The following is a 114,122-nucleotide window of genomic DNA, read 5'->3' as shown; positions in this document are numbered from 1 at the left end:
GCTGTCGACGCTGGCCTTGGCCGGATAGCGGATAAATAGTGTAGTCAAAGGATCTCGCTTTCGTTCATCGCTGTTCTAGTATTCCCGTATCCATACCACCGAGGTAATGGGCTGCGTCGGCGCCCGCTTCAGCAGCGCCTGCGTTTCAAGCGTCGCCCGGTCCAGCCTCACCCGGCTGTACGCCAGGAAGTAATTGCTGCGCACGTCCCAACCTGCCGTAATGGTCTTGCCGCTCATCTGGGACTGCCCCGTGAAGCCTGTGGCGCTCAGGTACCAGGCAGTCTTGCGCGAATTGACCAACGCCGCCGCATCCGACAACGACAGGTTTGGCACCAATGCCGACAGCAGTTCCGCCGGCGCGGTGTTCACATTCAGCTTGGTGCCGCTTTCCGGCAGTATGATGACATAGTCGCGCAGCTGTTCAATGGCCTGCGGCGTAAAGCCGCTCACCGCCAGCAAATCCTCCACCCGCACCAGGCCGATGGGCTGATTGGTGGCGGTGGTCGTGGTGGTCGCGACAGGCTGCGTTCCGTCCGGCGGTCGCGACGCAGGCGGCGTGGCGTTCTTCACCAGCTCCGCTACGGCGACCGCCAGGCCGGAATCGAGCCGCAGGTTGGTCAGCAGGCGCTCGAACACCTCCACCTCGGCGGCAACCGGCTGCCCGCTGGCCGCCAGGTTGGCGAGATTGTAGCGGCCCTGCGCATCCGTCATGCGGCCGGACAGGGTGGCGTCGAAGTTCTCGCCCTGCATGCGCTCCCGCTCGACATAATCATCCAGCCGCGTCTCCTCCAGCGGCGTGGCCCACACGCCGTTGAGCTGCGTCACTTGCAAACTGTCGCTCAAGTCCTGGTTAAGAATCAGGCGACTCAGGTCCAGCGCACCGCGCAGAATCCAGCGCGTCTGCAATTGCAAGCGCTGGTTCTCCATCGAGCGCACCTGCACCTGCTGCTGCCAGAACAGGCTGGTGACGATGGTCACCGCCAGTGTCGTCAGCAGCAGCGCCGTCACCACGGCCACGCCTTGTTGCCGCTTGAGCTTCACAGTGCCCCCAGCAGGAAGGACTTCACCATCGGGATTTCCTGGCCCTGCTGCGTGATCGACACTTCCAGGCCCGTAGGCAGAACCGTCACGCCGGGCGCCCCCGCAGTCAGGGCGCCGGCCGCCGGCCGCCAGCCGCCGGCATTGCTGACCACACCGACGCCACTGTTGGCGGCGGGGACCCAGAAGCGCATCACCATATTCTGCACGCCCGCCTGCAGCGCCACGGCGGCGGCGGGATCGGTGTCACTCAGGGCGGCCTGCCATAAGCCGTCGAGCTGCGTCAGCTCGCGCGTGGAGGCCGACTCGCGCCGCGTCAGCACACCGTCCACCACGCGGTAAGACACCACCTGCAGGCGCGTCGGCTGGTTCTCGCCCAGCACCATGCGTACCAGCGTGATGCGGTTGTCTTCCGCCTGCAGGAAGGCGCGGTTGCGCAGCAGCGGGCCGATGGCCATGTTCTCGCAATCGCTCTGCATTTGCGCGAAGGCCAGCTGCAAGCCGCGCGACTGGTCCATGCCGGCCGTCAGCGTCTCGCGCGAGCGCACGATGCTATCGAGCCCGCGCCAGCCCAGCACCGCGATGATGGCCAGGATCGAGATGGCCAGCAGCAGTTCGATCAGCGTAAAGCCGCGCGCGCGCGAGGTCATGAGTTCAGCACCAGTTGGACCAGCTTGATGATGCGGCGCTCTGGATGCGAAGCCTCGTACACACTGACCTCCACCCGGCGGAAGCGCGGATTCGGGCTGGCGATGACCTCTTCCTCGCACACCAGCTGCAAATCGCCCTGCGGGCAGTCGTAGGTCTGCTTGCCGATTGGCGGGAACACCTTGGACAGGCGCATTTGCACCAGCCGGTTCTCGGCCGACCAGGTGGCCATCATATTGGCGCGCAGGCCGTCGCTGTTGGAAGTAAGGCTGCCGACCGCGCGCAACGAGGCGATCAGCGCGGTGGCGACGATCATCAGCGCGACCAGCACCTCCAGCATGGTGAAGCCGCGATTGAATGAAGTGTGTGATTTGAATGATGGCCGCATGCTATTCCACCGTGAAGTGGCCGATGCCGTCGGCGCGGATGGCAACACTGCCGCCGTCGCTGCCGGTCATGGTCAGCACAAAGGGTTTGTCGACCGGCTCGCGGCCGAAGATGATGCGCAGCGTCGGTTCCGGCAGCGCCGGCGTTGGGTCGAGCATCAGGGTCAGGGGCGCGTTCTTGAATTCGCGCTCGCGCAGCAGGTCGTCCTGCGTCACCTGCTCCCATTGCTTGTTATCGTTGCGGATCATGAAGCGGTAGTTTTCCGCGCCGGCCTCGAAGGCGATCTGGCGGTTGCGGACGATGGCTTCGTCGCGCGCCAGCTGCAGCAGCAGCGCGATGCGCTTGGCGTCCTGCTGCATGGACTGCTTCTGGCCCGGCATCGCGTTAAGCGACACCAGCCCCAAGGTGATGCCCAGGATGACCATCACCACCAGCAGTTCGATCAGCGTGAAGCCACGCTCGCGGCGCATGATGAACGATCAGTTATCCCAGGAGCCGATGTCGGCGTCATCGCCGGTGCCGCCTGGTTGACCATCGGCGCCGTAGGAGAACACGTCGATCTCGCCCTTGATGCCCGGCGACAGATACTGGTACTGGTTGCCCCACGGGTCCTTCGGCATCTTCTCGACATAACCGCCGGCCTTCCAGCCGTTGGCGGCCGGGCCGCCGGTCGGCTTCTCGATCAGCGATTGCAGGCCCTGTTCGGTGGTTGGATAGCGCTGGTTATCCAGCTTGTACAGCTTGAGCGCCTGCATGATGGTCGCGATGTCGACCTTGGCGGCGGCGACCTTGGATTCGCCGGTGCGGCTGATCAGCTTGGGCACCACCAGCGCGGCCAGCACGCCCATGATGACCACCACCACCATGATCTCGATCAGCGTAAAGCCGCGTTGCAGGCGATGGGCTGGGCGGCGGAGATTAAGCTTTTTCATAATTTGATAACACAAATAAAAATGAGTGCAGAGTATAAGGCGGAATCACGGCCATTGCGATGCCAGGTCGCGATTTAGCCGTGATTTATCCTCTTTGGCGCTTAAACAGCTCTTAATATGACAGTTTCTTTACAAGACCTTACGCTTTAATGGTGTTTTTTGGCGCTGCCTTCGATGCGTGCGCGGGCGCCCTCGTTGCTGCCGCCGTAGACCTCGACCACTGCCGTCGCGCTCTTGTCCACTTTCGGCGCATCGCCCACGAACGGCGCGATGCCCAGCGCCGCGTCGATCTCCTGCGGATAGATCAGGAAACCGCGCGTGATCACCGCCGACACCTTGCGCACGTCTTCGATGTTCCTGGTCGGGTCGCCGTCCACCAGCACGATATCGGCCAGCTTGCCCGGCGCGATGCTGCCGCGGTCATTCGAGGTGCGGGTGTAGCGCGCGCCGTTGCGGGTGGCAACCTGCAGCGCCTGCGCCGGTGTCAGCCCGGCCTTGACCAGCAGCGCCAGCTCCGAATGCAGCGTGAAGCCGGGAATATCGTCGGTGCCGGCGACGATAGGCACGCCGGCCTTGTACATGATGCCGACGAACTGCACCATCTTGGCGTAGGATTTCTCGTAGCGCTTGAGCTGCGCGTCGCCGTCGATCTTCATGGTGCCGACCTTGAAACCGCGCGCCACGTCCGGCGGCATGTGCGAAGCCACCGATGCGTAAGGCTCGTTGACGTCGCCGTCGCGCTGCTTGAGGAAGGCGAAGGTGGCCAGCGTCGGGTCGATGGAGATCTGCTTCTTCGCCAGGTAGGCCACGAAGTCCTTCACCGGCTTGGAATTGAAGTCCAGGTCCGCCACTTTCTCGGCCGGCAGCACGAAGCGGTTCAGGTTGCGCGTTTCGGTATCCGGCTTGACCAGGAAGTTCAGCAGCACCTGGTTGATGTGCTGGATCTCGTCGTAGCCCGCATCCAGCGCTTCCTGCGCGCGCAGGCCGGCCGGAATGTGGCCGGAAACGCGCATGCCACGGCTGTGCGCATAGGCGATGGTGTCCTTCAGGATGGCTTTCGGGAAGGAGTTATAAATCTTCAGCTGCGGATAGCCGCGTTCCGCGTACCAGTCGATGGCGTCCTTGGCTTCCTTCAGATCCTTGATGACGTAACCGAGATTGGCGCTGAACGGGCTCTCGCCCTCCAGGAAGCCGGCCGGCACCACCTGCGGCGCCAGCAGCTTGCCGGCGGCGGTTTCGTCCATCATCGCCTGCAGCTGCTTGTTGTCGTTGCCCATGTCGCGCACGCTGGTCACGCCGGCCGCCATGTCCAGCGCACTGGCCCAGCGGTCCACGTGGCCGTGCAGGTCGAACAGGCCAGGCAGCACGATGCGGCCGGCGGCATCGATCACGTTGTCGGCCTCGCGCACCGGCGCACCGGCCGGCTGCACGGAGGTGATGCGGCCGCGCAGAACGTAGATATCGGACGGTTGGCCGACGACGGCCTTCTCGCTGTCGAAGATGCGGGCGTTGCGCACCACGGTCAGACCGTTGAGCGGATGCTGCAGCTTGGCGGCGGCATCGGTCAGCATCTGCTGCTCGGCGGCTTTCTGCAGCTTGGCCAATTCCGGCGCCACGGCTTGCCAGCCCTCTTCCAGCATGTTGCCGAAGCCGGGGATGATCACGGCGAACAGGCGCGGCGCATCGCCGCTGGTGGCCCAGTAGAACGACGGCGACAGGCCGACACCGGTTTGCGCCAGCAGGCGCACGGTCTGTTTCTGGCCGGTGGCGCTGGTGACTTCCACGCGGTTCAGTTCACGCTGCGACAGCGTGCCCGATGGCAGCAGGGCCAGTTTGGCGTCCGGAGTTTTCGCCAGCGCCGAAATGGCGATCGACTCCACCTCGAAAGAACTGTTCAGCGGCAGGTAGGCGGCCGCGCCGCTGACGGTTTTCTCGCCCTGCTCGGTGGTCGACTTCCACTGCGCCTGGTCGCCCTTGCGGCTGAACTGCTCGTCCACCACCGCGCCGAAGGTCGAATTGCCCTTGACCGCGTATTCGGTGATGGTGCCGTCCGCGCCCACGCGGAACTGCTCCACCAGGTCCGGGCCACGGCCGTTGTCCTTGTAGCCGAAGGTCACCTTGGTCAGGCCGTCATCCTGACGCTCGACGATTTGCTGGCCGATCTGCTTGTTGGCGATCTCGGAGATGATCAGGTATTTGGTGGTGGTGGCGGCTTGCGCGCCGAAGGCGGCGGCCAGTGCGAGCGGTAAGACGGCGAGGCGTTTCATCAGCAAGTTCATTCTCCCTGTGGTTGTTATGTGTTGGCGCATACCGGGCACGCGTCGCTGCGGCCCACGCCGATGCTGGTCCATTCCATGTGCAGGCCGTCGAGCATCATCAGGCGCCCGGCCAGCGAACCGCCCACGCCCATCAACAGCTTGAGCGCCTCGGCAGCCTGCATGGCGCCGACCACGCCCACCAGCGGCGCGAACACGCCCATGGTGGAGCAGGCCACGTCCTCGAACTTCTGATCCTGCGGGAACAGGCAGGAGTAGCAAGGCTGCTCGCCGCTGCGTGGATCGAACACGCTGATCTGGCCATCGAAGCGGATCACCGCGCCCGACACCAGCGGCTTGCGCGCGGCCACGCAGGCGCGGTTGACGGCGTGGCGGGTGGCGAAGTTGTCGGTGCAGTCGAGCACCACGTCGGCGGCGGCGACCAGTGCCGCCAGGCGCGCGTCGTCCACCCGCTCATTGAGTGCGGTGATTGTGATTTCAGGATTGATCTGCGCCAGCGTCAGGCGCGCCGATTCGGCCTTGGGCTGGCCCACCCGTTCGGTGGTGTGGGCAATCTGGCGCTGCAGGTTGGTCAGGTCGACCGTATCGTTGTCGACCAGCGTGATGTGGCCGACGCCGGCCGAGGCCAGGTACATGGCGGCCGGCGAACCGAGGCCGCCCGCGCCGATCACCAGCGCATGCGCGGCCAGCAGCTTTTGCTGGCCTTCGATGCCGATTTCGTCGAGCAGGATGTGGCGCGAGTAGCGCAGCAATTGTGAGTCGTTCATCGTCTCTATGCGGCGTTGGCGCGCGTGGTGTGATTTATTTCGCTTTCGGCTTGGCCAGCGGCTGCGGTGTCGTGTCAGGCTTGGTTTCGCCGACATCGTTGGCCGGCTTGACTTCCGCCTTCGACAGCTGCACCGGCAAGCCCTTGAAGTGGTTCAGCGCCTGCGCCAGCTGGAAGTCGTCCTTCGAGCCGAATTCCACCGGCTTGGTTTTCTTCGCCAGCACGGCCAGGCTTTGCTCGTTCTCCAGCGGATCGCGCTTGATTTCGCCTTCCGGGTCCTTGTCGTTGCCCAGGTGTTTTTGCAGGTCCGCTTCGCGCACGCGCAGGCGGTTCAGGCCATCGCCTTCGGCCGTTTCATCGACCAGCAGGTCCGGCGTGATGCCGCGCGCTTGAATGGCGCGGTTCTTCGGCGTGTAGTAGCGCGCCGTGGTCAGCTTGACGGCGGTATCGGCGGTCAGCTGGCGCAGCGTCTGCACCGATCCCTTGCCGAAGGTCTGCTGCCCAATGACGGTGGCGCGCTTGTAGTCCTGCAGCGCACCGGCGACGATCTCGGAAGCGGAGGCGGAACCGGCGTTCACCAGCACCACCATCGGCACGTCCTTCAACGCGGCCGGCAGCTTGCCCAGCGGGTCGGACTTGGCGCGCGGCGCGTAGAATTCCTGGCGGCCGTAGAAGGTCTCCTTGGAGGCCAGCAGTTGGCCGTTGGTCGAGACGATCACCGAATCCTTCGGCAGGAAGGCGGCCGACACGCCGATCGCACCCGGCACCACGCCGCCCGGATCGTTGCGCAGGTCCAGCACCAGGCCCTTGATGTGCGGGTCTTGCTGATACAGGGCGGTGATCTTCTTCGCCATGTCGTCCACGGTCGGTTCCTGGAACTGCGAGATTCGCACCCACGCGTAACCAGGCTCGATGATCTTGGCCTTCACGCTCTGCACGCGGATCTCTTCACGCGTGATGTTGAACACCAACGGCTTGTCCTCGTCCTTGCGGCTGATGGTGACGCTGACCTTGGAGTGCACTTCGCCGCGCATCTTCTTCACCGATTCATCGAGCGACATGCCCTTGATCAGGGTGCCGTCGATGCGGGTGATGACGTCGCCAGCCTTGATGCCGGCCTTGAAGGCGGGCGTGTCCTCGATCGGCGACACGACCTTGATGTAGCCCTCTTCCAGGCCCACTTCCACGCCGATGCCGACGAACTTACCGGCCACGGTCTCGCGCATTTCGCGGAAGGCTTTTTTATCGAGGTACACCGAGTGCGGGTCCAGCGAGGACACCATGCCGGAGATGGCTTCGGTCAGCAGCTTCTTGTCGTCGACGTTTTCGACGTAATCGGTCTTGATCAGCCCGAACACGTCGGACAGCTGGCGCAGTTCTTCCAGCGGCAACGGCGCCCCGCTGACTTTTTGCGCGATGGCGGAAAACTGGAACGAGGCGGCAACACCAGCCACCATACCGAGGCCGATGAGGCCGATGTTCTTGACTTTGTTGCCCATTTTTTCCGCAAACCCTAAAACTTGACCCAGCCAGCCGGATCGAATGCCGCGCCCTGATGGCGAAGTTCAAAGTATAGCCCCGATTCCTCATTGCCGCCGCTGTTACCCGCGCTGGCAATCGGGTCGCCGGCCTTGACGATGTCGCCGGCCCGTTTTAGCAGCGACTGGTTATTGCCGTAGATGCTCATGTACTGGCCGCCGTGGTCGACGATGATCAGGTTGCCGAAGCCACGCAGCCAGTCGGCGAACACCACCCGTCCGCCGGCCACCGAGTGCACGTCGGCGCCTTCGGCGGTGCGGATGAAGACGCCCTTCCAGCTCGGGCCGTCGCCGCGCTTGGAGCCGAACTTGGCGGCCACCTTGCCGCTCACCGGCGCGCGCAACTGGCCTTTCAGGCTGGAGAAGGCGCCGGCCGGCGCGGCGGGCGCCAGCGCGATGTCGGCCGCCTTGGCCGGTGGTGCGATCGGTTCCTGCGGCACGGCGGCCACTGGTGCGACCGCGACTGAACCTGTGCCGGATGCCGCGCCCGCGTTCGCTCCCGAATTCGGACCCGGCGCCGGACTCGCCCCCGGCCGGCCGGCAGCCACCTTCGGCTCGTCGGCGTCGATCGCATCGGCGGGATTGGGCACGGCCGGCTTGATGGCGCCGGATTTGACGTTATTGTTGTTGGCCTTGGCCAAACGCTGACGGTCCGCCTCGGCGGCTTTGGCCTTGGCCAGCGCGCGGGCGTCGGCGTCCGCCTTGGCCTTGGCGGCGGCGCGGGCGGCGGCCAGTTGTTCCTGGCGCTTCTTCTCGGCGGCGGCGGCAATGGCCTGCTCGGCGATCAGCTTGTTCAGCTTGTCGACCAGCCCGGCCATGCGCTGCTCGTCGCGCTCGATATTGCCCGCTTCCTTGCGCTGGGCCACCAGTTTCTTCGACAAAGTGGTCAACAGGGCGGTGCGACGCGCCTTCTCCTGCTCCAGCTTGGCTTTCTGTTGCAATTGTTCGCCGGCGATTTCTTCCAGCTCATCCTTGGCGTTCTGCGCCTCTTCCTGATTGACCTCGACCGCCTTCAGGTTGGCGCGCAGCGACTCCAGCAGGCGTGCCTGTGCCTGCGAGACATAGGCCATCATCTGCAGATCGCGGTTGATGCGGTTCGGGTTATCGCCCGACAGCAGCAATTTGATGCGGTCCTCGTTCCCGGCCACGTACTGCTCACGCAGCAACTTGGCCAGCTGCTGCTTCTGCTGGGCGACCGTGGCCGCCAGCTTGTCGTGCACCGACGACAGCTGTTGCAGCTTGATATTGGTATCGCCCTGCTCCTGCTGCAGGTCGCGCAGCGCGCGGTTGGCGTCGGAAATCGCCTGCTCCGACTCGGCCAGGGTATCGGCCGCGTCGTCCTTGGCGCTTTCCGTCTTGCTGATGTCTTTCTTGAGCGTGGACAGCTTTTGCTGCAAGCCGACGCGCTCGGCCTCGGCCACCGCTTTCTGCTTGCTGCGCTCGGTCGCCTTGGCGAACGGCGCAGCTTGGGCGCCGTTCGTCCACATCATCAGCAATAACGCTGTCGCGGCGCTTAACTTCTGGAACGGGGAAGGAGACAAATTACTTGGCCTTGCCCTGGTTCGCTACAGCAGCTTGCGCGGCGGCAATAGCGTCGGCGTCACCGAGGTAGTAGTGACGGATCGGCTTCAGGTCGGCGTCCAGCTCGTACACCAGCGGCGTGCCGTTCGGAATGTTCAGGCCGACGATGTCGCTGTCGCTGATGCCGTCGAGCATCTTGATCACGGCGCGCAGGCTGTTGCCGTGGGCCGAAATCAGGATTTTCTTGCCGGCGCGGATAGCCGGGGCGATTTCCTCATCCCAGGCCGGCATCACGCGGGCCACGGTGTCTTTCAGGCACTCGGTCAGCGGGATCTGCTCTTTCGACAGGCCGGCGTAGCGCGGATCGTTGAACGAGGCGCGGTCGTCGCTCTCTTCCAGGGCCGGCGGTGGCGTGTCGTAGCTGCGGCGCCAAACGAGCACTTGCTCGTCGCCATACTTGGCGGCGGTCTCGCCCTTGTCCAGGCCCTGCAGGGCGCCGTAGTGACGCTCGTTCAGGCGCCAATCGTTCTTGATCGGCAGGTACATCATGTCCATTTCGTCCAGCGCCAGCCACAGCGTGCGCACGGCGCGCTTCAGCACCGAGGTGTAGGCCAGGTCGAAGGTGTAACCGCCTTCCTTCAGCAGCTGGCCGGCCAGCTTGGCCTCTTTGATGCCTTTTTCGGTCAGATCGACGTCGGTCCAGCCGGTGAAACGGTTCGACAGGTTCCAGGTGGATTCGCCGTGGCGCATGAAAACGATTTTGTACATGTGGACTATCTTTTCAGGAAAAGTTGGAAAACCGGTGCTTTGAGAACTATTACAGCTTCTATTTTATAATGCGCAGATTAAGTTCAACCATTGGATTCCTGTGAAATTCTTCATTGATAATATTTTTCTGATCGCCATCGTGCTGGTTTCCGGCGGCGCCCTGCTGTGGCCGACCCTGACCGTACGCGGCAAACGCGGCACGCCGCAAGACATCACACTGTTGATTAATCGCGGTAAAACCACCATTGTGGATGTACGCGATGCCAAGGAATACGCCGAAGGCCACCTGCCGGAAGCCAAAAACATCCCACTGGCGGAACTCGACAATCGCCTGAAGGAACTGGACAAGTTCAAGAGCCGCAGCCTGATCGTGGTGGGCAAGAGCGACGCGCGCGGCTCGGCCGCCGCAGCCAAGCTGGGCAAAGCCGGCTTTGCCGACGTGGTCAACCTGGCGGGAGGCATTGCCGCATGGCAAAAAGCCGGCCTGCCGCTGGCCAAATAACTGGAGGAGAGTGAGATGACTGCCGAAGTAATCATGTACACCACCGCCGTATGCCCATATTGCATCCGCGCCGAACGTCTGCTGGAAGCCAAGGGCGTGACCGGCCTGAAGAAGATTCGCGTGGATCTGGACCCGGAACAGCGCATCACCATGATGCAAAAGACCGGTCGTCGCACCGTGCCGCAAATCTACATCGGCGACACCCACGTGGGTGGCTTCGACGATTTGTATGCGCTGGACCAGGCGGGCGGCCTCGCCCCCTTGTTAAATGCTTAACGGACCCCAAATACAACGTGCGGCAGGCGGAAAGCCCTTTGAAACCATAATGGTTTTGATACAATTGCCTTCGCGTGTGATTTGAGCTGTCTTCTAGCCATACCAAGCAAACATATCCAGAGCGGCCCGTGCCGCTCGTTTTCACTATAACGAAAGCGTTCCATGTCTGAAGAAAACCTGCAACCAGTATTCCAAATCCAACGCGTCTACCTGAAAGACCTGTCGCTGGAACAACCGAACTCGCCGTCGATCTTCCTGGAGCAGGAAGCACCGACCATCGAAGTCGCCCTGGACGTTGGCGCCGAGCCACTGGCCGACGGCATCTTCGAATCGACCGTCACCATCACCGTGACCGCCAAAGTCAAAGACAAAGTCGCGTTCCTGGTAGAAGGCAAGCAAGCCGGCATCTTCGAAGCCCGCAACATTCCAGCCGAACAGCTGGATCCACTGCTGGGCATCGGCTGCCCGAACATCGTTTATCCATACCTGCGCGCCAACATCGCCGACGTGATCACCCGTGCCGGCTTCCCGCCAGTGCACCTGGCCGAGATCAACTTCGAAGTGTTCTACCAGCAGCGTCAGCAAGCCATCGCTGAAGCGGCCGCAGCTGCCCCAGCAGCCGACGCAACGCACTAAGCAGCAATTCAAGCAGCACTACGCCGCCGGGCGCTCGTCCGGCGGCAGTTTCCCCTCTCAAGGTACACCATGACATTTCCCCGTTTAATCGCTGCGCTGACCATGACGCTGGCCGCTGCCGCCAGTCAGGCCTACGATTTCAAAACGGTAGGCGCCGCGCCCGTGATCCTGTACGACGCGCCGTCGACCAAGGGGGGCAAACTGTTTGTCGTACCGCGCGGCGCACCACTGGAAGTGGTGCTGGCCTACGGCGAATGGCTGAAGGTGCGCGACGTCAACGGCGAACTGGCCTGGACCGAGGCCAAGGGCCTGAGCGCCAAGCGCAACGTCATCGTGCGCAGCGCCAATCTGAAAGTGCGCGCCACGCCGGACGACAGCGCCAACCCCGTCTTCACCGCCGACAAAGGCGTGCTGCTGGAACTGAACGAATCGGTGGCCGGTGGCTGGATCAAGGTGCGTCATCGCGATGGCCTGATCGGTTACGTCAAGACTTCCGAAGTCTGGGGCATATAATTGCCGTAGCGGCGCCTCCCACGCGTCGAATGAGATCCCATGCAAGAAAACACTAGCAAACAGACGGGCGCAGCCCGCAAGGTGAGCGTGCTCGGCGCAGGCGCCTGGGGCACGGCCGTGGCCATGGCGCTGGCCCAGCGTCACGACGTGCTGCTGTGGGGCCGCAACGCCGCCGCCCTGCAGGCGATGGCCGTGGCGCGCGAAAACAGCTACCTGCCCGGCTACGCCTTCCCCGACCGGCTGCAAGTAGCGGCCAATTTCGACGCCGCGCTGGCCCACGTGGCCGAGCCCGGCAGCCTGCTGATCGCGGCCTGCCCTGTGGCGGGCCTGCGTCCACTGCTGCAACAGCTCAAGGGCCGCGCGATTCCCAACGTGGTGTGGCTGTGCAAGGGCTTTGAATACGAAACCGGCCTGCTGCCGCACCAGATCGTGCGCGAAGTGCTGGGCGACGCGGTGGCCGGCGGCGCGCTGTCCGGCCCGTCGTTTGCGCAGGAAGTGGCCAAGGGCCTGCCGTGCGCGCTGACCATCGCCTCGGCATCGGCGGCCTTGCGCGCCTGCGTGGTGGAAACCGTCCATGGCGGCAATGTACGCGTGTATTCGAGCGAAGACCTGGTGGGCGTGGAAGTGGGCGGCGCGGTGAAAAACGTGCTGGCCATCGCCACCGGCGCGGCCGATGGTTTGGGCCTGGGCCTGAACGCGCGCGCCGCGCTGATCACGCGCGGGCTGGCGGAAATCACGCGCCTGGGCGTGGCTCTGGGCGGCCAGACCGAAACCTTCATGGGCCTGACCGGCATGGGCGATTTGATATTGACCTGCACCGGCGACCTGTCGCGCAACCGTCGCGTCGGGCTGGGCCTGGCGCAGGGCAAGGCGCTGGATGTGATCGTGCAGGAGCTGGGCCATGTGGCCGAAGGCGTGCCCTGCGCCAAGGCCGTGCGCGAACTGTCGGCACGTCTGGGCGTCGAGATGCCGATCACCAACGCCGTAGCCGGCGTGCTGTTCGACGGCGACCAGCCGCAAGCGATGGTCGCCCGCCTGCTCTCCCGCGACCCGCGCGGGGAGTAAAATCCGGGGTCAGGTCCTCCATTGCTACACGAGCTCTGCCCTAGACACGCCTAGGGCAGAGCTCGTGTAGCAATGGAGGACCTGACCCCGGATTATTCTTCGGCCGGTTCTTCTTTGGCGGCGCGCATCCACGTTACCAGTGGCAAGGCATCCTTGAGGCCGGCCGCCAGGGTCGGCACCAGCAGCTCCGGCTTGTTCAGCTGCAGGTCGATCTCAGTCCAGACGAAGAAGCTCTTCAGCTTGATGTATTCGATGTGCTCGTGCTCCGGGTCGAAGCCTTTCGGCGGACGCATCAGCTTGCCTTCGTCCTGGATGTCGCCGTAGGTCGCCACCAGCTTCTTGTTCTTCAGCACTTTCTTGAAGCCGGCCGCGTCGTCCACCATGTGCTGGCGCAGCGCTTTCAGGCGGTGCGGCGGCGGCATGTATTCGCCGGCGCCGAACAGCAGCTTGCCGCTGCCATCGATCTGCATGTAGTAGGTGGGACCGCCGGCCTTGCTCGGACGGCGCATGTCGTTCGGCGCCACCGCCGCCGAGAAGCGCGTCTTGTACGGGCTTTTGTCATGCGCGAAACGCACGTCGCGGTTGATGCGGAACATGGCCTTCTTCGGATTGCTGAACTTCACCTGCGGATCGAACTTGCCCAGTTCCGCAATCATCTGCGTCACCACCTCCAGGAATTCTTCGCGCAGGATGTCGTAGCGCGGCTTGTTCATGATGAACCACGGACGGTTGTTGTTGTCCGCCAGCTCACGCAGGTATTGGGTCAGGTCGCGCAGATGCATTGATGTCCTTATTTCGGGTTGGCCGGCCGCTTGCCGACCGTGATGTCCAGCGTCGCTTCTTTGTTTTTCCGCAGGACCGTCATTTTAGCTTTTCCGCCAGGAACAAGTTGGGCGATGAGGTTGAGCATGCTGTTGGTGTCGGCCACCGGCTTGCCGTCCACCGACAGCAGGATGTCGCCCGGCTTGATGCCGCCCTTGTCGGCCGGCCCGTTGCGCACCACGCCGGCAATGATGGCGCCGCTCTGCCGCGTCAGCCCGAAGCTGGCCGCCAGTTCCGGCGTGATTTCCTGGCTTTCCACGCCGATCCAGCCGCGCACCACGTGGCCCGATTTGATGATGGCTTCCATCACCGACTTGGCCGTGGTCACCGGGATGGCGAAGCCGATGCCGACCGAACCGCCGGTCTGCGAATAAATCGCCGAATTGATGCCCAGCAGGTTGCCGCTGGCGTCCACCAGCGCCCCGCCCGAGTTGCCGAAGTTGATGGCGGCGTCGGTCTGGATGAAGTTCTCGAAATGGTTGATGTGCAGGTTGTTGCGGCCCAGCGCGGAGATGATGCCCATGGTCACCGTCTGGCCCACGCCGAAGGGGTTACCGATGGCCAGCACCACGTCGCCGACCTGCGCCTGCTCGGCCTGGCCCAGCACGATCACCGGCAGCTTTTCCAGCGAGATCTTGATGACCGCCAGGTCGGTCTCCGGGTCGGTGCCGACCAGCTTGGCGGCGGCCTTGCGGCCGTCGGCCAGCACCACCTCGATTTCGTCGGCCGCCTCCACCACGTGGTTGTTGGTGAGGATGTAGCCCTGCGCCGAAACGATCACGCCCGAACCGAGGCTCGATTCATCTTCGCCGTCGTCGTCGCGGTCGCCGAAGAATTTCTTGAAGAAGGGGTCGCGCATCAGCGGATGCTTGCCGCGCTTGGGTTTCTTGCTGGTGAGGATGTTGACCACGGCCGGCATGGCGCGCGCCGCCGCCGCCCGGTAGGAGCCGCCCGCCGACAGCGGCGGCTTGGACGGCGCCGCCTCCAGCATGGCGGCCGGATGCTCGACGCTGCCCATTTGCTGCACGCGCACCGGCGCCGCCCGCTCCGGGCCCACCGCCGTGTAGACGAAATACAGTGCCAGTACGACGGTCACCGTTTGCGCAAACAATAACCAGAGTCGTCGCATCACAGTCCAGCCAGCCGCCGGGGCGGCCGCATCCTTTTATTTTTTGAGGGAGTCGCGGATCTCGCGCAGCAGCACGATGTCTTCCGGAATCGGCGCCGGCGGCTCGGCCGCAGCGGCGGCAGCGTCGCGTTTCAGACCCAGGTTCCGCGCCTTGTTCATCAAGCGTACCATCTGGAAGATGACAAACGCCAGGATGATGAAGTTCAACAGGATCGTGGCGAAATTACCGTAGGCCAGCACGGCGCCCAGCTTTTTCGCTTCCACCAGGCTCAGGCCGGTGGCTTGGCCGTTGAGCGGAATATAGTAGCTGGCGAAGTCCAGGCCGCCGAACAATTTGCTGACCGGCGGCATGATGACATCGGCCACCAGCGAATCGACAATCTTGCCGAAGGCGCCGCCGATGATCACGCCGACCGCCAGATCGACCACGTTGCCCTTCATCGCGAATTCTTTGAATTCTTGCATCATTGTCATATTATTATCCTCGCTGTGTGGTCAATTGTGAACAAAACTGCGCTTGGATCATACTATTTTTTCAATTGGATTCCAAACACGCTTGCCGTTTACGCATTTACAAGCCGAATTACGCTATAAATTGACCTACATCAATTTCTGCTCACCGCCCTACCTTCTATCATCGCCGCGCGAGCGGTGCGCAGACCGGCTGACAATTGGGCATCGGGCAAGCTTGGTGTTTTAATTTGCATAATGCATACCTTATAATGTAAGGTTGCTGGATTTCGTGCTTTTTCCAGTTGTCAGCTTTCAGGTTTGTACACAGTTCTCAAGATTTTGTTCGCACTTTGACTGATTGGGGTTTGTATGGGTAACGAAAAGCAGGTCGATTCAGGCCGTCGTGGTTTGCTTGTAGCAACAGGCGCTGCCGGCGGTGTCGTAGGTCTTTGCACCGCAGGCGCATTAGTAAGCACCTTCCAGCCCTCCGAGCGCGCGAAAGCGGCCGGTGCGCCGGTCGAAGTAGATATCTCCGCACTCAATCCCGGTGAAATGAAAACCGTGGAATGGCGCGGCAAGCCGGTCTGGATCCTCAAGCGCACGCCGGAAATGGTGGCGTCGCTGAAGAAAACCGACGGCAAAGTGGCCGACGCTGAATCCAAGCGCAATCCCGACGAATTCACCCCGGAATACGCCCGCAACGAATGGCGCTCGCGCAAGCCCGAGCTGCTGGTCGCGGTCGGCATCTGTACCCACCTGGGCTGCTCGCCCTCCTCCAAATTCACCCCCGGCCCGCAGCCGTCGCTGCCGGACGACTGGGAAGGCGGCTTCCTCTGCCCTTGCCACGGTTCCACCTTCGACATGGCCGGCCGCGTGTTCAAGAACAAGCCGGCGCCGGACAATCTGCAGGTGCCCCGCTATATGTTTCTGAGCGACACCAAGCTGGTGATTGGTAAAGACGAGAAAGGCGAGGCATAACCATGGGCTTCAAGGAGACGAAATTCCCGGCCGATGCACCGGCCGCACAAAAAGCACTGGGCTGGGTGGACGACCGCTTCCCGCTCACCAAGCTGTGGAATGATCAATGGGGCAAATACTACGCTCCGAAAAACTTCAATTTCTGGTACATCTTCGGCTCGCTGGCCATGCTGGTGCTGGTGCTGCAGATCGTCACCGGCATCTTCCTGACCATGCACTACAAGCCGGACGCCAACCTGGCCTTCGGTTCGGTCGAATACATCATGCGCGAAGTGCCGTGGGGCTGGCTGGTGCGCTATATGCACTCGACCGGCGCTTCCGCCTTCTTCATCATCGTCTACCTGCACATGACGCGCGGCCTGCTGTACGGTTCGTACCGCAAACCACGCGAGCTGATCTGGCTGTTCGGTTTCGCCATCTTCCTGTGCCTGATGGCCGAAGCGTTCTTCGGCTACCTGCTGCCATGGGGCCAGATGTCGTACTGGGGCGCGCAAGTGATCGTCAACCTGTTCGGCGCCATCCCGCTGATCGGCCCTGACCTGTCGCTGTGGATCCGCGGCGACTACGTGGTGTCCGACGCCACCCTGAACCGCTTCTTCGCCTTCCACGTGATCGCCATTCCGCTGGTGCTGCTGGGCCTGGTGGCCGCGCACTTGATCGCGCTGCACGAAGTCGGCTCGAGCAATCCGGACGGCATCGAAGTCAAGGACAACCTGGGCCCGGACGGCCACCCGGTCGACTCCATCCCGTCGCACCCGTACTACACGGTGCACGACCTGTTCGGCGTGTCGGTGTTCCTGACCATCTTCAGCGCGGTGGTGTTCTTCGCGCCGGAAATGGGCGGTTACTTCCTGGAGTACAACAACTTCCTGCCGGGCGACTCGCTGAAGACCCCGCTGCACATCGCCCCGACCTGGTACTTCACCGCCTTCTACTCGGTGCTGCGCGCCACCACGGCCGACTTCATGTGGGTGCTGATGTTCTTCGTGGCCGCCTACGTGGTGTTCATCTGGCTCAAGTCGCGCCTGTCGACCGCCGTCAAGACCGTTATCGCGGTGGTGGCGCTGGTGGCCATCATCGGCATGCTGCCGCAGATCCTCGACGCCAAGTTCTGGGGCGTGGTGTTCTTCGGTTCCTCGGTGGTGATCCTGGCCTTCCTGCCTTGGCTGGACAAGTCGCCGGTGAAATCGATCCGCTACCGTCCGGACTGGCACAAATATGTGTACGCCGTGTTCTTCCTGTCGTTCCTGACCCTGGGCTACCTCGGTACCCTGGCGCCGACCGACGGCCGCACCCTGGTTTCGCAAGTGTGCACCCTGCTGTACTTTAGCTTCTTCCTGTTCATGCCATGGTGGAGCGCCATGGGCACGTTCAAGAAGGTTCCGGACCGCGTGGTATTCCACGGCCATTGATAAAGTACTCAAAAGGACAACACATGAACTTCCCGAAACGATTGCTTGCTATCTTGGCATTGTTGCCCGGCCTGGCGTTGGCCAACGAGGGCGGAATCGCGCTCGACAAGGCTCCGGACCGCTCGAATAACATGGCGGCCCTGCAGCACGGCGCCAAACTGTTCGTAAATTACTGCCTGAACTGTCATAATGCGTCCTCCATGCGCTACAACCGCCTGAAAGACCTGGGCTTGAGCGAGGACCAGATCAAGGCCAATCTGCTGTTTACCGGTGACAAGGTCGGAGAAATGATGACCACCACCATGAAACCGCAGGATGCGAAAGCCTGGTTTGGCGTGGTGCCACCGGACTTGTCGGTGATCCAGCGCGCGAAAGCGTCTGGCGTCGGCACCGGCAGCGATTATCTGTACACGTATCTGCGCAGCTTCTACAAGGACGACACCCGTCCGACCGGCTGGAACAACCGTCTGGTCGAAAACGTGGCGATGCCGCACGTGCTGTGGGAACTGCAAGGCGTACAGAAAATCACCATGGAAGAGGTGGCCGACCCGCACGAGCATGGCAAAATGACGCACCAATTTGCCGGCTATGCGCAGGTCACGCCGGGCAAGCTGGATAAATTGGCCTACGACACTGCCGTGGCCGATCTGGTGGGCTACATGGAGTGGATGGCGGAGCCTGCAGCGCAGACCCGCAAAAAACTGGGCGTAGTGGTCGTGTTGTTCATGACCTGCTTCGCCTTCCTGGCATGGCGCTTGAATGCGTCATTCTGGAAAGAAGTGAAATAGTCGAGAGCGCCGGCTTGATCGGCGCTTGTTTTGCGATGCCCGCGTTTGGCGGGCGATCGATCCGGGTGAGCCGTTCGCGGTCTCGCCCTCTTTGTTCTTCTAAGGAACTACAAAAATGATGGTTCTCTACTCGGGTACGACCTGCCCATTCTCGCAACGCTGCCGTCTGGTCCTGTTTGAAAAAGGCATGGACTTTGAAGTGCGCGATGTCGACTTGTTCAACAAGCCGGAAGATATCTCGACCATGAATCCGTATGGTCAGGTGCCGATTCTGGTGGAACGCGAATTGATTTTGTACGAATCGAACATCATCAATGAATACATCGACGAACGCTTCCCGCATCCGCAGCTGATGCCGGCCGATCCGCTGATGCGCGCACGTGCGCGCCTGATGCTGTTCAACTTTGAAAAAGAACTGTTCGTGCACGTGCACACGCTGGAAAGCGAACGCGCCAAGGGCAACGACAAGAGCCACGACAAGGCGCGCGCGGAAATCCGCGACCGCCTCACCACGCTGGCGCCGCTGTTCCTGAAGAACAAGTACATGCTGGGCGACGAGTTCTCGATGCTGGACGTGGCGGTGGCCCCGCTGCTGTGGCGTCTGGACCACTACGGCATCGAACTGTCGAAGACCGCCGCGCCGCTGATGAAGTACGCCGAGCGCATCTTCTCGCGTCCGGCCTACATCGAAGCGCTGACGCCGTCGGAAAAGGTCATGCGCCGTTAATCGGACCGTGGCTGTTTAGTTGAAGTACTGCGGCGCGTTTGCCGGCCTTAGCTGGCGGCGCGTCGTGTTTTACCGCAGTCTGGAATCCCATGTCTGAAATCTCAACCAAGCCCTACCTGCTGCGCGCCATCTACGAATGGTGTACGGACAGCGGCTACACCCCCTATCTGGCCGTCAAGGTCGACGCCGGCACCACGGTGCCGATGGAATACGTGAAAAAGGGCGAAATCGTGCTCAACATCAGCTTCGGCGCCACTTCCGGGCTGAAGATGGACAACGACAGCATCCGCTTCCACGCCCGTTTCGGCGGCGTCTCGCGCGAAATCTACATCCCGGTCAACAACGTGATGGCGATCTACGCCAACGAAAACGGCCAGGGCATGGCGTTCGAACCGCAAGCGGCCGGTTCGGCTTCTGCGCCGGAACCGGACGCGGCGGACGAAGCACCGGCGGCGCCCGTACTGTCCGCCGTACCGGCGCCAGCGCCGCTGGGAGAGGTCAAAACCGAAGCGCCAGGCACGCCCGGCGACGACACCGACCCACCCAAAAAGGGCGGCCGCCCCACCCTTACGCGGATCAAATAGCGTATAATCTGCCCCGTAAAAGTCACGCCGACTTAGCTCATTTGGTAGAGCAGTTGATTTGTAATCATCAGGTGGCCAGTTCGAAACCGGCAGTCGGCACCAAGTCGAAAAGCCCAGCCCTCATCGGCTGGGCTTTTTGTTTTATCCGCCATTCGGATAAATTGACATTATCTGAAATTCAGCTAATCTTTGTTTATCTGAATGATGGATACTTTCCATGTCAACGGCCGCCCCCTCCCAGCTTGTCATCACCTCCCCACAGTTAGGTCAGTTGCTCTTGTCTACGCGCAAGCGCCGTAAGCTCACACAGACCGCCGTGGCGCATCGTCTTGGCTTGAGCCAAAACCGTATTTCACACCTGGAGCAGAATCCAGATGAAATCAGCGTCAAGCAGTTGCTCAGCTGGTGCTCGGTAATCGGACTGGACTTGCGGCTCGGGGAGCGAATCGAGGGCGGGCAAAGTAACTCTGCGGAGTGGTAATCATGGGCCGTCGCGCGCATCGTCAAACACTACACCTCTGGGCCAATGGCGACTACGTTGGACGCTGGACGGTCAACGCCTCAGGCGACTCCGAACTGCAATACGACCTTGCTTGGCGCAATTCCACACGTGGGCGCCCAGTCTCGCTATCGCTGCCGTTCACTCTCCATAACGAGCCGCTAAAGGGAGATCGCGTCGCCCACTACTTCGATGGACTGCTGCCGGACAGCGACACTATTCGCAAACGCATCGCACTCCGGTTCAGGACCGGGTCTATCGACGCATTTGAGCTTCTCGAGGCGATTGGTCGAGATTGCGTTGGGGCTTTACAGCTTCTGCCCGAGGGCGTGGAGCCAGAAAGACAGGGGCAGGTCGACGGGATAGTAGTTGACGATGAGGCCATTGAACTGCATCTGCTGGAGGTGGTTAATCCAGGCCGCTACGGCGCCATGCCGGCCCCTGGTGACGATTTCAGGATTTCCCTGGCAGGCGCCCAAGAGAAGGACGCGTTCCTGCGGTGGAATGGCAAATGGCTGAAACCGAGGGGCACGACGCCAACGACCCACATCTTCAAGCTCCCCATGGGTCTGGTTGGCGGTAGAAAGGCGGACTTCTCCACATCGGTCGATAACGAGTGGCTATGCCTGCGACTGTTCAAAGAATACGGCTTGCCCACGGCGAACGCGGAGATTGTGACATTCGGCTCACAACGGGTGCTCGTCGTAGAGCGCTTCGACCGGGCACCGTCGCTCGACGGAAAACAGCTATTCCGGCTGGTTCAGGAGGATTTTTGTCAGGCGACAGGAACCTCGCCGCTGATGAAATACGAAAACGAGGGCGGCCCGGGCCTGCAGCAAATGTTCACCCTGCTGCACCAGTCGCAACAGCCGGTCGCCGACATGCACACACTCATGGCCACGCAGCTTTTGTTCTGGATGCTGCGAGCGCCGGATGGTCACGCCAAGAACTTCAGCATCCAGCTGCTTGCTGGCGAGCAGCGCTTCAAGATGACGCCTATCTATGACGTAATGTCGGCCTACCCTGCCATCGGCCATGGGCCGAATCAGTGGGCGGAGCAGGACATCAAGATGGCGATGGCGCTGTTCGGGAAGAACAGGCACTACCTCGCACACAACATCATGCGACGCCACTTCAACAGCACGGCGAAGAAGGTCGGGTACGGCGAGAACGCCGAGTCTCTCGTTCAGGACTTCATAGAACGCACGCCTGCAATTGTAGACAAGGTCCGCACGGAGTTGCCAGCCGGGTTTTCGGAAAAGGTTGCCGACCGAATTCTCGGTGGCGTTCTCGCCGCAGCACAATCGCTGGAGCAGATGCCTCCCGTCTAATCGAACAACTGCGCGACCGCTGAACGCATGGCATTGCCTATGAATTTCCGCGCACCCATCAACAGGTTAAATGGCCGAAAACTACAAGATTGCTATACTCGTCCATGAAAGTAACATCCGGCGCCCCAACCACGCGCTCTTCTGGATGACCTGAACTCTCACCCAACTCCGTGAGCATTTGATTTCGCCGTGCTGTGCGCAGCGCGGCTCATGGAGTGGGATCATGAAGTCGAGAGCAAATTACCTGTTTGCCGATGCTGTGGAGCAGGCCATCGTTATGGATGCGCTGAGCGGGGTGGCCATCGCTTGGGCCTTCCTGGAGGCCCAGCACGTGCCGAAGGAAGTCATCCTGCGCGTGTTGTCCGGCAAGTCGCGCCGGCACACGGACACGCCGTCGGCAAGGGCGATCAACCAGTGCCGGTCAAACTAAGCGGCAGCTATTCCCGCTTGTCCTTCCGGCGATCCCGGTGCTGACGCCGGAATTCCGGACTGCCGAGCACACGCAAGGTAACTTCTTGCGGTATGCCTTTTTCCTTCATGTAATCCATCGCGGGGCTGGTGCCCTCCTGCTTCGCAAGCCAGAGGGCATTGTCCACGGCGATCGCCGTGCTGGGGAACTGTCGTCGGTCGGAATTGGTCATATGTGCAAATACCTGTCGTTGTCCGCATGATAGGCCAGATGCCGACTGAGCCGACGTCCGTTACGCCTATGCATGATCCTTGGGCTACACTGGACGCTCCACCTTTCGCCACGGAGCCCCGATATGACCCGCAAGACCGCCGCCGATTTCGATCCGGAAGTTCTCAAGCTGTTCGATCAGTACGTGCACGGCCGCATCAGCCGGCGCGATTTTTTGTCGTCGGCCACGCGCTATGCGGTCGGTGGCGTCACCGCCGCCAGCCTGCTCACCGCGCTGAGTCCGAGCTTTGCCGCGCCGCTGGTCCCGCCGGAGGACAAGCGCCTCAACGCCCGCTTTGTCGAGCTCCCCTCGCCGGAAGGCAACGGCACCGTGCGCGGCTATCTGGTGTCGCCCAAAGACGCCAAGGGCAAGCTGCCGCTGGTACTGGTGGTACACGAGAATCGCGGCCTGAATCCGCACATCGAAGACATCGCCCGCCGCCTGGCCCTGGATGGCTTTATCGCCTTCGCGCCCGACGCCCTGCATACGCTGGGCGGCTACCCCGGCGACGAGGAGAAGGCGCGCGCCCTGTTCGGCAAGCTGGACCAAGCCAAGACCCGCGCCGATTTCGTCGCCGCAGCGCGCTGGCTGCAGCAGCAGCCGGACGGCAACGGCAAGCTGGGCGTGGTCGGTTTCTGCTACGGCGGCGGCATCTCCAATTATCTGGCGACGCAGATGCCGGAGCTGCTGGCAGCCGTGCCCTTCTACGGCGCCCAGCCCAAGGCCGAGGACGTCGCACGCATCAAGGCCCATCTGCTGATCCACGACGCTGAAAAAGACGAGCGCATCCGCGCGGGCTGGCCCGCCTACGAAAAAGCGCTGAAGGACGCCGGCGTGCACTACCAGTACCACGTCTATCCCGGCGTCGAGCACGGCTTCAACAACGACACCACGCCGCGCTACGACGCCGCCGCCGCCAAGCTCGCCTGGCAGCGCACCACGGAGTTCCTGCACGCGCGCCTGGGCTAAGGCGCGGCGTTGTACTTGCGAGTCAGCGATTCGATGGCCTGGGCGCCGTGCGCGCCCAGCCAGTTCCAGATGGCTTCGACTTGCTCGCGGTTGCGCTGGTAGTAGGCGCGGTTGGCGCCCAACCAGACATAGGACACGCCCAGCGGCTTGTCGAGCCGGGTCAGGTGCTTGCCGTGCTGCGCGGCCAAGTAGGGATCCAGCGCCGAGGCCGTCATCACGGCCACGGTAAAGCCGTCGACGCGCTTCAGGCGCAGCTTTTCGAAGTTGCTTTCGGAGCTGACGCTGCCGTCATCCACCTGCAGGCCCTTGTCCTTGAGCTGGGACGCCAGCATGGTGCCCTGGTTGGCGGCCAACATATGGGTTTTGAAATACTGCATGGGATCGGTGGCGGGCGGCAGCCTGTCCTCCGTGCGCACGAAAACGACGGACATGCTGCGCAAGGCGCGTCGCGTGTCGAGCTCGCCGCCAGCCATGGCCACCACGTAGTCCGCATGGACGTCGCCCGGCGTGTAGGTCGGCGCGATATCGATCGTCCCGCTGGCCAGCGCCATCCTCACCCGCGCCGCCGGCAGGCGCACGAACACGGCCTGGCAGCCGCCGCTTTGGACGGCATCCCGGAATAGCTCGACCAGCACGCCCGGCCGCGATGGCACCACGGCGCCGTTACCGACGTAATACGGCAGACGCTCCCGATCGGAATACCCCACGCGCACCGGCTTGCAGGGCCCGGCGGCATGCGCTCCCGCGCTAACAAGTAAGAAAAGGCTGACCCAGTATTTCATCGTCTATCTCATGAATAACCCGAGTATAACGCGGCTTATTCATAACGCAACATTATGCGCTGCCATTCCGGGTCGTCGCGAGCCTTGCGCAACACGGGCGCGATCTGATCGTAGACCTTCTCCAGCCCATGCGGCACCAGGAAGCGCCGCTCGGTCTGCCGCGACGGCAACGCGTACACGTTGAAGTTATCGGCCAGGTGGCGCTTCCTGTAATAGCGAAACACGGATTCGGCGATGGCCACGCTGTCCAGCCGGCCCAGGCGCAGTTTCTCCAGATTGTGTTCGTCGCTGAGGGCGTCGGTGCGGACCACGCCTTGCTGCCGTATCCAGTCGAGCAGGTCCGGGTAGCTGTAGCCCAGCACCATGCCTAAGGTGCGGCCGGACAGCGCACCGGTGGCGCCCGGCACATAGGCGCCGCCGGGCGGCAGCACGACTACGTAGCGGTCGACCGCAAACGGGGCGGTCCACAGGAATTTTTTCTGCTCGGAGTCGTCGAACCAATGCGGCATCATGCCGATCACGATGCCGTCCAGCTGTCCGCTTTCCGTCTTCAGCTGCAGCCGCTTGCGCGGCAGGTAGGTCAGCTTGAAGGTCAGGTTGCCGAGCTTTTGCCGGTTCAGGTAGGCCACCATGTCCGGGTAGATGCCGCTGCCGTCGGCCAGCATCAGGGGCGCTACCTGCGCGCTGGTGTAGACCAGGACGACCTCGGCCCGCGCAACTCCGCAGAGCGCGGCGGCGAACAACATTGCCAGCGAGACCAGGCATTTTTTCATAATGAAACGGCGCAGGATGGTCAAACCATTCTGCGCCGTAACTACAGCCCGGTCAACTTGCAGATCAGGACTTGGCGAACGCCAGGAAGTCGGCGTTGAACTTATCCTTGTGCGTATCGGTCAAACCGTGTGGTGCGCCTGGGTAGACGATCAGTTTCGCGCCCTTCACTATCTTGGCCGAGGCGATGCCGGCGGCTTTGATCGGCACGATCTGGTCATCGTCGCCGTGAATGATCAGGGTCGGCTTGTCGAATTTTTTCAGGTCGTCGCGGAAGTCGGTTTCCGAGAACGCCTTGATCGAGTCGTAGGTGTTCTTGAAGCCGCCTTGCATGCCCTGCGCATACCAGGCCTGGATGATGCCTTGCGAAGGCTTGGCGCCGGGACGGTTGTAGTTGTAGAACGGGCCCGAGGCGATATCGAGGTACAGCTGGCCGCGATCGGCGAGCTGGCCCTTGCGGATGCCGTCGAACACTTCCAGCGGCAGGCCGTCCGGATTGGTATCGGTTTTGAGCATCAGCGGTGGCACCGCCGAGATCAGGCCCAGCTTGGCGATGCGCTTGGTGCCGTGACGGCCCACATAGCGCGCCACTTCGCCGCCACCGGTCGAGAAACCGGCCAAGATGATATTTTTCAGGTCCAGCGCCTCGATCAGCTGCGCCAGGTCGTCGGCGTAGTGGTCCATGTCGTTGCCTTCCCATGGCTGGCTGGAGCGGCCGTGGCCACGGCGGTCGTGGGTGATGACGCGGAAGCCGTTGTTGGCCAGGAAGAACGCTGCCGATTCCCAGCTATCCGCATTCAGCGGCCAGCCGTGGCTCAGGATGACCGGCTGGCCACCGCGTGGGCCCCAGTCCTTGTAATAGATCTCGACGCCGTCGCGAGTGGTGATGATGCTGGCGGTTTTGGTGACCGGGCCGGTTTTGGCAACGGCGGCCTGCGCTTCGGCGGAGGTGCCCAGGGCGGCCAGCGGCAGGGCCACGGCGGCAGCGGCGGCGCCGACAGAATTGAACAGTGCGCCACGGCGGGACAGGTTGACGGTGTCGTTGGTATTGTGTGCGTTCATGATCTTCTTCCTTTTAGTCGATGTATGGATAACCAGTGTTGTGCTACAGTCATTTCGTACTGCAGCTGCGATGGAATGAATCTTAGACCTCGCAAAACGTTTGCGGAACAGACAACACTGCAAGACCACTTTGCAAAAACGCAGACCCCCAACTCAACCATGGCAACAGGCAACGACTTCGACTGGAACGACATCCCGCTGATCCTCGCGCTGGCCCGTAGTGGCAGCATGAGCGCCACCGGCCGCCAGTTGGGCGTGGACGCCTCCACCATCAGCCGCCGCATCGCCGCCGCCGAGAAGGCGCTCCAGCTGCGACTGTTTATCCGCGACAACAATGGTTACAAGCTGACCGACGCCGGCCAAGTCTTCGTCGAGCATGGCGACGCCGTCTACGGCAACGTGCAGAGCATGTTGCAGGCCTCCTCGCAGGAAGCCGGCGCCACGGCCGGCCCGGTCAACATCACTTCCATCGATTTCTTGTTCGACTACTGGCTGCTGGAGCACGTGCCGGCCCTGCTGGCCCAGCACCCGCAGCTGCAACTGACGCTGCAGGCGGAAAACCAGAACCTCTCCTTCACCCGGCGCGAGGCCGACTTCGCGCTACGCCTGGGCAAGCCGGGCGAGGATGCGGCGCTGGTGATGCGCAAGCTGGGCGACATGGGCTTTGCCGTCTACGGCCACGCCCGCTTCGCCGACACGCCGCGCGCCTGCTGGGGCACGCAGCCCTGGATCGCCTACGACGATTCGCTGGCCGGCACCGGCGAGATGCAATGGCTGGCGGCGATGTCGCCGCAACCACAGCGCGTGCTCAAGGTGAACAGTCTCAGCACCATGGTGCGCGCCTGCCGCGCCGGCGTCGGCATGGCGCTCCTGCCTTGCATCATGGGCGAGCAGGAAGGCTTGCAGCGTATCGGCGACCGCGTCGAGGTGCAGCGCGACATCTGGCTGCTCAGCCATCGCGACGCCGGCTCAATCGCCCGCTTTAAAACCGTCTCCGCCTGGCTGGCGCAGGTCTACGCCAGCAACGAGCATCTGCTGTGCGGCACGGCTTCGCACCCTTAATTCGCAGTCTATCCCCCGTTTTTTGCAGTTCGTCACATCCCGGTGGATGGACGGATAGCCCTTGTCTATAGTTCACTCAACGCAACGAACTAACCACCCACAAGGAGCTCAAAATGAACATCGCAAAAAACATGGAAGCCATCTTCGTAGCCGCCATCGTCGTCGCCAGCGCTACCACCTTCGCCACCGCAGCCGTGAATGAACCAGCCGCCGCGATCGCCCCGGTGATCGCAGTGAAAGCCGAAGCGACCGTGATGCCGACCGTAACGGTCACCGCGAAACGCCTGACCGCCGCTGAAAAAGCAGCCCTGTAATTCACTCGAACCAAGACGGAGCGCATGATGAAAAAATTGATGAAGGCTGCGATGCTGGCGGCGGTACTGGGCAGCGGCGCACACGCCGCGCTGGCGGCCGACACGATCAGCGAGAACCGCAGCGTCGATGCGCGCGCCGTGAAGATCGAACTCGATGGCGTCATCAGCCTGAAACTCAAGCAAGGCGCAACGGCGTCGCTGACCATCTACGGCGAACCGGACGCGCTCAAGAAAGTGGTGGTCGAACAAAACGGCGAAACGCTGCACATCGGCACCGAGAAAATGAACGGCATCCACTTCGGTAACAAGCGCGAACTGCGCGCCGAACTGACGCTGCCGAACCTGCGCCAGCTGACCTCGGGCGGCGTGGGTTCAACGGAAGTAAGCGGATTTAACGGCGACAATCTGCGCGTGGCCTTGGACGGTGCAGGTTCCGTCAAGGTCGACTCGCAGTATCGCAACATCGACGTGCGTCTCGGCGGCGTGGGCGGCATCACCGTCAACGGCGGCAACAGCGACAACGTCGAACTGAACCTGAATGGTGCTGGCCGCATCGAGATGATAGGCCAGACCAAACAGTTAAACGCCCGCCTTGGTGGCGTCGGCAGTCTGGATGCGCAGCAGCTGCGCGCCGACACGATCGACGTCAACATGAGCGGCTTGGGTAGCGCGGCGGTCTACGCCAAGACCAGCGCCAACCTGAAACTCACGGGCATGGGTTCGGCCAAGGTCTACGGCAACCCGACCAATCGTAACGCCAGTTCACGCGGCATGGGCAGCATCAACTGGCAGTAAGGAATGCGCCGGCCTGCGTGGCCGGGCTACAGTAAACACATGGGTGTGTTTTTACCGTCCCAAAGGAAGATCTCCTTTCGGACGGTTTTTTTATTTGAGGTAGCGCGCATCGTGGCCAAGCACGATGCGCATGTCGGCCGACGCACGCGTGCCGGATAGCGGCTGCAGCGGAAGCTTCAAGCGCCGGCCCAGCAACTGCGCCATCTCCTTCTGCTCGCCCCGGTATTCGATGCGGCTTTGCGGCACCACAAACGGCCGCATATTCGACAGGCGTACCGTCTTCAGGCCGTCCAGGTCCAGCGTGCGCGCCAGCCGCGCAGCGGCGCCGGCGACGCCGTTGCCGTTGCTGATCTCCAGCCGCACCACCGACAGCGGCATCACCGCCGCATTCTCATCATCATGTGCCGACGCTGCGGCAAGCGCTGGAATCCGCAGCACCTCCACCAACGCGGCGCTGATGCGCTTCACCTGCGTGCGCGGCATGTCCTCCGCGAGCGCCTGCTTCAGCGTGGCGTGGTCCTGCCGCACGTCGTGCTTGCGCAGCGACGCCGCCTGCAAATACATGGTTGCGGCACGCTCGCGTTCTCCCGCCACCGCTAGCGCCGCCGCCAGTTGCTCCCAGCGCGCCGGCTCCAGCGGCTCGCTCAGACAGGCCTGCTCCAGCGGCGTGATAAGGTCTTCGGCTGGTTCTTCCATCTTCACGCCGCTGCACGCGGTCAGCAGCAGGCAGGTGGCGAGCAGCGTTTTCTTCATCGTGGTCTCCTAGTGGGTGAGCTGCATCATGCGATAAACCTGGATGCCGGCGGGGCCGATCAGCACCAGCATCAAGGTCGGGAAGATGCAGAAGATCAGCGGGAACAACAGCTTCAACGCGATCTTGGCGGCGGCTTCCTCGGCCAGCACGCTGCGCTTGCCGCGCAAATTGTCGGAATGGATGCGCAGCGAATCGCCCATGCTGGTGCCGAAGCGCTCCGACTGAATCAGCATCGCCACCAGCGTATCGACGTCTTCCACGCCGCTGCGCAAGGCCAGGTTGCGCAAGGCGCGTTCCTTGGTGAAGCCGGCGCGCATTTCCATCAGCGCCAGTTGCAGCTCCTGCGCCAGCGCCATGCTTTTGATGTGAATCTCGCCCGCCACCTTGGTCAGCGCACGCTCAAGGCTCAGGCCCGCCTCCACGCACACCGTCAGCAAATCCAGCGCATCCGGGAAGTTTTCGAAGATGTCGCGGCAACGCGCAGCGGCCTTGTGCGACAAAACCGCGTTGGGAAGGTAGTAGCCGATGCCGGCAACCAGCAGCAGGAAATACATGAAGCTTTTCTGCGGCGCGGCCCCCGTGAAAACGCCGCACAGCGCGACGATGGCAGGCAGGCCAAGCGCCAACAGGGTCTTGGCGGCGAAGTAGATCGAAGGCGCCGAGGCGCTGCGCCAGCCGGCGTTCATGAAGCGCGTGCGCAGCGGCGAACGCTCCCACCCTTCTTCCGGCAGCGACAGGCGCGAGAAAGGCTGCGCCGCCTGCGCCACCTTCTCGACCCAGCCCGTGCTCACCGGATCGGCCACCTCCTCGGCCGGCTCGTCCACCACTTCGGTCAGGCGTTCGCGCAGCGCTACCGGCGAAAACACCAGCAGCGCCGCCACCGCCACGCCGGCGGCCACCAGAAACACCACCGCCAGGAACAGCACCTGCGATCCGTTCATACCGCCCTCCTTTCACACGCGGATGCGTATCAGCTTGCGCATCCACAGCACGCCAAACACTGCAACAGCCAACGCGTACCAGACCAGGCTAATCCCGAGGGGATCGGTCCACAGCACGCGCACATAGCCGGGATTTGCCACCGACATCAGCACCACCACGCCCAGCGGCAGCAAACCCAGTATCCAGGCCGACATCCTGCCCTCGGCCGACATCACCCTCACCTGCGCCAACAGCTTGAGACGCGCGCGTATCAGGCGGCTGATGTTGCCGAACACCTCGGCCAGGTTGCCGCCCGATTCGCGCTGGATCAGCACCGCGATCACCAGATAGCGCAAATCGGTCAGCGGCACCCGCAGCGCCAGGTTGTGCAGGGCTTCGTTCATCGGCACGCCGTAGTTGATCTCCTCGTAGGAGAACTTGAATTCGCCGGCGATGGGCTCCGGCATTTCCTCGCCCACCATCTGCATCACGTTGGCGAAGGAATGGCCGGCGCGCAGCGCACGGCCCAGGAAGTCCGCCGCTTCGGGCAACTGCTCCTCCAGCTTGCGCAGGCGGGCGCCGCGCGCGCGCAGCAGCAGCAACCACGGCGCACCGGTGGCCAGCACCGCTACCGCTGCACCGGCAAGGAAAGGCATATGCAGCATCTGCGGCAACACCAACCCGCACACCAGCATCGCCAGCGAGCCGCCGATAAACTGCGCCACCGACCAGCGCACGCCGGCCTGCAGCAGCAAGCGGTCCAACAGCGCCAGGCGGGCGATGCGGCGCAACTGCTTGCCCAACCACGGCGAGCGGCTGTAGGTACGCCGCTTGAGGATGTCGACACGTTCGCCGGCGCCGTTGCCGCTGGCGGCCATCAGGCGCAATCGCTTGGCGATGCGCCGCGCCGCGCCGCCGTGCGCACCGGACCACCACAGCCAGGCGCCTTCCACCATCAGGATCACGGCGGCGAACAACAGCACGGCAAATGCAGAGAAGATCGCGTCCATGGCGGCTACTCGTAGATCTTGTCAGGATCGAACACCGAATCCGGCACGGCCACGCCGAACATGCGCAAGCGGTCGGCGAAGCGCGGCCGCACGCCGGTGGCGTAGAAGCGTCCCTGCACGGCGCCATGCGCGTCCACGCCTTTTTGCTCGAAGCGGAATATCTCGTGCATGGCGATCACCTCGCCCTCCATGCCGGTGACTTCCTGCAGGCTGACCAGCTTGCGCGTGCCGTCGGTCAGGCGCGACACCTGCATCACCACCGTCACGGCGGAGCAGATCTGCTGGCGCGTGGCGCGCGGCGTCAGGTTCACGCCGGCCATGCCGACCATGTTCTCCAGCCGCGACAGGGCATCGCGCGGCGTGTTGGAGTGGATGGTGGCCAGCGAGCCTTCGTGGCCGGTGTTCATCGCCTGCAGCATGTCCAGCGCCTCCGGCCCGCGCACCTCGCCGAGGATGATGCGGTCGGGCCGCATGCGCAGCGCGTTGCGCACCAGCGAACGCTGATTCACCTCGCCCTTGCCCTCGATATTGGGTGGCCGCGTTTCCAGCCGCACCACGTGCGGCTGGCGCAGCGCCAGCTCGGCGGCATCCTCGATGGTGACGATGCGCTCATGCGCGGGAATGAAGCCGGACAGCACGTTCAGCATGGTGGTCTTGCCGGAGCCGGTGCCGCCGGAAATCAGGATGTTGATCTTGGCCTGTCCCAGCGCCTGCAGCACCTGCACCATGGGCGGCGTCAGGCTGCGGTAGTCCAGCAGGTTCTCGATGCTGAGTGGATTGACCGAGAAACGCCGTATCGACAGGATGGGGCCATCGATCGCCAGCGGCGGAATGATGGCGTTCACACGCGAGCCGTCGGGCAGGCGCGCATCGACCATCGGGCTCGATTCATCCACGCGCCGGCCCACGCGCGAGACGATCTTCTCGATGATCTTCATCAGGTGGGCGTTGTCGTTGAAGGTGATGGCGGTCAGTTCCAGCTTGCCGGCGCGCTCCACGTACACCTTGGCGGCCGTGTTGACCAGGATGTCGGACACGCCGGGATCGGCCAGCAGCGGCTCCAGCGGGCCGAAGCCCAGCATCTCGTGCTGGATGTCGAGCACCAGGTTGTGGCGCTCGTGCTGGTTCAGCACAATGCGCTCCTCCTCGATGATGCGCTGGACCAGCAGCGCCAGCTCGTGCTTGAACTGCTCCGGCGTCAGGCGCTTCAGGCGCTCAAGGTCGATGCGGTCCAGGATGGTCTGGTGCATGCTCTTCTTCAGCTCCTGATAGGCCGCCGCCGCCAGTCCCGGTGGACCATTGGCGCCGTGGCGGCCATCATCGGCAAGTGACAGGCGTTCGCGCAAGCTCATTTTTATCCTCCATCGTTGCGGCCGAAGATGCGGTCGAATAGTCCCTTACTCTCCGGGACGCGCCGGGCAGCCACCAGTTCCACCAACTCCGCCAGGCTGCGCGCCACAGCGCTGCTGCGCGACAGCTGCAGCACTGGGATGCCCTGGTTGACCGAATCGGTGGCCGACAGATAGTCGTTGGGCACCGTGTGCACCACGTCCGCGCCCAACGCCTGCTCCAGGTCCATCAAGCGCAGCTTGCCGCCCTTCTCGTAGCGGTTGACGATCAGGCGCGTGCGCTCGCTGGGATAGCCCAGCGACCGGAAGATGTCGAGCAGGCGGCGGCCGTCACGGATATCGGGCAAGGCCAGTTGCAGCACCGGGTAGATGGTGTCCGCCTGATCCAGCGCGCGCAGCGAGATGGCGTCGATCTGGCGGCCCACGTCCAGCACCACGAAGTCGTAATGCTGGCGCGCGATGCGCAGGATGACGTCCATGTGCTCCGGCTTCATGTCGACGGTGCGGTTGGGATCATCGGCCGCCGCCAGCACGCCGAAGTTGGAGGCCACGTGCACCAGGCAGGAATCGAGGAAGGCGCCGTCCATGCGGCTGATCTGCGCGCAAATGTCGGACAGCGTCATCGCCGGTTTCTGGTCGGAGACGTACAGCGTGGCGTCGCCGAACTGGCCGTGCAGGTCGATCAGCAGCACCTTGCGGTCGGCCAGCGCCGCCAGCGCGTAGCCGAAATTGGTCGACAGGAAGGTGGCGCCGCTGCCGCCCTTGCAGGAGATGAAGGCCAACACCTTGCCTTCGCGGACGGGACTCAGGCCGGCCGCCACCTCGATGCGGTCCATGGCCTCGTGGAAGGCGCGGTGTACCAGCGGCAGCTGCAGCACCTCGCGCATGCCGGCACGCATGGCGCGGATCAGCAGGTCCTGTTGCGGATCGCGCGTCAGCAGCATGAAGGAGGCGCCGGAATACTGTTTGCACAGGCGGTCCACCAGTTCGCCCTCGTCGGCGGCGATGTCGCTGGCGTCCAGTATCACCAGCTCCGGGCTTTCCGGCAGCTGGCGTTCGACCGCGTCGCGCAGGCCGTTGCGCGACGCCACCAGCTGCACCGCCGGCATGCGCGCCGATCCTTGCGCGGCGATTTCGGCGTGCAGCAGGCTGTCCTTGCTGATCATGAGCGCTTTCATTTGGCGCCTCCCATCAGCGAAGACTGCTGCTGTTCGCCGCCGGCTTTTTGATAGCGCTCGTAGGCGGTACGCGCGCTGCGGCCATCCATGCCGGATACCGGATTGGTGTTGCGCGCAGCGTCGGGATGCATGATCTGCTGCGCCAGCACCATGCGCGTGTCGACGCCGAAACGGGCGTCCCACTGGGGCGTGGTCTGGACCAAGGCGGGAGCGCAGGCGGTCAACGTGCCTGCCGCCAGCAGGAGCAAAATATTTCGCATGATATTTTCCAGTCTATTTTCGTTCCGCGCCGTCCGCCGGCTCACCTTCCATGCGGCCGCCGAGGAATAATCTGGCGCGGCTGGGCGTGGTGACGCTGTCGGTCGGCAGTTTGTAGTTGGCCGGTAGCGGTTGCACCAGGTGGGGTGTGACAACAAACAGCAGCTCGGTGCGGTCCTGCTGGAAGTCTGTGCTGCGGAACAGCGCGCCCAGCACCGGCAGTTCGCCGAGAATGGGCAGGCCGTTGATGCTGGTGCTGTGGTTGTTCTTAATCAGGCCGCCGATGGCGAAGCTTTGGCCGTCGTAGAGTTCTACCGTGGTGGAGGCGCGGCGCGTGGTAATCAGCGGCAGCACCGAAGCGCCGGAAAAACCGGCCGCCGAAATCCCGATACCTTCGCGCGAGATTTCCGATACTTCCGGCGCCACGCGCAGGTTGATGCGGCCGCCGGCCAGCACGGTCGGCGTAAAGCGCAGGCCGACGCCGAATTCCTTTTCCTCCAGCGTGACCTTGTTGTTGTCCTGTGCGACCGGCACGAAGATGCGCCCACCCGCGAGGAAGCTGCCTTCCTGGCCGCTGATCGCCATCACGGTCGGCTCGGCCAGCACGCGCACCAGGCCATCCTGTTTGCTGGCCGCGATGCTGGCGCGGTTACCGATGCTGAGCAGGCTTTTCAAGGTGCCGCTGACGAAGTTGGACGACAGCGTGCTGGCCCAGCTGCCGCCTCCGAAGTTGACGGTGACACCCGCCTCCAGCTTGTCCAGCAGGGATTTGGAGACCTCGGCGATTTTCACTTCCAGCATCACCTGCTGCGGCGCGCCGATGTTGAGGAAGTTGACGATGCGCGTGCTGGTCTGCCCTGCCTGGCCGGCCTGCGTGGATTGTGCGGATTGTGTGGCCTGCGCCGCCGATGCAACGCCCGCAGCGGCGGCCGTACCCTTGCCACCGCTGTCGAGCGGTTGCGCGGCGCGGCGCACGAACGCGCCGGCGAGTTCCAGTACGCGCGCGGCGGTGGGTGCGTCATCGACGGTGCCGCTGATGACCAGCGTGTCGCCGGCCGCGCTCACGTGGATGTCCTTCTGTTCGGGCATCAAGGCGGCCAGCGCCTGCTGCAGCGCGCTGGGGTCGACGCCGACTACCACTTCCACCACGTTGCACAAGCCGCTGCGGCCCTGCACGATCATATTGCTGCTGCCGATGTCCACGCCCACCACGTACAGGGTGTCGGGCGCCACCAGCATGGCCTGCAACACGGCCGGATTGCCGACGCTACGCGCCTGCACCGCTTCCGGTATGCGCATCAAGGTGGACTTCCCGAGCTGCAGCTGCAAGCTACCCGGCTGCGCCGCCTGACCGCTGCAGCGCAGGCCTGCGCTGTCGCCCGCCCCCAGCGGCGACGGCCGTGCCGTCGACGAAGCGAGAGCCGGCACGGCCGCCGCAAGCGCGCGTGCCACCGGCGGCGCCGACGCCTGCACGGAATCCCGCGCGGACGCCGACATCGCAGGCGCAGCCGGCCCTGCCAACGCGCGCACTGGCGCAGCGCTTAACGCCAGGGTCGGCGTCAAGGCCAGCGCCGCGAGCAGCGCCCTTTTTTGGTGGCGGGGGTCCATGGCGCGCTCACAGGCATTCTTGCGTGCGATGCACGCCTGCTATCACGCCGATGCAGGACCGCGCAGACGGCGCGGCGACGGCAACCTGCGCGCGCGCGCGCGGCGGCGCAGGCCGCGGCTCGGCCACCGGCACGGCTGCCACGGCCGACGCAGCCGGAACTTCGTGCGCACCAAGCAGCGTTCCTTTGGTGGCGCCTTCCGTGGTGCCAGGCCGTGGGTCGACCTGATTGCGCAGCACCAGCGACAAGGTGCCCACGCTGCGCGCCAGGTCCAGGTTCTCGGCCTGCTCCGGCGTCACCTCCAGCGTCACCGCATTCACCACTCGCGGCTTGGTCTCGTCGCGCCCCACTTCCTGCGCCACGGCCAGCACCAGAATCCGCTCCAGCACAATCTTGGAAATCGCCCGGTCGTTGGATTGCGTATTGACGATGATGTCGACAAAATTCCCCGGCAGCGCAAAGCCGGCCACGCCCACCACATCGTTGACGCGCACGGTGATGGCGCGCTTGCCCTCGGCGATCAACGCCGACAGCCCGCCCAGCGTGCCAGCCGGCGCCAGCTTGGCTTCGCTCAGCGGCTCGTCGCGCAGCACGCTGGTTTTCAGCACGCGGCCCACCAACTTGCTGCCGTCGCGCAGCGCGCCGCGCGGCAGGCTCTCGGCCGGCCAGTCGATCTGCTTGAGCATCTCCGTCGTCAAACGCTGACCGAGGTTGACGTCGGTCGCCGCCACCACGATCTTGTTCGACGAAGCAGGCGTCTGCCTCAGCAGCCAGCGCGAAGCCACCGCCACCGCCGCCAGTCCGAACACGACGGCCAACGCCATCATCAACAGTGCGCGACGGTTCTTCATGCTAGTCGCTGCTCAACGTCAGCGCCGGCGAACATGCTGATCCAGGCCTGATCCAGCGCCGCCACCGACATGCGCGCCGGCTCACCCATGTAGCCGGCGAAATCGGCCACGCGGCCGACGATCTCGCGCGGATAGCAGGCCAGCAGCGGCAGCCCCGCGCCGGCGTGCAGCTCATCGAGCAGGTAGCGCAGCGCCGCCTCGTCAAACGCCACGCCGGTGCTCAGGCACTGCTGGCGCACCAGGCTGCGGTAATTGGCCGCGTTCAGCGCGCCCACTGGAATCTTGTAGCCCACGCGGCGCAGCGCGGCGTCGTCGAGCAGCGACGACGGCGGCAGGCTGGTGACGAACACCAGCCGCATGCGGCACGGCGCCTGGAAGTGATAGCCGCCGGCCAGCGACAAATCGCTGTGCTCCAGTTCCTGCGCCTGCGCAAAGCGGTTCAGCAGCTCGGCGGCCGACATGCGCTGGCGCCCGAGATCATCGACGATCAGCAGGCCGTTGTTGGCTTTCAGCTGCGGCGGCGCGCGATAGCAGCCGTTGGCCGCATCCAGCTGCAGGTCCAGCATGTCCGCATCGAGCGAGGCATCAAGCGCCACCACCGGCCGTTGGCACAGCACCCAGCGCGGATCGTTGCTGCGCCGCTCAGGCACCTGGCGCACCTGGCGCGGCATGGGTGCGCGGTGCAGCGCGGGGTCGTACACCTGCACGATATCCTGCCCCACCACCACCGCATGCGGCACCGCCACCAGCCCTGGCAGCAGCGTGCCAAGCCGGCGCGCCAACACCGACTTGCCGCTGCCCGATGGGCCGTACAGCAGCATGCTGCGGCCGGCGTGCATGGCCGCGCCGAGCATGCGCTGCACCGGCGGCGCCAGGAAGTCGTCGGAGAATTCCACCGCCAGTTCATCGGCGCTCGGCAGCGGCGCCTGCGCCGCCTGGCGTTCCACCATGGCCCACCATGCCTCCAGCCGCACCGGCGCGGGACCGGTGTAGGAGCAGCGCTCCAGCCAGCTGGCGGCGCGCTGCTTGCCGGCGCCGGTCAACTGGTACTGCACGTCGATGTCGGATTCGCCGCGCCACGCCACCTCGGCCACGTGTTCGGCCACCATGAAATCGAGCACCTCGCGCAGCACGTTGATCGACAGGTGCAGCCGGGTGGTCAGCACCGGCAGATGGCTGCGGCCGTTGAGGTACAACGCCTTGGCGATCAGTTCGACGATGAGCTGCTGCGGCAGGCCGGTGTCGCGCACCGATTTCGGTTGCGGCGGCAGCAGCGCTTCCGGCTCGGCGTCAAGCAGCTGCGTGTAGGGGGATGGCGGTTCGAGGGCTAGCATCGTTATCTCCGCAAAGAAACTAGTTTCGGTGTGGAATTAAGTTTAGCCAGACGTCCCAACGGGACATTGACTTGCAGCAAGCACCGTTCAATGATGCTTCCAAACGACAACACCGAGCGTGCCGAGCGCGATCGCCACGCCGTACGGAATGCCGCCCACGCTGGCCGCACGCGGCAGCGGCACGGGCAACAGCGGCATGCCCAGCAGACGCAGCAACAGCGGCTTGCCGATCAGGCACAGATTGCGGGCGCCGTCGCGCCAGCGGCCGCTGAACGACAGCATCAGCAGCGCCATCACGCCGCCCACCAGCGTCGACAGCGCGGCGATCTCCACCGCTTGCCACGGTCCGGCAAAGGCCCCGACCATCGCCATCAGCTTGACGTCGCCTGCGGCCATGCCGCGCAGCAGATACAGCGGCAGGAATAAAAAAAAGCCGGCGAAGCCGCCGGCCAGCCACTGCGACAGCGGCGCTCCCGGCGGTCCGCTCAACAGGTGCAAGATCAGCGCCAGCATCAGGCCGCTCAGGATCAGCACATTGGGAATCTTGCGCAGGGTCAGATCGGTCAGCGCCGCCTGCGCCACCAGGCAAATCAAAATGAGTTCAATCGCGTTCCACATCACCTTTTCTCCCAAAAAAGGGCTTTCCGGCCCCTAGGTCTGCCGGAAAGCCCTGCCGTCGCTTACGGCGTTGGGGCCGCAGGATTGATCTTGCTGGCGATGGATGTGAAAGCGTCCTGCAATGCCGGGCCCAGCAAACCGAAGGCGGCCACCACGGCCGCCACCATGGTGGCGGCGATCAAGCCATACTCAATTGCCGTGATACCGTCTTCGTCGCGCGCAAATTTCTGGGCAGCTGTAATAATCGAGTTCATCTCGTACTCCTTGAAGGGTTGGTAAAGAAAGAGCCTCTGACGCCGCTTGCCGCGCCATTGACTTCACTATACGGACCACAGTTTTTGGAGAGTTGACGCTGCGCAAGTTTTCCATGCGGAATCTTTTTAGCGCCAGATCAAGCAGGTTGTCGGAAAAAGGTCGCATTCTGTCGGTGTGAGAGTTTTTTTTCGCACACAAGAATTGCCTCGATTGCAAAAAGCTATTATCCTGCTTAGCTGTTCTTTGGGAAGGCAAATGGACTCCTTACTGAAACACATGGTGGACATGACCGGTCACCGCGATCACACGATGCTCGACATCTCCGTGATTTCGGCGGTGCAGGAGCTTGCCCGCGCCGATCAGGTCCGTGTGTTGACCCTGGCCACCGTCCGAGGAAAGATTTTCGTTCGGCCACGCGCCGTGATCAACGCCGGCGAAGCTGCGCGCATGGTCGACACCTCTTATCAGCACCATCCCGGCGACCCGATAGCGACCTATCCGGCGCTGGCGCATTGCATCGCCCGTCACGAATCGAGCGCCGACCTCGCCAACGAGGCCGACGAGCACACCCTGTGGCTGCCGATCTGGCTGGGCGACAAGGCCGACACCTGCCTGGAAATCGTCAATCCGACGCCGTACACCAAGGAAACCATCCACGTGATCGGCGCGATTGTCAGCGTCTACCGCAATTTCCAGAATTTGCTCGACTACAGCGAGCGCGACTCGCTGACCGGCCTGCTGAACCGCAAGACCTTCGACGACCAGCTCTCCAAGATGCTGGCCTCCTGTACCGAGCAGGACGCCCTGACGCTGCCGGGCGAACCGGAGCGCCGCCATCATAGCGAAGAAGAAAAGCAATGGCTGGCCGTGGTCGACGTCGACCACTTCAAGCACGTCAACGACCGCTTCGGCCACCTGTACGGCGACGAAGTACTGATCCTGATCGCCAACTTGCTGACCTCCTCGTTCCGCGCGCAGGACCGCGTGTTCCGCTTCGGCGGCGAGGAATTCGTGGTGCTGCTGCGGTCGGCCACCTTGGACAACGCCAAGAAAATCATCGAGCGCTTCCGCATGAACGTGGCCGCGCATGATTTCCCGCAAGTGGGCAAGGTGACGGTGAGTGTGGGCTTTGTCAGCATCAGCGCGCTGGAGGCGCCGGTGATCATACTGGGCCATGCCGACCAGGCGCTGTACTACGCCAAGAGCCATGGCCGCAACCTGGTCTGCCACTACGACGAGCTGCTCAACGGCGGCCTGCTGCAGACCATCGAATCCAACGATACGGCGGAATTCTTCTAGGCCGAAACGGTCAGGAAACGCATCGGGTCGACATTCCACTTGGACGGCGATTCGTGGCCGACGATCTTGTCGCCACCGCCGAAGCCCACCGCGCGCGACAGATCCACCGTTTCCGGCTTGATGTAGACGTTCTTCTTGGTATGGAAGAACACGTTCACCTTGGGCGCCAGCAGATTGGTCTCGTGTGGCTCCACCACCACACCGAGGCGGCCCGACTCCAGCATCACCATGGTGCCGACCGGATAAATTCCCACACAGCGCATGAATTCCTGGGCGTACTGCGGGTTGAAGTGGAACTTGCTCCACTCATAGATCTTGCGCAGCGCCGCCGCCGCCGACATACCCTTGTGATAGCAGCGATCGGCCGTAATGGCGTCGTACACGTCGACAATCGCCGCCATCTGCGCCAATTCGCTGATCTCGTCGTTGGCCTGCTTGCCCGGATAGCCGCTGCCGTCGCGCCGCTCGTGGTGGTGCAAGGTGATATCGAGCGGAATCGGGCCGATCTCCGGCGATTGCAGCAGGATGTTGTAGCCATCTTCGGGATGCTTCTTGATGACGGCGAATTCCTCGTCGGTCAGCGGCCCCGGTTTGTTGAGGATATGGTCCGGCACCAGTGCCTTGCCGGTATCGTGCAGCAATCCGCCGAGGCCGGCCTGATGGGTGATGTCGGCCGGCATATTGCGCGAGCGGCAGAACGCAACCAGCAGCGTACACACGCTAACCGAGTGCAAAAAGGTGTAATCGTCTTTGTTCTTGATACGCAGCAGGCCGACCAGCGCGCCCGGATTGCGCAAGATCGATTCGGTGATGTTCTGCACCACCGGCTGCACGTGGTCGAGTTCGATGGCCTTGCCGAGGCGCGCATCCTGCATCACCGTGCGCACCAGTGTGGAAGCCTGATGGCGGATCTGCACCGCGCGCTGCATTTCCTCGCCCAGCGAAACGCGCGGCTGGACCGGCGCCTTGGCCACCATCTCCACGATTTCGCGCTCGGTGGCCGCTTGCGCTTCCGCCAGCGTGGGCGCATCCTGCACGTCCAGGCCCTTGGCGCTGTCGATGACAACGTCGTGGATGCCGGCGTTGATGATCTTGCGGATTTCGTCGTGGCTGGTCAGCAGGAAGCGATTGCGGACGAAGGGATGCGTCATCCAGTCGCAACTGAGGTCATGAATGTACATGCCTACCTTCAGCTGCGATGAGTCGACTTTCTTTAACATACGGGCACCCATCAAATAAGGAGGCGAGCACTGAACTGCGCTAGCATAAGTATAACAAACAGTTTCCCGCCGGGATTAAATTTACAATCGCAACCTTTGTTTTGATTATGGAATTACGTCAGCTTCGTTATTTTGTTGCAATCGTCGATCATGGATCGCTGTCGCGCGCCGCGCTGATCTTGCATGTTGCACAACCCGCGCTGACCCAGCAACTGCGCCAGTTGGAGGAAGAATTGGGCGTGCAACTGTTGCACCGTAGCGCCCAGGGCGTCCTCAGCACCGACGCCGGCAAGGTGTTCTACGAGCACGCGCAAGCCATCCTCAAGCAGGTGGTCGATGCCCGTTCGGCCGTGGCGCAATCGGCCGCGCGCCCCAGCGGCAGCGTCACCCTGGGGCTGCCGCACAGCATCTCCGGCGCGCTGGCCCTGCCCCTGCTGACGGCCACCCGCGCCCGCTACCCGGAAATCACCCTGCAGCTGACGGAAGAACTCACCGGCAACCTGAGCGACCAGCTCAAGTCCGGCCGCGTCAACCTGGCGGTGCTGTTCGACGACGGCCAGCTCAGTCCGTTCGCCACCACTCCACTGGCGGACGAAGAACTCCACTTTATTTGTCGCGCCGACGCGGCTTACGCCCAAGGTGAGCAATCACTTACGTTGGCCCAGGCGCTGGACACCACGCTGATCCTGCCCGGCCTGCAGCACGGCGTGCGGCCGCGCATCGAAAGCGTGGCGCGCGAGGCCGGCCTCAGCCTCGGCAACGTGATCGAGATCAACTCGATCGCCATCCTCAAATCGGCCCTGCTGGCGGACATGGGCGCCACCATCCTGCCTTCCGCGCCCGTGCTGGACGAACTCCAACGTGGCACGCTGCGCGCCCAGCGCATCCACAACCCGTCGATTTCGCGCACCGTGGTGCTGTGTGCTTCCCGCAACATCCCGCTGACCAATGCGGCAGCGGCGATCAGCCGGCTGGTGCGGCAAGTCAGCGACGAGTTGTGTGCCGACGGCATTTGGCCGGGTGCAACACCGCTATAAGTTTTTCTTATACCCCTATCGGCAAACAGTATTTCCGTATACGTCAACCAGCACCCATACTGGTCATAGAACCGCTAACCATGCGGTGATATGGCTTGACCCTGGCACGCCCACCCGGCGTTCCCCCAGTTCAAGCGCGATCCAAATACAAAAAACGGAGACAGCCATGCCAGACGGCACCAGCCCACTCACGTCCGTGAGTCTCGACGACAAGTACACTTCCACCAAAGGCACCATCTTCCTGTCCGGCATCCAGGCCATCGTGCGCCTGCCGATGATGCAGCGCGTGCGCGATGAGGCCGCCGGCCTGAACACCGCCGGCTTCATTTCCGGCTACCGCGGCTCGCCGCTGGGCGGCCTCGACGAAAACCTGTGGAAGGCCAAGCCGCACCTGGAAAGCCACCACGTGCAATTCGTGCCGGGCGTGAACGAGGATCTGGCGGCCACCGCCGTCTGGGGTTCGCAGCAGGTCGACCTGATCGGCGAGAGCAAGTACGACGGCGTGTTCGCCATGTGGTACGGCAAAGGCCCGGGCGTGGACCGCTGCGGCGACGTCTTCAAGCACATGAACCACGCCGGCACCGCCAAGCACGGCGGCGTGCTGCTGGTGGCCGGCGACGACCACGGCGCCTACTCGTCCACCCTGCCGCACCAGTCGGACCACATCTTCTCGGCCTGCATGGTGCCGGTGCTCTACCCGTGCAACGTGCAGGAATACCTGGACCTGGGCGTCCACGGCTGGGCCATGTCGCGCTTCTCCGGTTGCGCGGTGGCCTTCAAGGCGTTGGCCGACACGGTGGAATCGTCGGCCTCGATCGACGCCGATCCTTTCCGCGTCGAGACCAAGATTCCGAAGGACTTCGTCATGCCAGAAGGCGGCCTGAATGCGCGCCTGTCCAGCATTCCGCTGGGCCAGCAAGCGCGTAATCAGGAAGCGCTGATGCAGGACTATAAAATCTACGCCGCGCTGGCCTATGCGCGCGAGAACAAGCTCAATCACACCACCATCGATTCACCGGACGCCAAGCTGGGCATCATCGCCTCCGGCAAATCCTACCTCGACGTGCTGGAAGCGCTGGAAGAACTGGGCATCGACGAAGCCATGGCGGCCACGGTCGGCCTGCGCCTGTTCAAGGTCGCCATGCCATGGCCGCTGGAACCGGACAGCGTGCGCGAATTCGCCCAGGGCCTGGACGAGATCCTGGTGGTGGAAGAAAAGCGCCAGTTCGTCGAGTATCAGCTGAAGGAACAGCTGTACAACTGGCGCGACGACGTGCGTCCGCGCGTGATCGGCAAATTCGACGACAAGGGCGAGTGGGTGGCGCCGCGCGGCGAATGGCTGCTGCCGCCGAAGGCCGACTTCTCGGTCTCGCAGGTGGCGCGCGTGATCGCCGGCCGCGTGGCCCGCTACATCAGCGACGCCCACATCCAGGACCAGATCAAGGCCCGCCTGACCTTCCTCGACGCCAAGGACGCGGTGCTGAAGAAAGCCATCAGCACGCCGTTCCGTCCGGCCTTCTACTGCTCCGGATGCCCGCACAACACCTCGACCAAAGTCCCTGACGGTTCGTTCGCGCTGGCCGGCATCGGCTGCCACGTGATGGCCACCTCGATCTACCCCGAGTACAACAAGCTCACCACCCACATGGGCGGCGAAGGCGCGCCGTGGATCGGCCAGGCCGCGTTCTCCAAGGTTCCGCACGTATTCCAGAACCTGGGCGACGGCACCTACTTCCACTCCGGTTACCTGGCGATCCGCGCGGCGGTGGCCGCCAAGGTCAACATCACCTACAAGATCCTGTACAACGACGCCGTCGCCATGACCGGCGGCCAGCCGGTGGACGGCCAGACCTCGGTGCCGATGATCGCGCAGCAGATGGCCGCCGAAGGCGTCAAGCGCATCGCGCTGGTGACCGAAGACCTGAGCCGCTACACCGACCGCAGCGCGCTGCCATCGATCGTCTCGCTGCACGACCGCAAGGACATGGACGCCGTCCAGCGCGAGCTGCGTGAACTGCCGGGCGCCTCGGTGCTGATCTACGACCAGACCTGCGCCGCCGAGAAGCGCCGCCGCCGCAAGAAAAACGAATTCCCCGATCCAGCCAAACGCATGGTCATCAACGAAGCCGTGTGCGAAGGCTGCGGCGACTGCGGCATCCAGTCCAACTGCGTCTCCATCCTGCCGAAGGAAACGGAATTCGGTCGCAAGCGCACCATCGACCAATCGTCGTGCAACAAGGACTACTCGTGCACCAAGGGCTTCTGCCCGAGCTTCGTTACGGTGGAAGGCGGCACGCTGAAAAAATCCAAGGCCGGTGCCACCCAAAGCGACGACGGCTGGACCGAACTGCCGGCGCCGATGCTGCCATCGTGCGAACAGCCGTACAACATCCTGATCAACGGCATCGGCGGCACCGGCGTGATTACCGTCGGCGCGCTGATGGGCATGGCGGCGCACCTGGAAGGCAAAGGCGCTTCGGTGCTGGACATGACCGGCATGTCGCAGAAAAACGGCTCGGTCACTTCGCACGTGAAGATCGCCCGCACACCGGCACACCTGCGCGCGCAGCGCATCGCCACCGGCGAAGCGGACGTCATCCTCGGCTGCGACATGCTAACCGCCGGCGCCGCCGACGCGGTATCGAAGATGCGCGCCGGCCGCACGCTGGCCATCGTCAACCTGCACGAGCAGCCACCAGGCACCTTCGCGCAGAACGCCGACTGGGAATACCCAACTGCCGACGTGCGCGCGCTGATCGAGGAATCGGTGGGCGCCGGCGCGGCCGATTTCATCGACGCCACCAAGCTGGCCACCGCGCTGATGGGCGACTCGATCGCCGCCAACCTGTTCATGCTCGGTTACGCATGGCAGCGCGGCCGTATTCCGCTGAAAGAAGAATCGCTGCTGCGCGCGATTGAACTGAACGGCGTGGCGGTTGCGTCCAACAAGAAGAGCTTCCTGTGGGGCCGCCGCGCAGCGGTGGATCTCAAGCGCGTGGAGCGCACCGCCACGCCGGCGCAAGCCATCGTGGTGCAGATGCCGCAAAGCCTGGACACCGTCATCAACAAGCGCGTCGAGTTCCTGACCGCGTACCAGAACGCGGCCTACGCCGGCGTCTACTCGGACCTGGTGTCGCAAGTGCGCGCAAAAGAAAGCGCGCTTGGCCTGGGCAACAAGCTGTCCACCGCCGTCGCCAAGTATTACTTCAAGCTGATGGCCTACAAGGATGAATACGAAGTCGCGCGCCTGTACACCGACGGCCGCTTCGTCGAACAGCTGCAGCAGCAGTTCGAGGGTAACTTCAGCGTCAAGTTCAATCTGGCGCCGCCGATGTTCGCCAAGAAGGACGCCAAGGGCCACCTGGTGAAAGCGGAATTCGGTTCGTGGATGTGGAGCGCGTTCAAGCTGCTGGCCAAGTTCAAAGGCCTGCGTGGCGGCGCCTTCGATGTCTTCGGCTACACCGACGAGCGCAAGATGGAGCGCGCCCTGATCGCCGAGTACCGCGACATGGTCGGCGCCCTGGTGGCGCAGCTGAACGCGGACAACCACGCGACGGCCGTCGAGCTGGCGGCGCTGCCGGAGAAAGTGCGCGGTTTCGGCCACGTGAAGGAGGCCGCAGTCGCCACCTTCCGTACCGAAAAAGCCCGCCTGCTGGCACAGTTTTCGCAACAGCGCGCCGCCTGACCGTCGCTCCCGCGAAGGCGGGAGCCTATAGAACGCACGCTCAGCATGGATCCCCGCTTTCGCGGGGACGACGCGTTAAAGTGAACGTCATATAATCGACAAAAAAAGTATAAGGGACACCTATCAATGAACGATCTCTCAGCTCCGAAAACCGCCGCCGTGCCGGACCAGCCGCGCCTCGCCAACAAAGTGCGCTTCGTCACGGCCGCCTCGCTGTTCGACGGCCACGACGCCTCGATCAACATCATGCGCCGCATCCTGCAATCGAACGGCGTGGAAGTGGTCCACCTGGGCCATAACCGCTCGGTGGACGAAGTGGTCACCGCCGCGCTGGCGGAAGACGTGCAAGGCATCGCCATCTCCAGCTACCAGGGCGGCCACGTTGAATACTTCAAATACATGATCGACCTGCTGCGCCAGCGCGGCGGCGCGCACATCAAGGTATTCGGCGGCGGCGGCGGCGTCATCGTCCCGCACGAAATCGAAGAACTGCACGCCTACGGCGTCACCAAGATCTTCAGCCCGGAAGACGGCCAGCGCATGGGCCTCGTCGGCATGATCCAGTGGATGGTGCAGCAGTGCGACATCGACCTGTCGCAATACTCGCCGACAGCGCTGACTCCGCTGCGCGAAGGCGATATCAATACTCGCCATCGCCCCCTGGCGCAACTGATCACCGCCCTGGAAAACGACAAAGCCGCGCCTGCGCTGCGCGCCGAACTGATGGCCGCCGCCGCCGACCTGCCGGTGCCCACGCTGGGCATCACCGGCACCGGCGGCGCCGGTAAATCCTCGCTGACCGATGAACTGATCCGCCGCATTCGCCTGGACCAGGCCGACACATTGAACATCGCCGTGATCTCGATCGACCCGTCGCGCCGCAAATCCGGCGGCGCGCTGCTGGGTGACCGCATCCGCATGAACGCCATCAATCCGTGGGCCGGCCAGTCGCGTGTCTTCATGCGCTCCCTCGCCACGCGCGAAGCGGGTTCCGAAATCTCGCAGGCGCTGCCCGACGTTATCGCAGCCTGCAAGGTGGCCGGCTTCGACCTGGTGATAGTGGAAACCTCCGGCATCGGCCAGGGCGACGCCGCCATCGTGCCGCACGTGGACGTGTCCATGTACGTGATGACGCCGGAATTCGGCGCCGCCTCGCAACTGGAAAAAATCGACATGCTCGATTTCGCCGACTTCATCGCCATCAATAAATTCGACCGCAAGGGATCGCAGGACGCGCTGCGCGACGTCGCCAAGCAGTATCAGCGCAACCGCGAGCTGTGGACCAAGCGTCCGGAAGAAATGCCGGTCTACGGCACGCAAGCCTCGCGCTTCAACGACGACGGCGTCACCGCGCTGTATCAAGGCCTGCTGCCACGCCTGGTGCAACTGGGCCTGCGCGCCGAACCGGGCAGGCTGATTGCGACGGACGTGCGACACTCCAGCGGCAAGCACGTCATCGTGCCGCCGGCCCGTTCGCGCTACCTCGCGGAGATCGCCGACACCGTGCGCGGCTACCACCGCTTCACGCGCAAGCAGGTGACGCTGGCGCGCGAACGCCAGCAACTGAGCGAATCGAAGCGCATGCTGGCCATCGCCCACAAGTCCGCCGACTTCGACGACCTGATTTCCGAACGCGACGCCGAAATGGATGGCGGCGCCAAGAAACTGCTGGCCCAATGGCCCGACATGCAAGCCGCCTACGCCGGCGACGACTACGTCGTGAAAATCCGCGACAAGGAAATCCGCACGCGCCTGGTGCAGCACACGCTGTCCGGCACGCGCATCCGCAAGGTATCGCTGCCGCGCTACGAAGACCACGGCGAAATCCTGCGCTTCCTGATGCTGGAGAACGTGCCGGGCTCCTTCCCGTTCACGGCCGGCGTGTTCGCCTTCAAGCGCGAAGGCGAAGACCCGACCCGCATGTTCGCCGGCGAAGGCGACGCCTTCCGCACCAACCGCCGTTTCAAGCTGGTCTCCACCGGCATGGACGCCAAGCGCCTGTCGACCGCCTTCGACTCGGTGACGTTGTATGGCGCCGACCCGGCGCTGCGTCCGGACATCTACGGCAAGGTCGGCAACTCGGGCGTCTCCATCGCCACGCTGGACGACATGAAGGTGCTGTACGACGGCTTCAACCTGTGCAGCCCGAGCACCTCGGTGTCGATGACCATCAACGGCCCGGCGCCGACCATCCTGGCGATGTTCATGAACACCGCCATCGACCAGCAGATCGAGAAATTCGCCGAAGAGAACAAGCGCCAGCCTAGCGCCGACGAAGCGGCCAAGATCAAGGACTGGGTGCTGCAGAACGTGCGCGGCACCGTGCAGGCGGACATCCTAAAGGAAGACCAGGGCCAGAACACCTGCATCTTCTCAACCGAGTTCTCGCTCAAGGTGATGGGCGATATCCAGGAATACTTCGTCCACCACCAGGTGCGCAACTTCTACTCGGTGTCGATCTCCGGCTACCACATCGCCGAAGCGGGCGCGAACCCGATCTCGCAGCTGGCGTTCACGCTGTCGAACGGCTTCACCTTCGTCGAAGCCTACCTGGCGCGCGGCATGCACATCGATGATTTCGCGCCCAACCTGTCGTTCTTCTTCTCGAACGGCATGGACCCGGAATACACGGTGCTGGGCCGCGTAGCGCGCCGCATCTGGGCGGTGGCCATGCGCGACAAGTACGGCGCCAACGACCGCTCGCAGAAGCTCAAGTACCACGTGCAAACCTCGGGCCGTTCGCTGCACGCGCAGGAGATCGACTTCAACGACATCCGTACCACTCTGCAGGCGCTGATCGCCATCTACGACAACTGCAACTCGCTGCACACCAACGCCTACGACGAAGCCATCACCACGCCGACCGACGAATCGGTGCGCCGCGCGCTGGCGATCCAGCTGATCATCAACCGCGAGTGGGGCCTGGCCAAGAACGAGAATCCGAACCAGGGCTCGTTCATCATGGACGAGCTGACCGACATGGTGGAAGAAGCGGTGCTGCAGGAGTTCGAACGCATCGCCGAACGTGGCGGCGTACTGGGCGCGATGGAGACCGGCTACCAGCGCGGCAAGATCCAGGAAGAATCGATGCTGTACGAGCACCAAAAGCACGACGGCACACTGCCCATCGTCGGCGTCAACACCTTCCGCAATCCGAAGGGCGTGGAAGCGCCGCAGCAGATCGAACTGGCGCGTTCCACGGACGACGAAAAGCAGTCGCAGCTCAAGCGCCTGGAAGACTTCCACAGCCTCCATGCCGACAGCGCGCCGCAAGCGCTGGCAGCCTTGCAGCAAGCCACCATCGACAACGCCAACGTGTTTGAAAAGTTGATGGACGCCGTGCGCGTCTGCTCCCTCGGCCAGATCACCACCGCGCTGTTTGAGGTGGGGGGGCAGTATCGCCGCAATATGTAAATGCCGGAACCTGATCAAGAAGCGTGACAGGTTTCCGCGCGGTAGAAGTTGAAGTTGCCGAAGTTTAGGAACTCAGTGTTAGCGCTGAAGCGGTAGATGATTTCGCGCCGCTTCTCGTCAAAGCTGAGCAGGCCGCCGTTGTGCTTGGCCGTTTGTTCCTTGAAGACCGCCGTCGGAAACGGCTCCTTGCCACCCAGCGTGATCAACAAGGTGTCGTTGTCTGCGCGGCGCCAGGTGCTCTGGGTGTAAAAACCGAATCCACCACGAAACTCCAGATTGCCATTCGGCTGCAACAGCATGCACATGGTCGGGAATTCGGTTCCCGTATTCTCCAGCACCACGGGTGCCGCCGCGCGCTGCGTGCTGGCACACCCGCCCATCAAAAGCGCCATGGCGACATAGCCGAAGAATGGTTTCATGGAATAGGCTTGAGTAGTGGAAACATTCACGCTACCTTATCAGCGCGCACCAAGCTAGAAAGTGCGGTCCCGCACCCTCCTCAGCCAAATCACCTGACAGGGCCGACCGTCGCGCCCTCAAGCAACACTGGTTGCCACAGTTCCTGCAGCTCGCCGGCGGGGGTGCCGTCCACCAGTGACAGCAGCATGGCGATCATGCGGGCGCCGGCTTTGCGCGGGTCGGGCTGGTCGATGGTGGTGACGTTGGCGCCGGACAGGGTGTCGGCCATATTGCCCCAGACGATGACGGAAATCTCCTTGCCGATCTCTACGCCCGCATCCAGCAAGGCACGCATCGCGCCGACACCGGACAGGTGGTTGTCGATGATGACCGCCGTCGGCCGTGGCGAGCAGGCCAGCAATTGCTGCATCGCCTGGTAGCCGCTGCGACGGTCCAGCGTGTTGTCGATCAGGTAGCGCGTATCCACACCCAGCCCTGCATCCGCCATCGAGCGCAGGAAGCTATTCTTGCGCTGCCGCGCGAAGTTCAACTCCAGCGGCGCGCTAATCAGGGCAACGCGCTGATGGCCCAGGCCCAGCAAACGCTCCATCGCCATGCGGATGCCAGCTTCGTTGTCGTAGTCGAACCACGCATACGGCGCGTTCAGCTCCGTGCGGCCGTGGGCGACAAAGGGAAATTTAGCCTTGCTCAAAAACGCGATGCGCTCGTCGTGCACCAGCGTGCGCCCCACCACCAGGCCATCCACCCGCCGCCCGCGCACGATCTGCTGGTACGAGGGCTGCTCCGCCGCCGGCGACACCGGCGCAATGATCAGGTTCTTGGACACCTCTTCCAGCGCGGCCGACATGCCGGCCATCACCTCCAAGAACATCGAGTCGCCCAGATCCGCCGGCTGCAGCGGATAGATGATGCCGAAGACGTTGGTGCGCCCCAGCGCCAGCGAGCGCGCCATCGGGTTGGGCTGATAGCCGACCTCCTTGGCCGCCTTCAGCACCCGCTCCCGGGTCCGCACATTCACCTCGGGGTAACCGTTTAATGCCCGGCTCACCGTGGTCTTGGACATACCAAGGTGATTTGCGAGATGAGCGAGGTTCATAGCCGAATGTTCAATGTTGACTGCTGATTATAGCGTTTGGGTCGAATTCCCCGCCACCGCCATCGACCGCCCTTTTGAAGAAATACAACATAACCAGCACGATGGTGATCGGCACCAACGTCAGATAGAACGCAAAATGACCGCTGAAGTTGCCGAAAACGTAACCGGTGATCAGCGAGCCGGTGGTGCCACCCAGTGCTGAAAAAATCACCAACAGGCCGGTCATGGCCGAATGCTGGTTCTTCGGCAGGGAACTCAGCATCACCGAATTGATGGCCGGGTAGATCGGCGCCATGAACAGCCCGATCAGCGGGAACAGGAAGGTCGCCAGCGGCGCCGTGGCCCAGGTGATGTGCGGATCGGCCACCACGTCATGCGTCAGCGGCAACGCCAGCAGCACCATCGCCGCCATGCCGATGACGCAGGCGTTCATCACCGGATACCAGTTCAGCTTGCGCATCAGCACACCGGCCGACAGTCGCCCGACTGCCAGACAAGCGGCAAAGATGCTGGTCACTTCCACGCTCATCGCAGCCGGCAGCTTGAGGATTTCGTTGTTAAACGTCGGCAGCCAGGTGCCCACGCTTTGCTCGATCAGCACGTACAGAAAGGCGGTGATGACGAACACGCACACCAGCGGCTTGAAGAACAGCTTGAGCATGGCGGCGAAATCTTGCGCGATGCTGCGTCCTTCCGGCAGCGCGGCCATCGATTCGTTGAAAGGCGTGGACAGGAGCAGCACAAAGGTCAGCGCGCACAGCACGGCCAGCAGCCAGTAGACCTGCAGCCAGCTTTGCGACAGCGGATCGCGCGAGTCGATGAAGTAGCCGAACACCCAGTAAGCGCTCAGCACACCCACCATGAAAAATCCCTCCAGCAGATTCATGATGCTGGCGTGCTGCTTGCGGTCCGATGCAATCAGGCCCAGCGTCGAATACACCGACACCTTGACCAGCGCGAACGACACGCCCACGCAGAAGAACAAGGCCTTGGTGGTGGCGAACGACGGCAGCATCGGCATCGCCACACAAGCGGCGGTGACGATGGCCAGTCCGGTCAGCATCGCCTTCTTGTAGCCCAGGCGCGGCAGGAAGGACGCCACCAGGAACGACACCACCGCAATCGGCAGATCCTTGAAGCCTTCCAGCACGCTGGCGGCGGACTTGCTCACGCCGTAGTTGCTGATCACCTGCAGGATCACCGTGCCTACGCTGTTGAGCAGGATGGCGAATACAAAGTAAATCAAAAATAGCGCAAATAGTATTTTGTTGTTCTTCATGCTGCCGTCTCCGTTTTATTCCGCGCCGTGCGGCGCGGTGGCGTCAATATGCGCCGAGATTGAATTCCTTCAGGCTGGTGATGACCACGTCCGCTTGCGTCAGCACGAAGGGATGCCCTATCCCCAGCGCGAACATGCCGGCGCCCTTGATCGACGCCACGCCGGCCACCGCATCCTCGACGCCGAGACAATCGGCCGGCGCGACGCCAAGCTCACTGGCCGCGCGCAGGAAAATCTCCGGATCGGGTTTGCCGCGCGCGATGGTAGCGGCGTCCACCACGTAATCGAATTTATCGGTGATACCCAGGCGCTCCAGCACCGTAAAGGCGTTCTTGCTCACCGATGCCAAGCCGATGCGCAGGCCGACGCGCCGCACCGCGTCCAGCGCAGCCACCGCGCCGGGTAGCAGATCGCTGGACGACATGGTGGCGATCAGCTCCTGATAGTGTTTATTCTTTTCATCCGCCAGCGCCAGCTTCTCTTCCGGCGTGTAGCTGCGCGGCGACGAAGCGAGGATCAGATCGAGAGAACCCATGCGGTCGATGCCCTTCAGATTCTCATTGAACGCCTGATCGAAATGCACGCCCTGCGACTCCGCCAGCTGCTTCCACGCCAGATAGTGGTAATGCGCGGTATCGGTAATCACGCCATCCAGATCGAAGATGACTGCCTTGAAGCGGCTCATAAAAAACTCCTTGCTTGCTTGGGTTGCGACAGCGTCAGCGCAACCGCTTCGCCGCCATGGGTGAATGCCAGCGCCTCGCCTTGCAGCAGGCGATACTCCACGCTGCCCGGCTCCACGTGCACTTCCAGCAGCGCGCCACGGAAGTGGATCTTGAAGGTGTAGTGCTGCCACTGCTTCGGCAGCGTCGGCGCGAAGTGCAGTTCGCCGCCCACCACGCGCATGCCGGCGAAGCCGAACGCCACGCCCAGCCAGGTGCCGGCCATCGCTGCCGTGTGCACGCCGTAGTGTGTATTGCCGTGTGTGTCATCGAGGTCGAGACGCGCGGTCTCCATGAAGTACTGATAAGCCTTGTCCTGATAGCCCACTTCCGCCGCGATGATGCCGAAGATGCAGGACGACAGCGACGAGTCGTGCGTGGTCACCGCTTCGTAGTAATCGAAGTCGCGGCGCTTGTCTTCCAGCGAGAAGCGATCGCTCAGCAGCAGCAGCGCCAGCACCACGTCCGCCTGCTTGCACACCTGATGGCGGTAGATCACCATCGGGTGATAGTTCAGCAGCAGCGGGTAATTCTCTTTCGGCGTGTTGGCGAAATCCCACACTTTCTTCGACAGGAAGCTGTCGTCCTGCGCGTGGATTTGCAGCGCGTCGTCGTAGGGAAGATTCATCATTGATGCGGCGCGGCGCCATTCGGCCGGCTCACCGGCATCCAACGCCATGGCCGCCGCGATGCGCGCGAACTCGGACGGCGCCTGCGACTGCAGCTGCTCCGCGATCGACGCCGCAAAGCTCAGGTGCATCTGCGCCATCGCGTTGGTGTAGTAGTTGTTGTTGACCAGCGCCGTGTACTCGTCCGGACCCGTCACCTGGTTGATGCAGAAGCGGCCCTCGCGGTCATACGAGCCGATGCCGGTCCAGATGCGCGCCGTCTCCATCACGATTTCGGCGCCGGCTTTCACCAGGTATTCCTGGTCATCGGTCGCTTCCATGTACATCTTGATCGAATAGGCGATATCGGCGTTGATGTGATACTGCGCCGTCCCCGCCGGGAAGTAGGCCGAGCACTCGTCGCCGGCGATGGTGCGCCACGGGTACAGCGCGCCTTTGTCGTGCGACATCTGGCGTGCGCGTTCGCGCGCTTTCGGCAGGCCGGCGTAGCGGTACTCCAGCAGCTTGCGCGCGATCTCCGGCTTGGAGTACAGGAAGAACGGGAAGATGTAGATTTCCGTGTCCCAGAAATAGTGGCCTTCGTAGCCCTCGCCCGTTACGCCCTTGGCGGAGATGTTGGTTTTGCCGTCGCGGCCCACCGATTGCAGCAGGTGGAACTGGTTGAAGTGCATGCCCTGCTGGAGCGCGTCGTCGCCGGCGATCTGCACGTCGGCCTGCTGCCAGAAGTCGGCCAGGTACTGCTCCTGCGCCAGGCGCAAGTCATCGAAGCCCGCCGCCGCCGCGTTGGACAAGGTGTCCTTGCTGCGCCACATCAGCTCTTTGGCGTCGTAATCGCGCGAGGAATAGTAGCTGCCGTACTTGGTCAGCGTCACGGACTGGCCGGTGCTGGCCGCCAGCTCCCAGGTCTGCGTCAAACGCTGGCCGTCCTGCGCGAACGCCGCCGGCAGGTCCGCGCTCAGCACCGATTCGGTTGCACTCACCAGCGTGAAGCCGCTGTTGTGGGTCTTCTGCACCAGCGCCGCAAAGCCGCCGGCCTGCTCGCTGTCGATCATGTGCAGCGTCGGGCCGGAGATGGCCGAACCCACGCGCGGATCATCGCCGGCTTCCAGATTCTTCACCGCGCCATCCAGCGCCGACACCAGGCGCAGCTTGCCGTCGAAGTTCAGCGAAGTCACCTCGAACTCGATGGCGAACAAATGCTTGTTCTCGAAGCTGACCATGCGGCGGCTGCGCACGCGCACACTGCGGCCCTGTGGCGAGGTCCACTCCACCACGCGCGTTAGCAGGCCGGTACGGAAGTCCAGCACCCGCTCATACGACTGAGTGGCGCCGGCCAGCAAATCGAAGCGCTCATCCTCCAGCCACAGCTCGACGCCCTTGGCGTTCGGCACATTCAGCATGAACTGGTTGACCTTGGCCAGGCCGTAGGCCGCTTCCGGGTACTGGATCGGCTCCGACTCGTAGAAGCCGTTCAGGTAGGTGCCGTCGAGCGAAGTGCCGGCCGGGCCGCTGTAGCCCTCCTCGCCGGTGCCGCGCAGGCCGATGTAGCCGTTCCCCAGCGCGAACAGCGTCTCGTCGAGGAAGTGGGATGCGGTGTCGAAGCTGGTCTCGCGGATGCACCAGGCTTCAAGAGGATAGGTGTGTTGTTGCACAGCGAATTCCTTAGAAAAAGCGATTCAAAGCGGTTTGAATTTTAGAAAAAGCCGGTTTTTAGGTATTTTCGGCGGTTTTCAGGGGAAACTAGGTCTGGCGTACCATCAGGGTGGTCGGCAACATTTCAGATGCGACCGGCTGGCCTTCGATCAGGCCCAACATTTTTTTGGCCAATAACACGCCGCCATCGCGCAAGTACTGGTGCACGCTGGTGAGCGGCGGCACGAAACTGGCCGCGCCGGGCGTATCGTCGTAACCGATGACAGAGACATTCTCCGGCACCCTTAAATTCTTCTCGGCCAGCGCGCGGATCGCGCCCATGGCCAGCAAGTCGCTGGCGGCAAACACGCCGTCGAAATTGGCGCCCTTCTTTTTCAGCAGCGCCGAAATACTGTCGAAGCCCGCCTCGAACGTGAACGCTTTCGGACGGATGATGTGCACCGTCGCCGCGCCGCCCATCGCATCGATAAAGCCGGCGCAGCGTTCCTGCACCTCGGCGTGATCGACGTCGCCCAGGAACACCAGCTTCTGCCGGCCCTGCGCGATGAAGCGCTCGGCCGCGCTGATGCCGCCCTTGCGGTTGTCCGAACCGACGACGATGTAGTCGCTGCCCGGTTCCGGCGCGCCCCACACCACCAGCGGCATGCCGGTCTGCTGCAAGGTACGCACCGCCTCGCCGTGCGAGCCCTGGCCCAGCAGGATCAAGCCGTCGGCGCCCATCACCGGCGCCGTGTTCATCAACTGCTTGGAGGTCAGCACCACGCTGTAGCCGGCCGTGGTCAGCTCCTGCGTGATGCCGCCCAATAGCTCCAGCGGATACGGATCGGACATCGGCCGGCCGCGCACCGGTGTCATTTCCACCACAACCGCCACCGAATAACTGCGGCCCATGCGCAGATTGCGCGCGCTCACGTTCAAACGGTAGCCGTGCTGCTCCGCCAACGCGCGGATCTTCTCGCGTGTTTCCACCGTCACCAGCGGGCTGTCGCGCAAGGCGCGGGAGACCGTGATCTTGGAGACGCCGGCCAGCAGGGCCAGGTCTTCCATTGTCATCGCTGGTGTGACGGTCTTTTTCGCAGGCATTGTTGTTCTTAAGGGATGAAAAGCAGGGGTGCGGACGCATTATGACAGAAATTTTTCGTTTGTCGCGAAAAATGACATCGATAACATTTCAATTGACATCGATAACATTTCTTGTTTCAATGACTAGGTCGGCGATGGCGGAAGGCTGTCCCGGAGACGATAGACCCCCAATAAGAAAGAAGAGACACGATGAAAAATCCGTTCCTGCCATCGGCCATCGCGGCCGCCGTCCTCACACTGCTCAACCAGACCGCAGCCCAAGCCCAGACCCAGACCGACGCCCCGGCAGCAGTTGCCACCACCTCCGAAGCGTCCAAGGAAGTATCGAAAGAAATCCAGCAAGTGGTCGTCACCGGCGTGGCCTCGGCGCGCGGCGTGCGCAAGGTCGACTCGGCCTTCTCGATCACCACCGCCAGCGAAGAACAACTGAAGCAAGCCTCGCCCAGCAGCACCGCCGACATCATGAAGCTGGTGCCGGGCGTGTACGCGGAATCGACCGGCGGCCAGTCCGGCGCCAACATCGAAGTGCGCGGCTTCCCGTCGGGCAGCGATTCGCCATTCGTCTCCGTACAGATGATGGGCAACCCGATCTACCCGCCGCCGACCCTGTCGTTCTTCGAAGGCTCGTCGGCCTTCCGCCTCGATGACACGGTGGAGCGCGTGGAAGTGCTGCGCGGCGGCCCGTCGACCATCTGGTCCAACGGCCAGCCCGGCGCCACCATGAACTTCATCCTGAAAGAAGGCACCGACACGCCGGAAGGCTCGGTACGTTTCAGCACCGGCACGGGCAGCCTGCGCCGGGTCGACATGTTCTACGGCGGCAAGATCAGCGATGGCTGGTACGGTTCGGTCGGCGGCTTCTACCGCAAGACCGACGGCGTGCGCGACGCCGGCTTCCCGGCCGACGACGGCCACCAGATCACCGCCACGCTGACGCGCAACCTGGACCAGGGCAAGCTGACCCTGTACGCCCGCAGCACCGACGACAAGAACGCCTTCTACACCGGCGTGCCGCTGATCTCCAGCAACGGCGGCCGCACCATCACCGCCTTCCCCGGCTTCGATCCGCTGACCGGCACCCTGATGAGCGGCGAGATGCGCAACTTCACCATTGAGGCGGCGCCCGGCAAAACCCTCAACAAAGACCTGGGCGATGGCCGCGGCCTGAAAGCCACGGTGTTCGGCGCCAACTTCGACCAGAAAATCGGCGACTGGAGCATCTCCAACAAGTTCAACCGCTTCGACGGCGACCTCAACACCATCGCCATGTTCACCGGGAACAACCCGCTGTCGATGAGCGACTACATCAACAACGCCATCGCCTCGGCCAACGGCAACGCCTCGGTGGTCGCGGCCGCCGGCGGCAAGCTGGCCACGGCCGGCACCGCCACCTACGTCAAAGGCGGCGCGGTCAGCGGCAGCCAGCAAGTGGTGCAAGCGGGCCTGTGGTCGGTGGACAAACAACTCAAGTCCTTCACCGACGAACTGCGCGTCAGCAAGGAAATCGTCAAGGACCACACGGTCACCGTGGGCGGCTACTTTGCCGACTACTCCTCGCATGACGTCTGGTATCTGGGCAACAGCCACCTGATGACGGCCGTGCCACAAGCCAGCCTGATCAACGTCACCCTGAACAACGGCGTGGTGGTCTCGAAAAACGGCACGGACGGCAATGTGTTCTACGCGCCGGTCGCTTCGTATGACGGCCGCAACACCGCAGCCTTCATCTCGGACGAATGGAAAGTCAACGACCAGATCAAGGTCGACTTCGGCATGCGCCATGAGCAGCAAAAAGTCAGCGGCACCATCTCCAACCTGACGTCCGGCGACACCGACAACAACACGCTGACCGTGTACAACAACGGCACCTCCATGCCGGACGGCTCCAACACCTACCTGAGCCGCACCGACAGCGCAAACTCCTTCACCATCGGCGGCAACTACAAGCTGGCGAAAGACACCTCGGTGTTCGTGCGCGCCAACCGTGGCCACACCTTCATTTCCTTCGACGACCTGCGCGGCGCCGGCAATCAAAAGGATGCCAACGACCGCAACCTGCTGCCGACGCCTAAAGTCAGCCAGTACGAAATCGGCTTCAAGACGGCAACGCCGCTGTACACCGCCTACATCAACGCCTTCCACACCTCGTTCGACGGCATCGCCTTCTCGCAGGTACTGTCCAACGGCCAGGAGCTGCGTTCGACCAGCGGTTCCAAAGGCAACGGTGTGGAATTTGAAGTAGCCGTGCGCCCGATCGAAAACCTGCAACTGTCGCTGACCGGCGATTACCAGAAATCGGAATACCGCGACAACCCGCTCACCGACGGCAAAACCGTGCAGCGCCAGCCGAAGCTGCAGTTCCGCTTCACGCCGACCTACCGCATTCCATTCGGCGACGGCAACGCGGCCAAGGTCTACGGCACCTACACCTCGATCGGCGAGCGCTGGGCCGACCAGGCCAACCAGCAGTACCTGCCGTCCTACCGCACCATCGACGCCGGCGTGCTGTTCTCGTTCGGCGACAAGGTCGAAGTACGCCTGGCTGGCACCAACCTGAACAATGAACTTGGCCTGACCGAAGGCAACTCGCGTCTGACCACCGGCGGCACCGGCCCGATCAACGCGCGTCCGCTGTTCGGCCGCACTTGGGAAGCGTCGCTGCTGTATCGCTTCTAAGCCGGTTTAGTTCACTACCGTCCCTCTTCGGGCAAGGCGCAGTTAGCCTTGCCTTTTTTGTTTTTCTGGCCTAATCTGCAATAGATCGTATGACACGATCCTGCATCATCATGTCCGGAATTTTGTACCTAGGGATAATAAAGTGGCAACGCTGCTCTCCATCAACGCGCTGCAGGCATCGGTTGCACAGGCTGAAAGGCAGGTGCAAAAGGATCAGGTGCGCGTGAGCCAGGACGCCGACCGGCTGGACGCCAGCCGCGATCAGCTGGCGACGGACAAGCAGAAGCTGGTCGACAACCAGCGAGAGAGCAATCAGGCCACGCAGGCGGCCGAGAAACCGGCGCCCAGCGTCAACCTCAACCGCGCCATCGAAAACCCGCCGCGCGCCGAGCAAAAACTGCCGGCGGAATTGCAGCCGCCCAAGCCGCAGGTCAACACGCTCGGGCAAACCATCGGCCAGTTCATCAACACCACCGCCTGATCAGGCGGTCCGGGTCACCAGCGCTTCCCACCATTTGGTTTCAGCATGCGGCTGGACGATATCCATCGGCAGGCCGATTTCCGGCGTGGCGATCGGCAGCCGGCGCTCTTCGGCCAGCTGGGTGATGCGGTCGAACGGATCGTGCCAGGCGTGCAGCGACAAATCGAAGGTGCCGTTATGAATCGGCAGCAGCACCTTGCCCTGCAAATCGATGTGAGCCTGCAGCGATTCCTCCGGCTGCATGTGCACATCCGGCCACTGCGGATCGTAGGCGCCGGTCTCCACCATGGTCAGGTCGAATGGGCCGTAGCGGCGACCGATTTCCTTGAAACCGTCGAAATAACCGCTATCTCCACTGAAAAACACGCGAACATCGCGGTCTTCGATCACAAACGAGGCCCACAACGTTTTGTTGCGGTCGCCCAGCCCACGGCCGGAGAAGTGCTGCGCCGGCGTCGCCACCAGCTTCACGCCGGCCACGAAGGCGCTCTGCCACCAGCTCAGCTGCTGCACCTTGGACTTCGGAATGCCCCAGGCGATCAGCCGATCGCCCACGCCCAGCGGCGTGATGAAATGCTCGGTCTTGGCGGCCAGCTTCATCACGGCGGCGTAATCCAGATGGTCGTAATGGTCATGCGACAGGATAATGCCCTTGATCGGCGGCAGATCGTCGATGCTGATCGGCGGCGCGTGAAAACGCTGCGGACCGGCCCACTGCACCGGCGAAGCACGTTCAGAAAACACCGGATCGGTCAGCCAGAAATGGCCGTTGAGCTTGAGCAGCACCGTCGAGTGGCCGAGGCGGAACAGGCTGCGATCCGGAGCATCCATTAACTGCTGCTGCGTGATCGCGTGAACGGGGATCGGCAACGCAGGCACGGTGTCCTTCGGCTTGTCGAAAGCAAAACGCAGCATGATGCCCAGCGTTTTGAACAAGCCCATCTTGTGCATCTTGACCGGATTGCGGAAGCGGCCGTCGCGCGTGCGCGGCGCGCTCGGCACGGACAAGCCATCCAGGCCATCCACGGCAGATGTAAAAGTCATCATAATTCTCCTGCGAGGTTAAGTATCCTCCCCGTAAAGACGAACCAGATGAGCGAATATTGTAGGCGATTAAAAATTTAGGCGAACGCCACCGCATAAATCGGCGGCAAGGTAGTGGAAATGGTCTGCCACTGGCCGCCACCGTCTTCCGACAGCCAGGCGCCGCCCGTGGTCGAGCCCATCAGCAAGACCTGGCCGTCGTCGCTGACCGCCAGGCCGTGCCGATACACCAGGTCGTAACAATGCTGATGTGGCAAGCCGCCGCGCCATGCCGTGAAATGCTGGCCGCCATCGGTGGTGCGGGTAACCGCCAGCGAGGCCTGCGGCGGAATGCGCTTGCTGTCCGCCTCGGCCGGCACAAACCATGCCGTCTCGCCATCCTGCGGATGCACCGCCGTCACGAAACCGAAATTCGACACCGGCGCGGCCGGCACCACCTCGGTCCAGTTGGCGCCGTTGTCCACGCTGCGCCAGATGCCGTTGTGATGCTGGCACCACAACTTGTCCGGCTCGCCGGCGCAGCGCACGATGCGGTGCGGGTCCTGGATGGTTTCCGTCTCCACCAGCTCGGGCGGCATGTAGTTGGCCTTCATGCCCTTGGCGCGCAAACGCCAGCTGGCGCCGCCGTCCTCGGTCAGCCAGGCGCCGCCGCAGGAAATCCCCACCAGCACCGACTTGCTGTCGCGCGGATCGACGCAGATGCTGTGGATGCCCGGCACGTCATAGCCGCCGCCCATCCACTGCGCGCGCTCCGGCACGTTCCACAGTCCCTCCACCAGCTGCCAGCTGTCGCCGCGATCGGCCGAGCGGAACAGGCCGCCGGGCAAGGTGCCGGCCCACAGCACGCCCGGCTCATCCGGCCCGCCCGCCGCCAGCGACCAGATCTGCTTCACGGTCCATTCGACCGGATCGCTGCTGTCGGCCGGCTTGGTCGGGAAGGCGGGCGCCGCCACTTCCACCCAGTCGTTGCTGCCGGCATCGCGCCGGTGCAGCTTGGCGCCGAAGTGGCCGAGGTTGAGCGCCGCGTACAGCGTGCCGTCGCGCCGGTCCGGCAGCACCATCGACACCGGATCGCCCAGGAAATGCTGCTGATCGAGCAGCCAGGCTTCATGCGTTGGAATCACTTCAAACAAACCTTTGCGGGTCGCGATATAGGCGCGATCGGACATATCAGCCTCCTGACAATGCTTGCAGAATATAGACCTGGGAATGGGGAGCGAGCGCATCGTCCAGCCGCCGGGGATCGCGGGCGCGCTGGCCGTCGATAAAAATCACCACGTTTTCGCGCAGATGGCCCTGCTCGTCGAGCACATAACCGCGCAAGCGGGGATGCTGCTCGAAACAGCCGTCGAGCGCGCTGCGCAGATCGGCCGCAGCGGTATCGACCTGCGGCACGGTCATGAAGCGGCCCAGCTGTTGGGTGAATATCAATTTTGCCATCTTCGAATTCTAAGCCGATTGCGGCTAAAATGAAAACGTCTCAACCATTGGAGTCCAGCATGACGATTACGCCGCAACAATTGGAATTGCTGATGCAGGAAGTGGAGAAAGAAGACCCGATCGATTTCGCCGACCTGCCCTTCGACGAGCATGATTTACGCGGGCTGATCTCCAACCATTTGTGCGAAATGGCGGACGCCATGGAAAGCTTCAGCGACGAAGACAAGCACCTGACGCTGATGGCCGTTGCGGCCAAGCTGGTGCTGGAAAACATGGTGCTGAACATCCAGCTGCTGAGACGGCACGGCGTGCCGCTCAGCGATACCACCGAGGCGCTGTTGCAGCGCCTGCGCAAGCGTGATTAATCAGCTTTAGGGAAATCCAGCGGCGTCACATTCACCCGGTTGACAAGGTTGGTGAACGTGATCGCGCTGATCGCCAGCATGGCATCGACGATTTGCGCGTCGCTGTAGCCGGCCTGCTTCACCGCCACTATCACTTCGGCCGGCACATCGCCCTTGGTGCTCACCAGCGTGTGGGCAAACGTCGCCAACGCATCGATGCGTTCGTCACCCGAAGGCTGGCCGTGACGCACGCCTTTGATGGCGTCTGAACTCAAGCCGGCCTTGCCGCCCATCAGCGTATGCGCGGCGAGGCAATAATCACACAGCGCTTCCTGGCTGACGGCCAGTTTCACCACTTCGATTTCCTTCGCGCTCAAGCTGCCTTTGCGCAGCGCGCCATCCAGGTTCAGCGCCGCTTCCAGCGCCACCGGGCTGTTGCTGCCAACGGTGGCATAAGCGTTGGGCACCTTGCCGATCGCGCCCTTGATTGCGGCGAACAGTTGAGCGGCGTGGCCTGTGGCTTCCGAAACGGCTTGGGTGTAGAGACGGGACATGATGTGTTTCCTTTCAAAGCGAGTTGGTATGAAACACAGTCTACGCCGGTCACGTGAGATGATTAATGCTGGAAATACTCTACAATTTGCTCATTCGTCTCATTCGCATGCCATGGATACGCTTAGCCAACTGCTCTCCCTCTACCCCGTCCGCACCGCGCTGGACGTCCGTTGCCGCTTCGGCGCCCCCTGGGTGCTGGACCATCCCCGTGTCGCGCACGGCGCGGCGCCCTACCACCTGATCTTGCGCGGCGAGGCGCTGTACGAGGACACCGCGCTGCAAGCCGGCGACATCATCGTCTTCCCCCATGGCGACGCGCACCGGCTGCACATCGGCGATCCGGCGCAGGCCACGCCCTCGCACAGCACGCCGGGACTGCTGCGCTTTGACGATAACCAGGGCGATGGTCCACAAACCGATATCCTGTGCGGCGAGTTCCAGTTCGATGCCGATGGCGGCGCATCCCTGCTGGCGGCCTTGCCGGCGGTGCTGGTGGTGCGCACCGCCGGCCGCGCCGATGCGCAAGGGCTGCGTCAATTAATGCAAATGCTGCAGGACGAAGCCGAAACACCGCGCGCCGGCTCCGAGGCCATCGTGCGGCAACTGGCGGCAGCCCTGTTCGCGCTCTTGATCCGCAGCTGGCTGGAGCAGGCGATGGCGACGCCTGGCCTGTTCGGCGTGCTGGCCGAGCGGCGCCTGCAGCCGGCCGTCAACGCCATGCTGGCGGCGCCGGAAAAACCATGGACGCTGGAGTCTTTGGCCGAGATCAGCCACATGTCACGCGCCACCTTCGCCCGCCTGTTCACACAAGCTGCCGACGCCACGCCGGCCGACATGCTGACCCGCCTGCGCATGGCGCGCGCCGCCCGCTTGCTGGACGAGGGCCGGGCCGCCGGCGCCGTCGGCGAAATGGTGGGCTACCAATCGGAAGCCGCCTTCAGCCGCGCCTTCAAGCGGCAGTACGGCGTCGGCCCGGGCGCCTACCGCAAGCGCCGAGAGTCCGCCGCCGCGTGACAATTGGTGACTTTTGCATTGGTTTGCGTATGTAAAAATCTCATACTTACAATAAACACACAGCGCCATGGCCAATATCAATATCAATCTGAGTAGCACCCTCGTCCACCAACTCGACGCCGCTGGCGGCGGCACTTCGTTGGGCGAGGACATCGGCCAGCTCTTCCTGGCCGACTACACCTTTTCCGGCTACTACGAGAATTACAGCAGCTACTCGCTGAACGGCAGCAACCTGAGCGTGAATTTCGCCGACGGCGCCTATATCAAATACGGTGGCGTGGTGCTGCCCAACACCGGCGCGCCTAGTGGCGTGGCCAGCATCGGCAGCGTGGAGCAATATGTGCCTGCTGCCTATCGCCTGTCCATCGACGGCACAATGAGCTACGACTACACCACCGCTGGCGGCCTGCAACTGTCCAGCAACGGCGGCAACATCTACTCGGCCACCATCCAGACCCTGCTGCCGGCCAACAGCCCGTACTACGACGCGACGCTGGGCAATGTCAGCATGACCATGCAAGGCAACGTCAGCTTGTCGCCGAGCGGCCAGATCGGCGGCGTCGTGACCTCGATCAGCGGCCATGCCGACCGCTCGCTGCTATCGAGCAGCCTCACCGGCAACTTCTACCTCAGCGGCGACTACTACGCCATCGGCGAAGGGCGCGGCACGCTGGCGGTATCGGGCACGGCCACCGGCTACGAGGAAAAGTATGCCGACGGCAGCAGCGTCGTCATGAGCAACCTGGGCGTGCCGGTCACCGGCAACACCAGCGTCATCAGCGCGCTGCTGGCCGATGGCAACAACTTCGCCGGCAACGACGTCGTCAACATCAACCTGGGCGGTGCGCCCAGCGTCGACCTGGTCATTTCCACCGACGACGGCAACGACAACGTTACCCTCAAAGGCGGCGGCGGCAAGCTGCATGCCAATACCGGCAACGGCAACGACATCATCATCCTGGCCGGCAGCGGCCACCGCGTGGAAGGCGGCGCCGGCAACGACACCGTCATCTTCGCCGGTTCGGCGGCCGACTACACCATCGTCCGCAACGGCGACAGCTACACTGTGTCCCTGAACGGCAGCGGCGCCAATACCCTGAGCGGCATCGAGCGCCTGCAATTCGGCGACACCATGGTGGGCCTGGATATCAACGGCCTCGGCGGCCAGGCTTACCGGCTGTACCAGGCCGCCTTCAACCGCGTGCCGGACAAGGCCGGCCTCGGTTACTGGATCGATGTGATGGACAAGGGCGTCAGCCTGGTCGACGTCGCCGGCAGCTTCATGAGCGGCCAGGAATTCGCCGACCAGTACGGCGTCAACCAGAGCAACGCCCAGTTCCTCAACAGCCTGTATCAGAACGTGCTGCACCGCGCTGGCGACTCGGCCGGCTTCGACTGGTGGCTGGGGCATCTGGACAAGGGCGACGTCTCGCGCGCGCAAGTGCTGGCCGATTTCGGCGAGAGCACGGAGAACCAGGCGGCCCTGATCGGCGTCATCGGCAACGGCTTCGCCTACACCGAGTTCACCGGCTAAACAATGCTGGCGGCCGGCGCCTCGATCACCAGGTCGGAAGTGGCGATCGCCACGCAGGGCAGGATGTAGCCCTCGCGTTTTTCGTCCAGGCTGAGGCCCGGCCAGTCTATCTTGTAGCGCACCGCGCCACCGGTGGACAGGCAGATGCAGGTGCGGCAGGTGCCGTTGCGGCAGGAGCTGGGCAAACGGATGCCGGCCCGGCCGGCCGCCTCCAGCACCGTCTCCGGCGCCTCCGCCTCGAAACTCCATCCCTGCCCCGCCAGTGTAATGTTCATCGACCCATGCCGCTTGTAGAAAGCGACATGATATCAATGCAGCTGCAAGCGCGCCTTATTTTCAGCCTTGACGTGCGCCGGCTGGCGTTTCAATCCCGCGCCGGCCACCTGCTGCAGCTTGAACACCGCCATCGCCTGCGACACGCAACGCGCCTGCTGCGCCAGATTGCCGGCCGCCGCAGCGGCCTGCTCCACCAGCGCCGCGTTCTGCTGCGTGATGTCGTCGATTTTGATCACCGCCTGGTTCACCTGGCCGATGCCGTCGCTCTGCTCGCGCGTGGAGTTGGAAATCTCGCCCATCACCTTCGACACGCGGGAGACCGAATCGATCACCTCCGTCATGGTCAGGCCGGCGCTGTTGGTCAGCGTGGTCCCCGCCTGCACCTTCTGGATCGAGGTATCGATCAAGGCCTTGATCTCCTTGGCCGCCGTGGCCGAGCGCTGCGCCAGGCCGCGCACTTCGGTCGCCACCACCGCAAAGCCGCGCCCCTGCTCGCCGGCGCGCGCCGCCTCCACCGCCGCATTCAGCGCCAGGATATTGGTCTGGAAGGCGATGCCGTCGATCAGGCCGATGATGTCCAGGATCTTGTTGGAGGAGGCGCTGATATCGCCCATGGTGGTCACCACTTGCGACACGATGGTGCCGCCTTGCGCCGCCACTTCGCGCGCACGCTCGGCCAGTTGGTTGGCGCTGGCCACATTGCTTGCGCTCTGCTGCACCGTGGCGGTCAACTGCTCCATGCTGGACGCGGTCTGCTGCAGGCTGGATGCCTGCGATTCGGTGCGGCCCGACAAATCCATATTCCCATCCGCGATTTCATCGGTGGCCACCGAGATCTCGTCGAAGTTCGCGCGCACGTCGCCGATGATGCTATGCAGGTTGATATTGGTCTGCCGCAGCGCCGCCAGCAGCTGACCCACTTCGTCGTCGCGCTGGATGTCGATCGACGAGGTCAGGTCGCCGCCGGCCATCATGCGCGCGCAGCGCGTGGCCTGCCGCAGCGGCAAGGCGACGTTCGCGTACAGGTTGCGGCCAAAGAGCAGCATGCCCGCCATGGCGGCAATCGCCGCACCGGCAAGCCAGTTGTGCGCCTTGGCCACGGTGGCATCATCCATCAGCAGCAGCGACAACGCCAGCACACCCAGCACGCCCACCAGCAACGTGGTGGCGGCGGCGATTTGCGCCGGCAGCGAGGCGCGCGTCATCTCGCGCAGCCGGGCGGAGATACCGGTCGACACAGCACGGCCCTTTTCAATGCGCAGATTGCGTGAGTTGCCGGCTTTGATTTCGCGGTAGACCGCATCGGCCGCGCGCACCTGCTCGCGTGATGGCTTGGTGCGCACCGAGAGGTAACCCACCGGCTTGCCGTTCTCGATGACGGGCGTGACGTTCGCCAGCACCCAATAATAGTCGCCGTTCTTGCAGCGGTTCTTCACCATCCCGGTCCACGGCATGCCGCTCTTGATGGTGGCCCACAAATCGGCGAACGCCTCCACCGGCATGTCGGGATGGCGCACGATGTTCTGCGGCGCGCCGATCAACTCTTCTTCCGTGAATCCGCTCACTTCAAGGAAGTAGGGATTGGCGTAGTTGATATTGCCTTGCAAATCGGTGGTCGAGACGATGGTCTTGCCATCGTCCATGACGTACTCGTTCTGTGTGACGGGGCTATTTACTCGCATGACCGCTCCTTCCGTTGGGATCTCCCAAAGAATAGAAGCATTTACTATGCTGGAAATTCACCAATTGTCGCAACGCCGCATTTTTCAGCGGCGATACAACACAAATTAATCGGGCTTGAAGTTCTGCCCGAGCGACATTGGTTTGTTCAACAAGATTGTCTGCGGATTGCGGCAGATAAGCACTAGCACAACGATAGTGGCGAGGTAGGGCAGCATCGACAGGAACTCCGACGGTATCGCCAGCCCCAGGCCCTGGCCATGGAACTGCAACACCGTCACGCCGCCGAACAGGTAAGCACCCACCAGCACGCCGCGCGGCTTCCAGGTCGCGAACACCACCTGCGCCAGCGCGATCCAGCCACGCCCCGCCGTCATGCCTTCGACCCACATCGGCGTCAACGCCAGCGACAGGTAAGCGCCACCCAGGCCGGCCAGCGCGCCGCCGAACAGCACCGTCCCATACCGCAGCCCGATCACTGGAAAGCCGATGGCATGGGCGCTGTGCGGCGACTCGCCCACCGCACGGATCACCAGGCCGAGGCGCGTGTTCGCCAGCGCCCAGCCGACCACCACCACCAGCGCAATCGAGAAGAACACCATGCCGTCGAAACCGAAAATGATCGGCATGCGTTCCACCGTCTGCCCCACATAACCACGACCGACGAAGGCCGATACGCCGATGCCGAACAAAGTCAGCGCCAGCCCGGTGGCCACCTGGTTGGTCTGCAGCGTCAGCACCAGGAAGCCGAACACCAATGACATCAGCATGCCGGCCGCCATCGCCGCCAGCAGGCCCAGTGTCATGCTGCCGGTGGTGAGCGTGACGCCGAAGCCGGTCACCGCGCCCACCAGCATCATGCCCTCCATGCCCAGATTAAGCACGCCGGAACGCTCGGTCACCAGTTCGCCCATGGACGCCACCACCAGCGGCGTGGCCGCGCCGGCGGTGCTGGCGAGGAAGGCGATCAGCAAGTCAGAACTCATCATGCAAACACTCCTTGCTTGTGCGGCTTGATCCGGTAATGGATGAACAGGTCGGCGGCCAACAGGTAAAACAGCAGCAGTCCCTGGAAGATGCCGGTGATGGCGGACGGTGTCTGCAACTCGATCTGCGCCGTCTCGCCGCCGATGTACAGCAACGACATCAGCAACGCCGACAGCACCACGCCCAATGGATGCAGGCGCCCCACATACGCGACGATGATCGCGGCGAAGCCGTAGCCTGGCGACACAGACGGCTGCAACTGCCCCAGCGGACCGGCCACCTCGCCCACGCCGGCCAGTCCCGCCAGCGCGCCGCTGACCATGAACGCCAGCCACACGTTGCGCGGCTCGCTGAAGCCGGCGTACAACGCGGCCGCCGGCGCCATGCCGCTGACCTGCATGCGGTAGCCGGCAAAGGTATGGCGGCAGAAGAACCACGCCGCCCCCGCCATCAGCAGCGACAGGATGAAGGCCGCGTTCACGCGCAGGTTTTCCACCAGCAGCGGCAAGGTGGCCGACTCGCCGAACATCTTCGACTGCGGGAAGTTGAAACCATCCGGATCGCGCATCGGCCCGTGCACCAGATAACTGAGCAGGTGATACGCCACGTACACCAGCATCAAGCTCACCAGAATCTCGCTGGTGTTGAAGCGCGTGCGCAGCAGTGCCGGTATCGCCGCCCACAGCATGCCGCCGAGCGCTCCGGCCAGCAGCATCAGGGGCAGCACCCACCAGGCGTCCACGCCGTCGAAGTACAGCGCCACCGCGCTGGCGGTGATGGCGCCGACCGTCAACTGGCCGTCGGCGCCGATGTTGTTGACGTTGGCGCGGAAGCCGATCGCCAGCCCCACGCCGCACAGGATCAGCGGCGTCGCCTTCAGCAGCAGCTCGCCCACACCGTAAGCCGTGGTCCACGGTTTGACGAAGTACACATAGAAAGCGTGCAGCGGCTCCTGGCCGATGAAGAAGAACAGCATGGAGCCGGTGATCAGCATGGCCGCCGCCGCGATCAGCGGCGACGCCAGCATCATGCGGCGCGAAGGTTCGGGTCGTCGTTCAAGCCGTGACATGGTCTGCTCCCTGGTGATCGAAATCGCCGCTCATCCACACGCCGATCTGGTTGACGCTGGTGGCTTCCGCCGGCACCGCGCGCGACAGGCGGCCGTCCGCCAGCACGGCGATGCGGTCGCTCATCATGAACAATTCATCCAACTCCTCGGACAACACCAGCACCGCCACGCCCTGGTCGCGCATGTCGATAATGGCCTGGCGTATCAGCACGGCCGCGCCGATGTCCACGCCCCATGTCGGCTGCGCGAATACCATCACCTTCGGCGCCAGCATGATCTCGCGGCCGACGATGAATTTCTGCAGATTGCCGCCGGAGAGGCTGGCCGCCGCCGACTGCGCGCCGCCGCACTTGACCTTGAAACGCTCGATCACCTGCTGCGCAAAGGCGCGCACCGCGCCGCCCTGCACCAGTCCCCGCTTCACCATGCCGGTGTTGGCGGCGGCCACGTAGCCGGTCAGCAGCGCATTGTCGGCCAGCGACAGGTCCGGCACCGCGCCGCGCCCGAGGCGCTCCTCCGGCACGAAGCCCAGGCCAAGCTGGCGCCGCTGCGCGGCATCGAGCCCACCCACGTCCTGCGTGCCGAGGTGTATCGTTCCCTCGCGCCTATGCAGCGCGCGCTCGCCGGAGATCACCTTTAACAGTTCCTGCTGGCCGTTGCCTGAAATACCGGCGATGCCGATGATCTCGCCGCTGCGCAGCGACAGGCTGATGTCCTTCAGGCGCGTGCCGAACGGGTCGTCGCTTTGCACATTCAGCTTTTCCAGCGCCAGCAGCACCTCGCCCGGCTCGCGCGGATTGTGTACACATTCCGGCAGCTCGCGGCCGATCATCAGTTCCGCCAGCGACCTGGCGCTTTCCTGTTTCGGCAAGGCGGTGCCGGACACGCGCCCGCCGCGCAGCACCGTGGCCTTGTCGCACAAGGTCTGGATCTCATCGAGCTTGTGACTGATATAGAGGATGCTCACGCCCTCCGCCGCCAGCCGCCGCAGCGACTCGAACAGCTTGAGCACCGCGTCCGGCGTCAGCACCGAGGTCGGCTCGTCCATGATTAGCAGCTTGGGCGACTGCAGCAGGCAGCGCACGATCTCCACCCGCTGCCGCTCGCCCACCGACATGCTGTGCACCAGCCGCTCCGGGTCGAGCGGCAAACCATATTGTTCGGAGACGGCGCGGATGCGCGGCGCCAGCGCGGCCGGCGTCACCTTGTCGTCCAACGCCAGCGCGATATTCTCGGCCACCGTCAGCGTCTCGAACAGGGCGAAATGCTGGAACACCATGCCGATGCCCAGCTTGCGCGCATCGTGCGGCGAGTGGATGTGGACCTGGCGGCCCTCCCACATCACCTGGCCTTCATCCGGCTTGACCACGCCGTAGATGATCTTCATCAGGGTGCTCTTGCCGGCGCCGTTCTCGCCCAGCACGGCGTGGATCTCGCCGGGCATGACGGTCAGGTTGACGCCGGCGTTGGCCACCACCGAAGGATAGATCTTGGAGACGCCCAGCATCTGCAAGCGCGGTTCAGTCATCGACGTCTTCCCTTCATCGTATACAAAGTCAGATGCGAATACAGACGCAAGTAGCATGCCATATTCATGCACCGTTGAATGCGCCGTTTTGGTGTCAATCTCCCCAAAAACGTGCACAAAAGTTGAAAACAAAGTGTTTTCGTACACAATTAAGGCACCGGTTTTGTACACGCGCTAGCACGCTTCCTGCTTAACCAGGGTAAGCAAGCAACCCAAGGAGAATCCAGCAATGCCCGACCAGCGCAAAGCCGATCAAGCAGTCAAACGCGGTACCACCGCCGTCGATATGCGCATCTACAAAGCCGTCGTCAACGCCGTCATGAGCCACCGCCTGCCGCCCGGCACCCACCTCGGCGAGGCCGATTTCTGCGAGCTGTATCAGGTCAGCCGCACCACCGTGCGCAAGGCGCTGCAACGGCTGGCGCATGACCACATCATCGAACTGCGGCCCAATCGCGGCGCCGTCATCGCCTCGCCCACGCCCAAGGAAGCGCGTGAAATCTTCGCCGCCCGGCGCGCCATCGAGCGCGAAATCGTGCCGCTCGTCATAGAGAACGCCACGCCCGATTCGATCCGCCAGATCCGCGCCGCCCTCAAGGCGGAAGACGCGGCCCGCCGCAGCGGCGACCGCGCCGGCTGGATACGATTGGGCGGCGAGTTCCACCTGCTGCTGGCGCAACTGGCCGGCAACCACGTGCTGCAGCGCTTCATGGCGGAGCTGGTGTCGCGCTGCTCGCTGATCATCGCCCTGTACGAGGCGCCCGGCAGCGCCATGTGCGAGAACGACGAACACCAGGATCTGGCCACCCTCATCGAGCAGGGCAAGGTGAAGGAAGCCAGCCACCTGATCGAACATCACCTGCTGGAAATCGAAGCGCGTCTGCGGCTGGCGGAGCAGGACAAAAAAGTGAATCTGGCCGAAGTGTTGTCCGGATTCTGAATAGTTGGCCCGCTAATTGCTAGAGAGGTAGACGAGATTGAATCCAATTGATAAAACGATTGGATACAAAAAAAGTGTTGTCCTAGCTTGCCTCACCTCTTACTACAACAACTTGAAGGAGCCTTTATGTCGCACGTGTCACACCTTGTCCGCTGCACCGCCGCACTCGCCGTCTTCGCCACCTGCTCCGCGCAGGCAGCCGAATGGAGTGACACTTACCTGGGCTACCGCTACGGCACCGACTTCGCCGAGCCGTTCAACAAGAACGACATCACCAAGAACATCGTCAACGTCAGCCACGTCTCCGGCTACAAGTACGGTAAGAACTTCTTCAACGTCGACCTGCTGATGTCGTCCAACCTCGATCCATCGGCCGCCGGTTCCAACAGCGGCGCGCACGAAGCCTATGCGCTGTACCGCAACACCCTGGACTTCGGCAAGATCAACGGCACCGAATACAAATTCGGTCCGGTGCGCGGCGTCGGCGCCACCGTCGGTTTCGACTACAACAGCAAGACCGACGCCGGCTACAACTCCAAGAAACGCATGCTGGTCGCCGGCCCGACGCTGATGCTGGACGTGCCGGGCTTCCTGGACGTCAGCGTGCTGGCGATGTGGGAGTCGAACGCGCCTTACAGCACCTTCACCAACCAGGCCACGCCGCGCTACCGCTACAAGACCCACGCCATGTTCGGCGCCGCATGGGGCATCCCGTTCACCGCCGGCATCCCGCTGCAGTTCAACGGCTACCTCAATTACATCAGCGCCAAGGGCAAGAACGAATTCGGCGGCGCCACCGCGCCGGAAACCAATATCGATGCCCAGATCATGTACGACATCAGCGAAAACATCGGCACGCCGAAAAACACCTTCAAGATCGGCGTGGGCTACCAATACTGGCGTAACAAGTTCGGCAACCCGACCACCAAGAGCAACCCTGGCGCCACCGCCAAAACGCCGATGGTGCGCGCCGAGTACCACTTCTAATCCGCTTCTCAACGTAAAGGACACCGTATGATGAATCGCCGCACCGTATTGGCCAGCCTGGCCGCAACCGCAGCAACCATCGCCAGCCTGATCGCAGCGCCTTCATTCGCAGCCGATCCGCTGAAGATCGGTTTCGTCTACGTCGGCCCGGTCGGCGACGCCGGCTGGACCTACGCTCACGACCAGGCCCGCCTGGCGCTGGAAAAGGAACTGGGCGCGCAAGTGAAAACCAGCTACGTGGAAAACGTGCCGGAAGGTGCGGACGCCGAGCGCGTCATCCGCAAGCTGGTGGCGGAAGGGAACAAGCTGATTTTCACCACCTCCTTCGGCTACATGAACGCGACCGAGAAAGTGGCCAAGTCCACGCCCGGCGTCACCTTCCTGCACGCCACCGGCTTCAAACACGGCAAGAACTTCGGCACCTACGAGTCGCGCCTGTATGAAGGCGCTTACCTGAACGGCATCCTGGCCGGCAAGATGACCAAGTCGAACACGCTGGGCTTCATCGCCTCCTTCCCGGTGCCTGAGGTGATCCGCAACATCAACGCCTTCACGCTCGGTGCGCAAAGCGTCAACCCGAAGATCAAGACCAAGGTGATCTGGGTGAACTCGTGGTACGACCCGGCGAAAGAGCGCCAGGCGGCGGAAACCCTGGTGGCGCAAGGCGCGGATGTGATGGCGCAGAACACCGACTCGCCGGCCACGCTGCAAGTGGCGCAGGAAAAAGGCGTGTACGCCTTCGGCTGGGATTCGGACATGACCAAGTTCGCCCCCAAGGCGCACCTGACCGCCGCCACCAACGACTGGTCCGGCTACTACATCAATACCGCCAAGGCGGTGCTGGCGGGCAGCTGGAAAACCAGCGAGTATCGCGGCGGTTTGAAGGAAGGCATGGTCAAGATGTCCAAGGTGAATGCCGTGGTGCCGGCCGATGTGGCCAAGCTGTTTGATGAGAAGAAGGCCGCGCTCACCGCCGGTACCTTCGATCCGTTCACCGGTCCGATCAAGGACCAATCGGGCGCCATCAAATACGCGGCCGGCGTCAAGATGCCGGAGAAGGAACTGCTGTCGATGAACTTCTACGTGCAGGGCGTGGACGGCACGATTCCGAAGTAAGCATGGACCCGGTCCTCTACAACGACTGGCATCCGGTCGCGCTCTCCAACCAGGTTGCGGCCGGCACCATGCTGGCCACCGACCTGCTGGACACGCGCCTCGTGCTGTGGCGCGACAGCGGCGGTGTGCTGCACGCCTGGGAGGACCGCTGTCCGCATCGCGGCACGCGACTGTCCATGGGTGCGCTGCAGGACGACACGCTGCGCTGCGCCTATCATGGCTGGGCCTTCGGCAAGGAGGGACGCTGCATCCACATCCCCGCCCTGCCACAGGCGCCGACCAAGGCGCAGGTGGCGGTGTATCACGTGGTTGAGCAGTACGGCATGGCGTGGGTGTGCCTCGGCACGCCGGCGCATGCCGGGCCGCCAGCCTTTCCGGAATTCGCCGACGACCAGCTGCGCAAGGTCTGGTGCGGTCACTACGACGTGCAGGCCAGCGCGCCGCGCATCGTCGAGAACTTCCTCGACATGGCGCACTTCGCCTTCGTCCACGAGGGCATATTGGGCGACAAGGAGCAGCCGGCGGTGCCCGACTACACCGTCGAGACCTTCGACGATCCCGAATACGGTAGCGGCGTCTGGGCCAAGCAATGCTATGCCTTCCAGCCGCAAGCCAGCCGTTCCGCCACCGGCGGCAGCGATATCGAATACACCTATCGCGTGGTGCGTCCGCTGACCACCATCCTGACCAAGCATCCGCCGGGCGCGATCCGCGAAGCGATCGCCCTGTTCTCGCAGCCGCTGACGGAAACCAGCACCCGGGTGTGGATCATCATGGCGCTGAATGATTTCACTTCCAGCTACGAAGCCATGCGCGAGTTCCAGGACACCATCTTCCTGCAGGATAAGCCGATCCTGGAAAGCCAGCATCCGGCGCGCCTGCCGCTGATTCCCGGCGCGGAAGTGTCGGTGGCGTGCGACCGGATGTCGCTGGCCTATCGCAGTTACCTCAAGCAGCAGAATTTGCACTACGGAGTTTTACGATGAGCGCAGCAACAGTGACAGCAACAACGCAGGACCACGCATTCCTCACCCAGGTACTGGCGCTGGCGCAGCGCTCGCGCGACGAAGGCCACCACCCCTTCGCCGCCATGGTGGTGGCGGCCGACGGCACGGTGATCTCGCAAGCGATGAACGCATCCAGCAGCGACCGCACGGCCCATGCGGAGATGAACGCGCTGCGCCTGGCCTCGCAGCAGCACGGCCCCGCCGAACTGGCGACGGCCACCTTGTACGCCAACGCCGAGCCGTGCGCCATGTGCAGCGGCGGCACCTACTGGAGCGGCGTCGGGCGCGTGGTGTACGCCATGTCCGAGGCCAGCCTGCTGGAACTGACCGGCAGCGATCCCGAGAACCCGACGCTGTCGCTGCCCTGCCGCACGGTGTTCGCCGCCGGCCAGCGCCCGACCGAAGTCATCGGCCCGTTGCGCGAAGAAGAAGCGCGCCTGGCGCACCAGGATTTTTGGCACAAATAAGATGTGATCGGGCGTATGATTCACGATACATCTCTGCGGGAGGTATCGTGGCGTTTTGCACAAGATTGCAATGGCGGTTGCCCGGGCTGACCAGCGCTTCGTTGGTGCTCGCCTGCGCGGCGCTGCTGGCTGGCTGCGGAGGAGGTGGTGGTGGCGAAGGCAGCGCAACGCCGCCCACCTCGCCGCCGGTCGTGCCGCCGGTAGTGGTGCCGCCCGTAGCCGGCTCCTTCGCCGACAGCACCGTCTACTCCAGCGCCGCCAACGCCTCGCTGGCGACGCCGAACGAAAACACCGCCGTTATCGCCAGCCGCATCCAGCTCAACGGCCAGCCGTTCAACTACACCGCCACCACCGGCCACCTGACCGCCGTCGACGTCAAGACCGGCAAGCCCACCGTCTCGTTCTTCTACGTCGCCTACACCGTGGCCGGCGCCGACGCCGGCAAGCGCCCGGTCACCTTCTTCTACAACGGCGGCCCCGGCTCGGCATCGACCTATCTGCATCTCGGCTCCTTCGGTCCGCGCCGCCTGGTCAGCAACATCCCCAGCGCCACCATCCCACCGGTGCAGCTGGTGGACAACCAGGAGACGCTGCTGCCGCAGTCCGACCTGGTGTTCGTGGACGCGGTCGGCACCGGCTACACGCAAGCCATCGCCCCCAACACCAACGCCGACTTCTGGGGCGTGGACGCCGATGCCGCCGCCTTCCGCGACTTCGTCCAGCGCTACGTCGCGGTCAACAAGCGCGAGGCTTCGCCCAAGTTCCTGTTCGGCGAATCCTATGGCGCGCCGCGCACGGCGGTGCTGGCCAACCTGCTGGAGACGGCCGGCGTCCAGATCGCAGGCCTGGTCCTGCAATCGGCCATCATGGACTACAACAGCAACTGCGGCGTGCTCGATCCCGGCGCCATCAGTTGCGAAGGCTACATCCCGACCTACCTGCTCACCAGCGCCTATCACCAGCGCGCGGCGGCCATCTCGCCGGACGCCGCGCGCAACTTCGCCACGGGCACCTACCGCAGCGCCATCGCCGCCTACCTCGCCAGCCAGGTCGCGCCGCCGCCCGCCGTCATCAACCAGCTGTCCGAGCTGACCGGCATGGGCACCCTGACCTGGCAGCAGAATTTCGATATGCAACCCAGCTACTACCAGCAGAACGCCGTCAGCGGCCAGCTGCTGGGCCGCTATGACGCCCGCGTGATCGCGCCCAAGGACAGCACGCTGGCGCGCGACGGCGATCCGTCGCTGACGGTGGTGAACGCCTCGTTCTCCAGCAGCATCGTTAGCTACCTGGCCGGCGAACTGCACTACACGGCCGGCTCGGCCTACGCGCCCTTCGTCGACATCATCAACCGCTGGAACTTCAGCCACGACGGCAAGCAGCTGCCGGACACCATCCCCGACCTGGCCGCCGCCATGACGCTGAACCCGGCCATGAAGGTGCTGGCGATAAACGGCTACCACGACCTGGCCACGCCGCACCACCAGACCGAACTCGATCTGGCCAGGCTGGATGACAAGCAGGCAATTGTGCTGAAATACTATGCTAGCGGTCACATGACGTATCTAGACGACAGCGCACGTCGAACGCAGCAAACAGATTTGATTAATTTCATGAACAGCGTCACAGTGTCACACTAAGCCAAGCATCTGCAGATGCGGGGGAGACAATCATGAAGCTTTTGCAATTAGCCATGCTGGGCGCCGCAGCGAGCCTTGCAGTCATGTCGCATGCCGGCGCACAGACGCCGAACACGGACCCGGCCACGCCGGCGCCCGCCGCCGTGCGTTCCGCCCCGGCCCATCCCGAACCGTACCTGCCGCCGGCGCTGCGCAAGCCGCTGCCCGACTACACCTCCGGCCCGGTGCTGCTGCGCTACCAGGCCATGCAGAAATTGAAGAAGCGCTTTGAAGAAGCCGACCAGGACAACAGCGGCATGCTGACCCGCGACGAAGCGCACCAGGCCGGCCTCGGTTTCATCGAGAAGAACTTCGACCACATCGACACCAACCAGCGCGGCAAAGTCACGTTCGACGACCTGAAGAATTACCTGATCCAGCGCCGCGAGGAATCGCGCTCGCGCTGATCAGGATTTATGGCGCCGGCGGCGCATCGCGGCGCGGCAGCGTCAGGCTGAACACCGAACCTTCACCGGGCTTGCTCTCCAGCGTCAGGCTGCCCTCGTGCACCTCGGCCAGCTGGCGCGAGATGTACAGGCCCAGTCCCAGGCCCGCCGGGCCGTCGCTGCCGACACCACGCTCGTAGGGCTCGAAAATCTTGGCGTGATGCTCGGGCGCGATGCCGGAACCGCAATCGCGCACATCGACGCGCGCCCAGTCCTGCTCCACCGTCAGCTTCACACTCACCGGCCGCTCGCAGCCGTAGCGCAGCGCGTTGGTCAGCAGGTTGACGACGATCTGCTCGATGCGGAACTCGTCCCACCAGCCGCTGACCGGCGTGGCCGCGTCCAGCGTGATGGTGGCGCCGGCCGTGATGGCTTGCGGCGTCAAGTCCTGCACCACGCGCCGTAGCAGGCCGGACAACTCGACCCAGCCCGGCCGCAGCGACAGCTTGCCGCTGCGCATGCGCGAAACGTCGAGCATGTCGTCGATCAATCGGATGATGCTCTGGATCTGGCGGTCGTCGCGCGCCACCATGCGCTGCAGCTGTTCCGGGCCGAAAGCCGCCATATTGCCGCGCTCCAGCTGCATCTTGCGCAACTGGGTTTCCAGGTACAGCGTGTTGAGCGGCGTGCGCATCTCGTGCGACACCATGGACATGAATTCATCGCGCATCACCAACGCGTGCTGCAGCTTGGCCTGGGTGGCCTCCTGTTCCTGGCGCGCCGCCTCCAGCGCCTCGACCTGGCGCCGCATCGCTTCGCGCGCCTCGTACAGCGCCACGAACACTTGCACCTTGCCCTTCACCGCGCGCGGGTCGAGCGGCTTGTACAGGATGTCGACCGCGCCGGCCTCGTAACCCTTGAAGGAATAATTGAGCTCCTTGCCCGCCGCCGTCACGAAGATGATCGGAATCTGCCGCGTCTTGTCGGTGCCGCGCATCAGCTCGGCCAGTTCAAAGCCGTCCATGCCCGGCATCTGCACGTCGAGGATCGCCATCGCGAAGTCGTGTTGCAGCAACAGGGCCAGCGCGTCCTCGCCCGAGCCGGCCTGGTAGATTTCGCGCCCGGGCGCCCGGATCAGGGCCTCCAGCGCTTGCAGGTTTTCCGGCAGATCGTCGACGATCAGCAGCTTGGTGGGGGATGCGTCTTGCATTAATTATTCTCCAGCATCATCAGCAATTTTTGTATTTCATCCAACGATAAGATCAGGTCCGGCGCGCGCAGGCGGATCGCCTCCAGCGGCATGGTCGGCACCTCGGCTTCCTGCGGCGACTGCACCACGGTCAGGCCGCCCGCCGCGCCGATGGCAGCCATCCCGGCGGCGCCGTCGTGGTTGGCGCCGGTCAGCAGGATGCCCACCACGGCCGGACCGTAGACGTCGGCCGCCGATTCCATCAAATAATCAATTGCGGGCCGGGCAAAATGCAATGGCGCCTCGCAACTGAGGGAAAAACTGCGGTCCTGCTCTACCGAGAGATGGTAGCCCGAACCGGCGAAATACAGCGTCCCGGATGATACCGCCTCCTTGTCCTGCGCCTCGTGCACCGGCAATTGCATGCGCTGCTGGAACACCTGCGCCAACTGACTTTGCCGCCCCTCGGGGATGTGCAGCACCGCCACCACGGCGCGGCCGTAATCGGTCGGCAATCCCGGTAGCAGGCGCAGCAGCGCGCCGACGCCGCCGGCCGAGGCGCCGATCACCACCGCCTCGAACGCGCGGCCGGCCAGCGCGGCCTGGATGCGGGCAATGTCCATGTGCTTCAGCGCTTGCGGAACAGGCGTTCGCGCTTGAGCACGGGCTCGAATTGCGGCGAATACACCGAAAAATCGAGGCTTTCCTTGCTGCCCAAGCCCAGGAAACCGCGATGGCAAAGCGACTCGTGAAACAGGCCGAAGGCGCGCTCCTGCAGTTTTTTCTTGAAATAAATCATCACGTTACGGCAACTGATCAGGTGAGTCTCCGCAAACACGGCGTCGGTCGCCAGGCTGTGATCGGCAAAGGTGACGTTTTCGCACAGCGAGCTGTCGAACAAGGCGGCATTGTACGCCGCCGTATAGTAGTCGGAGAAGCTGCGCTTGCCGCCTGCGGCCTGGTAGTTCTCAGTGTACTCGCGCATGGCGTCAAGCGGGAACATCCCCTTGCGCGCCTTCTCCAGCGACTGCGGGTTGATGTCGGTGGCGTAAATCATGCTGCGTTCCAGCAAGCCCTCTTCCTTGAGCAGGATGGCCATCGAATACACTTCCTCGCCGGTGCTGCAGCCGGCGATCCAGATCTTCAGCGACGGATAGGTGCTCAACACCGGCATCACGTGCTCACGCAGGCCGGCGAAATAGGTCGGGTCGCGGAACATCGAGGTGACCGGAATGGTCAGGTACTGCAGCAGCTGGCTGAAAGCGGCCGGCTCGTGGATGATGCGCGCCTGCAGCGCCGAGATGCTGTCGCACCCCATTTCCTTGAGCGCGTGCTGCACCCGGCGCTTCTGCGAGGCGCCGGTGTAGTCGCGGAAATCGTAGCTGTACTTCATGTAGATGGCTTCCATCAACATCTTCAGCTCGATATCGGTGTCGCTGTGCTGCATCATCATCTCCGCTCGGCGTTCGGCATCCATACGCGCAGCAGCGAGTACAGGCGCGACAGGTCGATCGGCTTGGCCAGGTAGTCGCTGGCGCCGGCCGCCAGGCATTGCTCCTGGTCGTCCTTCATGGCCTTGGCGGTGATGGCGATCACCGGCAGGCGGGCGAAACGCGGATCGGCGCGCAGGCGGCGCGTCGCTTCCAGGCCGTCCATGCCCGGCATCATCACGTCCATCAGCACCAGGTCGATGTCCGGCACGGCATCGAGTTTTTCCAGCGCTTCAAAGCCGTTGCGGCCGACTTCCACCAGCGCGCCTTTTTGCTCCAGCGCGCTGGTCAGGGCGAAGATATTGCGCACGTCGTCGTCCACCAGCAGGATGCGGCGGCCTTCGAACACGCGGTCCCGCGAGCGCACGGTTTTCAGCATGCGCTGGCGTTCGCTCGACAGGTCGGCTTCCACCTTGTGCAGGAACAGCGTCACTTCATCGAGCAGGCGTTCCGGCGAGCGCGCACCCTTGATGATGATCGAGCGCGAATACTTGTGCAGGTCGGCCTCTTCGGCGCGCGACAGGTTGCGGCCGGTGTACACGATCACCGGCGGGAACGCCGCCAGCGATTCGCCGGCCATGCGCTGCAGCAGCTCGTTGCCCTGCATGTCCGGCAGCTTGAGGTCGATGATCATGCAGTCGTAGATGGTGGTGCGCAGCAGCGCCAGCGCTTCCTCGCCGCTGCCGACGGCGACGATTTCCACGTCCTCGTCGGAGATCAGCTGGACCACGCTGTCGCGCTGGCGGTCGTCGTCTTCCACCAGCAGCACGCGCTTGATCTTCTGCGTCAGCTTGGTCTCGATGCGGCGGAACACTTCCATCAGTTGTTCGCGCGTGGTCGGCTTGAGCGCGAAGCCGATCGCGCCGAGGTGCAGCGCGGCCTCGCCGTTGTCGCTGCCCGAGACCACGTGCACCGGGATGTGGCGGGTCTGTGCGTCGTCCTTCAACAGCTGCAGCACCGACAGGCCGGAGCGGTCCGGCAGGCGGATGTCGAGCATGATGGCGTCCGGACGGTATTCGCGCGCCAGCGCCAGGCCCTCGTCGGCGTCGAAGGCGACCAGGCAGTGGTATTTCTTTTCATGCGCCAGTTCGTACAGGATGCGGGCAAAGGCGGCATCGTCCTCCACCACCAGCACCAGGCGGCCGCGCGATGGCTCACTGGCCGAGACCAGGGCACGGTCGTCGTCGAACGCACGCGGCACGGAAGGCGCCGGCGATGGCGCCGGCACCGGCGCATGCAGATCCGGCAGCGGCGCGGTGCTGGCGGCCACCAGGACCGGCGCGCTGGAGCTGCCGGCGCGAGGTCCGGCGTCCGGCGCGGTCCAGGCGGTCGGCAGGGTCAGCGTGAAGCAGCTGCCCTTGCCCGGTTCGCTCACCAGGGTGATCTCGCCGCCCAGCAGCTGCGCCAGGTCGCGCGAAATCGACAGGCCCAGGCCGGTGCCGCCGTACTTGCGGCTGGTGGTGCCGTCGGCCTGCTGGAAGGCGTTGAAGATGCCCTGCTGGTCCTCGGCGCGGATGCCGATGCCGGTATCCTGCACCGAGAAGGCCAGCGCATCGCCGCCGCGCGCCTGCACCGACAGCGTGATCTGGCCGGTGCTGGTGAACTTGAGCGCGTTCGACAGCAGGTTCTTCAGGATCTGCTCCAGGCGCTGGCGGTCGGTGACGATCTGTTGCGCGGCGCCTTCTTGCAGCTGCAACTGGAAGGCCAGCTTCTTCTGCTGCGCCAGCGGCTCGAACACCATGGCCATGCCTTCAACCACGTGACGCGCCGACAGCTGCTCCGGCACCAGGTCCAGCTTGCCGGCCTCGACCTTGGAAATGTCGAGGATGTCGTTGATCAGGTTCAGCAGGTCGTTGCCGGCCGAGTAGATCGTGTTGGCGAAGCGCACCTGCTCATCGTTCAAGTTGCCTTGGGCGTTTTCCGACAGCAGCTTGGCCAGGATCAGCGAGCTGTTGAGCGGCGTGCGCAGCTCGTGCGACATATTCGCCAGGAACTGCGACTTGTACTGGCTGGCGCGCTCGAGATCGCGGGCGCGCTCTTCCAAGTCGCCTTGCGCTTTCTGCAGCTCGGCATTTTTCTGGTCCAGCGCCTGGCCTTGCTCGGACAGTTGTTCGTTGGTCTGTTCCAGCTCCGCCTTCTGGTTTTCCAGGCTCACCTGCGACTCTTCCAGCACGCGCGATTGTTCTTCCAGTTCCTCGTTGGCGGTGCGCAGTTCTTCCTGCTGCACTTGCAGTTCTTCGTTGAGCTGCTGGGTTTCAGCCAGCACTTCCTGCAGGCGCTGGCGCGACGAGCTGGCTTCGATGGCGCTGCCGATATTGCCTTTCACCAGCGCCAGCAGATCGACATCGCGCGGCTCGATCGGGCGCAACAGGCCCAGTTCGACCACGCCGTTGATGTCGCCGTCGGTATCGACCGGCACCACCAGCACGCTGGCCGGGGCGGCGCTGCCGAGGCCGGAGCTGACCTGGATGTAGTTGGCCGGCACCGGCTCAAGGCGCAGGATGCGGCGCTGCAGGGCCGCCTGCGCCACCAGGCTCTCGGTGCTTTTGAATTGCTGGTCGCGCTGTTCCCACTCATCGCTGAAGCCGTAAGAGGCCACGCGGCGGAACGTGCCGTCCGGCGCACGCACGTACAGCGCGCCGACCACCACGCCGATGTAGCGCGCCAGGAACTGCAGCAGGGCGGCCGACAGCTGCGGCAAGGCCAGCTGGCCGATGCCCTGCTGCGCCAGCTCGCTCTGGCCGGTGCGCAGCCAGGCTTGTTGCTGTAGCAGCGTCGAATGTTCGGAATGTTCCGCCAGCGCCTTGGTGTAGACCCGCGACAGGCCGGTCAGCTCGCGGCGTCCAAACCAGGCCAACACGCCGCCCACGCCCAGCGTCAGCAACAGATACGCCACCGCCACCCAGGTGGTAACGGTGCGGGCGTCATCGTTGCGCTCCTGGCGCATGCGTAGCTCGGCATTCACGAAGGCGTCGAGCTGACGGCGGATTTCATCGAACTGGGTCTTGCCACGCCCGGTCTTGACTGTGCCGGTGACGTCGCCATTAGCGGCGCGCAGGCGGATCATCTCCTGGGCATATTGGTCCCATTGCTGCTGCTGGTATTGAATGGTGCGCAGGCGGTCGACCTGCACCGGGTTGTCTTCCACCAGCTTGGCCAAGCCGGCGATATTGGCCGCCACCTTGGGCTTGGCCACCACATACGGCTGCAGGAAACTCTCGTCGCCGGCCAGCAGATAGCCGCGCATGCCGGTTTCCATGTCGACCATTTCCTTGCCGATCTGGTTGGCGTTGCCGATCACGCGTTCGCTGTGCTCGACCCAGTTCATGGTGGTGATCAAATAAGCAAGCATCACCACAAACACCCCGGCACTGACCACCCCGGCGGCCAGCGGCAAGGTAACATTGCGGACTAGGATACGACGAAAGCCGCGTTCGTCGAGCGTAGCGGTATTGGGCATGGTGCGGGTCAAGGTAGCTTGAGAAGCAAGAAGTTTAGCTCAAATACAAGCTTAACAAGACCACCAACCCAACTGTGCGTGAAGGAAATAACAGATTCTCACGCAAATTCCTGAAGATTGCCGCCAGAATAACTATCCACAACCTCTCCGGCCTGAATAACGACCACCATCCATGAGTCATCGCCGACGCGGCCGGGCACTACTTGACCTACTAATTCGGCTACCCTTTCGCAGACCGCCTTGTCAGGCGAATAATCCAGGGAAACCAGCAGAAAATTTCCATTCTCTTGAATTTCGAAGGAAAAAGGCAATCCCGTCTCCTCCCTCAGGGAACTGGACAACTTGTCCAGCAGAGACTGAGTAATATTTGAGCTACTCATCATAGGCACCCCATTTTCTTTGCTTCAGCAATTTTTCTCGCCAGCCCTACCCTATATCCTTGAATAACCCGGACATGGCCAAGATAGGTGCCTTTATTGCTCAGATCGCCACCAGGATTACTCGCGTAAGCGCGATTAAAAAGATCATATCGATCTTTTGCCAGCTGCGCCTCACGCTTTTTCAGTTGCACCTCCAGATCACGGATCTTTCTTAAGATCTGCTCGCAGGGATCCATGCCGACGCCCTTGGTCTTTGATTGAGAACTAACCCAGACTAAGGAAGATGATGCCTGGACGACTTGATATAAATCGAGTATTCCGTCCGGCATTCACACAATGTACTAAGCCGCTTTTTTTTCGCCATACCAGATCACCCCGTCGGCGCGGACGGTGGTGCGGTTGAGGATGCGGCGGGTGTTGGGCGTGATCGGCGTTGCCTTGTGGGCCACATGCAGATTGTCGGCCACCACCACGTCGCCCGGCAGCCAATGGTGGCGGTAGGTGGCGCCGTCACGCGAGTAATGACGATCCACCGCCTCCATCAGCGCGCGCGAATGGTCGGCACTGTAGCCCAGTACGCCAGCGGTCAGGCCCATGTTCAGGTACAGCAGCGGGATCTGTGTGTGCGGATGGCGCAGCACCAGCGGATGGACCACGCCGTTGCGGTGCGCCGTACTGAGGCCGGCGAACTCCTGCTGGATTTCCGGCTGCAGTTCGGCATAGGCCCGCTGCATATCGGTAAACAGCGTATCGCCGCCCTCGGCCGACTGCACCTCCGAATACCAGAAGCTGACCGGCGTCGGGTCCTCGCGGAACGAGCCGTCCGAATGCCAGTAGCGGCCCACCTCGACGTGGCCATCCTCGGGCCGGCTGGCCACGCGGAAGATTTCGGGCCAGCCCGGCAACTGGCCGCGCATGGTCGGGAAAGTCTCCAGGCTGCCGAACAACTGGCTGGCCGCCACCTGCTCGGCCGGCGTGAACGACTGGCCGCGAATCACCAGCAGGCCGTATTCCAGCAACGCCGAGCGCAACAATTCCGCCGTCCCATGATCGGCGCGGCGCAGGTCCACGCCGTCGATTTCGGCCCCGAATCCAACTGCCAGTGGTGTGATCTTCATAGTGCCTCCGAAAAAGAATTCACTATAATCCCCATACATCCTGCTGATAATATAGGCAAAATCGCTTACACCTTTGCGTAAGGCGCAACACCATGGATAGATTCGCCGCACTGAAAGCTTTTAGCCTGGTCGCCAGCAACGGCGGTTTTTCCGCCGCCGCACGCCAGATGGGCCTGGCTACCTCGTCGGTGACGCGGCTGGTGGATTCGCTCGAAGCGCGCATCGGCGCACCGCTGCTGAACCGCTCCACGCGCAGCATCACGCTCACCGACAGCGGCCGCGCCTACGTCGAACACGCCAACCACATCCTCGCCGCGCTGGACGAAGCCGATGACGCCGCCGCCGGCCGCGACGCCGAACCGGCCGGCGTGCTGCGCATTGCCGCACCGGTCACGCTGGGCATCCGCTACATCGCCCCGCTGCTGCCGGAACTGGCGCGCCGCTATCCGCGCCTGGAGCTTGATATGCGGCTCAGCGACGCGCTCAGCAATATGGTCGATGAAGCGATCGACCTCGCCATCCGCATCGGCAATCCGGAACAGCAGCCCAACCTGATCGCCCGCAAGCTGGCCGGCCACCGGCGCCACATCGTCGCCAGCCCGGCGTATCTGGCCGCCCACGGTGCACCGACCACGCCGGCCGCGCTGGCCGACCACAACTGCCTGCTGTTCGCCTACGGCGCCCGGCGCGCAAGCTGGCGCCTGCGCAACAGCGACCTGGCGACCGAGGTGGAAGTGAGCGGCAGCCTTCAGGTGAACAATGCGGAGATGCTGCGCCAGGCCGCGCTGGGCGGACTGGGCCTGGCCCTGCTGCCGGGATGGCTGATCCAGGACGACCTTGATGCCGGCACGCTGGTCGCCGTGCTGGCCGACTACCAGGCCAATCCCGGCGAGATGGATGTGGGAATTTATGCGGTGTACCCGGCCAACCGGCGAGGCGCATCGAAGATACGCGCCTTCACCGATCTGTTGGCCGGGGCCTTGCAGAACAGCGATTACAGCTTGTAGTTCAGCCCCAACAGCATTTGACGGCCGTAGGTGGTGTAGCGTTCAGGTGCGTAGGAGCCGCCCGAGAAGGCGCTGCCCTGGCGGGTCTGGTAAGGCGAGTTGTTCAGGTTGTTCACCTGGAACAGGAACGACAGGCCCTTGTAGGTTCCCTCCTCGATCGCATAGCCGAGCTGCAGGTCGATCTGGCGCTCGGCCAGGATCTCGCTAAAGGCGCGCTGTGCGAACAGGCCGGTCACCTCGCCGCGATACGCCGAGCGGTAGCGGCGGCTGGCGCGCGCCGAGAAGCCGCTCTGCTCGTAGTACACGCTGAAGTTGGACACCACGCCGGACAGGCCCGGCAGTTTTTCCTTGGTGCCCGGACCGTTCGGATGGATCGAGCTCTCGGTGCCGGACATGCTGCCGGTGACCCCGAAGCCGTCCAGCTTATCCCACAGCAGGCCGGCGTCCAGCGCGCCCGACAGTTCCACACCCTTGACCATGCCGCCGGTGCCGTTGGCCGGACGGTTCAGCGTGCCGATGTCCTGGATCGGCACCACGGCCGATGGATTCGGGAAGCCGGCGAAGCTGAACGCGGTCTGCTGGTTGTAGATGTAGCTTTGCAGCTTCTTGTACCAGAGCGCGCCGGCGATGTAGCTGCGCTTGCCCATGTACTTCTCGACCGACAGGTCATACGAATTGGCGCGCCATGGCTCCAGGTTCGGATTGCCGCCGCTGCCGTTCCACATGCGGGTGGTGGCGTCGACGCCGCCCGAGATACCGGCACGCATGTCCGACATCTGCGGCCGCGCCACCGTCTTGGCCGCGCCGAAGCGCAGGTTGGTGGTGCTCAGGTATTTGTCGAGGTCGAAGTTCAGGTTCACGCTCGGCAGCACGTCGGTGTAGCTGGCGCCGCCGCTGATGGAGCCCAGCGTGCCGCCGTTGACGGTGGCGCCGCGCGATTTCTGGTCGACGTTGACGGCCTGCACGCCGACATTGCCGCGCAGCGGAATCGCACCGAGGTCGGCGTCCAGGCCGACGCGGGCGTAGGCCGTGGTCACTTTCTCGGTCACGCCCCAATCTTGCAGCGCCTGGTCGTTCGGGCGGGCCGGCTGCATGTCGTAGTACTTGTGCAGCGCGCCCAGCACGTCATAGCTCATCACCGATGGAATGCCGGCGAATGACAGCGAGGTCGATGGCTGCAGCAGGTCCGGCGACACGGTGGTCGGCGCGCGGCCGTTTTTCAGGAACCAGTAGTTGTTGGTATCGGCATGGGTCTTCTCGCGCTTGCTGAAGTTGACGCCGCCCTCGATGTTGCGGAACACGCCGTCCAGCTCCTTCTTGGCCGAGACCTTGGCCGAGCTCAGCTTGTCTTCGACGATCGGGTGGTGCATGTCCGCATCCTTGCCCCAGCCGCCGACGTCGGTCAGCTTGATGATTTTCGGATCGGCGAAATTCAGGCTGGGCGTGAAGGTCGGCAGGCCGCTGGCGGTCGGAATGTGGAACTGGAAATTGTTGTCGGTGATGCCGGAGTTGGCCGGGCCGAGGCCGGCGTAGGTTTCCAGCACTTCCTCGCGGCGCTTGGCGCTGGAGTGCGAGAGGTCGCCGATCAAGGTCCAGCCGTCTTTCTTGAAGGTGTTGTTCCAGCCGAGCGCGCTCAGCTTGTCCTTGCGCTGGTTGTAATCATTGCGCACGATCGGTTCCAGGTTGAGCAGCGAGCCGCCAACCAGCACGCGCGTGCCGCCGACATCCTGCACCTGCGGATTGTTGTAGCGGATCGGGTTGTCCTGGTTCGAGTTCCACATCATGCCGCGCATGGTGGTGTTCTGCTTGAACTCGGAATAGTACAGGTCCAGCGTGCTGCGGAATTCCTTGGAGGGACGGTATTCCAGCACACCCATCAGGCCGTCACGCTTTTGCTCGCGCGAGGAAGCCGTCACTTCGGCGCCGTTCAGCGTCACCACATCGGCCATATTGGCCGGCAGGTTGCGGTTGGTGCCCCACCACCACGATTTGTATTCCTGCTGCTGGCCCGGCGAATCGAGGTGGGCGTAGCCGACCGCGATGCCCAGCGTGTTGTTGAGGAACTGGTCCACATACGAGGCGCTCAGGCGGTTGCCGTTGGCCGAGGTGTTGGAGTTGAGCTTGCCGTTGGAGTTATGCTCGCCGCGTGCGTTGAACACCACGGTGCGCTGGCGCAGGTCGAGCGGACGCACGGTCTGCAGATCGACGGTGCCCGACAGGCCGCCGGCGGCCAGCGAGGCGTCCGGCGTCTTGTAGACCACCACGCCGCTCATCAGCTCGGACGGGTACTGGTCGTATTCGGCGCCACGATTGTTGCTGGTCGAGACCTGCTCGCGGCCGTTCAGCAGCGTGGTGGAAAAGTCCGGCGCCAGGCCGCGAATCGAAATCGACTGCGCGCGGCCTTCGACGCGCTGCGCGGTCAGGCCGGCCAGGCGGGCGATCGATTCGGCGATGGAAACGTCGGGCAGCTTGCCGATGTCTTCGGCGGTCACCGCTTCGACGATGGCGTCGGAATCGCGCTTGATCGCCATCGAGGTTTCGATGCTGCGGCGGATACCGGTCACCACCACTTCCTGTACCGGCGCCTCGTCGGCCTTGCCAGCTTGCGGTCCGCCGGCCTGCTGGGCGTGGACCGGGCTGGCGGCAAAGGCCATGGCGGCGCAGGCGGCCGCGATGGGGGTCATCCTGATTGCATACGTTTGCTTGTTCATTGTCATCTCACTCTTATAGTTTTAACGGAAGGGCTGTGGTGCGGTGCTGCTGGTCATCCAGTCCTGCAACGGCTGATGCACTTCGTACGGCTGGCTGCCGAAGGACTTGAAAAGGGTCTCGATATCGCTGAGCGATGCGGTGGTGAAATCGGTTTTCGGCACGGCTGCGCCGGCGGCGTTGGTGACCATGCCCCAAGTGCCACTGCCCTGGCCGCCGCTGTTGGTCACCACCTTCCAACTCCAGGCGGTGCTGGCCCAGCCGTACTTGGCGTAGGTGTCGAAGGAAGCGCGCGCGATCTGGCCACCCAGGTCCAGGCCCTGGCCGGTCCAGGGCTGCATCTCGCCGATGAAGAACGCGGTGTCGAGGTTGCGCAGGCGGCTGTCCCATTCGCATACGCCGCTATTGCTGCCACCGGTGCAGGTCAGCCAATCCTTGTGCACCTGCAGGCCGATCTGGCTCCAGCCGAACAGGCCCGGGTAGAAGTGCATCTCGAAGGCGACGTTGCTCATGCCCTGCTCGGAAGGCTTGCCGTAGGCGCTGATGCCGCTGTTGTGGCCGGGCAGAATCACCACGTGGTTCGGATCGACGGCACGGATGGCCGTGTACAGCGTCTTCACCACGGCGGCCAGGTTGGCGGCGTCGGTGCCCCATGGTTCGTTGAGCACGCTGTAGCCGGCCACGCCGACGCGATCCTTGTAGCGCGCCGCCACCTGCTGCCACAGCCACACGGTGCGCTGCTGGAATTCCGGCGTGCTCCAGTACAGGTTCTTGCCGGCGCAGCCGCTATGTTGTTCCCAACCCTGGCTGCCGACGGCGCCGTGCAGATCGAGGATCACATACATACCGCGTTTTTCGGCCTGGGCGATGGCGTCGTCCAGATAGCGCCAGGCGTCGGCGCGCAGGGTGCGCGGATTCTTCTCGTCCTCCACCACGCTGTAAATGAACGGCAGGCGCACCACGTTCAGGCCGAACTTCTGCATCTGGTCCCAATCGCGGGTGGTAATCCAGTTGTCGCGGAACAGCTGCATCAGGCGCTGGCGTTCGGCGTAGCCGAAGCGTTCATCGAGCTTGGCTTCCAGCTTGCACTGGTCGTCGATGCCGTTGCCGCCCTGGCCCATCATCCAGAATTCATTGATCAGCCAGTTCCCGAGGTTGACGCCTTTCAGCGTGACCTGAGTGCCGTCGGCCTTGAGCCACTGGGTGCCTTGCGTGCGCAGCATGCTCAGCGGCAGTACCGGCACCGGCGTCACCGGCGTCGGCTTGATAGCGACCACCACCGGCGGCGTCACCACGACTGGCGGCGGCGCGGACGGCGTGCTACCGCCGCCACTGCCGCAGCCGGCCAGCAAAATCAAGCTGGTACACAAAATCGAGCGTAAAGACATCCCCAACCTCCCCTATGTGGAAGCGCTTCCAAACATCTGCAGAAAAAAGCTGCGCGAGGCAGCACCGGTTTATTTCCAGGTAAAGGTGGCGACGCTGGCCGCCGGCAAGGTGTAATCGAAACTGCGCTGGCCGACGCGCACGGCAAAGCTGCGCGGCTGCTTGGCCGAATTCACCACCAGCAGCGCCACCGAACCGTCGTCGGCATTGCGGAAGGCGACGGTGTCGAGCTGGTCGTAGCCGCTGGTGGAGGCGATGCGGCGCGCACCTTGGCGCACGAAGCGGCTGGCGTGGGCCAACGCGTAATATTCCTCATTGCGGGTGACCTTGCCGTCGCGCGAGTCGATGGTGACCACGCCACGGCAATCCTTGCAGCCGCCGAGGTGGGGCCCGTCGTTTTCATCCAGCGCCAGGTTCCACAACAACACACCTTTGGCCCAGCCGCGCGTGGTGCCGATTACCAGCACGCGGGCGAAGTGTTGCAGGTTGTCCGACCATACCGGCGCCCATTTGCCGCCCGAGCATTCGGTGAAGTAGGTGTCCTTGTCAGGCCAGCGGTCGTGCAGCGCGGACTGCACGCGCACGTCGCCGCCGTAGCAGTGCCATGCCACGCCGTTGACGTATTTGTTGGCGACCGGGTCCTTCAGCACATCGGCCGGCGAACCGGGTTCGTCCCAGTTGTGGTCCCAGTCGAGGATCTTGGTGTTGGGATGTTCCTTGGCCAGCACCGGGCCGAGATGGCCGCCGATGAAGGCGGCGCGCTTGGCCGGATCGACGCGCATGCCGGGATAATCCTTGGGCTCGAAGTGCGGTTCGTTCTGCAGGGTCAGCGCGTAGATCGGCACGCCTTCCTTTTCATACGCGCTGACGTAGCGCGACAGATAGTTGGCGAACGGCGCGAACGCTTCCGGCTTCAGCGTGCCCTGGATCAGGCTGTCGGTGGACTTCATCCAGCCCGGCGCGCTCCATGGCGAGGCCATCACGCGCAGCTTGGGATTGATGGCCAACGCGGCCTTGGTAATCGGCAGCACATCGGCGCGGTTGGGGTCGATGGAGAACTGCTTGAGCTCCGGATCGGTCTGGCCGGGCGGCATATCGTCGAAGCTGTAATGATGGCGCGAGAAATCGGAAGCGCCGATGGTCAGGCGGGTGAAGCTGAAGCCGACGCCGGGTGCTTTACCGAACAGCTCGTTGAGCAAGGCGGAGCGTTGCTGCTCGTTCATCTTGGTCTGCATCAGCCAGGCGGAAGCGTCGGTGATGGCGGCGCCGAAGCCGGTCATTTCCTGGAAACGCTGCTTGGGATCGACTTCGATAATCGTGGCGGCCTTGGCGCCGGGCTTGAAGCTGGCATCGGCATTGCGGGCCAGCAGCTGGGCCTTGTCGCCGGTGGTAATCCACGCCTGCACGGTCTGCGCGTGGGACGCGCCGGCACACGCCAGCAACGCGGCCGCGAGCAGTGTCGAAAGGTGTTTGAACGACGACGGGCGCAACGCCACATCGCCCGGCGATACAGGGCAGGCTGTCAACATGCTGTCTCCTCATGCAGGCGGATCGTTGTCCGCCCGTCTATCGGTACTTCACTTATGAAATGAATGGAAGCGTTTCCATTTGTTGAAAGAACTATAGCACCGCAAAATCTTTCATGTCAACGAAACTGAAACTGGTGTGGGGTTTTTGTCGGTGCGTTCGCCAGAAATGATAAAGCAGCCTTGCGGCGGCCTGTAGCACCCTGGCGCTAACGTTAGCGCGGCAGCGCCGACAGTTGAAGGTTGTAGCGCTTGCCGGTGATGACCACGTTCGACAGTTTCAGGCCCTGGATGTTGTGGATGAACCAGGGCTGGTTGCTGTTGAATGGGTCGCCGAAGTCGCTGTCGCTGATGGTGACGTTGGTGATCGGCAGGATGGCCGGTGTGCCGGGGCCATTGTAGCTGGAGGCCAAGGGACCTAGCAGCACAAAAGCCTGGTAGCACGAGTGCCGCATGCCGCCCACCTGCACATTGTCGGCGCGAATGCCGCTGATGTGCACTTCCGATACCTGCGGTGGACGGATGCGCATGACGTCGTCCGACGGCGCGTAGTCGCAATCGAAGACGATCACCGCGCCGCCGCCCGACGACACCACGTCCGGCGCCACCTCGGCGTCCGGCAGGCGGCCGCTGAACATGGGCTGGGTCTTCACGCCATTGGGCAGCGTCAGCTTGCGGGCGTAGAAGTGGCGCAGGTAGCCGCCGCGATTCATATTGGTTTTCAAACGGATCGCCGTCCACAGCGGATTGCTGGCCCAGTGGATGTTGCGGAACTCGATGTTTTGCACGTAGACGTTCTCGATGCCGGCCGCCATTTCGCTGCCCAGCGTCACACCGCCATGGCCGCTGTTCATCACGCAATCCTGAATCACGATGTTGCGGCTAGGGCCGAACTGCGTGTCGAGGTTCTTGCCAGCCTTGATGGCGATGCAGTCGTCGCCGGTGTTGAAGGTGCAGCCTTCGATCAGCACGTGGTCGCAGCAGTCGGGATCGAAGCCGTCGCTGTTGGGGCCGAGGCTGTTCATGCGCACATTGCGGAACCAGACGTTGCGGCAGTTGACCGGGTGATGCAACCAGAACGGCGCTCCCTGCACTTCATAACCCTGCAACAGCACATTGCTGCAGCCGATGAACTGAATCATGCACGGCCGCAGGAAGTGGCCGATGCCGAACACGCGTCGCGCTACCGGCACGCCGGCCTCCGACAGCGCCGGCAAATAATATTGATCGGAACGCCAGGCGTCACGGCCGCCTTCGATCTGCCGCCGCTGCGCCGGATCGAGCGCCGGCGCCAGTGCATCGAGCGTGGCCGGGTTGCGCGGATTGATCACGCCCTGGTGATCGCTGGCCGGCGCATCGTCCGGCTTGCGTCCGGTCCATCCCCACCAGCAATCCTTGCTGTCCTTGAAGGGTATGCCGCCCATGCCGTCGAGCACGCTGCCTTCGTCGCCGGTCAGCGCGATGTTGTCCTGGCCGTAGGCGTACACCATGGGCGAGTAGTTCAGGCAGTCGTTGCTCTGCCAGCGCGAGATCACCAGCTTGCCGTTGGGGCCGCAATCGATGTCACCGTCGCGCGCGTAATCAGCGGGATTGTTGTTGAAGTAGAGATGCGCGCCGGCGTCCAGATGCACGTGCACGTTGGAGCGCAGCACCATCGGCCCACAGCACAGCCAGTTGCCGGCCGGGATCAGCACCCTGCCGCCGCCCGCCGCGTGGCAGGCGTCGATGGCGGCCTTGATCGCCGGGTAGCAGTCCGGCGATCCCGCCAGCGGCGCGCTGACCAGGCCCTTCTTCTGGTACGCGACAAAACCTTCGATCTCGCTTGTCTTGCACGGCTTGGCGCCATAGGCGGTGATGAGGAAATCCTGCGCGCGAAAGCTGATCGGGCGCGAGCAGTGCGCCACGATGGCGGCGGCTTCGGCCCAAGGATCGCGCGCCGCGCCCAGCGCAGTAGCAACAACGGGAGCAGCGGCGGCCGCGCCGAACGGCAAGCCGGCGCCGGCCATCAAGCCCGCTCCAGCGCGCACGAAAGCGCGGCGGCGCGGATTGGAAACTGGTTCACGCAAAATAGCTCCTCATGGCAGCGGTTTGAATCCTTCGGCCCGCACCACCCAACGGCCGTCCTGCGGGAAGCCGGGCGTGGGACGCGATGGCGCACCGTCCCAGCCGCCCGCCATCATGGCGACGGCGGCCAGCAGCGCGCTGTTGCCGGGCAGGTAGACCGGCAATTCGGTGTTCGGATTGTGCCCGGCCACCGTGTAGCCGTTGTTCGGGCCGTCGGTCTTGAGCAGCACGTCCACTGCCTGCTGCGGCGCGTCGAGACGGGCGGCGGTCATGGCGATCATCGGATAGTCCCAGCCCCAGATCTTGGCCTTGAAGTCCCAATCGGCGAGCACCGCGTCCAGCGTGCGGCGCATCACGGCGCGGTCCACGCCGGCGCCCGGCAACTGCCCCAGCGACATCAGGAACGATGGATGGTCATGGCGGCTGGCCGGGTTGTCCCAGGTATCGGGCGTCGATTCCAGCGCCACGTACTTGCCGTCCTTTTGCGGCAAGGCCGACAGTTGCAGGCGCTTCTTCTCCCAGTCCGCATCGGGCGGCAGGCCGAGCCGCGCGCGCCATTGCTGCGCCAGCGCCAGGCCGGTGGCCCAGTAACTGAGCTCATATCCGGGATTCATGCTGGTGCTCTGGTCGTAGATTTCCTGCGCGATCCACAGCGGCGGACCCAGCACATAACGCTGGCCGTCCCAGTGCAGCATGGACGCCATGGCGTCGGCGGTGGCGAATACCAGTTCGCGGTAGCGCTCCAGCGTCTGCTGGTCCGGCGCGCTGCGGTACAGCAGTTCCGCCAGGTGGATCACATGCGGCTGGTTCCAGACGATGAGCGGATTGCCGCCCGGGCTTTCGCGCCCTTGCGGACTGGTCATCTTGGGCCAGCGCGCGCCCTTCAATCCGCGCGACGCGGCGATCTCGCGCGCCACCGGCAGCGTCTTCTGATACCAGCGCAGCGCGTTTTCCAGCTGCTGCGGCCGGCCCCACAGCGCAAAGTGCGCGGTGTGCCACCAGATCATCTCCGTGTGGTTCTTGCCGTACCAGGTGGTGGTGGTGAGGCCGCTTTCCTGCGGCGGGAAGTCGCCGCCGAACTGGATCGCCGTCAGGTATTGCGACAGCACCACGCGGCGCTCCAGCTCGGCCGCGCGCGGGTCGCTACTGCCGGTGAAATCGATGGCGGCGCCGCTGCGCCAGAACGCCGGCCAATGCGCGGCGCTTTGCGCCAGCACCGTGGCGGTATCGGCAGTCTTGCCGATGCGCCCCGGCGCGTAGCTCAGCGTGAAGTCCAGCGTCTGCCCCTTGGCCGGCGCCAGATGGAAGGCGTGCGGCTCCGGTGTGGTGATCGCCATGCCCTGCGTGCTGTACAGCACGGCGCTGTAGCGCGCCGCATCGCGCGTGTGCTCCAGCGCCAGCGTGTGCAGGTTCTGCACCGTCACGCGCGTGCTGTGCGAAGCCGGTTCGCTCCAGTCGAGCGGCGGGTTGTATTTCACGCCCATGTCGTAGCCGCGCGGCAACGCCAGCCGCACCAGCAGCTTGCCGTTCGCCAGCAGCGGCGAGCTGATGCGCACGGCCAGCGTGTCCTGGCCCGGACTGACGGCCGTCATCACGCTGACCACTTGGCCGTCGATGGTGTAGCGGCTGGTGAGCACGCCCTTCCACATGTCCAGCTTCTGATCGATGTTGTGGATATCTTCCGGCGCCAGCGCCGAACCGTCGCCGCGCCGCAAGCCGAGCTGACCCAGCGGCCACACGTGCGGATTGGTGCGCAGCCAGGTTGCAGCCTCGCCTTCCATGATGGTGGGATAGGCGACGGTCTGCCCATGCGCCGTGTAGTCGCGGTTGGCGTCGCTCAGTTTGTAGCCCTGCGGATTGGGATCTTCATGCCAGGACCAGCGCGCCTGCGTCTCCAGTGCGATGCCCTTGGCGCCGTAATGCGCGGGGAAGGTTTGCAGCCCGGTGACATCGGCGGTAAAACAGAACTGGCCGTTGCCTACACTGAACGGCGCCCACGGATCGATCGCGGCCAGCCGGGGATTGTGCCGCTCGACCAGCGCCTGCCGGTCGATGGGCGTGGCGGCCAGCGCGGTGCCGCCAACAACGAGGGTGATCAGCGCCACAGCGCGCTTCATATATGTCTTCATAACGCTCATCAAACGCTCAAGAACGGTGATCATACCCACCAAACGCAACAGTTTTTGGGGCCAATTAATCAACTTGATGACTATAGCTGAATTAGTCAAATGGTTGACCGAATTCGGATTGACGCTCGCCCCCCTAGCTTCCTACTATCGGCTAAGCCGCCTGGCGGTGATAACCAAAAGAGGAGACACCATAATGAGAACCAAAACGACCGCGATAACCAATGCTGTGCTTTTGCTGATGGCCGGCATCACCGGTGCCGCCAGCGCGCAAGAAGAGGCCCCGGCGCCTGCCAATCCTGAAGAAAACCGTGTCGTCATCACCGGCACCCGCCTGGCCAACCGCGGCTTCCTGGCGCCGACCCCGGTGAACGTGGTCGACGCCCAGGAACTCAAGGTATCGGGCACGCAGAATCTGGAAAACCTGCTCAACGACACGCCGCAATTCACCGCCAACCAGTTGAACAGCCCGACCGCCAACACGGTCCAGGCCGGCCAACCATCGGGCACTTCGACGCTGAACCTGCGCAACCTGGGCGCGACGCGCAACCTGGTGCTGGTCAATGGCCGCCGCTTCGCCATCACCGGCCCGGATTTCACGACCGACATCAACACCATTCCAACCGCGCTGGTCAAACGCATCGAGACGGTCACCGGCGGTTCGTCCGCCGTGTACGGCTCGGATGCCATTTCGGGCGTGGTCAACTTCATCCTGCGCGATAATTTCGAAGGCGCGGAGATCAGCGTGCAGGGCAACTGGGATCAGCCGACCCGCACCCCGACCAAGAGCATCGACCTGACCGTCGGCGGCAACTTCGACAACAAGAAGGGCAACGCCGTCCTGTCCATCAACTTCCAGGACCGCCAGGGCATGACGCGAGGCGATCTCGGCGGCTATGCCATCCCGTCGCTGGGCGATGGCTGCGTTACCTCCGCCTCGTGGTCGGCCACCGGTCCTGGCACGCCGCTGAGCGTGCCATCGGGCCAGACCTGTTTGTCGGCCGGCGGCCGTCCGGGCCTGGTGTACAGCGGCTCCTCGACCGTGCCGAACGGCCGCATCGGCAACCTGCCGCTGTACGGCTCGTCCGGCTCCAACGCCGCGCTCGACGCCGCCATGGCGGCGGCCGGCCTGCAGAACATGACCACGCTGGGCGCGGTGTTCGATTCCACCGGCAAGGTGATCCGTCCCTACACCACGGCCGACGCCTACGACCTCGGCCCGCTGTCGTATGTGATGACGCCGCAAAAGCGCTGGGTGGCCAACGGCTTCGCGCATTACAACTTCAACGAATACGCTACCGGCTACACCGAGGTCCACTTCAGCAACAACACGGCCAATGTGCAGATCGCCCCGGCCGGTGCCGGCGCCAACTTCCTGGTCAACACCAACAACCCGTACCTGAGCCCGCAGATGCAGGAAGTGCTGCGCCAGCTCGATCTGAAGGAAACCGGCACCAGCCGCATCACCAACGGTTCGCAGACCTTGTCGACCACCGCCGGCGACGGCCTGGCCATCGTCAACCTGAACCGCCGCCTGACCGACATCGGCACCCGCTTCGCCGCCACCGACCACTCGACCTTCCGCATCGCGCTGGGCCTGAAGGGCAAGCTGAACGACGTGTCGGAGAAATACCTCACCGACCTCAAGTACGACATGTACTACACCAACAGCCGCACCACGGAATCGCAGTTCCAGTCCGGCTCGATTTCGCTGAGCCGCTACCAGAACGCCATCCTGTCACAGGGCGGCGCGGCGCCGGTGCTCAATCCCTTCGGCCAGAACATCACCCAGGCGGCGGCCGGCGCAGTGGCGATCAACTCCAACTCCGCCATCACCGCCGAACAGCAAGGCCTGGCGGCCAACCTCACCGGCAAACTGTTCGAACTGCCGGCCGGCCCGGTCGACTTCTCCACCGGCGTCGAGCACCGTCATGCCTACAGCCGCTACTCGCCGGATGCCTACCTGTCCTCGGGCGACGTGTCGGGCTGGAACGCGGCGCGCGCCACCGAGGGTGAATCGACCGTCAAGGAAATCTTCGGCGAAGCCCGCGTCCCGCTGCTGTCGGATGCCCCGTTCGCCAAGAACCTGAGCCTGAGCGGCGCCTTCCGCCGCTCCGACTACGACATCGAATCGGTGGGCACGGTGTGGACCAACTCGGTCGGCACCGAATGGACGCCGGTCGAGAGCCTGACCTTCCGCGCGCAGAAACAGAAATCGATCCGCGCGCCGAACGTGGGCGAACTGTTCGGCGGCCAGGGCACCAACGGCCCGACCGCGACCGACCCATGCTCGAGCCGCCAGCCGGCCAGCCAGCAAACCGCCGCCGTGCGCGCGCTGTGCGTGGCGACCGGTGTGCCGGCCAACCTGGTGTTCGACCAGGCGGTGCAGCCGACCAACTTCATCACCCAGATCGTCGGCGGCAATCCGGGCCTGAAGGCGGAAACCTCGCACACCACCACCGTCGGCGCCGTGTTCGCGCCACGCGCCGTGCCTGGCCTGCAACTGAGCGTGGACTACTACAAGATCACCCTCGACGACGCCATCTCGACGCTGGGTGGCGGCGGCATCCAGTCGGTGCTGAACCTGTGCTACAACACCATCCAGAACGCCAACAGCGTGTACTGCAAGGCCATCAACCGCGATCCGCTGACCGGCCAGATCGCCGCGCCGACCTATGTGATGACCACGGCGGCCAACATCGGCGGCATCAAGACCCAGGGCTACGACCTGTCCGGCCACTACGGCTTCCGCACCGGCTGGGGCCTGATGGGCGCCGATACGCGCTGGAACATCGACAGCAACTGGACCTATGTGAAGGAGCTGACCTTCACGCCGATCCAGGACCTGCCGAACATCACCAACCAGTGCGTGGGCAGCTTCGGCCAGACCTGTGGCCAGCCGGTGCCGAAGTGGAAAGGCACGGCGCGCCTGACCATGAACTCGGGCAAGCTGATGCTGTCGGCACGCGCGCGCTTCATCGGCAAGGTGACGGTGGACAACTACGTGCTGCCGGTGGGCCAGGGCAATACCCCGCCAGCGCTGGAGACGCTGACCAATCCGAAGATCAAGGCCTACACCTACCTCGACCTGACGGCTGGCTACGACTTCACCAAGATGGTCAGCCTGACGGCCGGCATCCGCAACGTGCTGGATAAAGATCCACCGGTGCTCGGCTCGTCGCAACTGCCGGCGAACAACACCATCGCCGCGACCTACGATCCGCTGGGCCGCAATCTGTTCTTCAGCCTGAACGTCAAGCTGTGAACGGACGCGATCTCCAACGCCGGCGCGTGACGCTGGCACTGGGCGCGGGCTTGCTGGGGCCGTGGCTGGCCCCGGCCGGCGCTGCGGCTGCCAAGGCTGCGAAGTGCGCGCCGTCCGTCGCCTGGGCGGACACGCTGCGGCGCGAGCTGGACGCGATGGCGGCGCAGCTCACGCAAACCCTGAAGCCGTGGCCGGTCCCGGCGCGCGTGTTCACGCCAGAGCAGCACGGCTGGACGAGCGCAAAGGACGCACTGGCCACGGTGCCGATCCAGCAGGCCATCGAAGCCTGCGCGGCGGCCGGCGGCGGCACCGTGCGCCTGGCCAAGGGCGACTACCTGAGCGGCACCATCGTGCTGCGTTCCGGCGTCATGCTGGAGGTGGCCGAAGGCGCACGTCTGCTGGCCAGCACCACCCTGCGCGACTATCCCGAGCACATCGCCCGCCGTCCCACAGTCCAGGACAGCAACATGGGCATGAACCAGTCGCTGATCTTTGCCGAAGGTTGCGAGCGCATCGGCATCAGCGGCAAGGGCCTGATCGACGGACGCGGCACCAAGGAAAATTTCCCAGGCGAAGAAACGGTCGGCTCCACACCGGGCCGGCCGTTCATCATCCGCGTGATCGATTGCAAGCAGGTGGTGATCAAGGACATCCACCTCAAGGACTCGCCGTGCTGGATGCAGAACTACCTCAACTGCGACGATCTGCTGATCGACGGCATCCACGTCGAGAACCAGGTCAACCACAACAACGACGGCCTCGACATCGACAGCTGCCGCCGCGTCATCGTGCGCAACAGCTTCATCAACGCGCAGGACGACGCCATGTGCTTCAAGGGAGCGGGCCAGCGCACGGCCGAGCACATCCTGATCGAAAACTGCCAGTTCTACAGCACCTGCAACGCGCTCAAGTTCGGCACCGATTCACAGGGCGATTTCCGCAACGTGCTGGTGCGTAACGTGGTGCTGGGCGGGCCGGCGGCGGACATGCGGGCGATCAACCGGCGCAAGGCCGACGGCGGCATCTCGTGGGAAATCGTCGACGGCGGTACGCTGGAGCGGGTGTTGGTGCACGACGCGCGCATCGTGCGGGCGGAAAGTCCGCTGTTCCTGCGGCTCGGGGATCGCGGCCGCGTGCGACCGGAGCAGAAACGTCCGGGACCGGGCGTGCTGCGCTACATCGTGTACGACCGCATCAGCGGCGACGACAACGGCGTGCGCGGCTCCTTCTTCACCGGCGTGCCGAACGCGGACATTGAGCACGTCCTGCTGCGCGATGTGGACCTGACCATGACGGCGGCAACCGAGCCGGCGGTAGCGGCGGCCGATGTGCCGGAAGCACCGGCCGAGTATCCCGATCCGCACATGTTCTCGAAGGTGATGCCAGCCTATGGCTTGTGGGCGCGACACACCAAGCACCTGACCTTGCAGCGGGTACGCTTCCGCACCACCGGCAAGGACGCGCGGCCGGAAGTGCTGGCCGACGTCTGCCGTCAGTGAATCAGTGAACGACGCGGAACCAGTCGACGTCGATATAGCCGGCCGCGTCGTTCTTCACGTAAGTGAACACGGCGGGGCGGCTGCCCTTCCACCATGAGAACTTCGCCAGTTGCGTCACCGGGCCGACATTCGTGTACGGCCCTTTTTCATTGAGGGCGTAGGAGAACTGCACGGTCTGGTCTTCCTTGACCACGGCGCGCAGAATCACGGCCGGCGCATCGATCTTTGCGCCGCGCGTTTCCTCGCCGGCGTTCGAATAAGTGATGTAATTCGCGCCGCCGTCGCGCACCACGCCGGCCCACGGCACCTTCACACCGAACAGGCTCAGACCGGCGCGTTGCGTATCGGCCATGCCGCCCAGCTCCAGGCGGCTGGTGATGTCGGATTGCGGGCCTTGCAGAATCTGCGTCAACGTATTGCGTGCGCCGACCAGGTAGGTGGACTTGCTCGCTTCAATGCGCATGAAACCGGGATGCTTGCTCAGGCTCCAGCGCGTGTTGTCCGGATTGTGATTCCACGACCACTGCAAGCCCAGCTTATTGGATGAGAACTCATCGCTGTCCTGCAGCTTGAACTCCGGCGATTTTTCGATGGTGTCCGGCGCGGCGTGCTTGAGCACCGGCGTGGTGGCGTCGCCCATGATCGGCCAATCGTCCTTCCACACCACCGGCTGCAGGTGCGCGATGCGGCCGAAAGCGCCGGTGCTGTTGAAGTGCAGGAACCAGCCCTGCCCCGAGGGCGTCTCCACATAACCGCCCTGATGCGGCCCCTTGAGGCCATTGCCCGGCTTGAGCGCAAGATGGGTTTCATACGGCCCGTCGATGGTGCGCGAGCGCAGCACCGCCTGCGGTCCCGTCTCGACGCCGCCGATCGGTGCGAACACGTAGTAGTAGCCGTTGCGCTTGTAGACCTTGGGGCCTTCGAAGATGGGCAGGTTGACCTTGTCTTCGATGATGGTTTTGCCGGCGTCGTACAGCGTCTTGCCGTCCGGGCTCATGGCGTGCAGGATGCCGGGGCCGGCGCCGACCTTGGAGTGGATCAGGTAGGCCTTGCCGTCGTCGTCCCAGAACGGGCATGGATCTTCATAGCCGGCGCCGGCCAGCACCATCACCGGCTCGGACCACGGCCCGGCGGGATCGCTGGCGGAACTCATGAAAATCCCCTCGCCCGGCGTTGCCCAATACACGTAGAACAGCTTGTTATGGAAACGGATCGACGGCGCCCACACACCGCCGGCGTAGCGCAAGCCGTCGCCGACCGGCTTGGACACGCTATCGGTCAGCGGAAACGGCGGCGCCATGTCGTAGGAAGGATGGAAGCCCAGCTTGGGCAGCACGTGGCCGAGGATCTTCCAGTTCACCAGATCCTTGGATGTGAGAATCGGAATGCCGGGCGAGAAATGGAAGCTGGACGCCACCATGAAGTAATCGTTCCCCACGCGGATGACATCGGGATCGGAGTAATCGGCATAGATCACAGGATTGCTATATTCCGCCGCCCCCACCGACGCACACGCCAACGCCAGCGCCACCACCAGATTCCGCATTTTCACAAGCCATCTCCACCGTTCAGACAGCTGACAAGTAGACCATGGGCGCGCGCGCGAAAGCAATCAACATACTGATTTGTTAGTGCATACCGATGGTCTAACTTATGTTAATCTTTGCACCACACCTTGGCCCCAACCCGCTAACGTTTGGAGAGTACATTGAAACAGGAAGCAAGCGCTCAACGCAACTGCCCGGTTTGTCAAACACCCTGCCAAGCGGGCCTGAAACCCTGGCACTTCGTCTGCCCGGCTTGCAAATATGAAGGCACCTCGCTGGAACCCACCATCAACGTGCAGGCGATGCACGACGTGGTGGACGAGGAAGAACGAGAACGCGGCCTGCGCGCGATCCGCACCGAAAATTTCCGCGACCTGATCTCGCTGATCCGTCCCATGACCAAGCCGACCGGGCGCAAGCTGCTTGAAGTCGGCTGCGCCCACGGCTGGTTTCTTGAAGAGGTCGGCACGGAGTTTCAAAGCCTGGGCATCGAGCCGGACGACCAGGTGCGCAACGCCACGCTCAAAAAGGGACTGCACGTCGTGGGTGGTTATTTCCCCGATGCCCTTGGTCCGGACGATAAATTCGACGTCATCGTGTTCAACGACGTGATCGAGCACATTCCTTCCATCAAGGATGCCCTCGATGCCTGTCAAGCGCGCATGAACGAAGGCGGCATCCTGGTGCTCAACCTGCCGAACAGCCGCGGCTTCTTCTATTTGTTGTCCAAGGTGCTGGCCAGAGTCGGATGGAGCAGTCCATTCCGGCGGCTCTGGCAGGAAAACCTGCCCTCGCCGCACGTCCACTACTTCGCTCCCGACAATCTGACCCGGCTGGTACAGCAAACCGGTCTGGTCCACGAGAAAACCGTGGAGCTGCCATCGGTGCGGGTCAAAGGGCTATGGGACCGGCTGAGTTGCGCGCGCAATGTCAACACCGTGAATTTGCTGGTCCAGTATTTCGGCATTCTCGCCGTCGCGCCCGTCCTTCGACTTTTCCCAAGCGATATCAGCGTGGGCGTCTACCGGAAGACCTGACAAAGGCCGCAACACCGGAAAAACTGTCGGCGTTTTGATTTTCGTCAAAAATGTTGCAGAAAAGTTTAAGCGATTTTTCAGCACGCGGCATTGCTTGCGCGTGCGATTCTACGCTGCGGCGCAGCATTCGCTTTTCAGGTAAGTTATTGATTTTACTGCGATTTGTGGTGCGGCTGGCGGGGATCGAACCCACGACCCTTGGCTTCGGAGGCCGTGCAGCGTGCGACGAGAATTGGCTTACTTTAGTGGTAACTCCTTGAATTGCCATCATATTCCGAACGGCAAAGATAGGCAAGGAAGGGAAAGGTTGGGAAGAAAATCGGAGGTGTTTTTTCCCAAAATTTTCCCAAACTTACCGCTATATGGCGCACCCGATCTGCTCAACGCAGCCTCCTGGGAAATTAGGACAATGCAGGCACAACTTGCATGCTATGCAATTTGAACACGCCAACCACACCGGCCAATCGGCCGGCCTGGTCCTGCATCGACTCGGCCGCCGCCGCTGCCTGTTCCACCAGAGCCGCGTTCTGCAGGGTCACCGTATCCATCTCGGTGATGGCGCGGTTGATCCGTGCGATGCCGGCAGTTTGTTCATCGCTAGCCACCATGATTTCACCCATGATACTGTCACACGCTGCACGCTGTCGACGATCTGCCGCATGGTCGCCCCATCAAAGCGCAGAGGTAGCCTGTAGTTGCCCTGTGCATTCTGGCGCCCAGACCATACACGTCGAGTTTCGGAAGACTGCCGCGTAAAATTCGGAGACCTAGAAATCACGTGCGCATTCGAGCAGAAACTCTTTCATCCACAAGGTGCCCGCGTCGTTGTCCATAGTGCGATGCCATTGCAAGCATTCGCCGAAGCCATCGATCTTAACCGGTAAATCGAGCAACTTGATCGGCAACCGTTCAGCATACAACCTTGCCGCCCGTTTATGCAGCGTCGCCAGATAGGGCGTGCCAACCACCGCCTCGGCAACGGCGCTGAAGGTGGGGGCAAAAATCACTATTCGCCGCCCGAGCCCAAACATGTCATGCGGTTCAAACTCCCCGAGATGTGCACTTTTGGGGCCGAAGCTGACGCTCACATGGCGCATGGCCAGATACTGTTCATTACTGAGTCGATCACCGACCTCTTCATTGCCGACCCATGCGATGCATGTAAACTCATCGTTGAACAAGGGGGCTTGGGGATGCAAAGGGTACAGCACGCCAGGTGGTGCGATGAGAAAGTCGACACTGCCCTCCGTAATCAACGGCGAATTGATGAGCGTGTTGGGCAAGATCAGTAGGCCGATGTCCGGAGCGACGACAGCCAACTTGCGAATCGCGCGCACGAGGAACGTACTGTAGACATAGTCCGAGCAGACTATCGTAAAGTTACGTTGCGCAGTTGCTGGCGTGAATTCGGCGCGAGCGATGATTACGCGTTCAATCTCCGTCAACGCTATTTTGACGGGATTGGTCAGACTCTTGGCAAATGGCGTCGGTTCCAGTTTGCGCCCGACAGAGATGAACAGCTCATCATTGAAGTGCGCGCGCAGGCGCGCCAACGCATTACTGATGGCAGGCTGGCTGAGATTCAGCCGCCGCCCCGTTTCACTGACGCTGCGCCCTTGGAGCAAGTGGTCAAAAACAACAAGAAGATTAAGGTCTAGCCGATGAAAACGCATTTCCGTGCTCGATGAGTGAGATGGCGCATGGCGAAGTGGTCTGAACTATACACTCTGCCACCTGCCCCGGAAAGTAGCCAGCCCGATCAGACCGAAGCGCTAAAGCGGTGTATCCACCTTGTATGCAGCGCGAACTATCCCTAGAAGCGGACTTGTCATCCACGCTGTTCCAATTCGGCCAAACCAGACCACGACCTCTGCCGTTTAAATTGCCATATGCTGGCCGTCGCGCCCTACGGTAGGCCCGCGCCAAGCTCTCTTCCGGCATCGTAAGCACCGACGTACCGATATCTCCTGCTTCAGTATTCCCGGTACTTGGGATCAGATCCCGTTGGCGCGTGCGATCTGACCAAGCAGCGTCCCACTTGGTTTGACGGTACGCTTCATGGTCTTGCGGTCCACTGCCACCAACCCAAGGTGCGGCCTGTATCCAAAGATCCATTCGAAGTTATCCAGCAGCGACCAGTGCACATAGCCGCGCACGTCGATGCCGTCCTTCACACATTGAGCAACGCCCTTCACGGCACGCTTGATGTACTCGATCCGGCGTGCGTCGTCAGTGGTAGCAATGCCGTTCTCAGTCACATAGATCGGCACTTTTACGTGCTCCCTGGTGTAGCGGATGGTAGCTTCCAATGCTTCGGGGTAGAACTCGCTCAGGATGTCGGTCATCTCGGCGCCGGCAGGCGGCGGCAACTCACCTTCCGGTCCGATCAGATCCCTGCTATAGGTTTGCACCCCGATAAAATCGCCATCGCCACTGACAGCGCGGAACCAGGGTTCGTACGCAATCGCGCGCTTCCTGTCGCGCATGGCGGGATCGCCCACCGCTTGGTCGTCGATGATCGCCATGGAGAGCCCCACCGGCAACGCCGGGCACACTGCCTTGATCGCCCGGTAGCCCCGCTTGTGCGCGGACAGCATGCCGGCCTCGATCTTGTCAAAATCGCCGCAGATCCATGCCGAGAATTTACCAGTACCGACAGACTGTCCCGCCTTGCGCAACATTTCCCGTTCCTCGGGCGTGTTCGTCATCGCTTGAATCGGCCCCGGTGTGCCAAACAGCATCTTGGCCAGATTGGGCTCATTGAACGTGGTCGCGTAGGACATTAGAGCTCCCAGTTCGCGTGCAACCTTGTCGCAGTAGCGTTCAAACAGCTCGTCAGCGCCTGCAGCCTCCCAGCCACCACGCGCAGCAAACCAGCGTGGGGTGACGAAATGGTTGAAGGTCACCATGGCGGCGAGTTTGTATTTACGACAGGCGTTCAGGACGTCGCGATAGTGCTCGATTGCAGCCACGGAGAACATGCCGGGTTCCGGCTCGATACGCGCCCATTCCACCGAAAAGCGGAACGTGTTGAAGCCGAGCGAAGCCAACAGCGCGATGTCTTGCTCAAACAGGCGGTAGTGGTCGACGGCGGCGCCGGAGGGCTCGGCAAATATGCTCGGTTTGGTGTTCTCCAAAAGCCAGGCATCGCTGTTGACATTGTCCCCTTCGACTTGATGGCCAGCGACTGCTGCGCCCCACAGAAAGCCTTGCGGGAAGCGGGCGCTCACGGCAGCCTTGGCGTTACCGATTGTGGGCAGCAATGCAGCCCCTAACAAACCGGCACCCAGGCCAAGCACGCGGCGGCGAGCCGGGCGCGAAACATCGTTGATATCATTCGTCATGTTTGTCTCCTTATGTCATTGTTGAAGATAAAAGATCACTCACAGCGGAAGCTGGCCGCCTGCTCGATTGGCCCACTTCCCGTATAACGTGCCGCCTTGGGCCAGGCACAGATCGGCCGGCTGATACCGGGCATTGCACGCCCGGTAGCGACAATAGCGTCTGGCGCCTTATCCTTCTCTACCCAGTCCACCAGGGCGCTCAGTGCATCCATGTCGTCCAGCGCTTGTCCACCGGAGCAGTGCGCCATGCCAGGCACCATGAATAGGCGCGCAAAGCTGCTCGCCGGCTGGCCGCTGACTTGCTGCATATCGGTGCTGACGCGACCATACCAGGTGATCAGGTCATGCGGGCTGAAGATCGGATCAGACCAGCCATCAGTGATCATCAGCTTGCCGCCGCGCGCGGCGAAGGTAGTGAAGTCGGTCGCGGTAGCGACGGTCAGCGCGGCAGTTTCTTCAGTGGCTTTGAGCAAACGCGGTACATCCGCTGCGGTGCCCGTCAGCGTGGCAGGGTCGATTGGCGGAAAAGCGAAGAATTGGGTCAACGACGATTGCACTAGATTGCGCAGCATGCTCATCACCGTACCGTCCGGTAGCGGCAAGCCAGTCTGCCAAGTCAGCCAGTCCGGAGTGAAGACACCGGTGTCCCACGACCAAGGCGCAAAGCGCGGCTTGCCATCACTGCCAAGCGGCCCTTGGAAGGCGCGCGCAATGGCCTCTACCTTGGTCGGGGCCAGACAACTATCCGCCTTCTGGCCTGGCTTGCAGGACAAGCTGTGGATGTCGAAATGGCAGCTGGCTTGATCAAAGATCAGACCATCGCGCGCGCCGTCGAGCGCATCGCATTTATCCAGCAGTGCCGTCCGGATCAGAGCTCCTTCAGCCGGACTGACCAAGCGTGCCGACACGCCGCCCGACGCGGCGTCATGCCTCGCCGCCTCGTCATACACTGCGCCAGAAAATTGTGACAACACGGCGGCATCACGCAGGTTGAAAGCGGGATTGCCGGCCAACACGCCGTCAAACAGTGTCGGATAGCGTTGCGCCATCAGCAAGGCCTCGCGTCCGCCGTTCGAGCAGCCGGTGAAATAACTGCGCTCTGGCGGACGGCCAACCATTGCAGCGATCATGTCCTTGGCCCTGAGCGCCACCTTGCCCACCGCTGCATAAGCGTAATTCAGCTTGGACTGCTGATCACGTGCAAAGCTGGCGTCGGCCGGCGTGACGCCAGCATGGCCGGTGTCGGTAGTCACCACCGCGAAGCCACGCGCCAATGCCGGCGGGAAGGCGGAACTTGAACTGGTGCCATCGCCGACGGCTGCGGCGACGAAGCCGTTCATGCCACCGCCCCCCTGGAAGTAAAAGCGCCCGTTCCAGTCTTCAGGCAGGCGCAGCTCCATGCGGATGGCATACGGGACGCCTGCGACGCCCGTGCGTTGTTCAAAAGCGGCCTGCACCATGCAATGCGCTGGCAGCTTGACCCTGGCTTCATTCTGGCCACCAGGTTGGCTGAATGGCGGCGCCGGCGCGGGACCAGCGGGCACACTCTCTGCGGAAGTGACGACCAAGTCCCCTTGGCGATACTGTTTCATGGCGCTGCAGCGCGCCACAAAGTCGTCTGCCGCTAAAACTGCTTTGGGCTGAAGCAACGCCAGTACCAAAGCAATCGGAAAAGTGCGCACCAAGATCGCGCTGGTTAGATAGCAATACATGAATGCCCCTTGAAATGATGAATGGCAGACGTCATACAGTCCGCGCCGCCTATAATATGGACAGGCAGCTTTTGTCACAAATTCAATCGTTCAATACAATCCATCACTGGTTTTTATGGATTAAGAAATGAAGGAGTAAGCAAGTACCTGTCGTTGTGTGCGGACAACGACAGCTGCGGTCAAGATGAGGCAAAACAAAGTAGCGTACGCTGTACCACCGGCTGGATCATCAGTTTTCTTGATACGTGATATCCACCGATAGGCCTTTTGAAAGCGACTATGTTGCGGCCTCCCCTCATTTGCAAACCTCGCAGCCTATGCTGGACCAGCACGTCTTGAATTAGGTCACGATGCGCGATGAGACACTTTATTGTCCAGCACCGCTCACAGCTGCTTGATGATGAAGACGAACAGCTAATGCCGAAACGACGACGCGCTGCATTTCGTCTTCAGGTCCTTGCATAAGCGCCTTTTCCTAGGTGTTTCAATGGGCTGGTGAAATCTGCTCCAGCGTTACTGGCCCTGCAAGGCCTGACGGCAGCAACGGTTCCACACCCTTGTAAAATTTTGGTACCGTAAACGTATAGGCATCCTTGGCATCGGGCCGCGCATCATGAATAAGACGGTTGACCCAGAGGTTGGTGACTGCAATATCAATCGTGTTCTTACCGGCCCGCAGCGCAGGAGCAATATTGACACGGTACGGCGGTCGCCACATCACGCCCATGTTCTTGCCATTAACGCTCACCTCGGCAAGTTCATGCACCTGTCCCAGGTCAAGCCAAAGCTGGGAATTTTTCGCCAACCAATGGACAGGCACGTCAAGATTCCGACTATAGGTTCCAGTACCCGCGAAATATTTAATGCCCTCATCGACCTGTTCACTCCACGAGCCAAGCGGAATTTCTGCGTTTGCTGGCGCGTGCCGACCGGGCTGAAAACTGACCTGCCACTTGCCGTCCAGCGTCGCTACTATGGTGCGCCGCTGCACAGGGAGAACTCCTGATTTGGCTGCCGTCGGCCTACGAAAAACGACAAACACGGCTTGCCACGGCCCCAAGTTCAAGGACACCACAGTCCTCCCCCCTTCGATACGCCAAGCCACGGGCTCGCTAAGACCAGTCTCGGCATGCCACAGCTCCGGTACCCGCCCCGTAACGCGGAAGCTGGCCTCCAGAGACTGCTGCTTGTCATTGCGGCTGTCGACGAAATAAATATCACCGTCCTTAAGCTTGCGATGCACGGCGAGCAGTTCGGTATCTGCCGTAGGCTTCGTGTACTGAAAATCAGGCGCCACGCCGGTACGCGTGAGCACATCGGCAAGCGCCATATTTTCGTAGACCCGCCCCTTGCCGTGCAAATGCCCCTTCTCTGAACCATCTCCCCATACCTGCTTCACAATCTTCTGAAACTCGCGGTCATCGTCCGCCAAGCTCGGAGTGGATGTCGGACGAGGTCCTACTACAATAGCGCCAGCCATCACCAGGTCGCGTAGTGCCTTAAGCACCGGCAACGACATTTGCACAGCCCGGGGAGCGAGCGCCAGCAAGCGGTACCGCATACCACTGTCGGTGCCAAGCTGACCTCCGATTAACTTGAAACGGTGCTTGAGCGCGTCGGCATTGACATAGTCAAAGTTGTAGCCTTCCGGGATGGGTGGTCCGGCCTTGTCATACAACGCAGTGATGTTCGAGTCCTCGCCGTAGAACCAGGCCACATCAGCAACAAAACTACCTTGCTGCAGCATCCAGGAGCTGCGCGCTAGATAATCGACCCAAGCCTTTGCCCCAGCGCCGGCCCAGGTCTCATTGCGAGTAAACCATTGGCCAAAAGGCCCCAAGCCAATACCCGGGCCTTTGTCCATGAACGGCTGATGCACCGAGGTGTGGATCACGAAGCGGTTCACTCCCATCGCCAACTCTTTATCAGCGGTCGGTTTGAGCGTTGCGGGGCTCCAGCGCCACGCCCCAAAACCGGTGGTCATCGACTCCGCAGCGACAAGATTCTGCCCATAAATATGCGCAACCGAGGCAGACTCGCGCACATCCGCGTTTGCCCCAGGCTGGTCCTTGTTGATGCTTGGAGTCTGCGTCCACATCGCAGACATGGGTACGTCGTTACTACGTTTGACTTCCATACCATCACCGACGAAGGCTCGCCCACTCTCGTGTGACTCGCCGTAATGCCCCATCCCTCGGTCATGTAAGATCTTGGTGATCTGCGCGTAGTGGTTTTCGGCGAGCAAATCAGACAGTGTACGGCGCCAGTCCCACAAGAAACGATCCGTCTCGCCGGCAGAGCCAATCACACGACCGGTCAGAGCTGGCAGCCACGAAGTTGCATCGTAGCCACGGCGGCTCTTGAACTGCGCAAGCATGTCCTCGGTCCAGTTTGCAGATCCCGCCTCCCAGCTATCGCTGACCATGTACTGCAGTCCCCGCTTCCCCATCATGCCGGCAGTCGTATCCCGGTAGAGATCGAGGTAATGATTCATGTAGTCGCGAACGTGCTGGGCGTTGAGTTTATCAACCTCCAGTCCAGTTCCTTCCGGAGAAGCCGGGTGGTTGTTAACACCAGTGAGTGAGTACCCCATCCGCAGAACGGTCCAACGCCCCGGCGGCGGTGTCCAGTTGAGCTTTCCGTCAGGATGCAACCTCCCCGTCAAATTCACGATACTGTCTTTCGCCACAACCGCATCGGCGGGAGAAGGTGGTGTGGGCAAGTCTATGAAGTCAGGCAGCATCCCGAAGCCGGCCTTCTCCTCGCCGCGCAGCACGCGTGCATCAGAATGAAACCGCAGTTCGGCAATGTGGTAGTCGGCCGAGGAGGCGGAGGCACTTCCTGGCAATCCATCGAGTTCTGCACCATCCATAGGAAACGGTGGTGGTGGCGCTGCGCGCGTGACCCAGACGGCGCGGAAGTATCGGGCGGTCGCTGGCGCAAAGGCTACAGTGTGCGCGGCCGCACCACCCGGAACGTTAATCACGGTCTGCCAGTTCTCGCCGTCATTGCTGAACTCGATCACAGGCCCCGGTGCTGGCGGAGCAAACTGTTCCATCGGCGAGTAGTCCGATCTGGCAATCGTGACGGCACGCATGGTCACTGGCTTGCCATAATCGAAGCGTATCCATGCGGAGTCACTCATAGGCGCCTTGGGCAACGCGACAGCTTTGACCATGCTGCTATCGCTGAGCACATCCGCCTCGATGCGATTACCTGAGCTGGCCGAGATGGTTGGCACAGCAACGCCTCCCTCTTGCGCCGCAGCCTGACGAAATGCAAGCACAACTGTATCAGCGTAAAAATCGCCGCTGCGGACCTGGTTAGCCAGGCCTTCGCGTACCGGCGCGTCTAAATAGGGACCTGCGTTGGCTGGCGGTTTAGCGAGAACACCATGATAAGACACGCCTCCCTCGAGTGTAGTCTCACTCCACACAACCTTCTTCATGCCTTGCTCGGGTTTCACCCAAGGGCCGCCAGATTCGCTCCAGCCAGGTGAGCCAGCGATGGCGGCCTCCAGGCCTAACTGGTCAGCAAGTGTGATCGCGTAGCGGAAAGCATCTCTCCATTCTGGCGTCATGAACACCAGGCGCTTGTCGACCACCTGCGGTGTGAACATGGCAGCATCGAAATTTTGGAATCCACCGATACCGGTACGCTTCATCCATTCGAGGTCGGCACGAATACCTTCCTTACTGACATTCCCGTTCATCCAATGCCACCACACTCGTGGGCGTGCCGATTTTGGCGGATTCTGGAAGTCCCTCAGCTCAGTCGCTGCTGCGGAACCGGCCACGGCGAATGCACCGCATATTGCAAAGGCAAGCATGGCCTTCCGGCCTGGCGCTGATTCGTCACTCACTACACGTCTCCCGTTGTTTTTTTGCTGAACTGCATGTGCATGCTCGATACAGTGAAATCATTGATGAAACCAAGATAGAAGCCTCAGCGGCGAGCGCGTATGTGGTTTTTTGCCCTCGACATCACCACCAATTTAATCATACTATTCAGTGTGATTAAGCACAATCATCTTGCGTTCATCACCAAACTGCTCTCTACATCCGTGAGCAGATGGTGGGCACGAAAAATCAAAAATCTGATCGATTTGAAGCCATTAGTTTTTCCTGAAAATAAGTTACCATTAATAATCAATATAAAACATAATCAAATTTCCCAGTTACAGGGCCACAGAACCACCTCTCACAAATCAAAAAAATTGGAGACAGTTATGCACATGAAACTCAAGAAGATATCGTTCGTAATAGCCAATAGCTTGGCCGCCATTGCGACACAGGCACAAACGCAACCTGCTACGCCAGCAGATGACGCCCCAGTTTCGGTAATAGTGACGGCACAACGCCGCGAACAGCAATTGCAAGACGTGCCAATGGCAATTACCGTTGCGGGAGCGGCGCAACTGGAACGCCAACAGATAACCACTTTGCGTGATCTGGACCGTATCAGCCCTGCAGTGACATTTATTGATGGCGCTCCAGGCGGCGGCGCAGGAATCCGCGGTATCGCAACACAAACCTTTACCCCATCTGCAGTCGCGTCCGTGGGTATCGTGGTCGACAACGTCCCGCAAGGGAACATCAACGCCTCCAATCTGTTCGATATGGAACGGGTCGAAGTCCTGCGTGGTCCACAGGGCACGCTGTTCGGCCAGAGTGCATCGGCAGGCGTCATCAATATGGTGACCAAAACGCCGAAGATCGGTGTCTTCTCCGGCTCGGTTCACGCTGACTATGCTGACAAGGATAGTCTGGGCGCCAAGTACGGCGAAAAGGTAGTGCAAGCGGTCATCAACGTGCCGCTAACCGACAGTTCGGCAATGCGAGTGTCGGCATTTACCAATCGCCTGACTGGCGTGGAACACGACAATGCCAACGGTCGCGACAACAGCAATAACGACAGCGGCCTGCGGGTCCGATACTTGAATAACCTCAGCGATAATTTGCGGCTCAATCTGATTGCTGACTACAACAAGCAGCAGCAACGTGGCCCATCGACGTTCGTCTACCGCACGGCCGTGTCCCCGGTGGTGGTGGCAGCGCTGGCCCGGTGCGGTATTGTTGCTACCGCAGACAACAACGTCAGTTGCCCAGCCTACGATAACTTCGCTAACCTGAAAAATGGTGGCCTGTCGGCACAGCTAGATTACGCAATCGGTGAATACTCGTTGACCTCAGTGACCTCATTACGTGCCCGCAAGACCGGTCCCGATGCACTCGATGTGGTTAGCTTACGCAATGGCGAAGATTTTGCTACCGCAATTTATCCGCAGCTGTACTCGACCGGTAACCGCGGCAATATGCGCTTGGCATCCCAGGAAGTGCGGCTCTCGTCTCCGTCCGACGCGCCACTGGAGTGGGTGGTCGGTGCCTATCTGTCTCGCTTCTCGTATGACCAATACGGGTCGGAGGGTTTGAATATCATCGTGCCATTCGACCCAGGAAGCGGTCCGATCCCGGGGGTAACAATGTCGATCAACAATCTCACCGCTGGCAAGACATCCACTCGCAGCGCTTCGCTGTTCGGCAATGCTACTTATCACCTTAGCCAACAGGCGCAATTACTGGCAGGCCTACGTATTACGCGCGAGCTGGTGGATGATACGGAGCTGTTCTCCAATAGTCTCGACCTACCATTTGGGATCGGACATGTCGTCAACTACCGCAATGTTCCAGCGACGGCTGCCTATGCGGTCACCAATGTATCGGGACGCATCGGCCAGCAGTACCGACTCAACAAAAACTTGATGGAATATGCAACGCTGAGTCGCGGATTTAAAGGAGCGCAAATCAACGATACCGTGTTCAACACCCCTCCGGCCATCGTACGACCTGAACTCCCGACGGCGTTTGAAATCGGTATGAAAGGCGCAGTCGGTAACGTGGGAATTGACGCCAATCTTTTCTACACCCGCGTCAAAGATTACCAAGGCCAATTGTGCGTGTATACCCCAGCACTTACCTGCGGGGGGGCCAACGTATCGGAAGTTGTGACCAAGGGCATCGAGATTGATGTCTTCGGTAAACCGATGCGTAGCCTGACTCTCAACGGCGGTTTCATCTATAACGCGGTGACGTATCCAGGAGGCTATACAGCAGCGGACGGCACGAATCTGGGAGGAAGCCAGATGACCGGTGTGCCTAAAGTCAAACTGAATCTGTCAGCTGAATACGTGGCCGGCATGGCCGGCGGCTACCAAGGTTTCGTCAATGCCGAAACCACCTTCAAGTCGTTAACCCATATGTATCCATCATCCAAATCGTACTACGACGTCAAGGCGCATTGGGTGACGGGTGGACGCATCGGTCTCCGCTCGCCAGACCGCAAAACCAGCCTTGCATT

The 114,122-nt window shown here is 62.8% G+C and carries 100 protein-coding genes, 1 tRNA gene and 1 pseudogene (2 of these 102 only partly in view); 39 read left to right on the top strand and 63 right to left on the bottom strand.

Going from position 1 to position 114,122, the window contains the following annotated elements; genetic code table 11:
* The 11 genes from gspL to gpmA all read right to left on the bottom strand — a co-directional run.
* On the bottom strand, positions 1-48 hold the 5' end (the start) of the coding sequence (gene gspL, locus ACXZ1M_RS14915) for a type II secretion system protein GspL (RefSeq protein WP_459053900.1). 1,185 nt of this gene lie to the left of the window's left edge; the window shows 48 of its 1,233 coding nt (coding positions 1-48); its start codon is at positions 46-48; its stop codon lies beyond the left edge, outside the window.
* Between the two features lie 27 nt (positions 49-75).
* On the bottom strand, positions 76-1,041 hold the full coding sequence (gspK, locus tag ACXZ1M_RS14910; protein WP_459053899.1) for a type II secretion system minor pseudopilin GspK: 966 nt from the start codon (positions 1,039-1,041) through the stop codon (positions 76-78).
* Positions 1,038-1,688, bottom strand: coding sequence for a PulJ/GspJ family protein (locus tag ACXZ1M_RS14905; protein ID WP_459053898.1), 651 nt, complete (start codon positions 1,686-1,688; stop codon positions 1,038-1,040). Before ACXZ1M_RS14905 ends, gspK begins: the two co-directional genes overlap by 4 nt.
* Complete coding sequence (gene gspI, locus ACXZ1M_RS14900; protein WP_459053897.1) at positions 1,685-2,074, bottom strand: type II secretion system minor pseudopilin GspI; 390 nt, start codon at positions 2,072-2,074, stop codon at positions 1,685-1,687. Before gspI ends, ACXZ1M_RS14905 begins: the two co-directional genes overlap by 4 nt.
* A 1-nt stretch (position 2,075) precedes the next feature.
* Entirely contained in the window at positions 2,076-2,543 is a 468-nt protein-coding gene (locus ACXZ1M_RS14895) for a GspH/FimT family pseudopilin (protein WP_459053896.1), read from the bottom strand.
* 9 nt (positions 2,544-2,552) lie between these two features.
* Complete coding sequence (gene gspG / locus ACXZ1M_RS14890) at positions 2,553-3,005, bottom strand: type II secretion system major pseudopilin GspG (RefSeq protein WP_459053895.1); 453 nt, start codon at positions 3,003-3,005, stop codon at positions 2,553-2,555.
* Between the two features lie 146 nt (positions 3,006-3,151).
* Positions 3,152-5,272 (bottom strand): amidohydrolase family protein, encoded by a 2,121-nt coding sequence (locus tag ACXZ1M_RS14885; protein WP_459053894.1) that lies wholly within the window; start codon positions 5,270-5,272, stop codon positions 3,152-3,154.
* A gap of 26 nt (positions 5,273-5,298) precedes the next feature.
* On the bottom strand, positions 5,299-6,048 hold the full coding sequence (locus tag ACXZ1M_RS14880; RefSeq protein ID WP_459053893.1) for a HesA/MoeB/ThiF family protein: 750 nt from the start codon (positions 6,046-6,048) through the stop codon (positions 5,299-5,301).
* Between the two features lie 34 nt (positions 6,049-6,082).
* On the bottom strand, positions 6,083-7,546 hold the full coding sequence (locus ACXZ1M_RS14875; RefSeq protein WP_459053892.1) for a S41 family peptidase: 1,464 nt from the start codon (positions 7,544-7,546) through the stop codon (positions 6,083-6,085).
* 14 nt (positions 7,547-7,560) lie between these two features.
* Complete coding sequence (locus tag ACXZ1M_RS14870) at positions 7,561-9,072, bottom strand: murein hydrolase activator EnvC family protein (protein WP_459054024.1); 1,512 nt, start codon at positions 9,070-9,072, stop codon at positions 7,561-7,563.
* 55 nt (positions 9,073-9,127) lie between these two features.
* Entirely contained in the window at positions 9,128-9,874 is a 747-nt protein-coding gene (gpmA, locus tag ACXZ1M_RS14865) for a 2,3-diphosphoglycerate-dependent phosphoglycerate mutase (protein WP_459053891.1), read from the bottom strand.
* Between the two features lie 100 nt (positions 9,875-9,974).
* On the opposite strand from gpmA, the gene ACXZ1M_RS14860 reads away from it, so the two are divergent.
* The 5 genes from ACXZ1M_RS14860 to ACXZ1M_RS14840 all read left to right on the top strand — a co-directional run bounded on the left by ACXZ1M_RS14860 (position 9,975) and on the right by ACXZ1M_RS14840 (position 12,866).
* Positions 9,975-10,376 (top strand): rhodanese-like domain-containing protein, encoded by a 402-nt coding sequence (locus tag ACXZ1M_RS14860; RefSeq protein ID WP_459053890.1) that lies wholly within the window; start codon positions 9,975-9,977, stop codon positions 10,374-10,376.
* 15 nt (positions 10,377-10,391) lie between these two features.
* Positions 10,392-10,652, top strand: coding sequence for a glutaredoxin 3 (gene grxC, locus ACXZ1M_RS14855; RefSeq protein WP_373990000.1), 261 nt, complete (start codon positions 10,392-10,394; stop codon positions 10,650-10,652).
* A 162-nt stretch (positions 10,653-10,814) separates the two neighbouring features.
* Positions 10,815-11,288 carry a protein-export chaperone SecB gene (gene secB / locus ACXZ1M_RS14850; protein ID WP_373989999.1) on the top strand — a complete coding sequence of 158 codons (474 nt, stop codon included), beginning with the start codon at positions 10,815-10,817 and terminating at the stop codon, positions 11,286-11,288.
* Positions 11,289-11,357: 69 nt separating this feature from the next.
* The gene (locus ACXZ1M_RS14845; RefSeq protein ID WP_459053889.1) at positions 11,358-11,801 is read left to right on the top strand and encodes an SH3 domain-containing protein; all 444 of its coding nucleotides are present in this window, start codon (positions 11,358-11,360) and stop codon (positions 11,799-11,801) included.
* Between the two features lie 39 nt (positions 11,802-11,840).
* The gene (locus tag ACXZ1M_RS14840) at positions 11,841-12,866 is read left to right on the top strand and encodes an NAD(P)H-dependent glycerol-3-phosphate dehydrogenase (protein WP_459053888.1); all 1,026 of its coding nucleotides are present in this window, start codon (positions 11,841-11,843) and stop codon (positions 12,864-12,866) included.
* A gap of 92 nt (positions 12,867-12,958) precedes the next feature.
* On the opposite strand, the gene ACXZ1M_RS14835 is transcribed toward ACXZ1M_RS14840, so the two are convergent.
* The 3 genes from ACXZ1M_RS14835 to mscL are packed head-to-tail and all read right to left on the bottom strand — an operon-like array spanning position 12,959 to position 15,285.
* Positions 12,959-13,648 carry a DUF2461 domain-containing protein gene (locus ACXZ1M_RS14835; protein ID WP_459053887.1) on the bottom strand — a complete coding sequence of 230 codons (690 nt, stop codon included), beginning with the start codon at positions 13,646-13,648 and terminating at the stop codon, positions 12,959-12,961.
* Between the two features lie 8 nt (positions 13,649-13,656).
* The gene (locus tag ACXZ1M_RS14830) at positions 13,657-14,817 is read right to left on the bottom strand and encodes a Do family serine endopeptidase (protein ID WP_459053886.1); all 1,161 of its coding nucleotides are present in this window, start codon (positions 14,815-14,817) and stop codon (positions 13,657-13,659) included.
* 36 nt (positions 14,818-14,853) lie between these two features.
* Positions 14,854-15,285: a large conductance mechanosensitive channel protein MscL gene (gene mscL / locus ACXZ1M_RS14825; protein WP_459054023.1), complete on the bottom strand. Its 432-nt coding sequence runs from the start codon at positions 15,283-15,285 to the stop codon at positions 14,854-14,856.
* Between the two features lie 354 nt (positions 15,286-15,639).
* Here mscL and petA point away from each other — a divergent pair, with 354 nt between their 5' ends.
* From petA to ACXZ1M_RS14780, 9 genes are all read left to right on the top strand, one after another.
* Positions 15,640-16,248, top strand: coding sequence for a ubiquinol-cytochrome c reductase iron-sulfur subunit (gene petA, locus ACXZ1M_RS14820; RefSeq protein WP_459053885.1), 609 nt, complete (start codon positions 15,640-15,642; stop codon positions 16,246-16,248).
* A gap of 2 nt (positions 16,249-16,250) precedes the next feature.
* Positions 16,251-17,660, top strand: a complete 1,410-nt coding sequence (locus tag ACXZ1M_RS14815) for a cytochrome b (RefSeq protein WP_373989992.1) — start codon at positions 16,251-16,253, stop codon at positions 17,658-17,660.
* Between the two features lie 23 nt (positions 17,661-17,683).
* Complete coding sequence (locus tag ACXZ1M_RS14810) at positions 17,684-18,448, top strand: cytochrome c1 (protein ID WP_459053884.1); 765 nt, start codon at positions 17,684-17,686, stop codon at positions 18,446-18,448.
* 115 nt (positions 18,449-18,563) lie between these two features.
* Positions 18,564-19,175 (top strand): glutathione S-transferase N-terminal domain-containing protein, encoded by a 612-nt coding sequence (locus ACXZ1M_RS14805; protein WP_072788101.1) that lies wholly within the window; start codon positions 18,564-18,566, stop codon positions 19,173-19,175.
* 89 nt (positions 19,176-19,264) lie between these two features.
* Positions 19,265-19,759, top strand: a complete 495-nt coding sequence (locus ACXZ1M_RS14800) for a ClpXP protease specificity-enhancing factor (RefSeq protein WP_459053883.1) — start codon at positions 19,265-19,267, stop codon at positions 19,757-19,759.
* 26 nt (positions 19,760-19,785) lie between these two features.
* Positions 19,786-19,861 (top strand) — tRNA-Thr (locus ACXZ1M_RS14795).
* 115 nt (positions 19,862-19,976) lie between these two features.
* The gene (locus tag ACXZ1M_RS14790) at positions 19,977-20,240 is read left to right on the top strand and encodes a helix-turn-helix domain-containing protein (RefSeq protein ID WP_459053882.1); all 264 of its coding nucleotides are present in this window, start codon (positions 19,977-19,979) and stop codon (positions 20,238-20,240) included.
* 2 nt (positions 20,241-20,242) lie between these two features.
* Positions 20,243-21,589 carry a type II toxin-antitoxin system HipA family toxin gene (locus ACXZ1M_RS14785; RefSeq protein WP_459053881.1) on the top strand — a complete coding sequence of 449 codons (1,347 nt, stop codon included), beginning with the start codon at positions 20,243-20,245 and terminating at the stop codon, positions 21,587-21,589.
* 223 nt (positions 21,590-21,812) lie between these two features.
* Positions 21,813-22,019: a hypothetical protein gene (locus ACXZ1M_RS14780; protein ID WP_459053880.1), complete on the top strand. Its 207-nt coding sequence runs from the start codon at positions 21,813-21,815 to the stop codon at positions 22,017-22,019.
* 7 nt (positions 22,020-22,026) lie between these two features.
* On the opposite strand, the gene ACXZ1M_RS14775 is transcribed toward ACXZ1M_RS14780, so the two are convergent.
* A complete protein-coding gene (locus ACXZ1M_RS14775; protein WP_459053879.1) occupies positions 22,027-22,230 on the bottom strand; it encodes a hypothetical protein in 204 nt (67 codons plus the stop codon).
* Between the two features lie 123 nt (positions 22,231-22,353).
* Between ACXZ1M_RS14775 and ACXZ1M_RS14770 the strand changes: the two genes are divergently transcribed.
* On the top strand, positions 22,354-23,238 hold the full coding sequence (locus ACXZ1M_RS14770) for a dienelactone hydrolase family protein (protein WP_459053878.1): 885 nt from the start codon (positions 22,354-22,356) through the stop codon (positions 23,236-23,238).
* Here the strand turns inward: ACXZ1M_RS14770 and ACXZ1M_RS14765 are convergent.
* The 3 genes from ACXZ1M_RS14765 to ACXZ1M_RS14755 all read right to left on the bottom strand — a co-directional run bounded on the left by ACXZ1M_RS14765 (position 23,235) and on the right by ACXZ1M_RS14755 (position 25,853).
* Entirely contained in the window at positions 23,235-23,945 is a 711-nt protein-coding gene (locus ACXZ1M_RS14765; protein ID WP_459053877.1) for a hypothetical protein, read from the bottom strand. The genes ACXZ1M_RS14770 and ACXZ1M_RS14765 overlap by 4 nt on opposite strands.
* 110 nt (positions 23,946-24,055) lie before the next feature.
* On the bottom strand, positions 24,056-24,793 hold the full coding sequence (locus tag ACXZ1M_RS14760; RefSeq protein WP_459053876.1) for a substrate-binding periplasmic protein: 738 nt from the start codon (positions 24,791-24,793) through the stop codon (positions 24,056-24,058).
* A 64-nt stretch (positions 24,794-24,857) separates the two neighbouring features.
* Positions 24,858-25,853, bottom strand: a complete 996-nt coding sequence (locus ACXZ1M_RS14755; protein ID WP_459053875.1) for an alpha/beta fold hydrolase — start codon at positions 25,851-25,853, stop codon at positions 24,858-24,860.
* Between the two features lie 159 nt (positions 25,854-26,012).
* Between ACXZ1M_RS14755 and ACXZ1M_RS14750 the strand changes: the two genes are divergently transcribed.
* The 3 genes from ACXZ1M_RS14750 to ACXZ1M_RS14740 all read left to right on the top strand — a co-directional run bounded on the left by ACXZ1M_RS14750 (position 26,013) and on the right by ACXZ1M_RS14740 (position 28,024).
* Positions 26,013-26,915 carry a LysR family transcriptional regulator gene (locus ACXZ1M_RS14750; protein ID WP_459053874.1) on the top strand — a complete coding sequence of 301 codons (903 nt, stop codon included), beginning with the start codon at positions 26,013-26,015 and terminating at the stop codon, positions 26,913-26,915.
* A 113-nt stretch (positions 26,916-27,028) separates the two neighbouring features.
* Positions 27,029-27,229: a hypothetical protein gene (locus ACXZ1M_RS14745; protein ID WP_459053873.1), complete on the top strand. Its 201-nt coding sequence runs from the start codon at positions 27,029-27,031 to the stop codon at positions 27,227-27,229.
* Positions 27,230-27,253: 24 nt separating this feature from the next.
* The gene (locus ACXZ1M_RS14740; protein WP_459053872.1) at positions 27,254-28,024 is read left to right on the top strand and encodes a head GIN domain-containing protein; all 771 of its coding nucleotides are present in this window, start codon (positions 27,254-27,256) and stop codon (positions 28,022-28,024) included.
* 90 nt (positions 28,025-28,114) lie between these two features.
* On the opposite strand, the gene ACXZ1M_RS14735 is transcribed toward ACXZ1M_RS14740, so the two are convergent.
* The 11 genes from ACXZ1M_RS14735 to ACXZ1M_RS14685 all read right to left on the bottom strand — a co-directional run bounded on the left by ACXZ1M_RS14735 (position 28,115) and on the right by ACXZ1M_RS14685 (position 38,158).
* The gene (locus ACXZ1M_RS14735; protein ID WP_459053871.1) at positions 28,115-28,777 is read right to left on the bottom strand and encodes a LytR C-terminal domain-containing protein; all 663 of its coding nucleotides are present in this window, start codon (positions 28,775-28,777) and stop codon (positions 28,115-28,117) included.
* Positions 28,778-28,786: 9 nt separating this feature from the next.
* Positions 28,787-29,719 carry a type II secretion system F family protein gene (locus tag ACXZ1M_RS14730; RefSeq protein WP_459053870.1) on the bottom strand — a complete coding sequence of 311 codons (933 nt, stop codon included), beginning with the start codon at positions 29,717-29,719 and terminating at the stop codon, positions 28,787-28,789.
* 12 nt (positions 29,720-29,731) lie between these two features.
* Positions 29,732-30,709, bottom strand: a complete 978-nt coding sequence (locus ACXZ1M_RS14725; RefSeq protein ID WP_459053869.1) for a type II secretion system F family protein — start codon at positions 30,707-30,709, stop codon at positions 29,732-29,734.
* Positions 30,710-30,714: 5 nt separating this feature from the next.
* Complete coding sequence (locus tag ACXZ1M_RS14720) at positions 30,715-32,061, bottom strand: CpaF family protein (protein ID WP_459053868.1); 1,347 nt, start codon at positions 32,059-32,061, stop codon at positions 30,715-30,717.
* A gap of 2 nt (positions 32,062-32,063) precedes the next feature.
* Positions 32,064-33,236, bottom strand: coding sequence for an AAA family ATPase (locus tag ACXZ1M_RS14715; RefSeq protein WP_459053867.1), 1,173 nt, complete (start codon positions 33,234-33,236; stop codon positions 32,064-32,066).
* Entirely contained in the window at positions 33,233-33,496 is a 264-nt protein-coding gene (locus tag ACXZ1M_RS14710) for a hypothetical protein (protein ID WP_459053866.1), read from the bottom strand. Before ACXZ1M_RS14710 ends, ACXZ1M_RS14715 begins: the two co-directional genes overlap by 4 nt.
* A 13-nt stretch (positions 33,497-33,509) precedes the next feature.
* Positions 33,510-35,102 (bottom strand): type II and III secretion system protein family protein, encoded by a 1,593-nt coding sequence (locus ACXZ1M_RS14705; RefSeq protein WP_459053865.1) that lies wholly within the window; start codon positions 35,100-35,102, stop codon positions 33,510-33,512.
* Between the two features lie 7 nt (positions 35,103-35,109).
* Positions 35,110-35,952, bottom strand: coding sequence for a Flp pilus assembly protein CpaB (gene cpaB / locus ACXZ1M_RS14700; protein ID WP_459053864.1), 843 nt, complete (start codon positions 35,950-35,952; stop codon positions 35,110-35,112).
* Positions 35,949-37,286: an ATP-binding protein gene (locus tag ACXZ1M_RS14695; RefSeq protein ID WP_459053863.1), complete on the bottom strand. Its 1,338-nt coding sequence runs from the start codon at positions 37,284-37,286 to the stop codon at positions 35,949-35,951. The genes cpaB and ACXZ1M_RS14695 overlap by 4 nt, the downstream gene beginning before the upstream one ends.
* Positions 37,287-37,373: 87 nt before the next feature.
* Entirely contained in the window at positions 37,374-37,904 is a 531-nt protein-coding gene (locus ACXZ1M_RS14690; protein ID WP_459053862.1) for an A24 family peptidase, read from the bottom strand.
* Between the two features lie 62 nt (positions 37,905-37,966).
* A complete protein-coding gene (locus tag ACXZ1M_RS14685; protein ID WP_459053861.1) occupies positions 37,967-38,158 on the bottom strand; it encodes a Flp family type IVb pilin in 192 nt (63 codons plus the stop codon).
* A 256-nt stretch (positions 38,159-38,414) separates the two neighbouring features.
* Between ACXZ1M_RS14685 and ACXZ1M_RS14680 the strand changes: the two genes are divergently transcribed.
* Positions 38,415-39,458: a GGDEF domain-containing protein gene (locus tag ACXZ1M_RS14680; RefSeq protein ID WP_459053860.1), complete on the top strand. Its 1,044-nt coding sequence runs from the start codon at positions 38,415-38,417 to the stop codon at positions 39,456-39,458.
* Here the strand turns inward: ACXZ1M_RS14680 and ACXZ1M_RS14675 are convergent.
* The gene (locus tag ACXZ1M_RS14675) at positions 39,455-40,678 is read right to left on the bottom strand and encodes an HD-GYP domain-containing protein (protein ID WP_459053859.1); all 1,224 of its coding nucleotides are present in this window, start codon (positions 40,676-40,678) and stop codon (positions 39,455-39,457) included. The two genes, ACXZ1M_RS14680 and ACXZ1M_RS14675, sit on opposite strands and share 4 nt — an antisense overlap.
* Before the next feature lie 107 nt (positions 40,679-40,785).
* On the opposite strand from ACXZ1M_RS14675, the gene ACXZ1M_RS14670 reads away from it, so the two are divergent.
* From ACXZ1M_RS14670 to icmF, 3 genes are all read left to right on the top strand, one after another.
* Positions 40,786-41,715: a LysR substrate-binding domain-containing protein gene (locus tag ACXZ1M_RS14670; protein ID WP_459053858.1), complete on the top strand. Its 930-nt coding sequence runs from the start codon at positions 40,786-40,788 to the stop codon at positions 41,713-41,715.
* 166 nt (positions 41,716-41,881) lie between these two features.
* Positions 41,882-45,400 (top strand): indolepyruvate ferredoxin oxidoreductase family protein, encoded by a 3,519-nt coding sequence (locus tag ACXZ1M_RS14665; protein ID WP_459053857.1) that lies wholly within the window; start codon positions 41,882-41,884, stop codon positions 45,398-45,400.
* Positions 45,401-45,526: 126 nt separating this feature from the next.
* Positions 45,527-48,814 carry a fused isobutyryl-CoA mutase/GTPase IcmF gene (gene icmF / locus ACXZ1M_RS14660; RefSeq protein ID WP_459053856.1) on the top strand — a complete coding sequence of 1,096 codons (3,288 nt, stop codon included), beginning with the start codon at positions 45,527-45,529 and terminating at the stop codon, positions 48,812-48,814.
* Between the two features lie 14 nt (positions 48,815-48,828).
* Here the strand turns inward: icmF and ACXZ1M_RS14655 are convergent, their stop codons facing one another.
* The 6 genes from ACXZ1M_RS14655 to ACXZ1M_RS14630 all read right to left on the bottom strand — a co-directional run bounded on the left by ACXZ1M_RS14655 (position 48,829) and on the right by ACXZ1M_RS14630 (position 55,696).
* Positions 48,829-49,233 (bottom strand): hypothetical protein, encoded by a 405-nt coding sequence (locus ACXZ1M_RS14655; protein WP_459053855.1) that lies wholly within the window; start codon positions 49,231-49,233, stop codon positions 48,829-48,831.
* An 89-nt stretch (positions 49,234-49,322) separates the two neighbouring features.
* On the bottom strand, positions 49,323-50,330 hold the full coding sequence (locus ACXZ1M_RS14650; RefSeq protein WP_459053854.1) for a substrate-binding domain-containing protein: 1,008 nt from the start codon (positions 50,328-50,330) through the stop codon (positions 49,323-49,325).
* A gap of 10 nt (positions 50,331-50,340) precedes the next feature.
* Positions 50,341-51,609: an MFS transporter gene (locus ACXZ1M_RS14645; protein ID WP_459053853.1), complete on the bottom strand. Its 1,269-nt coding sequence runs from the start codon at positions 51,607-51,609 to the stop codon at positions 50,341-50,343.
* 43 nt (positions 51,610-51,652) lie between these two features.
* Complete coding sequence (gene pgmB / locus ACXZ1M_RS14640; RefSeq protein ID WP_459053852.1) at positions 51,653-52,294, bottom strand: beta-phosphoglucomutase; 642 nt, start codon at positions 52,292-52,294, stop codon at positions 51,653-51,655.
* Positions 52,291-54,612, bottom strand: a complete 2,322-nt coding sequence (locus ACXZ1M_RS14635; RefSeq protein WP_459053851.1) for a glycoside hydrolase family 65 protein — start codon at positions 54,610-54,612, stop codon at positions 52,291-52,293. The genes pgmB and ACXZ1M_RS14635 overlap by 4 nt, the downstream gene beginning before the upstream one ends.
* A gap of 88 nt (positions 54,613-54,700) precedes the next feature.
* Positions 54,701-55,696 (bottom strand): LacI family DNA-binding transcriptional regulator, encoded by a 996-nt coding sequence (locus ACXZ1M_RS14630; RefSeq protein ID WP_459053850.1) that lies wholly within the window; start codon positions 55,694-55,696, stop codon positions 54,701-54,703.
* 189 nt (positions 55,697-55,885) lie between these two features.
* On the opposite strand from ACXZ1M_RS14630, the gene ACXZ1M_RS14625 reads away from it, so the two are divergent.
* Positions 55,886-58,372, top strand: a complete 2,487-nt coding sequence (locus tag ACXZ1M_RS14625; RefSeq protein WP_459053849.1) for a TonB-dependent receptor — start codon at positions 55,886-55,888, stop codon at positions 58,370-58,372.
* 142 nt (positions 58,373-58,514) lie between these two features.
* Positions 58,515-58,853: a hypothetical protein gene (locus ACXZ1M_RS14620; protein ID WP_459053848.1), complete on the top strand. Its 339-nt coding sequence runs from the start codon at positions 58,515-58,517 to the stop codon at positions 58,851-58,853.
* Here ACXZ1M_RS14620 and ACXZ1M_RS14615 read toward each other — a convergent pair whose 3' ends face one another.
* From ACXZ1M_RS14615 to ACXZ1M_RS14605, 3 genes are all read right to left on the bottom strand, one after another.
* The gene (locus ACXZ1M_RS14615; protein ID WP_459053847.1) at positions 58,854-59,897 is read right to left on the bottom strand and encodes an MBL fold metallo-hydrolase; all 1,044 of its coding nucleotides are present in this window, start codon (positions 59,895-59,897) and stop codon (positions 58,854-58,856) included.
* Positions 59,898-59,974: 77 nt separating this feature from the next.
* Positions 59,975-61,066, bottom strand: a complete 1,092-nt coding sequence (locus ACXZ1M_RS14610; protein WP_459053846.1) for a WD40/YVTN/BNR-like repeat-containing protein — start codon at positions 61,064-61,066, stop codon at positions 59,975-59,977.
* A 1-nt stretch (position 61,067) separates the two neighbouring features.
* Positions 61,068-61,337, bottom strand: coding sequence for a ubiquitin family protein (locus ACXZ1M_RS14605; RefSeq protein WP_459053845.1), 270 nt, complete (start codon positions 61,335-61,337; stop codon positions 61,068-61,070).
* A gap of 59 nt (positions 61,338-61,396) precedes the next feature.
* Between ACXZ1M_RS14605 and ACXZ1M_RS14600 the strand changes: the two genes are divergently transcribed.
* On the top strand, positions 61,397-61,702 hold the full coding sequence (locus tag ACXZ1M_RS14600) for a hypothetical protein (protein ID WP_459053844.1): 306 nt from the start codon (positions 61,397-61,399) through the stop codon (positions 61,700-61,702).
* Here ACXZ1M_RS14600 and ACXZ1M_RS14595 read toward each other — a convergent pair.
* Positions 61,699-62,235: a carboxymuconolactone decarboxylase family protein gene (locus tag ACXZ1M_RS14595; protein WP_459053843.1), complete on the bottom strand. Its 537-nt coding sequence runs from the start codon at positions 62,233-62,235 to the stop codon at positions 61,699-61,701. The genes ACXZ1M_RS14600 and ACXZ1M_RS14595 overlap by 4 nt on opposite strands.
* A gap of 112 nt (positions 62,236-62,347) precedes the next feature.
* Between ACXZ1M_RS14595 and ACXZ1M_RS14590 the strand changes: the two genes are divergently transcribed.
* Together ACXZ1M_RS14590 and ACXZ1M_RS14585 are read left to right on the top strand one after the other, a co-directional pair.
* Positions 62,348-63,250 carry a cupin domain-containing protein gene (locus ACXZ1M_RS14590; RefSeq protein WP_459053842.1) on the top strand — a complete coding sequence of 301 codons (903 nt, stop codon included), beginning with the start codon at positions 62,348-62,350 and terminating at the stop codon, positions 63,248-63,250.
* A gap of 67 nt (positions 63,251-63,317) precedes the next feature.
* Entirely contained in the window at positions 63,318-64,784 is a 1,467-nt protein-coding gene (locus ACXZ1M_RS14585) for a DUF4214 domain-containing protein (RefSeq protein WP_459053841.1), read from the top strand.
* Here the strand turns inward: ACXZ1M_RS14585 and ACXZ1M_RS14580 are convergent.
* The 5 genes from ACXZ1M_RS14580 to ACXZ1M_RS14560 form a co-directional block, all read right to left on the bottom strand.
* Positions 64,781-65,059 (bottom strand): 2Fe-2S iron-sulfur cluster-binding protein, encoded by a 279-nt coding sequence (locus ACXZ1M_RS14580; protein WP_459053840.1) that lies wholly within the window; start codon positions 65,057-65,059, stop codon positions 64,781-64,783. The two genes, ACXZ1M_RS14585 and ACXZ1M_RS14580, sit on opposite strands and share 4 nt — an antisense overlap.
* Positions 65,060-65,092: 33 nt before the next feature.
* Entirely contained in the window at positions 65,093-66,742 is a 1,650-nt protein-coding gene (locus ACXZ1M_RS14575; protein ID WP_459053839.1) for a methyl-accepting chemotaxis protein, read from the bottom strand.
* A 105-nt stretch (positions 66,743-66,847) separates the two neighbouring features.
* Positions 66,848-67,729 (bottom strand): ABC transporter permease, encoded by an 882-nt coding sequence (locus ACXZ1M_RS14570; RefSeq protein ID WP_459053838.1) that lies wholly within the window; start codon positions 67,727-67,729, stop codon positions 66,848-66,850.
* Positions 67,726-68,796 (bottom strand): ABC transporter permease, encoded by a 1,071-nt coding sequence (locus tag ACXZ1M_RS14565; RefSeq protein ID WP_459053837.1) that lies wholly within the window; start codon positions 68,794-68,796, stop codon positions 67,726-67,728. Before ACXZ1M_RS14565 ends, ACXZ1M_RS14570 begins: the two co-directional genes overlap by 4 nt.
* Positions 68,783-70,324 (bottom strand): ABC transporter ATP-binding protein, encoded by a 1,542-nt coding sequence (locus tag ACXZ1M_RS14560; protein WP_459053836.1) that lies wholly within the window; start codon positions 70,322-70,324, stop codon positions 68,783-68,785. The genes ACXZ1M_RS14565 and ACXZ1M_RS14560 overlap by 14 nt, the downstream gene beginning before the upstream one ends.
* A gap of 229 nt (positions 70,325-70,553) precedes the next feature.
* Between ACXZ1M_RS14560 and ACXZ1M_RS14555 the strand changes: the two genes are divergently transcribed.
* The 7 genes from ACXZ1M_RS14555 to ACXZ1M_RS14525 all read left to right on the top strand — a co-directional run bounded on the left by ACXZ1M_RS14555 (position 70,554) and on the right by ACXZ1M_RS14525 (position 76,927).
* Entirely contained in the window at positions 70,554-71,264 is a 711-nt protein-coding gene (locus ACXZ1M_RS14555) for a GntR family transcriptional regulator (RefSeq protein ID WP_459053835.1), read from the top strand.
* Positions 71,265-71,390: 126 nt separating this feature from the next.
* Positions 71,391-72,251 carry an outer envelope protein gene (locus ACXZ1M_RS14550; RefSeq protein WP_459053834.1) on the top strand — a complete coding sequence of 287 codons (861 nt, stop codon included), beginning with the start codon at positions 71,391-71,393 and terminating at the stop codon, positions 72,249-72,251.
* A 27-nt stretch (positions 72,252-72,278) separates the two neighbouring features.
* Positions 72,279-73,367, top strand: a complete 1,089-nt coding sequence (locus ACXZ1M_RS14545; protein ID WP_459053833.1) for a BMP family ABC transporter substrate-binding protein — start codon at positions 72,279-72,281, stop codon at positions 73,365-73,367.
* A gap of 2 nt (positions 73,368-73,369) precedes the next feature.
* A complete protein-coding gene (locus ACXZ1M_RS14540) occupies positions 73,370-74,353 on the top strand; it encodes an aromatic ring-hydroxylating dioxygenase subunit alpha (RefSeq protein ID WP_459053832.1) in 984 nt (327 codons plus the stop codon).
* The gene (locus ACXZ1M_RS14535; protein ID WP_459053831.1) at positions 74,350-74,841 is read left to right on the top strand and encodes a nucleoside deaminase; all 492 of its coding nucleotides are present in this window, start codon (positions 74,350-74,352) and stop codon (positions 74,839-74,841) included. Before ACXZ1M_RS14540 ends, ACXZ1M_RS14535 begins: the two co-directional genes overlap by 4 nt.
* 77 nt (positions 74,842-74,918) lie before the next feature.
* Positions 74,919-76,481, top strand: coding sequence for a S10 family serine carboxypeptidase-like protein (locus tag ACXZ1M_RS14530; protein ID WP_459053830.1), 1,563 nt, complete (start codon positions 74,919-74,921; stop codon positions 76,479-76,481).
* A gap of 32 nt (positions 76,482-76,513) precedes the next feature.
* The gene (locus tag ACXZ1M_RS14525) at positions 76,514-76,927 is read left to right on the top strand and encodes an EF-hand domain-containing protein (RefSeq protein WP_459053829.1); all 414 of its coding nucleotides are present in this window, start codon (positions 76,514-76,516) and stop codon (positions 76,925-76,927) included.
* Positions 76,928-76,934: 7 nt separating this feature from the next.
* Here the strand turns inward: ACXZ1M_RS14525 and ACXZ1M_RS14520 are convergent, their stop codons facing one another.
* From ACXZ1M_RS14520 to ACXZ1M_RS14490, 7 genes are all read right to left on the bottom strand, one after another.
* Positions 76,935-78,116, bottom strand: coding sequence for a hybrid sensor histidine kinase/response regulator (locus tag ACXZ1M_RS14520; RefSeq protein ID WP_459053828.1), 1,182 nt, complete (start codon positions 78,114-78,116; stop codon positions 76,935-76,937).
* Entirely contained in the window at positions 78,116-78,718 is a 603-nt protein-coding gene (locus ACXZ1M_RS14515) for a chemotaxis protein CheB (protein WP_459053827.1), read from the bottom strand. Before ACXZ1M_RS14515 ends, ACXZ1M_RS14520 begins: the two co-directional genes overlap by 1 nt.
* 5 nt (positions 78,719-78,723) lie before the next feature.
* Positions 78,724-79,542, bottom strand: coding sequence for a CheR family methyltransferase (locus ACXZ1M_RS14510; protein WP_459054022.1), 819 nt, complete (start codon positions 79,540-79,542; stop codon positions 78,724-78,726).
* Between the two features lie 2 nt (positions 79,543-79,544).
* A complete protein-coding gene (locus ACXZ1M_RS14505) occupies positions 79,545-83,045 on the bottom strand; it encodes a response regulator (protein ID WP_459053826.1) in 3,501 nt (1,166 codons plus the stop codon).
* A gap of 98 nt (positions 83,046-83,143) precedes the next feature.
* Entirely contained in the window at positions 83,144-83,356 is a 213-nt protein-coding gene (locus ACXZ1M_RS14500; RefSeq protein ID WP_459053825.1) for a hypothetical protein, read from the bottom strand.
* A 68-nt stretch (positions 83,357-83,424) separates the two neighbouring features.
* The gene (locus ACXZ1M_RS14495) at positions 83,425-83,661 is read right to left on the bottom strand and encodes a hypothetical protein (protein WP_459053824.1); all 237 of its coding nucleotides are present in this window, start codon (positions 83,659-83,661) and stop codon (positions 83,425-83,427) included.
* A 105-nt stretch (positions 83,662-83,766) separates the two neighbouring features.
* Complete coding sequence (locus ACXZ1M_RS14490; RefSeq protein WP_459053823.1) at positions 83,767-84,543, bottom strand: TauD/TfdA dioxygenase family protein; 777 nt, start codon at positions 84,541-84,543, stop codon at positions 83,767-83,769.
* A gap of 92 nt (positions 84,544-84,635) precedes the next feature.
* On the opposite strand from ACXZ1M_RS14490, the gene ACXZ1M_RS14485 reads away from it, so the two are divergent.
* Positions 84,636-85,550: a LysR family transcriptional regulator gene (locus tag ACXZ1M_RS14485; protein ID WP_459053822.1), complete on the top strand. Its 915-nt coding sequence runs from the start codon at positions 84,636-84,638 to the stop codon at positions 85,548-85,550.
* On the opposite strand, the gene ACXZ1M_RS14480 is transcribed toward ACXZ1M_RS14485, so the two are convergent.
* The 5 genes from ACXZ1M_RS14480 to ACXZ1M_RS14460 all read right to left on the bottom strand — a co-directional run bounded on the left by ACXZ1M_RS14480 (position 85,538) and on the right by ACXZ1M_RS14460 (position 95,352).
* Positions 85,538-88,234: a TonB-dependent receptor gene (locus ACXZ1M_RS14480; RefSeq protein ID WP_459053821.1), complete on the bottom strand. Its 2,697-nt coding sequence runs from the start codon at positions 88,232-88,234 to the stop codon at positions 85,538-85,540. The genes ACXZ1M_RS14485 and ACXZ1M_RS14480 overlap by 13 nt on opposite strands.
* A 48-nt stretch (positions 88,235-88,282) precedes the next feature.
* Positions 88,283-89,647 (bottom strand): glycoside hydrolase family 5 protein, encoded by a 1,365-nt coding sequence (locus ACXZ1M_RS14475; RefSeq protein ID WP_459053819.1) that lies wholly within the window; start codon positions 89,645-89,647, stop codon positions 88,283-88,285.
* Between the two features lie 69 nt (positions 89,648-89,716).
* Positions 89,717-91,174 (bottom strand): glycoside hydrolase family 30 protein, encoded by a 1,458-nt coding sequence (locus ACXZ1M_RS14470; protein WP_459053818.1) that lies wholly within the window; start codon positions 91,172-91,174, stop codon positions 89,717-89,719.
* A 212-nt stretch (positions 91,175-91,386) separates the two neighbouring features.
* Positions 91,387-93,237, bottom strand: a complete 1,851-nt coding sequence (locus ACXZ1M_RS14465) for a glycoside hydrolase family 28 protein (protein ID WP_459053817.1) — start codon at positions 93,235-93,237, stop codon at positions 91,387-91,389.
* 9 nt (positions 93,238-93,246) lie between these two features.
* The gene (locus ACXZ1M_RS14460) at positions 93,247-95,352 is read right to left on the bottom strand and encodes a hypothetical protein (protein WP_459053816.1); all 2,106 of its coding nucleotides are present in this window, start codon (positions 95,350-95,352) and stop codon (positions 93,247-93,249) included.
* Positions 95,353-95,557: 205 nt separating this feature from the next.
* On the opposite strand from ACXZ1M_RS14460, the gene ACXZ1M_RS14455 reads away from it, so the two are divergent.
* Both ACXZ1M_RS14455 and ACXZ1M_RS14450 read left to right on the top strand, forming a co-directional pair.
* On the top strand, positions 95,558-98,626 hold the full coding sequence (locus ACXZ1M_RS14455; RefSeq protein WP_459053815.1) for a TonB-dependent receptor domain-containing protein: 3,069 nt from the start codon (positions 95,558-95,560) through the stop codon (positions 98,624-98,626).
* Complete coding sequence (locus tag ACXZ1M_RS14450) at positions 98,623-100,125, top strand: glycoside hydrolase family 28 protein (RefSeq protein ID WP_459053814.1); 1,503 nt, start codon at positions 98,623-98,625, stop codon at positions 100,123-100,125. The genes ACXZ1M_RS14455 and ACXZ1M_RS14450 overlap by 4 nt, the downstream gene beginning before the upstream one ends.
* A gap of 1 nt (position 100,126) precedes the next feature.
* Here the strand turns inward: ACXZ1M_RS14450 and ACXZ1M_RS14445 are convergent, their stop codons facing one another.
* Positions 100,127-101,671, bottom strand: a complete 1,545-nt coding sequence (locus ACXZ1M_RS14445) for a glycoside hydrolase family 43 protein (protein WP_459054021.1) — start codon at positions 101,669-101,671, stop codon at positions 100,127-100,129.
* Positions 101,672-101,833: 162 nt separating this feature from the next.
* Between ACXZ1M_RS14445 and ACXZ1M_RS14440 the strand changes: the two genes are divergently transcribed.
* The gene (locus ACXZ1M_RS14440) at positions 101,834-102,709 is read left to right on the top strand and encodes a class I SAM-dependent methyltransferase (protein ID WP_459053813.1); all 876 of its coding nucleotides are present in this window, start codon (positions 101,834-101,836) and stop codon (positions 102,707-102,709) included.
* A 401-nt stretch (positions 102,710-103,110) separates the two neighbouring features.
* Here ACXZ1M_RS14440 and ACXZ1M_RS14435 read toward each other — a convergent pair.
* The 5 genes and pseudogenes from ACXZ1M_RS14435 to ACXZ1M_RS14415 all read right to left on the bottom strand — a co-directional run.
* Positions 103,111-103,379 (bottom strand): annotated as a pseudogene (locus ACXZ1M_RS14435) (methyl-accepting chemotaxis protein); the annotation flags it as partial.
* Between the two features lie 97 nt (positions 103,380-103,476).
* Complete coding sequence (locus ACXZ1M_RS14430; protein WP_459053812.1) at positions 103,477-104,382, bottom strand: LysR family transcriptional regulator; 906 nt, start codon at positions 104,380-104,382, stop codon at positions 103,477-103,479.
* Positions 104,383-104,703: 321 nt separating this feature from the next.
* A complete protein-coding gene (locus ACXZ1M_RS14425) occupies positions 104,704-106,053 on the bottom strand; it encodes a glycoside hydrolase family 1 protein (RefSeq protein WP_459053811.1) in 1,350 nt (449 codons plus the stop codon).
* A gap of 35 nt (positions 106,054-106,088) precedes the next feature.
* Positions 106,089-107,765, bottom strand: a complete 1,677-nt coding sequence (locus ACXZ1M_RS14420; protein ID WP_459053810.1) for a tannase/feruloyl esterase family alpha/beta hydrolase — start codon at positions 107,763-107,765, stop codon at positions 106,089-106,091.
* Between the two features lie 484 nt (positions 107,766-108,249).
* The gene (locus tag ACXZ1M_RS14415) at positions 108,250-111,627 is read right to left on the bottom strand and encodes a glycosyl hydrolase (protein WP_459053809.1); all 3,378 of its coding nucleotides are present in this window, start codon (positions 111,625-111,627) and stop codon (positions 108,250-108,252) included.
* A gap of 99 nt (positions 111,628-111,726) precedes the next feature.
* On the opposite strand from ACXZ1M_RS14415, the gene ACXZ1M_RS14410 reads away from it, so the two are divergent.
* A protein-coding gene (locus ACXZ1M_RS14410) for a TonB-dependent receptor (protein WP_459053808.1) crosses the window boundary here: on the top strand, positions 111,727-114,122 show its 5' portion. 133 nt of this gene lie beyond the right edge of the window; only the first 2,396 of its 2,529 coding nucleotides appear in the window; it begins with the start codon at positions 111,727-111,729; its stop codon lies beyond the right edge, outside the window.

This window comes from Duganella paludis (assembly GCF_054461335.1).
Note: the sequence above shows the minus strand (reverse complement) of the source record. Positions and strands in the feature narration are given on the sequence as shown.

Excerpts from the sequence above, each read along its gene's own strand:
- ACXZ1M_RS14610 (WP_459053846.1), bottom strand. The coding sequence starts at position 61,066 with ATGTCCGATCGCGCCTATATCGCGACCCGCAAAGGTTTGTTTGAAGTG.
- ACXZ1M_RS14745 (WP_459053873.1), top strand. The coding sequence starts at position 27,029 with ATGAACATCGCAAAAAACATGGAAGCCATCTTCGTAGCCGCCATCGTC.
- ACXZ1M_RS14540 (WP_459053832.1), top strand. The coding sequence starts at position 73,370 with ATGGACCCGGTCCTCTACAACGACTGGCATCCGGTCGCGCTCTCCAAC.
- ACXZ1M_RS14445 (WP_459054021.1), bottom strand. The coding sequence starts at position 101,671 with ATGCGGAATCTGGTGGTGGCGCTGGCGTTGGCGTGTGCGTCGGTGGGG.
- gspG (WP_459053895.1), bottom strand. The coding sequence starts at position 3,005 with ATGAAAAAGCTTAATCTCCGCCGCCCAGCCCATCGCCTGCAACGCGGC.
- ACXZ1M_RS14480 (WP_459053821.1), bottom strand. The coding sequence starts at position 88,234 with ATGACCCCCATCGCGGCCGCCTGCGCCGCCATGGCCTTTGCCGCCAGC.
- ACXZ1M_RS14520 (WP_459053828.1), bottom strand. The coding sequence starts at position 78,116 with ATGCAAGACGCATCCCCCACCAAGCTGCTGATCGTCGACGATCTGCCG.
- ACXZ1M_RS14710 (WP_459053866.1), bottom strand. The coding sequence starts at position 33,496 with ATGCGAAATATTTTGCTCCTGCTGGCGGCAGGCACGTTGACCGCCTGC.
- ACXZ1M_RS14580 (WP_459053840.1), bottom strand. The coding sequence starts at position 65,059 with ATGAACATTACACTGGCGGGGCAGGGATGGAGTTTCGAGGCGGAGGCG.
- ACXZ1M_RS14495 (WP_459053824.1), bottom strand. The coding sequence starts at position 83,661 with ATGGATCCCTGCGAGCAGATCTTAAGAAAGATCCGTGATCTGGAGGTG.
- ACXZ1M_RS14815 (WP_373989992.1), top strand. The coding sequence starts at position 16,251 with ATGGGCTTCAAGGAGACGAAATTCCCGGCCGATGCACCGGCCGCACAA.
- ACXZ1M_RS14595 (WP_459053843.1), bottom strand. The coding sequence starts at position 62,235 with ATGTCCCGTCTCTACACCCAAGCCGTTTCGGAAGCCACAGGCCACGCC.
- ACXZ1M_RS14510 (WP_459054022.1), bottom strand. The coding sequence starts at position 79,542 with ATGCAGCACAGCGACACCGATATCGAGCTGAAGATGTTGATGGAAGCC.
- ACXZ1M_RS14740 (WP_459053872.1), top strand. The coding sequence starts at position 27,254 with ATGATGAAAAAATTGATGAAGGCTGCGATGCTGGCGGCGGTACTGGGC.
- ACXZ1M_RS14880 (WP_459053893.1), bottom strand. The coding sequence starts at position 6,048 with ATGAACGACTCACAATTGCTGCGCTACTCGCGCCACATCCTGCTCGAC.
- ACXZ1M_RS14645 (WP_459053853.1), bottom strand. The coding sequence starts at position 51,609 with ATGAAGAACAACAAAATACTATTTGCGCTATTTTTGATTTACTTTGTA.
- ACXZ1M_RS14475 (WP_459053819.1), bottom strand. The coding sequence starts at position 89,647 with ATGTCTTTACGCTCGATTTTGTGTACCAGCTTGATTTTGCTGGCCGGC.
- ACXZ1M_RS14830 (WP_459053886.1), bottom strand. The coding sequence starts at position 14,817 with ATGCGACGACTCTGGTTATTGTTTGCGCAAACGGTGACCGTCGTACTG.
- ACXZ1M_RS14650 (WP_459053854.1), bottom strand. The coding sequence starts at position 50,330 with ATGAACCTCGCTCATCTCGCAAATCACCTTGGTATGTCCAAGACCACG.
- mscL (WP_459054023.1), bottom strand. The coding sequence starts at position 15,285 with ATGATGCAAGAATTCAAAGAATTCGCGATGAAGGGCAACGTGGTCGAT.
- ACXZ1M_RS14750 (WP_459053874.1), top strand. The coding sequence starts at position 26,013 with ATGGCAACAGGCAACGACTTCGACTGGAACGACATCCCGCTGATCCTC.
- ACXZ1M_RS14470 (WP_459053818.1), bottom strand. The coding sequence starts at position 91,174 with ATGTTGACAGCCTGCCCTGTATCGCCGGGCGATGTGGCGTTGCGCCCG.
- ACXZ1M_RS14775 (WP_459053879.1), bottom strand. The coding sequence starts at position 22,230 with ATGACCAATTCCGACCGACGACAGTTCCCCAGCACGGCGATCGCCGTG.
- ACXZ1M_RS14730 (WP_459053870.1), bottom strand. The coding sequence starts at position 29,719 with ATGAACGGATCGCAGGTGCTGTTCCTGGCGGTGGTGTTTCTGGTGGCC.
- ACXZ1M_RS14585 (WP_459053841.1), top strand. The coding sequence starts at position 63,318 with ATGGCCAATATCAATATCAATCTGAGTAGCACCCTCGTCCACCAACTC.
- ACXZ1M_RS14430 (WP_459053812.1), bottom strand. The coding sequence starts at position 104,382 with ATGCGTTTTCATCGGCTAGACCTTAATCTTCTTGTTGTTTTTGACCAC.
- ACXZ1M_RS14560 (WP_459053836.1), bottom strand. The coding sequence starts at position 70,324 with ATGACTGAACCGCGCTTGCAGATGCTGGGCGTCTCCAAGATCTATCCT.
- ACXZ1M_RS14420 (WP_459053810.1), bottom strand. The coding sequence starts at position 107,765 with ATGTATTGCTATCTAACCAGCGCGATCTTGGTGCGCACTTTTCCGATT.
- ACXZ1M_RS14695 (WP_459053863.1), bottom strand. The coding sequence starts at position 37,286 with ATGCTAGCCCTCGAACCGCCATCCCCCTACACGCAGCTGCTTGACGCC.
- ACXZ1M_RS14600 (WP_459053844.1), top strand. The coding sequence starts at position 61,397 with ATGACGATTACGCCGCAACAATTGGAATTGCTGATGCAGGAAGTGGAG.
- gpmA (WP_459053891.1), bottom strand. The coding sequence starts at position 9,874 with ATGTACAAAATCGTTTTCATGCGCCACGGCGAATCCACCTGGAACCTG.
- ACXZ1M_RS14705 (WP_459053865.1), bottom strand. The coding sequence starts at position 35,102 with ATGGACCCCCGCCACCAAAAAAGGGCGCTGCTCGCGGCGCTGGCCTTG.
- grxC (WP_373990000.1), top strand. The coding sequence starts at position 10,392 with ATGACTGCCGAAGTAATCATGTACACCACCGCCGTATGCCCATATTGC.
- ACXZ1M_RS14590 (WP_459053842.1), top strand. The coding sequence starts at position 62,348 with ATGGATACGCTTAGCCAACTGCTCTCCCTCTACCCCGTCCGCACCGCG.
- ACXZ1M_RS14720 (WP_459053868.1), bottom strand. The coding sequence starts at position 32,061 with ATGAGCTTGCGCGAACGCCTGTCACTTGCCGATGATGGCCGCCACGGC.
- ACXZ1M_RS14505 (WP_459053826.1), bottom strand. The coding sequence starts at position 83,045 with ATGCCCAATACCGCTACGCTCGACGAACGCGGCTTTCGTCGTATCCTA.
- ACXZ1M_RS14885 (WP_459053894.1), bottom strand. The coding sequence starts at position 5,272 with ATGAAACGCCTCGCCGTCTTACCGCTCGCACTGGCCGCCGCCTTCGGC.
- ACXZ1M_RS14675 (WP_459053859.1), bottom strand. The coding sequence starts at position 40,678 with ATGTTAAAGAAAGTCGACTCATCGCAGCTGAAGGTAGGCATGTACATT.
- ACXZ1M_RS14685 (WP_459053861.1), bottom strand. The coding sequence starts at position 38,158 with ATGAACTCGATTATTACAGCTGCCCAGAAATTTGCGCGCGACGAAGAC.
- ACXZ1M_RS14870 (WP_459054024.1), bottom strand. The coding sequence starts at position 9,072 with ATGTGGACGAACGGCGCCCAAGCTGCGCCGTTCGCCAAGGCGACCGAG.
- ACXZ1M_RS14760 (WP_459053876.1), bottom strand. The coding sequence starts at position 24,793 with ATGAAAAAATGCCTGGTCTCGCTGGCAATGTTGTTCGCCGCCGCGCTC.
- ACXZ1M_RS14655 (WP_459053855.1), bottom strand. The coding sequence starts at position 49,233 with ATGAAACCATTCTTCGGCTATGTCGCCATGGCGCTTTTGATGGGCGGG.
- ACXZ1M_RS14570 (WP_459053838.1), bottom strand. The coding sequence starts at position 67,729 with ATGATGAGTTCTGACTTGCTGATCGCCTTCCTCGCCAGCACCGCCGGC.
- ACXZ1M_RS14840 (WP_459053888.1), top strand. The coding sequence starts at position 11,841 with ATGCAAGAAAACACTAGCAAACAGACGGGCGCAGCCCGCAAGGTGAGC.
- ACXZ1M_RS14665 (WP_459053857.1), top strand. The coding sequence starts at position 41,882 with ATGCCAGACGGCACCAGCCCACTCACGTCCGTGAGTCTCGACGACAAG.
- ACXZ1M_RS14800 (WP_459053883.1), top strand. The coding sequence starts at position 19,265 with ATGTCTGAAATCTCAACCAAGCCCTACCTGCTGCGCGCCATCTACGAA.
- ACXZ1M_RS14835 (WP_459053887.1), bottom strand. The coding sequence starts at position 13,648 with ATGCATCTGCGCGACCTGACCCAATACCTGCGTGAGCTGGCGGACAAC.
- petA (WP_459053885.1), top strand. The coding sequence starts at position 15,640 with ATGGGTAACGAAAAGCAGGTCGATTCAGGCCGTCGTGGTTTGCTTGTA.
- ACXZ1M_RS14790 (WP_459053882.1), top strand. The coding sequence starts at position 19,977 with ATGTCAACGGCCGCCCCCTCCCAGCTTGTCATCACCTCCCCACAGTTA.
- ACXZ1M_RS14725 (WP_459053869.1), bottom strand. The coding sequence starts at position 30,709 with ATGGACGCGATCTTCTCTGCATTTGCCGTGCTGTTGTTCGCCGCCGTG.
- ACXZ1M_RS14770 (WP_459053878.1), top strand. The coding sequence starts at position 22,354 with ATGACCCGCAAGACCGCCGCCGATTTCGATCCGGAAGTTCTCAAGCTG.
- ACXZ1M_RS14490 (WP_459053823.1), bottom strand. The coding sequence starts at position 84,543 with ATGAAGATCACACCACTGGCAGTTGGATTCGGGGCCGAAATCGACGGC.
- icmF (WP_459053856.1), top strand. The coding sequence starts at position 45,527 with ATGAACGATCTCTCAGCTCCGAAAACCGCCGCCGTGCCGGACCAGCCG.
- cpaB (WP_459053864.1), bottom strand. The coding sequence starts at position 35,952 with ATGAAGAACCGTCGCGCACTGTTGATGATGGCGTTGGCCGTCGTGTTC.
- ACXZ1M_RS14755 (WP_459053875.1), bottom strand. The coding sequence starts at position 25,853 with ATGAACGCACACAATACCAACGACACCGTCAACCTGTCCCGCCGTGGC.
- ACXZ1M_RS14545 (WP_459053833.1), top strand. The coding sequence starts at position 72,279 with ATGATGAATCGCCGCACCGTATTGGCCAGCCTGGCCGCAACCGCAGCA.
- ACXZ1M_RS14905 (WP_459053898.1), bottom strand. The coding sequence starts at position 1,688 with ATGACCTCGCGCGCGCGCGGCTTTACGCTGATCGAACTGCTGCTGGCC.
- ACXZ1M_RS14485 (WP_459053822.1), top strand. The coding sequence starts at position 84,636 with ATGGATAGATTCGCCGCACTGAAAGCTTTTAGCCTGGTCGCCAGCAAC.
- ACXZ1M_RS14670 (WP_459053858.1), top strand. The coding sequence starts at position 40,786 with ATGGAATTACGTCAGCTTCGTTATTTTGTTGCAATCGTCGATCATGGA.
- ACXZ1M_RS14425 (WP_459053811.1), bottom strand. The coding sequence starts at position 106,053 with ATGACGAATGATATCAACGATGTTTCGCGCCCGGCTCGCCGCCGCGTG.
- ACXZ1M_RS14605 (WP_459053845.1), bottom strand. The coding sequence starts at position 61,337 with ATGGCAAAATTGATATTCACCCAACAGCTGGGCCGCTTCATGACCGTG.
- ACXZ1M_RS14535 (WP_459053831.1), top strand. The coding sequence starts at position 74,350 with ATGAGCGCAGCAACAGTGACAGCAACAACGCAGGACCACGCATTCCTC.
- ACXZ1M_RS14515 (WP_459053827.1), bottom strand. The coding sequence starts at position 78,718 with ATGGACATTGCCCGCATCCAGGCCGCGCTGGCCGGCCGCGCGTTCGAG.
- pgmB (WP_459053852.1), bottom strand. The coding sequence starts at position 52,294 with ATGAGCCGCTTCAAGGCAGTCATCTTCGATCTGGATGGCGTGATTACC.
- ACXZ1M_RS14785 (WP_459053881.1), top strand. The coding sequence starts at position 20,243 with ATGGGCCGTCGCGCGCATCGTCAAACACTACACCTCTGGGCCAATGGC.
- ACXZ1M_RS14455 (WP_459053815.1), top strand. The coding sequence starts at position 95,558 with ATGAGAACCAAAACGACCGCGATAACCAATGCTGTGCTTTTGCTGATG.
- ACXZ1M_RS14845 (WP_459053889.1), top strand. The coding sequence starts at position 11,358 with ATGACATTTCCCCGTTTAATCGCTGCGCTGACCATGACGCTGGCCGCT.
- ACXZ1M_RS14565 (WP_459053837.1), bottom strand. The coding sequence starts at position 68,796 with ATGTCACGGCTTGAACGACGACCCGAACCTTCGCGCCGCATGATGCTG.
- ACXZ1M_RS14715 (WP_459053867.1), bottom strand. The coding sequence starts at position 33,236 with ATGAAAGCGCTCATGATCAGCAAGGACAGCCTGCTGCACGCCGAAATC.
- ACXZ1M_RS14805 (WP_072788101.1), top strand. The coding sequence starts at position 18,564 with ATGATGGTTCTCTACTCGGGTACGACCTGCCCATTCTCGCAACGCTGC.
- ACXZ1M_RS14690 (WP_459053862.1), bottom strand. The coding sequence starts at position 37,904 with ATGTGGAACGCGATTGAACTCATTTTGATTTGCCTGGTGGCGCAGGCG.
- ACXZ1M_RS14460 (WP_459053816.1), bottom strand. The coding sequence starts at position 95,352 with ATGAAGCGCGCTGTGGCGCTGATCACCCTCGTTGTTGGCGGCACCGCG.
- ACXZ1M_RS14875 (WP_459053892.1), bottom strand. The coding sequence starts at position 7,546 with ATGGGCAACAAAGTCAAGAACATCGGCCTCATCGGCCTCGGTATGGTG.
- ACXZ1M_RS14680 (WP_459053860.1), top strand. The coding sequence starts at position 38,415 with ATGGACTCCTTACTGAAACACATGGTGGACATGACCGGTCACCGCGAT.
- ACXZ1M_RS14555 (WP_459053835.1), top strand. The coding sequence starts at position 70,554 with ATGCCCGACCAGCGCAAAGCCGATCAAGCAGTCAAACGCGGTACCACC.
- ACXZ1M_RS14625 (WP_459053849.1), top strand. The coding sequence starts at position 55,886 with ATGAAAAATCCGTTCCTGCCATCGGCCATCGCGGCCGCCGTCCTCACA.
- ACXZ1M_RS14630 (WP_459053850.1), bottom strand. The coding sequence starts at position 55,696 with ATGCCTGCGAAAAAGACCGTCACACCAGCGATGACAATGGAAGACCTG.
- ACXZ1M_RS14810 (WP_459053884.1), top strand. The coding sequence starts at position 17,684 with ATGAACTTCCCGAAACGATTGCTTGCTATCTTGGCATTGTTGCCCGGC.
- gspI (WP_459053897.1), bottom strand. The coding sequence starts at position 2,074 with ATGCGGCCATCATTCAAATCACACACTTCATTCAATCGCGGCTTCACC.
- secB (WP_373989999.1), top strand. The coding sequence starts at position 10,815 with ATGTCTGAAGAAAACCTGCAACCAGTATTCCAAATCCAACGCGTCTAC.
- ACXZ1M_RS14780 (WP_459053880.1), top strand. The coding sequence starts at position 21,813 with ATGAAGTCGAGAGCAAATTACCTGTTTGCCGATGCTGTGGAGCAGGCC.
- ACXZ1M_RS14550 (WP_459053834.1), top strand. The coding sequence starts at position 71,391 with ATGTCGCACGTGTCACACCTTGTCCGCTGCACCGCCGCACTCGCCGTC.
- ACXZ1M_RS14895 (WP_459053896.1), bottom strand. The coding sequence starts at position 2,543 with ATGCGCCGCGAGCGTGGCTTCACGCTGATCGAACTGCTGGTGGTGATG.
- ACXZ1M_RS14615 (WP_459053847.1), bottom strand. The coding sequence starts at position 59,897 with ATGACTTTTACATCTGCCGTGGATGGCCTGGATGGCTTGTCCGTGCCG.
- ACXZ1M_RS14735 (WP_459053871.1), bottom strand. The coding sequence starts at position 28,777 with ATGAAGAAAACGCTGCTCGCCACCTGCCTGCTGCTGACCGCGTGCAGC.
- ACXZ1M_RS14575 (WP_459053839.1), bottom strand. The coding sequence starts at position 66,742 with ATGCGAGTAAATAGCCCCGTCACACAGAACGAGTACGTCATGGACGAT.
- ACXZ1M_RS14525 (WP_459053829.1), top strand. The coding sequence starts at position 76,514 with ATGAAGCTTTTGCAATTAGCCATGCTGGGCGCCGCAGCGAGCCTTGCA.